Origin of the sequence: Nocardia sp. NPDC004604 (assembly GCF_040609795.1) — a bacterium.
Lineage (GTDB): Bacteria > Actinomycetota > Actinomycetes > Mycobacteriales > Mycobacteriaceae > Nocardia.
Map to the genome: position 1 here is coordinate 1 of NZ_JBEXLC010000007.1, position 112,840 is coordinate 112,840.

Annotated in this window: 96 protein-coding genes and 4 pseudogenes; 47 read left to right on the plus strand and 53 right to left on the minus strand. The window is 65.5% G+C overall.

What is annotated here, in order from left to right:
* The coding region (locus tag ABZW16_RS04935; RefSeq protein WP_354952289.1) for an ATP-binding cassette domain-containing protein at positions 1-734 on the plus strand (734 nt) is incomplete at its 5' end.
* Positions 735-750: 16 nt separating this feature from the next.
* On the opposite strand, the gene iolB is transcribed toward ABZW16_RS04935, so the two are convergent.
* From iolB to iolC, 3 genes are read right to left on the minus strand one after another with little or no spacing between them, the layout of a single operon-like run.
* Positions 751-1,632: a 5-deoxy-glucuronate isomerase gene (gene iolB / locus ABZW16_RS04940; protein WP_354952291.1), complete on the minus strand. Its 882-nt coding sequence runs from the start codon at positions 1,630-1,632 to the stop codon at positions 751-753.
* A 5-nt stretch (positions 1,633-1,637) separates the two neighbouring features.
* Positions 1,638-2,513 carry an aldolase gene (locus ABZW16_RS04945; RefSeq protein ID WP_354952293.1) on the minus strand — a complete coding sequence of 292 codons (876 nt, stop codon included), beginning with the start codon at positions 2,511-2,513 and terminating at the stop codon, positions 1,638-1,640.
* Complete coding sequence (gene iolC, locus ABZW16_RS04950) at positions 2,510-3,475, minus strand: 5-dehydro-2-deoxygluconokinase (protein WP_354952295.1); 966 nt, start codon at positions 3,473-3,475, stop codon at positions 2,510-2,512. Before iolC ends, ABZW16_RS04945 begins: the two co-directional genes overlap by 4 nt.
* 191 nt (positions 3,476-3,666) lie before the next feature.
* Here iolC and ABZW16_RS04955 point away from each other — a divergent pair, with 191 nt between their 5' ends.
* Positions 3,667-4,404 carry a GntR family transcriptional regulator gene (locus ABZW16_RS04955; RefSeq protein ID WP_354952297.1) on the plus strand — a complete coding sequence of 246 codons (738 nt, stop codon included), beginning with the start codon at positions 3,667-3,669 and terminating at the stop codon, positions 4,402-4,404.
* Between the two features lie 247 nt (positions 4,405-4,651).
* On the opposite strand, the gene ABZW16_RS04960 is transcribed toward ABZW16_RS04955, so the two are convergent.
* The 4 genes from ABZW16_RS04960 to ABZW16_RS04975 form a co-directional block, all read right to left on the minus strand.
* The gene (locus ABZW16_RS04960) at positions 4,652-5,371 is read right to left on the minus strand and encodes a cation transporter (protein WP_354952299.1); all 720 of its coding nucleotides are present in this window, start codon (positions 5,369-5,371) and stop codon (positions 4,652-4,654) included.
* Positions 5,371-5,700, minus strand: a complete 330-nt coding sequence (locus ABZW16_RS04965; RefSeq protein WP_354952301.1) for a metalloregulator ArsR/SmtB family transcription factor — start codon at positions 5,698-5,700, stop codon at positions 5,371-5,373. Before ABZW16_RS04965 ends, ABZW16_RS04960 begins: the two co-directional genes overlap by 1 nt.
* A 344-nt stretch (positions 5,701-6,044) precedes the next feature.
* Positions 6,045-7,685, minus strand: a complete 1,641-nt coding sequence (locus tag ABZW16_RS04970) for a GMC oxidoreductase (protein ID WP_354952303.1) — start codon at positions 7,683-7,685, stop codon at positions 6,045-6,047.
* Between the two features lie 274 nt (positions 7,686-7,959).
* Positions 7,960-8,730, minus strand: a complete 771-nt coding sequence (locus tag ABZW16_RS04975; RefSeq protein ID WP_354952305.1) for an AraC family transcriptional regulator — start codon at positions 8,728-8,730, stop codon at positions 7,960-7,962.
* A gap of 75 nt (positions 8,731-8,805) precedes the next feature.
* On the opposite strand from ABZW16_RS04975, the gene ABZW16_RS04980 reads away from it, so the two are divergent.
* The 3 genes from ABZW16_RS04980 to ABZW16_RS04990 all read left to right on the plus strand — a co-directional run bounded on the left by ABZW16_RS04980 (position 8,806) and on the right by ABZW16_RS04990 (position 13,448).
* On the plus strand, positions 8,806-9,786 hold the full coding sequence (locus ABZW16_RS04980) for an alpha/beta hydrolase (RefSeq protein ID WP_354952307.1): 981 nt from the start codon (positions 8,806-8,808) through the stop codon (positions 9,784-9,786).
* A gap of 117 nt (positions 9,787-9,903) precedes the next feature.
* Positions 9,904-11,742 (plus strand): ABC transporter ATP-binding protein, encoded by a 1,839-nt coding sequence (locus tag ABZW16_RS04985; RefSeq protein WP_354952309.1) that lies wholly within the window; start codon positions 9,904-9,906, stop codon positions 11,740-11,742.
* Entirely contained in the window at positions 11,739-13,448 is a 1,710-nt protein-coding gene (locus tag ABZW16_RS04990) for an ABC transporter ATP-binding protein (protein ID WP_354952311.1), read from the plus strand. Before ABZW16_RS04985 ends, ABZW16_RS04990 begins: the two co-directional genes overlap by 4 nt.
* A gap of 34 nt (positions 13,449-13,482) precedes the next feature.
* On the opposite strand, the gene ABZW16_RS04995 is transcribed toward ABZW16_RS04990, so the two are convergent.
* From ABZW16_RS04995 to ABZW16_RS05020, 6 genes and pseudogenes are all read right to left on the minus strand, one after another.
* Positions 13,483-13,845 carry an MmcQ/YjbR family DNA-binding protein gene (locus ABZW16_RS04995; protein WP_354952313.1) on the minus strand — a complete coding sequence of 121 codons (363 nt, stop codon included), beginning with the start codon at positions 13,843-13,845 and terminating at the stop codon, positions 13,483-13,485.
* 256 nt (positions 13,846-14,101) lie between these two features.
* Entirely contained in the window at positions 14,102-15,331 is a 1,230-nt protein-coding gene (locus tag ABZW16_RS05000) for a HEAT repeat domain-containing protein (protein ID WP_354952315.1), read from the minus strand.
* A pseudogene (locus tag ABZW16_RS05005) lies at positions 15,291-15,782 on the minus strand (Tn3 family transposase); the annotation flags it as partial. The gene ABZW16_RS05000 and the pseudogene ABZW16_RS05005, both read right to left, overlap by 41 nt.
* A gap of 48 nt (positions 15,783-15,830) precedes the next feature.
* Positions 15,831-17,189, minus strand: a complete 1,359-nt coding sequence (locus ABZW16_RS05010; protein ID WP_354952317.1) for a serine-threonine protein kinase — start codon at positions 17,187-17,189, stop codon at positions 15,831-15,833.
* A 25-nt stretch (positions 17,190-17,214) separates the two neighbouring features.
* Entirely contained in the window at positions 17,215-19,047 is a 1,833-nt protein-coding gene (locus ABZW16_RS05015; protein ID WP_354952319.1) for a S8 family peptidase, read from the minus strand.
* 158 nt (positions 19,048-19,205) lie between these two features.
* On the minus strand, positions 19,206-20,141 hold the full coding sequence (locus ABZW16_RS05020; RefSeq protein WP_354952321.1) for an RNA polymerase sigma-70 factor: 936 nt from the start codon (positions 20,139-20,141) through the stop codon (positions 19,206-19,208).
* Between the two features lie 171 nt (positions 20,142-20,312).
* Here ABZW16_RS05020 and ABZW16_RS05025 point away from each other — a divergent pair, with 171 nt between their 5' ends.
* Entirely contained in the window at positions 20,313-21,392 is a 1,080-nt protein-coding gene (locus ABZW16_RS05025) for an FAD-dependent oxidoreductase (protein ID WP_354952323.1), read from the plus strand.
* Between the two features lie 183 nt (positions 21,393-21,575).
* Here ABZW16_RS05025 and ABZW16_RS05030 read toward each other — a convergent pair.
* Positions 21,576-22,922 (minus strand): annotated as a pseudogene (locus ABZW16_RS05030) (MFS transporter); the annotation flags it as partial.
* 147 nt (positions 22,923-23,069) lie between these two features.
* Positions 23,070-23,975 (minus strand): hypothetical protein, encoded by a 906-nt coding sequence (locus ABZW16_RS05035; RefSeq protein WP_354952325.1) that lies wholly within the window; start codon positions 23,973-23,975, stop codon positions 23,070-23,072.
* Between the two features lie 406 nt (positions 23,976-24,381).
* Here ABZW16_RS05035 and ABZW16_RS05040 point away from each other — a divergent pair, with 406 nt between their 5' ends.
* From ABZW16_RS05040 to ABZW16_RS05065, 6 genes are all read left to right on the plus strand, one after another.
* Positions 24,382-24,804 carry a hypothetical protein gene (locus ABZW16_RS05040; RefSeq protein WP_354952327.1) on the plus strand — a complete coding sequence of 141 codons (423 nt, stop codon included), beginning with the start codon at positions 24,382-24,384 and terminating at the stop codon, positions 24,802-24,804.
* A 101-nt stretch (positions 24,805-24,905) separates the two neighbouring features.
* Positions 24,906-26,030, plus strand: a complete 1,125-nt coding sequence (locus ABZW16_RS05045; RefSeq protein ID WP_354952329.1) for a PLP-dependent cysteine synthase family protein — start codon at positions 24,906-24,908, stop codon at positions 26,028-26,030.
* Positions 26,027-27,403: an MFS transporter gene (locus tag ABZW16_RS05050; RefSeq protein ID WP_354952331.1), complete on the plus strand. Its 1,377-nt coding sequence runs from the start codon at positions 26,027-26,029 to the stop codon at positions 27,401-27,403. Before ABZW16_RS05045 ends, ABZW16_RS05050 begins: the two co-directional genes overlap by 4 nt.
* Positions 27,404-28,002: 599 nt before the next feature.
* The gene (locus ABZW16_RS05055; RefSeq protein ID WP_354952333.1) at positions 28,003-28,884 is read left to right on the plus strand and encodes an MHYT domain-containing protein; all 882 of its coding nucleotides are present in this window, start codon (positions 28,003-28,005) and stop codon (positions 28,882-28,884) included.
* A gap of 244 nt (positions 28,885-29,128) precedes the next feature.
* Positions 29,129-29,440 carry a hypothetical protein gene (locus ABZW16_RS05060; RefSeq protein WP_354952335.1) on the plus strand — a complete coding sequence of 104 codons (312 nt, stop codon included), beginning with the start codon at positions 29,129-29,131 and terminating at the stop codon, positions 29,438-29,440.
* 311 nt (positions 29,441-29,751) lie between these two features.
* The gene (locus ABZW16_RS05065; protein WP_354952336.1) at positions 29,752-30,405 is read left to right on the plus strand and encodes a cyclase family protein; all 654 of its coding nucleotides are present in this window, start codon (positions 29,752-29,754) and stop codon (positions 30,403-30,405) included.
* Here the strand turns inward: ABZW16_RS05065 and frdD are convergent.
* From frdD to ABZW16_RS05090, 5 genes are read right to left on the minus strand one after another with little or no spacing between them, the layout of a single operon-like run.
* Complete coding sequence (gene frdD / locus ABZW16_RS05070; protein ID WP_354952338.1) at positions 30,402-30,764, minus strand: fumarate reductase subunit FrdD; 363 nt, start codon at positions 30,762-30,764, stop codon at positions 30,402-30,404. The genes ABZW16_RS05065 and frdD overlap by 4 nt on opposite strands.
* On the minus strand, positions 30,761-31,153 hold the full coding sequence (locus ABZW16_RS05075; protein WP_354952340.1) for a fumarate reductase subunit C: 393 nt from the start codon (positions 31,151-31,153) through the stop codon (positions 30,761-30,763). Before ABZW16_RS05075 ends, frdD begins: the two co-directional genes overlap by 4 nt.
* Positions 31,150-31,893: a succinate dehydrogenase/fumarate reductase iron-sulfur subunit gene (locus tag ABZW16_RS05080; RefSeq protein WP_354952342.1), complete on the minus strand. Its 744-nt coding sequence runs from the start codon at positions 31,891-31,893 to the stop codon at positions 31,150-31,152. Before ABZW16_RS05080 ends, ABZW16_RS05075 begins: the two co-directional genes overlap by 4 nt.
* 5 nt (positions 31,894-31,898) lie before the next feature.
* Complete coding sequence (gene frdA / locus ABZW16_RS05085) at positions 31,899-33,641, minus strand: fumarate reductase (quinol) flavoprotein subunit (protein WP_354952344.1); 1,743 nt, start codon at positions 33,639-33,641, stop codon at positions 31,899-31,901.
* 19 nt (positions 33,642-33,660) lie between these two features.
* Positions 33,661-33,894, minus strand: coding sequence for a hypothetical protein (locus ABZW16_RS05090; RefSeq protein WP_354952346.1), 234 nt, complete (start codon positions 33,892-33,894; stop codon positions 33,661-33,663).
* Positions 33,895-34,230: 336 nt separating this feature from the next.
* On the opposite strand from ABZW16_RS05090, the gene ABZW16_RS05095 reads away from it, so the two are divergent.
* Positions 34,231-35,556 (plus strand): hypothetical protein, encoded by a 1,326-nt coding sequence (locus ABZW16_RS05095; protein WP_354952348.1) that lies wholly within the window; start codon positions 34,231-34,233, stop codon positions 35,554-35,556.
* A 12-nt stretch (positions 35,557-35,568) separates the two neighbouring features.
* On the opposite strand, the gene ABZW16_RS05100 is transcribed toward ABZW16_RS05095, so the two are convergent.
* The 4 genes and pseudogenes from ABZW16_RS05100 to ABZW16_RS05115 form a co-directional block, all read right to left on the minus strand.
* Positions 35,569-35,973 carry a DUF302 domain-containing protein gene (locus tag ABZW16_RS05100; RefSeq protein ID WP_354952471.1) on the minus strand — a complete coding sequence of 135 codons (405 nt, stop codon included), beginning with the start codon at positions 35,971-35,973 and terminating at the stop codon, positions 35,569-35,571.
* Positions 35,974-36,000: 27 nt separating this feature from the next.
* Positions 36,001-36,456 (minus strand): annotated as a pseudogene (locus ABZW16_RS05105) (GyrI-like domain-containing protein); the annotation flags it as partial.
* Positions 36,457-36,472: 16 nt separating this feature from the next.
* Positions 36,473-37,000, minus strand: a complete 528-nt coding sequence (locus ABZW16_RS05110; protein ID WP_354952350.1) for a flavodoxin domain-containing protein — start codon at positions 36,998-37,000, stop codon at positions 36,473-36,475.
* A 246-nt stretch (positions 37,001-37,246) separates the two neighbouring features.
* Complete coding sequence (locus tag ABZW16_RS05115) at positions 37,247-38,239, minus strand: hypothetical protein (protein WP_354952352.1); 993 nt, start codon at positions 38,237-38,239, stop codon at positions 37,247-37,249.
* Positions 38,240-38,487: 248 nt separating this feature from the next.
* Between ABZW16_RS05115 and ABZW16_RS05120 the strand changes: the two genes are divergently transcribed.
* Complete coding sequence (locus ABZW16_RS05120; protein WP_354952354.1) at positions 38,488-39,447, plus strand: acyl-ACP desaturase; 960 nt, start codon at positions 38,488-38,490, stop codon at positions 39,445-39,447.
* A gap of 137 nt (positions 39,448-39,584) precedes the next feature.
* Here ABZW16_RS05120 and ABZW16_RS05125 read toward each other — a convergent pair whose 3' ends face one another.
* A complete protein-coding gene (locus ABZW16_RS05125) occupies positions 39,585-40,079 on the minus strand; it encodes a hypothetical protein (protein ID WP_354952356.1) in 495 nt (164 codons plus the stop codon).
* Positions 40,080-40,261: 182 nt separating this feature from the next.
* Between ABZW16_RS05125 and sulP the strand changes: the two genes are divergently transcribed.
* The 3 genes from sulP (at position 40,262) to ABZW16_RS05140 (ending at position 43,546) form a co-directional block, all read left to right on the plus strand.
* The gene (gene sulP, locus ABZW16_RS05130; protein ID WP_354952358.1) at positions 40,262-41,974 is read left to right on the plus strand and encodes a sulfate permease; all 1,713 of its coding nucleotides are present in this window, start codon (positions 40,262-40,264) and stop codon (positions 41,972-41,974) included.
* Between the two features lie 76 nt (positions 41,975-42,050).
* Entirely contained in the window at positions 42,051-42,647 is a 597-nt protein-coding gene (locus tag ABZW16_RS05135; RefSeq protein ID WP_354952360.1) for a hypothetical protein, read from the plus strand.
* Positions 42,638-43,546 (plus strand): universal stress protein, encoded by a 909-nt coding sequence (locus tag ABZW16_RS05140; RefSeq protein WP_354952362.1) that lies wholly within the window; start codon positions 42,638-42,640, stop codon positions 43,544-43,546. Before ABZW16_RS05135 ends, ABZW16_RS05140 begins: the two co-directional genes overlap by 10 nt.
* 107 nt (positions 43,547-43,653) lie before the next feature.
* On the opposite strand, the gene ABZW16_RS05145 is transcribed toward ABZW16_RS05140, so the two are convergent.
* Positions 43,654-44,100 carry a CBS domain-containing protein gene (locus ABZW16_RS05145; protein WP_354952364.1) on the minus strand — a complete coding sequence of 149 codons (447 nt, stop codon included), beginning with the start codon at positions 44,098-44,100 and terminating at the stop codon, positions 43,654-43,656.
* A gap of 184 nt (positions 44,101-44,284) precedes the next feature.
* On the opposite strand from ABZW16_RS05145, the gene ABZW16_RS05150 reads away from it, so the two are divergent.
* Together ABZW16_RS05150 and otsB are read left to right on the plus strand one after the other, a co-directional pair.
* Positions 44,285-44,680, plus strand: a complete 396-nt coding sequence (locus tag ABZW16_RS05150; protein ID WP_354952366.1) for a hypothetical protein — start codon at positions 44,285-44,287, stop codon at positions 44,678-44,680.
* Positions 44,681-44,683: 3 nt separating this feature from the next.
* Positions 44,684-48,649, plus strand: coding sequence for a trehalose-phosphatase (otsB, locus tag ABZW16_RS05155; RefSeq protein WP_354952368.1), 3,966 nt, complete (start codon positions 44,684-44,686; stop codon positions 48,647-48,649).
* A 43-nt stretch (positions 48,650-48,692) separates the two neighbouring features.
* Here otsB and ABZW16_RS05160 read toward each other — a convergent pair whose 3' ends face one another.
* From ABZW16_RS05160 to ABZW16_RS05175, 4 genes are all read right to left on the minus strand, one after another.
* The gene (locus ABZW16_RS05160) at positions 48,693-49,598 is read right to left on the minus strand and encodes an IS5 family transposase (protein ID WP_354952370.1); all 906 of its coding nucleotides are present in this window, start codon (positions 49,596-49,598) and stop codon (positions 48,693-48,695) included.
* 134 nt (positions 49,599-49,732) lie between these two features.
* On the minus strand, positions 49,733-50,023 hold the full coding sequence (locus tag ABZW16_RS05165) for a hypothetical protein (protein ID WP_354952372.1): 291 nt from the start codon (positions 50,021-50,023) through the stop codon (positions 49,733-49,735).
* Between the two features lie 306 nt (positions 50,024-50,329).
* Positions 50,330-50,539: a DUF397 domain-containing protein gene (locus ABZW16_RS05170; RefSeq protein WP_354952374.1), complete on the minus strand. Its 210-nt coding sequence runs from the start codon at positions 50,537-50,539 to the stop codon at positions 50,330-50,332.
* Entirely contained in the window at positions 50,536-51,429 is an 894-nt protein-coding gene (locus ABZW16_RS05175; protein ID WP_354952376.1) for a helix-turn-helix transcriptional regulator, read from the minus strand. The genes ABZW16_RS05170 and ABZW16_RS05175 overlap by 4 nt, the downstream gene beginning before the upstream one ends.
* Before the next feature lie 349 nt (positions 51,430-51,778).
* Here ABZW16_RS05175 and ABZW16_RS05180 point away from each other — a divergent pair, with 349 nt between their 5' ends.
* The 6 genes from ABZW16_RS05180 to ABZW16_RS05205 all read left to right on the plus strand — a co-directional run bounded on the left by ABZW16_RS05180 (position 51,779) and on the right by ABZW16_RS05205 (position 58,524).
* Positions 51,779-52,156 carry a hypothetical protein gene (locus ABZW16_RS05180; protein ID WP_354952378.1) on the plus strand — a complete coding sequence of 126 codons (378 nt, stop codon included), beginning with the start codon at positions 51,779-51,781 and terminating at the stop codon, positions 52,154-52,156.
* 98 nt (positions 52,157-52,254) lie between these two features.
* Entirely contained in the window at positions 52,255-52,614 is a 360-nt protein-coding gene (locus ABZW16_RS05185) for a hypothetical protein (RefSeq protein WP_354952380.1), read from the plus strand.
* Between the two features lie 189 nt (positions 52,615-52,803).
* Complete coding sequence (locus tag ABZW16_RS05190) at positions 52,804-52,968, plus strand: hypothetical protein (RefSeq protein ID WP_354952382.1); 165 nt, start codon at positions 52,804-52,806, stop codon at positions 52,966-52,968.
* Positions 52,965-53,996 carry an NAD-dependent epimerase/dehydratase family protein gene (locus ABZW16_RS05195; RefSeq protein ID WP_354952384.1) on the plus strand — a complete coding sequence of 344 codons (1,032 nt, stop codon included), beginning with the start codon at positions 52,965-52,967 and terminating at the stop codon, positions 53,994-53,996. The genes ABZW16_RS05190 and ABZW16_RS05195 overlap by 4 nt, the downstream gene beginning before the upstream one ends.
* 251 nt (positions 53,997-54,247) lie before the next feature.
* On the plus strand, positions 54,248-55,945 hold the full coding sequence (locus ABZW16_RS05200; protein ID WP_354952386.1) for an IS1182 family transposase: 1,698 nt from the start codon (positions 54,248-54,250) through the stop codon (positions 55,943-55,945).
* A gap of 419 nt (positions 55,946-56,364) precedes the next feature.
* Positions 56,365-58,524: an AIPR family protein gene (locus tag ABZW16_RS05205; protein ID WP_354952388.1), complete on the plus strand. Its 2,160-nt coding sequence runs from the start codon at positions 56,365-56,367 to the stop codon at positions 58,522-58,524.
* 495 nt (positions 58,525-59,019) lie between these two features.
* On the opposite strand, the gene ABZW16_RS05210 is transcribed toward ABZW16_RS05205, so the two are convergent.
* From ABZW16_RS05210 to ABZW16_RS05220, 3 genes are read right to left on the minus strand one after another with little or no spacing between them, the layout of a single operon-like run.
* Entirely contained in the window at positions 59,020-59,508 is a 489-nt protein-coding gene (locus tag ABZW16_RS05210) for a hypothetical protein (protein ID WP_354952390.1), read from the minus strand.
* A complete protein-coding gene (locus ABZW16_RS05215) occupies positions 59,501-59,920 on the minus strand; it encodes a helix-turn-helix transcriptional regulator (protein ID WP_354952392.1) in 420 nt (139 codons plus the stop codon). Before ABZW16_RS05215 ends, ABZW16_RS05210 begins: the two co-directional genes overlap by 8 nt.
* 42 nt (positions 59,921-59,962) lie before the next feature.
* A complete protein-coding gene (locus ABZW16_RS05220) occupies positions 59,963-60,421 on the minus strand; it encodes a hypothetical protein (RefSeq protein WP_354952394.1) in 459 nt (152 codons plus the stop codon).
* A gap of 206 nt (positions 60,422-60,627) precedes the next feature.
* Here ABZW16_RS05220 and ABZW16_RS05225 point away from each other — a divergent pair, with 206 nt between their 5' ends.
* From ABZW16_RS05225 to ABZW16_RS05255, 7 genes and pseudogenes are all read left to right on the plus strand, one after another.
* Positions 60,628-62,499, plus strand: coding sequence for an N-6 DNA methylase (locus ABZW16_RS05225; protein ID WP_354952396.1), 1,872 nt, complete (start codon positions 60,628-60,630; stop codon positions 62,497-62,499).
* Positions 62,496-64,484 carry a class I SAM-dependent DNA methyltransferase gene (locus ABZW16_RS05230; protein WP_354952398.1) on the plus strand — a complete coding sequence of 663 codons (1,989 nt, stop codon included), beginning with the start codon at positions 62,496-62,498 and terminating at the stop codon, positions 64,482-64,484. Before ABZW16_RS05225 ends, ABZW16_RS05230 begins: the two co-directional genes overlap by 4 nt.
* A 2-nt stretch (positions 64,485-64,486) precedes the next feature.
* Positions 64,487-65,821 carry a restriction endonuclease subunit S gene (locus ABZW16_RS05235; protein WP_354952400.1) on the plus strand — a complete coding sequence of 445 codons (1,335 nt, stop codon included), beginning with the start codon at positions 64,487-64,489 and terminating at the stop codon, positions 65,819-65,821.
* Positions 65,818-68,955, plus strand: a complete 3,138-nt coding sequence (locus tag ABZW16_RS05240; protein ID WP_354952401.1) for a DEAD/DEAH box helicase family protein — start codon at positions 65,818-65,820, stop codon at positions 68,953-68,955. The genes ABZW16_RS05235 and ABZW16_RS05240 overlap by 4 nt, the downstream gene beginning before the upstream one ends.
* A gap of 68 nt (positions 68,956-69,023) precedes the next feature.
* The gene (locus ABZW16_RS05245) at positions 69,024-70,610 is read left to right on the plus strand and encodes a serine/threonine-protein kinase (protein ID WP_354952403.1); all 1,587 of its coding nucleotides are present in this window, start codon (positions 69,024-69,026) and stop codon (positions 70,608-70,610) included.
* A gap of 527 nt (positions 70,611-71,137) precedes the next feature.
* Positions 71,138-71,336, plus strand: a pseudogene (locus ABZW16_RS05250) (IS110 family transposase); the annotation flags it as partial.
* A gap of 93 nt (positions 71,337-71,429) precedes the next feature.
* Positions 71,430-71,654, plus strand: a complete 225-nt coding sequence (locus ABZW16_RS05255) for a hypothetical protein (protein ID WP_354952473.1) — start codon at positions 71,430-71,432, stop codon at positions 71,652-71,654.
* A gap of 86 nt (positions 71,655-71,740) precedes the next feature.
* Here the strand turns inward: ABZW16_RS05255 and ABZW16_RS05260 are convergent, their stop codons facing one another.
* From ABZW16_RS05260 to ABZW16_RS05275, 4 genes are all read right to left on the minus strand, one after another.
* Entirely contained in the window at positions 71,741-75,772 is a 4,032-nt protein-coding gene (locus tag ABZW16_RS05260) for a TIGR02680 family protein (protein ID WP_354952405.1), read from the minus strand.
* Positions 75,769-77,025 (minus strand): TIGR02678 family protein, encoded by a 1,257-nt coding sequence (locus tag ABZW16_RS05265; RefSeq protein ID WP_354952407.1) that lies wholly within the window; start codon positions 77,023-77,025, stop codon positions 75,769-75,771. Before ABZW16_RS05265 ends, ABZW16_RS05260 begins: the two co-directional genes overlap by 4 nt.
* 76 nt (positions 77,026-77,101) lie before the next feature.
* Positions 77,102-78,634, minus strand: a complete 1,533-nt coding sequence (locus ABZW16_RS05270) for a TIGR02677 family protein (RefSeq protein ID WP_354952409.1) — start codon at positions 78,632-78,634, stop codon at positions 77,102-77,104.
* An 86-nt stretch (positions 78,635-78,720) separates the two neighbouring features.
* Positions 78,721-79,923, minus strand: coding sequence for a TIGR02679 family protein (locus tag ABZW16_RS05275; protein WP_354952411.1), 1,203 nt, complete (start codon positions 79,921-79,923; stop codon positions 78,721-78,723).
* Positions 79,924-80,530: 607 nt separating this feature from the next.
* Here ABZW16_RS05275 and ABZW16_RS05280 point away from each other — a divergent pair.
* A complete protein-coding gene (locus tag ABZW16_RS05280; RefSeq protein WP_354952413.1) occupies positions 80,531-82,738 on the plus strand; it encodes an elongation factor G-like protein EF-G2 in 2,208 nt (735 codons plus the stop codon).
* Between the two features lie 43 nt (positions 82,739-82,781).
* Positions 82,782-83,324, plus strand: coding sequence for a hypothetical protein (locus ABZW16_RS05285; RefSeq protein ID WP_354952415.1), 543 nt, complete (start codon positions 82,782-82,784; stop codon positions 83,322-83,324).
* A gap of 217 nt (positions 83,325-83,541) precedes the next feature.
* Here ABZW16_RS05285 and ABZW16_RS05290 read toward each other — a convergent pair whose 3' ends face one another.
* The 4 genes from ABZW16_RS05290 to ABZW16_RS05305 all read right to left on the minus strand — a co-directional run bounded on the left by ABZW16_RS05290 (position 83,542) and on the right by ABZW16_RS05305 (position 86,268).
* A complete protein-coding gene (locus tag ABZW16_RS05290; protein ID WP_354952417.1) occupies positions 83,542-84,381 on the minus strand; it encodes a tyrosine-protein phosphatase in 840 nt (279 codons plus the stop codon).
* 158 nt (positions 84,382-84,539) lie between these two features.
* Positions 84,540-84,821: a hypothetical protein gene (locus ABZW16_RS05295; RefSeq protein WP_354952419.1), complete on the minus strand. Its 282-nt coding sequence runs from the start codon at positions 84,819-84,821 to the stop codon at positions 84,540-84,542.
* 569 nt (positions 84,822-85,390) lie between these two features.
* A complete protein-coding gene (locus ABZW16_RS05300; protein WP_354952421.1) occupies positions 85,391-85,849 on the minus strand; it encodes a DUF1801 domain-containing protein in 459 nt (152 codons plus the stop codon).
* A 62-nt stretch (positions 85,850-85,911) separates the two neighbouring features.
* Positions 85,912-86,268 carry a VOC family protein gene (locus ABZW16_RS05305; protein WP_354952423.1) on the minus strand — a complete coding sequence of 119 codons (357 nt, stop codon included), beginning with the start codon at positions 86,266-86,268 and terminating at the stop codon, positions 85,912-85,914.
* Between the two features lie 163 nt (positions 86,269-86,431).
* On the opposite strand from ABZW16_RS05305, the gene ABZW16_RS05310 reads away from it, so the two are divergent.
* Entirely contained in the window at positions 86,432-89,236 is a 2,805-nt protein-coding gene (locus ABZW16_RS05310; RefSeq protein WP_354952425.1) for a LuxR C-terminal-related transcriptional regulator, read from the plus strand.
* 436 nt (positions 89,237-89,672) lie between these two features.
* On the opposite strand, the gene glnA is transcribed toward ABZW16_RS05310, so the two are convergent.
* On the minus strand, positions 89,673-91,109 hold the full coding sequence (gene glnA / locus ABZW16_RS05315) for a type I glutamate--ammonia ligase (RefSeq protein WP_354952427.1): 1,437 nt from the start codon (positions 91,107-91,109) through the stop codon (positions 89,673-89,675).
* Positions 91,110-91,363: 254 nt separating this feature from the next.
* Between glnA and ABZW16_RS05320 the strand changes: the two genes are divergently transcribed.
* Positions 91,364-91,894, plus strand: a complete 531-nt coding sequence (locus ABZW16_RS05320) for an RDD family protein (RefSeq protein WP_354952429.1) — start codon at positions 91,364-91,366, stop codon at positions 91,892-91,894.
* Between the two features lie 84 nt (positions 91,895-91,978).
* Complete coding sequence (locus ABZW16_RS05325) at positions 91,979-92,359, plus strand: YrdB family protein (protein ID WP_354952431.1); 381 nt, start codon at positions 91,979-91,981, stop codon at positions 92,357-92,359.
* Between the two features lie 50 nt (positions 92,360-92,409).
* Here the strand turns inward: ABZW16_RS05325 and ABZW16_RS05330 are convergent, their stop codons facing one another.
* The 4 genes from ABZW16_RS05330 to ABZW16_RS05345 form a co-directional block, all read right to left on the minus strand.
* Positions 92,410-93,153, minus strand: a complete 744-nt coding sequence (locus ABZW16_RS05330; protein ID WP_354952433.1) for a DUF4191 domain-containing protein — start codon at positions 93,151-93,153, stop codon at positions 92,410-92,412.
* A 43-nt stretch (positions 93,154-93,196) separates the two neighbouring features.
* Positions 93,197-93,646: a hypothetical protein gene (locus ABZW16_RS05335; RefSeq protein ID WP_354952435.1), complete on the minus strand. Its 450-nt coding sequence runs from the start codon at positions 93,644-93,646 to the stop codon at positions 93,197-93,199.
* Between the two features lie 153 nt (positions 93,647-93,799).
* Positions 93,800-94,261 (minus strand): DoxX family protein, encoded by a 462-nt coding sequence (locus ABZW16_RS05340; protein WP_354952436.1) that lies wholly within the window; start codon positions 94,259-94,261, stop codon positions 93,800-93,802.
* 90 nt (positions 94,262-94,351) lie between these two features.
* A complete protein-coding gene (locus tag ABZW16_RS05345) occupies positions 94,352-95,200 on the minus strand; it encodes a sigma-70 family RNA polymerase sigma factor (RefSeq protein ID WP_354952438.1) in 849 nt (282 codons plus the stop codon).
* An 87-nt stretch (positions 95,201-95,287) separates the two neighbouring features.
* Here ABZW16_RS05345 and ABZW16_RS05350 point away from each other — a divergent pair, with 87 nt between their 5' ends.
* The 6 genes from ABZW16_RS05350 to ABZW16_RS05375 all read left to right on the plus strand — a co-directional run bounded on the left by ABZW16_RS05350 (position 95,288) and on the right by ABZW16_RS05375 (position 100,853).
* Positions 95,288-95,629 (plus strand): VOC family protein, encoded by a 342-nt coding sequence (locus ABZW16_RS05350; RefSeq protein WP_354952440.1) that lies wholly within the window; start codon positions 95,288-95,290, stop codon positions 95,627-95,629.
* A gap of 203 nt (positions 95,630-95,832) precedes the next feature.
* Positions 95,833-96,243: a tRNA (N6-threonylcarbamoyladenosine(37)-N6)-methyltransferase TrmO gene (gene tsaA, locus ABZW16_RS05355; RefSeq protein WP_354952442.1), complete on the plus strand. Its 411-nt coding sequence runs from the start codon at positions 95,833-95,835 to the stop codon at positions 96,241-96,243.
* Positions 96,244-96,301: 58 nt separating this feature from the next.
* Positions 96,302-97,963, plus strand: a complete 1,662-nt coding sequence (locus ABZW16_RS05360; protein ID WP_354952444.1) for a CocE/NonD family hydrolase — start codon at positions 96,302-96,304, stop codon at positions 97,961-97,963.
* Positions 97,960-99,510, plus strand: a complete 1,551-nt coding sequence (locus tag ABZW16_RS05365) for a M20/M25/M40 family metallo-hydrolase (RefSeq protein WP_354952446.1) — start codon at positions 97,960-97,962, stop codon at positions 99,508-99,510. Before ABZW16_RS05360 ends, ABZW16_RS05365 begins: the two co-directional genes overlap by 4 nt.
* Positions 99,507-100,394 (plus strand): lysophospholipase, encoded by an 888-nt coding sequence (locus ABZW16_RS05370; protein ID WP_354952447.1) that lies wholly within the window; start codon positions 99,507-99,509, stop codon positions 100,392-100,394. Before ABZW16_RS05365 ends, ABZW16_RS05370 begins: the two co-directional genes overlap by 4 nt.
* Before the next feature lie 9 nt (positions 100,395-100,403).
* Positions 100,404-100,853 (plus strand): 6,7-dimethyl-8-ribityllumazine synthase, encoded by a 450-nt coding sequence (locus ABZW16_RS05375; RefSeq protein WP_354952449.1) that lies wholly within the window; start codon positions 100,404-100,406, stop codon positions 100,851-100,853.
* Here ABZW16_RS05375 and ABZW16_RS05380 read toward each other — a convergent pair.
* Positions 100,850-102,292 carry a metallopeptidase gene (locus ABZW16_RS05380; RefSeq protein ID WP_354952451.1) on the minus strand — a complete coding sequence of 481 codons (1,443 nt, stop codon included), beginning with the start codon at positions 102,290-102,292 and terminating at the stop codon, positions 100,850-100,852. The two genes, ABZW16_RS05375 and ABZW16_RS05380, sit on opposite strands and share 4 nt — an antisense overlap.
* Positions 102,293-102,441: 149 nt before the next feature.
* Entirely contained in the window at positions 102,442-103,386 is a 945-nt protein-coding gene (locus tag ABZW16_RS05385; protein ID WP_354952453.1) for an endonuclease/exonuclease/phosphatase family protein, read from the minus strand.
* A gap of 55 nt (positions 103,387-103,441) precedes the next feature.
* On the opposite strand from ABZW16_RS05385, the gene ABZW16_RS05390 reads away from it, so the two are divergent.
* A complete protein-coding gene (locus ABZW16_RS05390; protein WP_354952455.1) occupies positions 103,442-103,834 on the plus strand; it encodes a hypothetical protein in 393 nt (130 codons plus the stop codon).
* On the opposite strand, the gene ABZW16_RS05395 is transcribed toward ABZW16_RS05390, so the two are convergent.
* The gene (locus ABZW16_RS05395; protein WP_354952457.1) at positions 103,788-104,429 is read right to left on the minus strand and encodes a cysteine hydrolase; all 642 of its coding nucleotides are present in this window, start codon (positions 104,427-104,429) and stop codon (positions 103,788-103,790) included. The genes ABZW16_RS05390 and ABZW16_RS05395 overlap by 47 nt on opposite strands.
* Positions 104,429-104,767, minus strand: a complete 339-nt coding sequence (locus tag ABZW16_RS05400) for a hypothetical protein (RefSeq protein WP_327096773.1) — start codon at positions 104,765-104,767, stop codon at positions 104,429-104,431. Before ABZW16_RS05400 ends, ABZW16_RS05395 begins: the two co-directional genes overlap by 1 nt.
* Positions 104,768-104,888: 121 nt before the next feature.
* Here ABZW16_RS05400 and ABZW16_RS05405 point away from each other — a divergent pair, with 121 nt between their 5' ends.
* Positions 104,889-105,221 carry a helix-turn-helix domain-containing protein gene (locus ABZW16_RS05405; RefSeq protein ID WP_354952459.1) on the plus strand — a complete coding sequence of 111 codons (333 nt, stop codon included), beginning with the start codon at positions 104,889-104,891 and terminating at the stop codon, positions 105,219-105,221.
* A 31-nt stretch (positions 105,222-105,252) separates the two neighbouring features.
* Here ABZW16_RS05405 and ABZW16_RS05410 read toward each other — a convergent pair whose 3' ends face one another.
* The 3 genes from ABZW16_RS05410 to ABZW16_RS05420 form a co-directional block, all read right to left on the minus strand.
* Positions 105,253-108,264 carry a bifunctional [glutamine synthetase] adenylyltransferase/[glutamine synthetase]-adenylyl-L-tyrosine phosphorylase gene (locus tag ABZW16_RS05410; RefSeq protein ID WP_354952461.1) on the minus strand — a complete coding sequence of 1,004 codons (3,012 nt, stop codon included), beginning with the start codon at positions 108,262-108,264 and terminating at the stop codon, positions 105,253-105,255.
* Between the two features lie 105 nt (positions 108,265-108,369).
* Positions 108,370-109,710 (minus strand): glutamine synthetase family protein, encoded by a 1,341-nt coding sequence (locus tag ABZW16_RS05415; protein ID WP_354952463.1) that lies wholly within the window; start codon positions 109,708-109,710, stop codon positions 108,370-108,372.
* A gap of 137 nt (positions 109,711-109,847) precedes the next feature.
* A complete protein-coding gene (locus tag ABZW16_RS05420) occupies positions 109,848-111,383 on the minus strand; it encodes an alpha/beta hydrolase (RefSeq protein ID WP_354952465.1) in 1,536 nt (511 codons plus the stop codon).
* A 184-nt stretch (positions 111,384-111,567) separates the two neighbouring features.
* Between ABZW16_RS05420 and panB the strand changes: the two genes are divergently transcribed.
* Positions 111,568-112,425, plus strand: a complete 858-nt coding sequence (panB, locus tag ABZW16_RS05425) for a 3-methyl-2-oxobutanoate hydroxymethyltransferase (protein ID WP_354952467.1) — start codon at positions 111,568-111,570, stop codon at positions 112,423-112,425.
* A gap of 7 nt (positions 112,426-112,432) precedes the next feature.
* Positions 112,433-112,840 (plus strand): hypothetical protein (locus ABZW16_RS05430; RefSeq protein WP_354952469.1); only part of this gene is annotated, 408 nt, incomplete at its 3' end.

Consider the following 112,840-nt stretch of genomic DNA (forward strand, 5'->3'; position numbering starts at 1 on the left):
TCGAGCGGGACTACGGCGCGACGGCGACCTACACCGGACTGCTCGAACCGATCCGCAAGGCGTTCGCGAAGGCCAATGGCGTGAAGCCAGCGCTGTTCAGCGCAAACTCCGAGGGCGCGTGTCCCAATTGCAATGGCGCCGGTGTCATCTACACCGACCTGGCGATGATGGCTGGCGTCGCCACCACCTGCGAGGAGTGCGAGGGGAAGCGGTATCAGGCAGCGGTGCTGGACTACCACCTCGGCGGCCGCGATATCAGCGAGGTGCTGGCCATGCCGGTGACCGAGGCCGAGGAGTTCTTCGGTACCGGCGAGGCGCGGATTCCGGCGGCGCACAAGATCATTCAGGCACTCGCCGATGTCGGGCTCGGCTATCTCAGCCTCGGCCAGCCGCTCACCACACTGTCCGGCGGCGAGCGGCAGCGGCTCAAGCTGGCCACCCATATGACCGAGAAGGGCGGCGTCTACGTCCTCGACGAGCCGACAACCGGCCTGCACCTTGCCGACGTCGAACACCTGCTGGCCCTGCTCGACCGGCTCGTCGACTCCGGCAAGTCGGTCATCGTCATCGAACATCACCAGGCAGTCATGGCGCATGCCGACTGGATCATCGATCTCGGCCCCGGCCCGGGCCATGACGGCGGCAAGATCGTCTTCGAGGGCACACCCGCGGACCTCGTCACCGAACGCTCCACCCTCACCGGCGAACACCTCGCGGCTTACGTCGGCGCGTAGCCGTCCGAAATCGGCCTCACTGTCGATTCCGCTTCGCGCCCATGGGAAGCCGCGGATCGATCGCCATATCCGTCCAGGTGCCGCGCAACCACGCCTGTGCCGGATCGTCACTGATCCGCCAGGCCCGTTCCGGTCCGGGACCGGCCATGATGTTCAGGTAGTACATGTGGTAGCCGGGCGCGGCGATGGACGGGCCATGGTAACCGTGCGGAACCAGTACCACATCGCCGTCGCGGACCTCCTCGAGCACATCGATCGGCCGCTCCGGCGTTCCGTACACGCGGTGGTAGCCGAAGCCCGGCGACTCATCGGCGCCGCGGGCGAATTCGAAGTAGTAGATCTCCTCGAGCGGGGTCTCGGTATCGGTGAGCTCATCGTGTTTGTGCGCCGGATACGACGACCAGTTGCCGCCCGGGGTGATCACCTCGCAGGCGATGATCGAGTCGGCTTCGAAGGTGTCCGCGGTCGCGAAGTTGTGCACCTGACGGCTGCAGTTGCCCGTACCGCGCAACTCCACCGGCACATCGACGGCGGGGACATATCGGAACGGGAGCTGCCGTTGCGCGTGAGCGCCGCCGAGCGCGAACCGCCCGCCGTTGGCAGTGGTCACGGTGTAGGAGTTGTCCCGGCCGATGTAGGCGAAGTCGGTCGGGCCGTCGAAAACACTGTCGCGCCCGGCCAATTCGCACGACTGACCAGCACTGACCACGGTGCACGAACCGGACAGCGGCACAATGACGATCTCATCGGTGCGGCTGTGCGTGCGATGGGACTGCCCCGGCTCGAGTTCGATGACATGCAGGCTGCAGTGCTCCCAGCCCGCCGACTCCTGGGTGAGCTCCACCGTGTACGGCGCACGGCAGCTGCGGGCGGCGGGTATGTAGTGCTTGCTGTGCATGCCGATCACCGCACCAGCGATACGGCCGTATCGACGGCGCCCGCGACATCGCCGTCCCGTGGATACAACAGGGCGCGGCCCACGATCAGGCCCCGAACCCCCGGCAGCGCAAGGGCTTTCGCCCAATGGGCGTAGGTGTCGTCCGGATCTGTCTGCGGGTCGCCGCCGAGCAGCAGGGTGGGCAGGGTGGTGGCCTCCATGACCCGCTCCATCTCCGCGACGACGGGCAGCTTCAGCCAGGTGTATGCCGATGTGGAGCCCAGTCCCTGAGCCAGGTGAACGCTTTTGATGACCGCATCCGGCGACAGGTCGTTGACCACCTTTGTCCCCGGCCCATCGGGCCGGTGCGATATGAACGGCTCGAGCAGCGCGGCCAGGCCGAGCGCGGCGAGCTCATCGATGGCGGCGGCGCTCGCGGTCATCATGGACAGGGTGCCCGGATCGGTGAGATCGAACCGATTGAGCATCTTGGCGCCATTGAGCCCGGCCGCGGCGGTCGCCCGCGCGGTATACCCGGTCATCCGGTCGTCGAGCTCGAAATCCGCGCCCGCGATACCACCTCGGTTCATCGAGCTGAATACGACCTTGTCTTCGAGCGCACCGAGCAGCAGCAGGTCCTCGATGATGTCCGCGGTGCCGAGTACACCGTCGACACCCGGCCGGGCCAATGCCGTCACCAACCGGTCCAGCAGCTCCATGCGGCTGTTCATGGCATAGGGGTTGCCCGCGGCCGCCAGTGCGCCGCGGGCGGGATGATCGGCGGCGATGATCATCAACCGGCCGTCGTCGCGCACCAGACCGCGGCGGGTCCTGGCATCGAATGCCCTGGCGACGGCGCCGGGATCGGCCGCACGCACCTCGGTCAGCTCGGCTACCTTCATGGCTTGGCCCTTCCGGTCGGTGACAGCTCGACAAGTGCGTCGATTTCCGCGCTGGTCGGCATGGCAGTGGAACATTCGAGCCGGGCGGCGACAATGGCCCCCGCGGCATTGGCGCGACGCAGGATGGTCTCCAGATCCCACCCGGCGAGCAGGCCATGACACAGACTGCCGCCGAAGGCATCTCCGGCACCGAGGCCATTGACGACCTCGACGGTTGCGGGCGGCACCACCACCGATTCATGGCGGGTCTTGCCGAGCACACCATCCGGGCCCTGTTTGACGATGGCCAGTTCGACCCCCAGATCCAACAGTGCGTCGGCGGCTCGCTGCGGGTCGGTCTCGTCGACGGCGATGCGGCACTCCTCACGGTTGCCGACCGCCACCGTGACCTGTGTCAGGGCTCGGCGCACCTGTTCGCGGGCCTGGCTCTCCGCGGCCCAGAACATCGGCCGGTAGTCCAGGTCCAGTACGGTCAGCGGTCGGCGCTCCCGGATCGACCAGGCCTCGAAATGTGCTGCGCGAGAGGGCTCTTGGCACAGTCCAGTGACGGTGGACCAGTACACACCGGCACCGCGGATGAGTTCGGGATCCACCTGTCCAGCGGTGATCTGCAGGTCCGGCGCGCTGGGCTCGCGGTAGAAGTACAGCGGGAAATCGTCGGGCGGGAAGATCTCGCAGAAGGTCACCGGCGTCGCGAAGCGGTCGGTGGTCTGCACGAGTGCATCCGAGACGCCGAGGCGGACCAGCTCGCGCCGCACGTACCGGCCGAAGGGGTCGGCGCCGACACCGGACCACAGCGCGGTGCGCCGCCCCAGCCGCGCCGCCGCCACCGCGACATTGGCGGCACTGCCACCGAGGAACTTGCCGAAGGTGTCGACATCTTCCAGACCGACTCCGGACTGGAGCGGATAGATATCGACGCCGACCCGACCGGTCGACACGACCTCGAATTGAGCGTTCACAGGCTGACTCCAGGGTTGGTCCAACTCGACGAGCATTGCCGCCTGTCCAGACTGTGCGCCACGCCGTACCGCCTTGTCAAGACTTTGTCAGGACATACTGACTTACGGACATATTGAACCGGTAAGGCTCGAAGTGCCTTACAGTGGATGAAACGGCGGTCACCAGCACCCGCCCGCCCCGAGGAGTCACGATGCCAGCGCCACTGGATGTCGCGATCGACCGCACGAGCCCGGTCCCGCTGTATTTCCAACTGGCACAAGGCATCGAGAACGCGATACTCAGCGGTCGACTCACACCCGGTGACCGCATCGAGAACGAACTGGACCTGGCCAAACGGCTCAACCTGTCGCGGCCGACCACCCGACAAGCGATCCAGGCGCTGGTTGATAAAGGGCTGTTGATGCGCAGGCGCGGGGTGGGAACCCAGGTGGTGCAGAATCAGGTGCATCGCCCGGTCGAATTGACCAGCCTCTACGACGACCTGCTCACCGCGGGGCAGGAGCCGACCACCGAATTGCTCGACTACCAACTCGGCGCTCCCGATATCGATATCGCCAAGGAACTGGGCGTGCCCGAGGATGCCCGCTTCGTGACCTTCCGCAGGCTGCGCCGGGCCGGAAGTGAACCGCTGGCCGTCATGACCAATTATGTACCTGCCGAATTCGCGCCCGCGCCCGACCAGCTCGAGCTGCACGGATTCTATGAATGCCTGCGGGCCAAGGGGATTCACATCGCACTCGCGCGTCAGCGAATCGGTGCGCGCAGCGCCACCCGGGCCGAGGCCCAGCTACTGGAGGAGCGGACGAACGCGCCGGTGTTGACCATGCAGCGCGTCGCCTTCGACAGTTCCGGACGCCCGGTCGAAATGGGCCGGCACGTATACCGGGCCTCGCGGCACTTCTTCGATACGACCGTACTGAGCCGCTGAAACGGTGCGAGTCAAAATCTCGTCAACCGGACAATTTGTCCGAACATATTGATATATATTGTCAGCCCTACGATCGAATCGGCTGCAGCGTAAACGAGTACCGATCATCGATCCCGGGCCGCCGCGATCATGTACGCAGCCTCACCGACACCCCGGATCAGGTGCACCGCGGGTCGTGGACATTCTCGCAGCGTACTGACGATCAAATGCGGCCCTGACCCGATGGGCTCAGGCCACCCTCGATGATTCAGGCGCAGCACTCGCATTCGTGCCCAGCAGCCAGGTCGTCCACCCCCAGGGCCATGGGGGATGGGCAGCAGGTATCGCCGCGCCAGGCATTGATACCTTCCTTGCCCGCGATAGCGGCGATCATCAGTGCCGCGATCGCATCGGCCCACGACCAGCCGAGCAGGCTGTTGATCACCAATCCGATCAGCAGCACCGCCGACAGGTAGGTGCAGAGCAGAGTCTGCTTGGAGTCCGCAACCGCTGAGGCGGAACCGAGTTCGCGCCCGGCACGCCGCTGCGCCCACGACAGCACCGGCATGATCGCCAGGCTCACCGCCGCCAGCCCGATGCCGACCGGCGAATGCCGAGCCTCGCCACCGACCCGCAGCAGAGACAGGATCGAATCGACGCTCACGTAGGCGGCCAGCGCGAAGAATGAGAACGCGATGACCCGCAGCGCGACCTTCTCCCGCTCCGCTGGGTCACGCCCCGCGAACTGCCACGCCACGGCAACCGCCGATGAAACCTCGATCACCGAGTCCAGACCGAACCCGAGTAATGCCGCCGACGACACCCGGGCGCCCTCGGTCAGCGCGATGATCGCCTCGATCACGTTGTAGGAGATGGTCGCAGCGACGAACCATCGGATGCGCCGAGCCAGTGCCGCCCGTCGTTCCCGAAACGGACCCGAGACGGTCACCGCCGAGGGCGGCGACGGAATTCCCAGCGACTGCGACATCAGCAGCACCCCTGCGCATCGGAGTCCGGGCAGCACGCCGGATCCACCGCCAGCACCAATCCGGTGAGGTCGTCGAGCGCGCGCGCAATGCGGGGATCGGCGAGCTCATAGCGCGACCGGCGACCCTCCGGAATCGCCACCACCAACCCGCAACCTCGCAGGCACGCAAGGTGATTCGACAGAATCTGGCGCGAGACCCCGATCCGGTCGGCCAGATCCGAGGGGTAGCTCGGGCCAGTCCGCAGGCTCAGCAAGATCTCGGTGCGCGTCGGGTCCGACAGCGCATGCCCGAAACGGGCCAACGCATCACGGTGCAGCACGGCTTCCACACCAAGACAGTACATCGGATTCTGTATCCAGAAAATAGTGAACCATTGCAGCTGAACCCCGGCCGTCCACCGGGGCGTCAGTCTTTTACGGCGATCGACAGACGAGGCCTGTCGGTATCGCGCGGCTCGGCCACCCGCTCCCAGGCGGCATCGGTCATGGGAGCGAGCAGGAGTTCGCCGAACTGCCGGACCAGTACCTCGACAAGCTGGGTGGACTCGCGACGTGCGGTGGATGCCAGTCCCGCCCCGCGCAGGTCACACCGGCTCCCGCGTGAACCGCACTTATGGCGGCACCAGCGAGATCATGAAGGAAATCATCTCCCGCTCGCTTTGAGACGACAGGGTCATGCCAGGTCGGAGGCGATGATCTTTTCGATATTCCGTTCCGCGAGACCGGTAATGGTCAGGAAGGGGTTGACGCCGGTGCTGCCGGGAATCAGCGAACCGTCGATGACGTACAGGCCGGAGTATCCGTTGAGTCTGCCGTAGTTATCGGTGGCCTGACCGAGCAGGCAGCCGCCGAGGGGGTGGTACACGAAGTCGTCGCCCCAGATCTTGTAGAGGCCGAACAGATCGGTCCGATAGATCGTGCCCGCCTTGGAATTGATGGCATCGAATACTCGTTTGGCCGCATCGATCGAGGGCTGGGTGTGGGACGCCTGCCAGGATAGGTCCACCCCGCCACTGGACGAATTGTAGGTGAACCGAGCGCGGTTGGGGTTCTTGGTGATCGCCAGATAGAGATTGACGCCGTTCTCGGTATTCGTTGGGAATGGGGCGATTTCGGCGAACACCGGACCGTTGGCATCGGCCCAGTTGTCGACGCCCATACACGGAATCGCGGATTGCAGCGCCCCGGTCAAATCCAGCCCGGCCCGGCCCACCATCACATTGCCATTGTTGCCCCAGCCCGCGCCGACCGAATCGGCCAGATTCGGCAGCTTGCCCAGTGCTTTCATGGTCACCAGCAGCTTGCTGGTACCGACGCTGCCCGCCGCGAAGAAGACCTTATCCGCAGTGACGGTCTTGGTCGCCACCGTATTGCCGAGCACATCCATCTCCGTGATGACCACCGTGTAGCCGCTCGCGGCCGGTGCCACACTGGTGACCTTATGCAGTGGAGAGATGCTCAGTTTGCCGGTTGCGGCGGCCACCGCCAGATAGGTCTTGTCCAGTGAGCGCTTTCCGAAGTTGTTGCCATAGATCACCTCACCGCCCAGCGCCGAGCGCGTGACGGTATTCGCCTGCTCCTTCTGCATATAACTGAAGTCGTAGACGTTCGGCACGAAGGTCGTTGCGTAGCCTGCGTTGTTGGCGGTCTTTCGACTGACCCTCGCGTATTTGTAGCATTCGGCGGACTCGAACCACGCCGGGTCGACATTGTTGACCCCGAGTGCGGCCTGAGCCCGGGGAAAATAGGTGGAGTACATCGCCGACGCGTCGACCGATGGCAGAATCTGTTGGAAGTAATCCTGTTTCGGCAGCGGAGCCATACCGCCGTTGACCAGCGAGCCACCGCCTACACCGCGGCCCTGATACACCCGCGTCGCCGCGAACTGCTCCGAGTCGAGTACACCGGCGTCGCTCGGGCTGATGTCTCGGTTGATATCCGCCCCGACGAAATGGTTGATCGGCTGATCGGTCCTGGTCCGGAACCAATACGACCGCTCGTCCGGATCGATCATGGTGCAGAAGACTTTTCCGTCGGATCCGGGCGTGGTCCAGTTCTGCCCCATCTCGATCATCGCGACCTGTTTGCCCGCCTGGCACAAGCGCAGTGCGGCGACCGCTCCGCCATAGCCGCTTCCGATAATCAGATTCGGCACATGATCCCCGTTGCCGATGGGTGCCGCCGACGCCTTCGCGATCCACGCGGCCGGACCGAGTGCCATTGCTCCGGCCGCAATTGCAGTGCCCGCCAAGAATTTCCGGCGGGTAATCCCTTGGCGAACGCCGGTGTTGGCCGAGGGGCGTCGGTCGTACATGAGCGAAACCTTCCGATATGAGGCGCAGGAGAGCACCTCGAGTCGGCAGAATGTAACAGGTTCTAGTTGAGCCTCGCGGCGAATCGCATCGTTGATGTGTCACGATGCCGAGCGAGTAGTCACGACCCGCGCCGAACGGCGCAATAGCACTGGCCCACAATCCATTTCGCAGAGAACGCCGGCCGTGCAGAGGTGTGTGCTGCGAGAACAACAGCTACCGCGCTGAGATTGCCACCCCGAACAGTCCCCAATTATCGAAACAACAAGGCGCAGATCAGGTTCCGAGATCGAAGCGGATACCGGAGCGCAGCGCCGCGGTGGCGGACAGTCCGAACATGTGGTGGAAGGTTTCACTGAAGTGGGACGGGGTGGCGAAACCGGCGTCGGTGGCGCAACGAGTGAGATCGCGGCCGGTCGCGGCGTCCCGGATCGCGTGCATGACGCGGGTCCACCGCTGATAACCACGGAACGTGGTGCCGGACTGCTGGGTGAACAAGCGGAGGAAATGGGTCGTGGACAGGCCCAGATTTGCGGCGATGGTTTCGGCCCGGAATGTGCGATTCGGGTCCCGGCGGATCGCGGCGGCGACCGACTCGATCCGCTGATCGGCGGCCGGTGCCCGGCCGGAGACGGCCCGAGCGAAGATTCGGTCCGGATCCACATCCTCGCCACGGCACCGCTCGATGAGCTCCTGCTCCCGTCGGTGGCCCAGACCGTAGGGCCCGGCGGTCGCCGTCATCTCCTCCGCGATGCCGGTGGCGGGCGCACCCGCGGGGTCGACGAACAGCAGCAGGATCCACTTCTCGGGGGCGACGACGCGGTGCACCGCGCGGGCAGGAGCGAACGAGCTGCTGGTGCGAATATCCCCGTGCGCGGCGGTCTCCAGGACGAACGGCTCGTCCAAGCCGACGCTGAGCACAGCGACCGATGGCGAATGCAGGTCCACGCCGAGTTCCGGCCCGATATAGCCCACATGACCCGGCCGCACCCACACCAGCGGCGACTTTGCCGTACCGCATATTTCCGAAAGCGCACCCACGGTCACAACTGCCAGGGTATCGCCATGCCGCCCGCAAGACGGCGGTCGACCAGAGCAACACCACCAGCCGGAGGGCACATCATGCGAGGCAAAGTTCCACTGCGAGTTCGAATTCTGACCGCGCTATCGACCGAACCGGACTGGGATTCGATCACTCCGGATGAGGTCATCGAATTGCGCGAAGCGCAGTTCCGCAAGCGCCGCTCCGCGATCGGCAGGCTCGCCACCGGCAGGCCCGATCGGGGCGCGACCATCACCACACCCGTCCTCGATCTGCCGGGGCGGCGGCTGGGCATTCGCGTGTACCGGCCCGGGCGTGCGGGCACAGACCTGCCGCTGATCGTCGCGTTCCACGGCGGCGGATTCATCGGTGGCGCACCGGATCAGGACGATTGGTTGCTCGGTCACCTGGCGGTCAACTGCCCGGCCGTGGTTATCTCGGTCGACTACCGGTTGGCGCCCGAGCATCCGGTGCCCGCACCCATCGATGACGCCTACGAGTCCGTGTCCCACCTGCTCGAGCTCGCTCCCGTGTGGGGAGCCGATCCCACCCGGCTCGCCCTGTTGGGTGCCAGTGCGGGCGCCACGCTCGCGGCGCTCACCGCGATCAGGGCGAAGGAAATCGGGCTGCCGGTGCGCGCCCAGGTGCTGATCAACCCGCAGCTCGACTGGACCGGCCGTGTCTTCGAGTACCCCTCGTTCACCGAGAACGCGGACAGCCCGACCGCCACCCCGGCCAATTGCCGTGCCGTGCAACGCATTGCGCTGCCCGCATTATTCGACGCCCGCGCGATTTCACCGATCGAGAGCGACGACCTCGCGGGACTGGCTCCGGCCCTCATCCAGTCCGCGGGTCTGGACACGCTGGAAGATCAGGCTCCGGCGTATGCCGAACGCCTGCGACAGGCGGGCGTCGACGTGACGCTGACCCGTTACCCGGAAGCGGTGCACGCCTTCCTGAGCATGCCCGGCCTTGTCCCCGCGGCCCGTCCCGCACGTGCCGAGATCCTCGCCCACCTACGCAGCCACCTGCTGGAGCGCTCGGGCGCAGCGGCGCGATAAGGCTCGGCTGTACGCGGAGCAGAGTGTTGCGGGCCGATTGCCCGCGCCCGACGACAACCCCATCCGGATCGGTGACCGTTCCGGTTCGCGACGAGACTTCTGAAGACGGGAATAGCGATGACCACCACCGACCTTGCCGAGGCGAGGGGCCATTCCACATCACCACCGGGTGCCGATTCCGCAGCGGCACAAAGCCTGGCGGGGCAACTGCGGCCCTACGTATGGAGTTTCGCCGCAGTTGTGATTCTGCAGGTCATCGGCGCCATCGCGGGTCTGGCGCCGTTGCTTGCGGTTGTTGAATTGGGTCGAACCCTGTTGTCGCCCAATCCGATCGATCACGGTCATGTCCGAGTCGTCGTGATCGCGGGTGCACTCGGCTTGTTCGTCCGACTGATCTGCACGGCCGCGTCATCGGGAATCGGGCACATTCTCGACGGCCGAGTACAACTCTCGTTTCGCCGAAAACTGGCCGAGCGGCTGGGGCAGGTACCGATCGGGTGGTTCTCCCAGCGCCGGACCGGCGAGCTGGCAAAGGTGGTGGGGGAGGACGTAGGTGCCATGCACCCCTTCATCGCCCACACCCCCGGCGAACTCGTCTCCGCATTCGTGGTGCCAGTGGTATCGCTGATCTACTTGTTCACCGTCGATTGGCGACTCACGCTGATCACGCTGATACCGGTGGTGCTGGCGGTAGCGCTGGTCCCCCTGATGATGACCCCGCTCCGGCAGCGCGAGCAGACGGAATTCGATGCGGCCATGGGGCGGATTTCAGATTCGGCCATCGAGTTCGTGCAGGGTATCTCGGTGGTCAAGGCGTTCGGCGGATCCGGACGCGCCCATCGTAAATTCCGCACGGCCGCAGATGATTTCGTCCATAGCTTTTATCAGTGGGTGCATGGTATCTCCGGGATCGCCGCGGGGATGCAGCTGGCGCTCTCGCCGCCGTTCGTGCTGCTGCTCGTGCTGATCGGCGGTGCGGGGCTGATCACGTCGGGCGGCATGGCGCCCGCCGACCTGCTGCCCTTCCTGCTGCTCGGACTCGGCCTGACCGCTCCGATCGCGGCTCTGGGCCATGGCTTCGACGATATGCAGGCCGCCGGGCGCGCGGTCGGCCGGATCCGGGACGTACTCGCGGTGCCTTCGCTCCCCGAACCTGCGAAACCAGTTGCGCCACAAGGTCACCGGGTGGAACTGCATGACGTTCGATTCGGCTACGACGCCGATCACGAGGTGCTGTGCGGGATCGACCTGGTGCTCGAACCGGGGACGGTCACCGCGATCGTCGGGCCGTCGGGCAGCGGAAAATCCACGCTGGTTCAGCTGTTGCCGCGGTTCTTCGACCCGACCCACGGTTCGGTCGCCCTCGGCGGCGTCGATCTGCGTGAGCTCGGCAGCCGCGAGCTGTACCGGATGGTCTCCTTCGTCTTCCAGGACGTTCGCCTACTGCGCGCGTCGGTGGCGGACAATATCGCGCTGGCAGTACCGCATGCCGACCTCGACGACGTGGTTCGCGCCGCCCGGCTGGCCAATATCCATGACCGAATTCTCGAGCTGCCGCGCGGGTACGAAACAGTGATCAATGCGGAGGCCGGCCTCTCGGGTGGCGAGGCACAGCGGCTCTCGATCGCACGCGCACTGCTTGCCGACGCGCCCGTTCTGGTGCTCGACGAGGCGACCGCCTTCGCCGATCCGCAGACCGAACTGGCTGTGCGCCAGGCCCTTTCGATGCTGGCGGGCGATCGAACAATCCTGGTCATCGCCCATCGCTTGGCGACGGTCGCCGACGCCGACACCGTCGTGATGCTGGAGCACGGATCGATCGTCGAACGCGGCAGACCCGCCGAATTGCTCGCACAGAACGGAAAATTCGCCGCGTTCTGGCAATCCCATCGATCGGCTATCGCAGACGAGATCGAAACCCACGCCGACATAGCGCAAGGAGACGAGCCCCGATGATTCGAATGCTGCTGCGCGTGCTCGGACACGAATACGCCCAGCCGGTGCGTCGCACTGTAGCCCTGATGACCACGACGGCGATAGTCGAAGGCTTGTCCTACGCACTGTTGGTTCCAGTGCTGCGGGCACTGTTCGGGAAAGACCCCGGAGCTGCCCGGCCCTGGCTGATCGCGTTCGGTATCGCGGTCGCGGTATACGCGGGTCTGCGCTATCGCAGCGATCTGTCCGGTTTCCGTGTCGGGACAACACTATTGCGCGGTATGTACCACCGTCTCGGCGATCATCTGGCCCGATTGCCCATCGGCTGGTACAGCGCGGGCCGGGTAGGGGAGGTGTCGGTCTTGGCCAGCCGCGGCGTCCTGCAGGCGATGAGCGTCATCGCGCATCTGCTCACACCGTTCATCTCCGCCTGTGTCACCCCCTTGACGATCGTGGTCGTGATGCTCGCCTACAACTGGCAGATGGGGGTGGCCGCGTTGGTCGCCGCACCGATCGTGGTGGCGATCGAGATCTGGACGGGACGCTCGACAGCGGCCATCGATGTGGAGCGCGCCGAACGCGACCACGAGGCCACCGGGCGAGTCATCGAATATCTCCAGGCCCAGCCGGTGCTGCGCGCGGGCGGCCGGACCGTGGAGCGCTACCGGCTGCTCGATGACTCGCTGCGGGACCTGCAGCGCGCGTCCCGTCGTTCCACGCTGTCGGCACTGCCCGGCGTATTGGGTCTGACTCTCACGGTGCAGACGATATTCACCGTATTGCTGGTCCTGGGCGCCTACCTTGCGCTCAGCGGAAGTATCGGCGCGGCAGAGATTTTGACGATCCTGGTGCTGGCCGCCCGCTGCGCGGATCCGCTACTGTCACTGTCGGATATCGGCGGCAAGCTGCGCAGCGCACGTTCCGTGCTCGCCGCACTCGATACTGTCTTGCGCACCGATCCGCTGCCGGAGGCTCCCGATCCGATCCAGCCGGTCGGCCATGACCTGGAGTTCGAGTCCGTCGCATTCGAGCATGGCGGCCGCACGGTGATCGATGACCTCTCAATGTCCGTGCCAGCGGGACAGCGGCTCGCGATTGTCGGACCCTCAGGTGCGGGTAAGAGCACATTGCTGCAGTTGCTCGCGCGGTTCTACGACGTGAACGCGGGCGCGGTGCGCGTTGGCGGTGTCGACGTCCGCGCGATCGACACGAAGGTATTGATGGCGCAGATCGCCATTGTCTTCCAGGATGTCTATCTCTTCGACGGCACAATCGAGGAGAACGTACGTCTCGGCCGACCCGACGCAAGTGTTGCCGAGGTGCGGGCGGCGGCGACCGCGGCGCGGTTGGACGAGGTGATCGAGCGACTGCCCGGCGGCTGGGCGAGCAATGTCGGTGAGGGCGGCGCACTGCTGTCCGGTGGCGAGCGCCAACGCATTTCGATCGCGCGAGCACTGCTGAAGAACGCACCCATCGTACTGCTGGACGAGGTGACCTCAGCACTGGACCCGGTGAGCGAAGCGGCCGTCCACGAGGGCATCGAACGCCTGATGGCGGGCCGAACGGTGGTGCTGGTCGCGCATCGGCTGCGGACCATCCAACGCGCCGATCGCATCGTCTTTCTGGACAACGGCCGAATCGTGGAGCAGGGCAGCCACGACGAACTGTTGCGCCGCAATGGCCGCTATGCCGCTTTCTGGAATATTTCCCTGGCACCGGCAGTGTGAATGCGTGCGCCCGGAATTCGCGGGCAGCGCTCTGTCAGCCGTGGCGATGTAGAGCGATGGATGTGCTGGGATGGTCGTGCAGGAATTTTGGTACGACCATTCGCCAGGCGTCGACGATCAACTCGCGCATCTCGTATTCATCGATCGCGGCCATCCAGCAGTCGACCCAGTTATAGCGCTGATCCGACAGCCGCGGCAGCCGGAACTTCTCCGGTTCGGCGGCGATGAGCGCCGCCCGCTCGGCCTTGGGAAAGGCGAAGCCCATGACGGATTCGTCTCGGGAGAAGGCGATGTAGACGATCCGCCCGACGCGAAACTTGATGCGGTCCGCGACAACCGCCTCGTAGGAGCGCGGCAAGGTGAGCGCCAGTTCTCGCACATCCGCGACGGTGACCATATGCCGATGATGCCACCTGACTCCGACACCGATGCCCGCAGCGCGGCTGACCGCAATATCGCCTGGTACTGACCTCGATCTGGGCCACGGTATCCAACGGTCGGTGCAGTACAGCGTCGGCCGCTCCACCATCCACCGCATCGTCAGCAGCACCACGCCAAGGGCGTAACGCCCGCGGCGCTCATATACCCAGTGACACGTCCCTGTTGATTACCCGCCTGGGCTGGGTCCCGGCCTTCACCCGGCTGTTCATGTGTCAGATGGGCAGCGCGCCCGGCGTGACACCGTCGCGTCGCCCGTCTGCGGTCACGGCCAGCACCGGGTGACCTTCGACCCGGGTGTGCGGCCCAATCGTTGTCGGACCGACCGAGATACGTGCTGCAATGTCGGTGGCATAGCACCAGTGGACGTCGTTCGACCCGTCGGGGTCGTCCTCATGGGGAAGGAGATAGCCGTGCTCGGCCGGGATCGGGGGACCGGTCTCGTAGGCGTCATCCTGATGGATGTAGGAACGGATGATCGTGCCGTGCTCGGCGATGCACCATCCGGTGGCGAACCCGCATCCGTGATAGTCGTCCCAATTGATATAGCCGTGGGCGGTGCCGAATCGGCGGCTGAGGGCGGCTGTGGTGTCCTCGAGATCGAGAGACCACACGAACGCGAGCGTCCATCCGTCCAGGACGGGGGTAACGTAGCCAACCCTCCCGGCCAAGAGAAACCCATTCGAGGCCGCCGCCTGGCCGAGCCGCATCGTGACCGGCATCGGGTCTGACAGGTCGAGCGCGTCGAGCACGGCCGCCTGGTCGTGGGTGGGAATGGCGTACCACTGGCCTTCCGGGTCGAACGGCTCCGGTACTTCGTGGGGAATCCTGATCCTGATCAGGCGTCGAACCAGTGCCTGATCGGAAGGGTCGAGCCTGTCCCAGCCAACGATCTCCGCAAGCCCGTTGAGTGCGTGCCAGCGGTACGGGCTCGGTGAACGCCGCATCTCACGCAGCACGGGCACCACGCGCGGGCCGATCCAGCTGATCACATGGCTGGCCTCGCGACGCACGAAGTCGACGGGATCGGCGAGCAGTAGAAGCAGCGCGGGCAGGTGCGACAGTGACTCGTCGGGCAGTCGCCCAAACACCCGGCAGGACGAGTAGCGCACATCTGGGTCCTCGTCGGCCAGCAATGGAAGCACCACGGGAACGTAGGGCGCGGCCCCGGTGCCCATGGCCGCGAACGCCGAACACGCCCATGACCGCACATTGTGACTTTCGTGGTGTAGCAACGGAACGAACATGTTCCGGTCCGATACCCGAAGCCCCTCGAGCGCATTGCCGATGGGGTTCCTCCGTGATGGTGCCCTGTTGTGGGCCCGAGGCGATGTGCCGTTCGCGAGCGCGTCCACCAGTGGCTGCAATGCCGGGTCGCCGATCTGTTGCAGCACCTCGACGTAATTATGGGCATACCAGCCATTGGAGTCGCGCAACGCCGCCACCAGCGGTCCTACCGCCAGCGCACTCGCCGCCACCAGCGCATTGGCGGCGGCCTGCCGATGGCCCGGGTCGTGCGCCCTGAGTTGCTCGACCAGCGAAGAAATGCGCATGGGCCACACCATAGGTAGAAAAACAATCGGTCGTCGAATGTCTGCCGCCAGCCCTGGAGGTTCTCAGCCTGCGACCCGGTCGCGGGTGAGGTCCAGGCTGGTGTTCATGTCGAGTCGGACCGTAGGGGTTGACATTGGACCAGAACAGCGGCGACATCGCGCGGCGCTCGTTCTCGCCGATCAGGTCGTGGAATTGTGGATCCTCCAAAACGGCTTGTAGCAGAAGGGTATTGATGTGTACCAACGCCGATTGCAACAGGTGCAGCACCAGCATCGACACCTCGGCGTGCTCGCGGTCGGCGCCGGTGAGCTGAGAGTCCTTGCCGTAGAAGACAACTGTGTTGGCGGAGTTCCAGACGCTCGCCCCTCAATCGCTGGAGTCGAAGTGGAATTACGGTGTGTCGAGCTCGGCCGCCTTCACGGCAACCCAGGCGAGGCTTTCGTGCACGATGTCACTGTGCGCGCCGAACGGCGGTTTGCCGTTCACTACGGTGTCGGACGCATCGATATTGATCAGCTCGCCTGCGGCGAACGGATAGTCGTCACCTACGCCGCGTAGCTCGACCTGGGCCACGTCGAACGCTCCGACTGCTCCCATCGCTGTCCACGGATTGTCACCGTGCGCGCCCGCGGCGTTGTCTCCCGCGACCTTCGACGCAAGTGGGTAGAAATTGCCCAATGCTCCGTCGTGGCTGGAGAAGCAGACGGAAACGGGCCCGTCCACCCGGCTGGATCGTCCGGCCAGACCGCCACGGCGGTTCCGATCGAATGGCAGCGGGTCGGCGAACGCAAAGCTCGAGAACGCACCCTGCAGCAGGGTGACAGATTTCACCGGGGACGGGACCAGGCCGTCGGGCAGTCCGGTCAGGGCATACGACACGACCCGTGCGCCGAAGCTGTGGCCGATGAGATTCATGCGCAGACTCGGGAATTCCCGATTCAACTGTCCCAGAAGCGGTCCCAGGCCCTTCTCGCCGACGACACCGGCACGGTTCTTCATCTGCCAGTACGTCAGCGCCCGTAGCGCCTCCTTGGCTCCGTGTAGCACCTTCCCGAGCACGTCACCGATTCCGGCAGCGCCGCCCTCCGCCGAATCGAGGTCGACGCCCGATCTCATCAGCTCCATTGCGAAGTCCCGGAACACCTTCGACGCATCGTTCTCCGCGCTGAGCATCGGAGGAAACCCGGCGTCCGCGTTGCCGTCCGGGCCTTCGCTGTCGGCATTTCCCGGGAACGTGGCGATGCTGAACTCGCGCATCTGTCCGAACAGCTCATCGATGGTGCCGCGGTCCGGCTCTTCGGATTCCAGCAGTTCCGCCATCCGATCGAGCTGTTGCGCACCGTCCGGAAAGGTCGCCTTCAACATCTGCAAGGTGTCGGCGTCGAGCGCAGGTGATCCTGCGGGAACGGCTTCTCTGCGGTCCGCCGCCGCGGCTCCGGTGGGTGCCGCGGCGGGCGCGAAATCCCCGATCGGTTCGTCGCTCCAGCGCTCCGACGGCCACACCACGCCCACGTATCCGATCCGCCGCGTCGCGACGGTCGGCAACGTGTCCAGCTTTCCGAACCACCGCTGGTACAGATCGACCGCCTTACTCCGGTCGTTGTTCCAGCCGTGCGAGAACACCATCAGGTCGGTGACCTCCCGCTGGCGCACGCCCGCGACGAGTTCGTTCGCGCCGACCTGATCGATATCGCCGTCCTTATCGAACGAAACGATCCAAAGTGGCTTATCGCCAACAAATTCCGGCATCTTTATCACTCCTTCGTCGCCGGGTTCAGACGGATTGCAGGGCCCGCATCAGGTCGACGAGTCCGCCGCCTTCGAGATAGCGATCGCGACCCAGCGGCGTCGCCGACTCGACGAAGATCCGCGTGACCGATTCGGGATCGCCGATGAATTCCCGCCGGACCGACAGGAACGCCGCGATGGCACCCGACACGTGTGGGGCGGCCATGCTGGTGCCGCTCTGCTCGATATACACGGCCGCGCCTTCCTCGCGTCGGCCCAATGATCGAAAGGCGTCCGCGCCGAGCTTGCCCGCGGCGGCGGAGGTGATGCGTTCGCCCGGAGCCACCAGATCCGGCTTCATCCGCCCGTCGCCGGTCGGCCCTCGTGACGAGAAGTAGGAGATGCCATAGGTATGTGGCGCGTCGCGGTGCGTCGAACCGACGGTGACCGCACGCTTGGCATTTCCCGGATCGTTGATCGTCATACCGGTGCTGAACCGGTTGGGTGCGTTCTGGTCTTCGACGAAAAGGCTGACGTACGCCGAGTTACCGGCCGCGACGACGACGATGACGCCACTGCGGACGAGGTTGTCGACCGCGATGCACAGCGGGCTGCTCCCACACGCGTACCACGCCGGATCGAATCCGTAACCGAGACTGAGGTTTACGCCGTGGATACGAGGGGCGCTATCGCTGGCCGCGTTGACCTTGCGCACATAGGACAGAGCTTGGATCACCCGCCCGACCCGTGCCGTTTCGTTGCCCTTCGCGCCGAGTACCTTGAGACTCACCAGCCTTGCCCGCGGCGCGATCCCGGAAAGGCGCGCAGGCTCGACGACCGTGCGCCTGCGCAGCTCGGCGCCGTCGGCGGTGTTGTACCGATTCTCGGTGACGACAACCTGCTTCGCCCATCCACCGAGTCCGCCCGCGATGATTCCGGCGACATGGGTACCGTGCCCCTCCTCGTCGACGAGAGCACCATCGCGAACAGGAGGCCCGTCTCCCGGGCATGTGCGATGTAGATCGCGCACGGATCGATCGGTGAGGGTTGCATTGGCGAGGAAATGCGGATGGCTCTGGTCTATGCCCGAATCCACGACGGCCCAGACGATTCCCTCGCCGTAGGCATTGAAGGATCGTTGGGCGGCTTCGGCTTTGATCGTCACGAAGGACTGGTCGATCTGACCGTGGATCTCGAAGTCCGGCCAGATGCGTTGCATTGCCCGGGCCAGCATGTCCGACACCACGGCATCCGCGGATACCAGCCCCTCGATCTGGTCCGGGGTCAACCGTCCGGTTGCGTACTCGTCGGTGAGGCGATATGGCGCACCGGCAGCCGCGACAAGCTTCCAGAGCTCCTTGAGCCGGTTGAACGCGGCATTGAGGCCGCGGCCGTAGCACGAGTTGAGCTCGATCATGACGGATATCGGATCGTCCGCCCCGGCTGGCATCGCGATACCCATCGCGGCCGATCGGGCGTGCTCGGATCGGCGTGTCTCGAGATGGGCGCGCAACGGTGGAGCGATCACGCCAGCGACCGGCAGCCTGCCCGGCCTGCCGGTTGCTGGCGTCTGTGCCTGCGCCGCAACATAGGCCGCTGCGCGGACGGCCGCATCGGGCGCCTCGCTCCGGCCGAGCGCAGTGAGTTCGATCGCCCCCTGCACGACGAGCTCGTCGTCACCGAGCTTCCGCACAGCATCGGAAACCGCCACCCACCACATCGGCTCGCCTGCCATCGAATCGCGCTCGCCCGCCTCGAACTTGGCGGCGAACCGCGCGGCAACCATCGTCAGCAATCTCTTCTGGTTCACCGTCTTGCCCGGGGGCACGGTGGCGAGGACCGACAGCACCCTGTCTTTCCAGACGTCGATATCACCCATGGCTCCGGCTCCCGCACATCATGCTCGGATTGCGATCCGCACCATCAGTTTCCAGCCGCTATCGCTGCTGGTCACGGGTAGTTCACTACTCGATTTCACGATGCGGCCCGCGCTGTGGATGTGTGTTCATCGCGCGAAGGCGGGTCAGCGTTTCGGGCTCAACGGTGCAGTGAGGTTTCGCGTTCCATATGCGACAGCTTCTCCGGGTTGCGCACAGCGTAGATGCCGCTGATGAGTCCATCGTCGATGCGCACCGCCATCACGCTGTCCAGTTCCCCGTTCAGCCGGACGATGAGTGCCGGGTAGCCATTGACCTGGGTCGGTTGCAGCGTCGCGGTGGCGCCGATCGTGTTCCAGTAGATGGCGAACAGTCGAGCCACCTGGTCGGCCCCGACGATGGGGCGTGGGAGGGCCTGTTTGATGCCGCCACCATCGTTGAGCGCGACCACGTCGGGCGCGAGGATCGCCAGCAGGCTCTGGATATCGCCGGTTTCGACCGCTCGCTGGAATGCCGCGAGTGCGTCTCGGGTCTCGGCCGAGGAAACGACTCCGCGCGGTCGGCGAGCGGCGACATGTGCCCGTGCGCGGTGGGCGATCTGGCGGACCGTGACCGGGGACTTGTCGATGGCTTCGGCGATCTCGTCGTAGGCCAGGTCGAATACTTCACGCAGCACGAACACCGCGCGCTCGGTCGGGGTGAGTGTCTCGAGTACGAGCAGCATCGCCATCGAAACGCTGTCGGCCAGCTCGATGTCCTCGGCTACGTCGGGGGCGGTGAGCAGCGGCTCGGGCAGCCAGGGGCCGACGTAGGACTCCTTGCGCCGGTCGAGGGTGCGCAGTCGGCTCAGGGCCGGGCGGGTGGTGATGCGGACCAGGTAGGCGCGCTGATCCTGCACGGTGGTGAGGTCGACTCCGGCCCACCGGAGCCAGGTTTCCTGCAGCACGTCTTCGGCGTCGGTGGCCGAGCCGAGCATCTCGTAGGCGACGGTGAACAGCAGTCTGCGGTGCGCGAGGAACGCATCGGTGGCGGGGTCCGGTCGACCGCGCGGCAACGGCTCGGCCGGCTCAACCGTTCGCTCGCCGCCGTCGCTCATTGCCGACTCCCGCCTGTTGTCCGCTCTCGACTGTGCCACACACACCAGACGCCGGTTCCGACCGCTTTGTGACACCTCTGATCGGTGACAGATGTCACGGTGCTGCGACGTCACATAGGCGCGGTCGTCGGCATCTTTATGTTCGTCCAGTTACGCAGACAGGAGGCCGACATGCAGGTGTTGATAGTGGGCAGCGGCTACTCGGGCACGCTCGTGGCGAACCGGGTCGCCAAGAAGGTGAAGGACGCCGAGATCACGGTGATCAACCCGCGCCCGGACTTCGTGGAGCGGGTACGGCTGCACCAGCAGATCGCGGGAACATACTCGGCGGCCACGCCCCTGGCAGAGGTGCTGCGGGAAGGCATCAAGGCACGGGTCGGCGCGGTCGACAAGATCGGCGACGGCGCCGTCGTCCTCACCAACTGTGAGCGAATCGACTTCGACTACGCCTTCCTGGCCGTGGGCAGCACCGTTGTGCCGATGCCGGGAACGGTCCCGGTGGGCACATGGGAAGGCGCGCAACAAGCTCGCGCGGCGCTGGCCGCCCTGCCCGCGGGCGGCCAGGTCACCGTTATCGGGGGTGGTCCGACGGGCATCGAGACGGCGGCCGAAATCGCCGAGGCCAGACCGGATGTGCGGGTGCGGCTCGTCGGTTCCTCAGTGGGCGGCGGCCTTTCCGACGGTGCGTATCGGCGGGTACGTTCCGGCTTGGAACGGCTCACGGTCGAGATCGTCGACGATGAGGTGGCCGAAATCGGTTCGGGTGCAGGGCAGTTCGACGGTGTTGTGCGGCTGCGGTCGGGTTCGGATCTGGCCTCCGATCTGACCCTGTGGGCGATCGTGTCAGGCGTCCCCGACCTCGCGGCGCGCAGTGGTCTCGCGGTCGATGCGCGCGGTCGTGCCGTTGTCGATGAGTTCCTGCGCAGCACCAGCGATGAGCGGATATTCGCCGTCGGCGACTGCGCAGCGGTGCCCGGAGCGCGTTTCGCCTGTTATACCGCGCTGCCACAGGCCATTCACGCGGCCGACAATTTCGCTCGCCTGCGCAAAGGCCGCAAGCCCAAGCCGCACTCCCTACCGTATTTCAGCCGCGGCCTCTCGCTGGGCAGGAAGGACGCGGTAGCCCAGTTCACCCACGCCGACGACACGGTCCGGCGCATCTACGTCGCCGGACGGACCGCGGTCGCACTCAAGAAAATGGTCACCCACAGCGCGTTTTCCACCGCCCGCACGGGCGTTTCCAGCTTCTGATGAACAGCACCAAAGGAGGATCGGGCCGCAGGTTGCGCTGATGCTGCGCAAGGAATTCGTGAATTTCACCGCAGGTACACGGGTTGGTCGACGAGTTGCTGGTGTGGGCGCGGGCGTTCGGCGCGCTGCGTGTGGCTTCCCTGGCCGTGTCCCAGCAGCGGCGGTTTCCAGCGCCCATTCCGCCCGTGTCGGCCAGCGGCGGTGTTCGGCGTCGATGACGAACACGTGGGTGTGCCGGTAGTGGCGGTCGTCGACGCGGTCGGCATCGGCCAGCCGGGCCGGGTCGATGGTGCCGACTTCATGTAGATGAGTCAGCTCCTGTGGGTCGTGGCGTGGCCACATCCGCAGCGCCACAGTGATTCCCGCGGCGGCGAATACCGCCAGCGTTGTCCAGGTAGTAGTGAAACCGGCGGCGGCGGTCAACCATCCCGCAATCGGATAGGTGATCAACCAGGCCAGATGCGACAGCGAGAACTGTGCCGCGAAGAGCGCTGGGCGATCGCCGGGTTGCGAGGAGCGCCGCAGGACCTGCCCGGTCGGCGTCAGCACCGCCGCGGTGCCCGCACCGATGAGCGCCCACACTCCGATCGCGGCGCCCCATCGCCAGTCGCCGCCGTCGGCGGTCGACAGTACGATGGCCGAGCCGAGTCCGGTGATCAGTGTGGCCGCACCCGCCAGCATCACCGGCCGGGCGCCGATCCGATCGAGGACCCGGGGCAGCGAGAGCGCGACGATCATGGTGCCGAACCCATTGGCGGCCAATAGCATCGCTACTCCGGACTGGGTGCCGCCGAGGGTGTCGCGTACGTAGTTGACCGTATTGACCATGATCACCGATCCGGCGGCGGCGACAACGAGGTTCAATCCGAGCAGGCCGCGCAGCCGTGGCGTCGCGGCGAAGATGCGCATGCCCACCGTGATCCGTTCCCGGAATGAGCCCTGCGCGGCGGCGGTCGCGTCCGGAATGCGGGTGGTGATCACCAGGGCAGCCGAGATGACGAATCCGATTGCGGTGCCGACGAACAACCAGTGGAAGCTGATCACGGCCAGTGCGGCCGCGGCCAGCATCGGGCTCAGCAGGGTTTCCATGGTGGCGGCCAGTTGCGCCGCCGACAGCGCCCTGGTGTATTCGCGTTCGTCGGGCAGGATATCCGGGATGACCGCCTGGTATGTGGGGGTGAATGCGGCCGAGGCGGTTTGCAGCACCGCGATCAGCACGTAGATCTGCCATACCTGGTCGATGAACGGTAAAGCCAGCACAACGGCGGCTCGGATGACGTTGAGCGCCACCAGGAAAATCCTGCGCGGGAATCGGTCCGCGTAGGCGGCCACGATCGGCGCGACTGTCACATAGACGAGCATCTTGATGGTCAGCGCGGTGCCGAGGACAGCCGCCGCGTCCGCCCCGGCGAGTTCGTAGGCGAGCAGCCCGAGTGCGACCGTGGTCAGCCCGGTGCCGAACAGGGCCGACACCTGAGCGGTGAACAGTTTCAGATAGTCACGGTGGCCGAACAGTGTGGTGGTGGGCATGGGCATGGAACGCATCGGAAACCCTTCCTGGCAAATGAGTTGGGTGGATCGCGGATATTGCGACAGCAGCACTCGCACACGTTGGACTCCTCTTCGGAATAGGCGGCGATCAGATGGAAGATCCACCCGCGCAACAGACTTCGGCGATCAGGCAGTGGTGGGCAGCGTGAAGGCGGCGGTCCGGACCACATCACCGTGCTTGAAATCCAGGAAAAGCCGGTAGGTTCCGGGGCCGGGCACGGCGGTATGGAACGTGATGTCCGGACCGGGCGCGGTCACCCCGTCACCGGGTTCACCATTCGGATGCACGTGGACGTAGGCCAGATCGCCCGCGCGCAGGATCACCAAGTGACCGAAGGCGGCCAGGTAGGGCTGCAGGTCGGTGACCGGTTCGCCATCCTTGCGGACGGTGAGGGTGAGCAGTCGGCCCGCACCCGGGACCAGTTCGCCGTCGAGGGTCACCTCGTATCCGTCCACGAGCGCGGTGCGCGTTGCCTCGGGGGTGGGGCGCGGTTCGTATGCGCCCGCAACGGCGAGGTCCGCGCCAAGAGTGATGGTCTTGCCGAGGGCCCGCGGAGCGATATCGGTGAAGACGCGGTAGGCGCCCGCCTCCGGGAGATTCAAGCGCACGGCCCAGGTCCCGTCTGCGGTGAGCTGGGGATGCACGTGCCAGAACCCGGTCAGCTCGCGCCGAGCCACGATCAGATGGAGGTCACGGTCGTGGATAGCGGTGTAGTCGGTGACCGGCTTGCCATCCGGTCCGAGGATCCGGAACCGGAAGTCGATTTCACCCGTCCCGATGATCGGGTCCGCGAGTTGCAACTGGTAGCCGTCCTGGGTGATCTGGAGTCCGCCCGGGAGTCCGCCGCCATGTCCGGCATGGTCGTGCTGCCCGGCGTGGGCGGCATGCTCGGCGTGGGCGGCATGCTCGGCGTGCCCGGTGTGGGCGGCATGCTCGGCGTGCCCGGTGTGGGCGATGTGGTTGTGGTGCCCGGCATGAGCGGTGTGATCGCCGTGCGCGCCAGAGTGGTCCGCGTGAGTCTGGGTGGTCATTGCTTCGGCCTCTCGATCTTGTTCATTCGACACCGAGAAAGTTATACCCCCCAGGGGTATGCCGCAAGGCCGGTAGATGTGATGCGCCGCACTGCGACTAAGTACGTACAGAGGTAGTAGGTTATTTCCAGTGGATGTCAAAGGATTGTCTTCGCCGAACGCGTGAGCCGAAAGTTTTTCGCGGCCAAGAGGATTGGAAGTTGGAAGAGGTTGTCGACGAGTCGCGCCGGGGAGTACCGCGGTACGCGGACTCGCGCGCCATCGGACGAATCTCGATGGCGGGCACCCGGGTGTCGATGACTCGCGGCATCGGGTGCCCGCTATCGGGTCGCCGATCTCACACACCCGCCGCCGCGACCCGCGCTGCCGCCGTTTGCTACCCGACCGGCGCTATAGTCGGCTCACTGTGAACCTCATCGGGCGGTTGCGGCACGGTGGCACCGTAACGGCGGTGCTCATCGCAGTGCTGCTCGTGGCGCCGATGGTCCACTGTGCCCAGACGGACGATCATGAGCACTCCGGCGCGCATAGCCAGATGGCGCCTGCGAACTTTCACACCGCCGCCCTCGACGATTCCGCTCACGTGGTCATCGATGCCGCGCACGAATCCTGCGGCCTGCATCTCGCCCACTGCATTGTGAAATCGGCGCGGACGGGTGCGGCCGAGAACTTCGGGGCGCTGCGCCTGCTCGCCTTGATCGGGGTCGTCGCCATCGTTGCCGCAGCCAGTTACTCGACGCTCGCTGGAGGCGTGCGCGGTCCGCCGGTATCCCCGCCCTCCGCTGCTGGTCGGGACATTCTCGAACGGTTCTGTATCGCCCGACGCTGATCGGTCAGCGCCAGGCCGACGCTGTGTGCCGTCGGCCGGTGTTCGCTGCCGTTCAACGTCCGCACCGCCGCGTGGCGGTCTCGATACAGGAAGCGACAGTCATGAACAAGATCGTGCTCGACCGGCCCGAGGTGCCCCCGGCGCTGATCCCGGCGCCGGGCGCCGCCCGACAGGCCCCCGCGCTGGTCGGCAACACTCCGGTGCTGTGGGTCGGCGCCCCGCTCGCACCCGCCGGTCGGGGGTTCTGGGCCAAACTCGAAGGATTCAATCCCGGCGGCATGAAGGACCGCCCTGCGCTGCACATGGTGCGCCGGGCCGAAGCGCGCGGTGCGCTGGCAGCTGGCGCTCGAATCATTGAATCATCTAGCGGCACATTGGGTTTGGGTTTGGCGCTGGCCGGCATGGTGTACCGCCATCCGGTCACGGTGGTGACCGATCCGGGCTTGGAGCCCATCGTCGCCCAGATGCTGGCCGCCTATGGTGCGCGCGTAGATCTCGTCGCGCAGCCGCACCCGAACGGCGGTTGGCAACAGGCACGTCGGGATCGGGTCGCCGAGTTGCTTGCCGAGGAATCCGGAGCATGGTGCCCGGACCAGTACAACAACCCCGACAACGTCGACGGCTACGAATCATTGGCGCTCGAACTGGTGGAACAGCTCGGGACAGTGGATGTTCTGGTGTGCGCGGTGGGCACCGGCGGACATTCGGCCGGGGTCGCGCGGGTGCTGCGGCGGTTCAACCCCGACCTGAAGCTCATCGGCGTGGATACCGTGGCTTCCACAATCTTCGGCCAACCGGCGGGACCACGGCTGATGCGAGGTCTCGGGTCGAGCATCTACCCGACCAACGTCGACTACCGCGCATTCGACGAAATCCATTGGGTCGCACCGTCGGAGGCGGTGTGGGCATGCCGCACGCTGGCCGTGACACACTATGCCACCGGCGGCTGGAGTGTCGGCGCGGTGGCGCTGGTAGCGGGCTGGGCGGCGCGCACCCACGACGCCGATGCCCGGATCGCGGCCGTATTTCCCGATGGCCCGCAACGCTATTTCGACACCGTCTACAGCGACACCTACTGCGCCGAGCACGGACTTCTCGATACCGAGCCGCCGACCTACCCCGACACCATCACGCATCCGGCCGACCGAGTCGTGACCGCCTGGACCCGTTGCAGCACAGTTGTCGACCCGCGCGAACGGGCTTCGGATCAAGGGGCAACCCGGTGACGGTATTCGGAAACTTTCGCAGCTTCGACCTCCCGGCACGTTTGTTGATGGTCAACCAGTTCGGTATCAACCTCGGCTTCTACATGTTGATGCCCTACTTGGCCGGATATCTGGCGGGTCCGCTCGGCTTGGCGGCATGGGCCGTCGGCCTGGTGCTGGGTGTGCGCAACTTCTCGCAGCAGGGCATGTTCCTGATCGGTGGCACGCTGGCCGACCGGCTCGGCTACAAACCGCTGATCGTGGCCGGATGTCTGCTGCGCACCGGCGGTTTCGCGCTGTTGGTCTTCGCGACATCCCTGCCGGGTCTGCTGATCGCTTCGGCGGCAACAGGTTTCGCGGGCGCCCTGTTCAACCCGGCGGTGCGCGCCTACCTCGCGGCCGATACCGCGGAGCGGCGGGTGGAGGCGTTCGCCGTGTTCAACATCTTCTATCAGGCGGGTATCCTGGCCGGGCCACTGGTCGGGCTCGCACTGATGGCGGTCGATTTCCGGGTCACCGCGAGTACCGCCGCGCTCGTATTCGCGGCGCTGACGGTGGCGCAGTTGTGCACGCTGCCGACCCGACGGGCGGAACTCGCCGACGAGAAGTCATCGGTTCTCGACGACTGGCGGACCGTGGTCGCGAACCGTCGGTTCCTCGCCTTCGCGGTCGCGATGATCGGCTCGTATGTGCTGTCGTTCCAGGTCTATCTGGCGCTGCCGCTACAGGCGGAGTTCATCGCGGGCACGCGAGCACAGATTCTGGTATCGGCACTGTTCGTGGTGTCCGGGGTGGTAGCGGTCGCCGGTCAGCTGCGCGTCACCGCCTGGTTCCGCGAAAGATGGGGGACAGGACGCAGCCTGGTCGTCGGGATGGGCATACTCGCCGTGTCATTCCTACCCCTGGTGATCATCCCGGGGCCCTGGCGCTTCGGCGTCGGTGCGGCCGTGGCGGCATTGCTCGTGTCGGCGGCATTGCTGGCGGTCGGCACCGCCGCGGTATTCCCATTCGAGATGGACACCGTCGTATCCCTGGCCAACGGGAAACTCGTGGCAACCCACTACGGGTTCTACAACACGGTGGTCGGCGTCGGCATTCTGGCGGGCAATTTGGCAACCGGCGCCGTAGTCGGCGCCGCCCGCGCCGCCGGCGTCGACTGGGCAGTGTGGTTGGGGCTCATCATGATCGGCCTGATCGCCGCATTCGCATTGCACCGGCTCGACCGAGCCCAGCCCGCACACCCAGTTGCGCTGAGCGCCGCGTACTCGCGGCAATCCGGCGGGCGTTATCTGCTCGAGCAGCCGGAGCATGCGGGCCGAGCGCCGATCGGCCGAGCATCGAAAGACACCGGACGCCAAGCATCACCCGGACCGACACCAACGGGCCGTCGCTGATCGACTCCGACTATGGCCGGAGGATGCTGTCGGCCAAGTCATGACACCGAGCGTGCCCCGAGCCGGGGCCGCGGCTGCCCAGCAGTGCAATCTCGGCTCGGGCCACCGGAATCACTGCCACACCGCGGCGGCGAAGATCCTGCACCCGGCTCTGGATTCTGCTGCGTGAACTTCTGATCGCGCTGCCCACCGGCGGTCCGACATGCAGACCGAACGCAGCGACATCACCGCATCGCTCGACGCGGAGCAACTCTTCGCCGCATCGGCGGTCATGGTTCTTGCGACGAACCTCAGCCAGGAGAGGAGACTCACCCGATTCGGTGGGATGTATCGCACGGGCTGCTGTTGTGCTGCTTGCAGGTTTCTCGCAGATTGCTGCTTCAACCTAAGGGACTGTAAGGGTTGGCGAGGCATCGTGGACCCGAGCCTGGTCCAGGCGCACCGTTGTGACCACTGCGAGCTCGAAGTTGTCGGTATTGCAGGTATACGCCCACGCAACACCCGATCTGAAATATCAGCTTTGCAACACACGCTCCGTGCATTACGTTTGCGTTACGGTTTGCCGGTAAGAAGCCAGTTGATAGCTACGGAGCGTGTGCGTGCTGGAACTCGACCACTTCACCTACGGATGGGTGACCCCTGTCCTGGCCTATGTCATGTCTGTCATCGGATCGCTGCTCGGCCTGCGATGTGCGGTGCATGCCCGAACGGCGCGCTGGCCAGGAGGCTGGCTCCTCGCCGCGGCCGTATCCCTTGGGGGTGCGGGCATCTGGGTTATGCATTTCACCGCGATGCTCGGTTTCTCCATCGATGGGGGAACCATTCGGTTCGATGTGCCGATGACGCTGCTGAGCGCCGTCGTGGCCATCGTGGTGGTGTGGATCGGACTGTCGGTCGCCGTGCGCTGGCGGCGGGAAGTGCTGGCTTTGCCGGTCGGCGGCACCATCACCGGACTCGGTGTAGCCGCCATGCACTACCTGGGCATGTATGCGATGCACACCAACGTGACCATCGGGTACCGCCCCGCGCTCGTCGCGCTGTCGCTGGCGATCGCGGTGGTCGCGGCAACCGCCGCGCTGTGGTTCATGCTGCACGTGCACGGATTTAGTGCGACCGCGGGCGCGGCGTTGATCATGGGTGTCGCGGTATGCGGCATGCATTACACCGGAATGGCGGCAATGCATGCCGAGCATGCTGGCGACCATGCGATGCCGGACGGTGCCGAGCCGCCGCAACTGCTGACCCCACTGATCATGACCGTCGTCGCGGTCGTCATGGTGCTGATCATCGTGGTCGGGCTGGCCGAACTCGACGAACGCAACTTGTCCGACGCGCAGCCCGCGGCCGAGCAGCCCGCATCCGCTCGACCCGAAGCCGCTCGGCTCAGGTCCGCGCGCTTCAAGTCCGGCACCCTGGCTACCAGCCCCGCCGACCTACCCAAGAGCGGCCGCGAGTGGCCGCGCCGAGAAATACTCGACTAGCACCGAGTCCCGCCTCGCATGTTGTCGATGGTGTTGCACCATCGCCTGATCGGCGAGCAGTGGCCGCGTAGTCACGACGGTTCGTAAACCTGAGCCGCCCCCAGTAGCGCAGGTCATCAGGCCTATTCAGAGGCGCCGACGCGATCTGGCGTGCCCGAATCCACGAAAACACCTTCCCCTAACGACGTCCCATCGATTAACGTATCGCTATATAGCGGCACATTAATTGACGGGATGATAACTGATGGAGATCGCAACAAAGTTCTGGACAGTCCGTCGAGTGGTGATCGTGACGCTGATCAGCATCGCGCTGGTGACCCTGACGATCGCCTCACCTCACCTTTTCGCGGCCTCGGCCGGACCTCGGGATTCGCACGCCCCCGGGAACAGCCATGGCTATGGATCCGGAACGCGCCCGAATAGCACCGACCACAGTCAGAACAACAGCGGCTACGGATATGGAGTGCGCACCAATAGCGACAACCACGATCAGTACCGAGGCCGCAACGAAAACCCCTGCCAGTACACCCCCACGGGGACCTGCGGAGCGCGCTGACAACGAAAGCGGTAGATGCCGAGGCAGGGCTGTCGGAGTGCTATTCGGTTGCCGGTCGACACCGGAGGCGACCAGTGTCCGGATGTGTTCGAGCAGCCGCGTGCGTAGGGCTTTGACCGATTCTCGCCGCCGGACATCACAGAGATGGATCGGGATGTGGTGCGGCAGATCGAGGGCGAGTCGGATTTCGTGCTCGTCGTAGCTGTCCGCGCCGTCGAAACAGTTTCGGCGCCGCACTCGGTCTCGCCGACGATCATGCTGTCTGCGACTGCTGCCCGCGAACCGCGGTATCGACCGGTACCGTCCCTGGTATGAGCAGAGCGATTGTGGAGCTCTCCCATCGGATCGCGGACGGCATGCTCACCTACCCTGGCTTGCCCGAACCGCGAGTCACTACCGATATTTCGCGTGGGCAGTCACCACTGATCGACATGACCTACGACATTGCGCGCGTGGATATGGTCGGCAATACCGGGACCCATATCGATGCGCCCTTCCAATTCCACGCCGATGGCGCCGATATCGCTGAGCTGCCGCTGGAACGGCTGTTCAACGTGCCGATCGTGATGATCCGCGCGGCGAAAATCCGTGCGGTTGGACCGGATATGCTCGGCGACCCGGCGCGGCTCTGGGGCAAGGCGGTGCTCGTGCACACCGGATGGTCGGCCCGGTGGGGTTCGTCCGCATACTGGGAGCCCGGCCATCCATTCCTGGTCGGCGAGGTCGCGGATGCGCTGGTCGCCGCCAATGTGGCGCTGGTGGGAATCGACTCGCTCGACATCGACGATATGTCCCTGCCGACGCGTCCGTGCCACCATGCACTGCTCGGTGCGGGAATCCCGATCATCGAACATATGACGAACCTGGACGCGGTTCCCGATATCGGTGCCAGGCTCGTCGCGCTACCAGCGCCCGTACGCGGGATGGGCTCGTTTCCGCTGCGCGCTGTCGCCTGGACCGATTAAGACGGCACGCGCAGCAGGAGGTAAGCGGCAATTCCCGAGCCGATGACGGCTCCGCCGTAGCAGACCAGGATGATCAACGCACTGAACTGCTCGAGCCGCAAACCGTGCTCCACCGTGTACCGGAAGCGGTGGGCCCAATGGAACAGCGCCAGCACACAGAGTCCGAAAAGTACCAGCCGGGTGACAGGATGACGCAACACCGCGAGCAGGTGTGCGTGGTCCGGCGCGGGAAGCCAGTCCAACGGGAAGGCGAGGCCGAACAGGAACAGCAGCACCGGTATGAGCAGCGCGGCGGCCATTCCGCCGATGCCGAACAGCAGCCACGCCAACGGTTCCAGGGACCTCTTTTTCGTCGTCATCGCAGGACCACCAACAACACGATCGCCGTCAGCAGGCCCCACAGCAGGTAGTTCAGCCCAACGATCACCCCCGGTGCAACGCGCCGGTTCCGTACCCGCAGCACTATCGCCTTGGGCGCGAGGCTGAACCAGGTGACCGTGTGCAGCAGCACGAACAGCAGAGCGATCGTGTTCAGTGCAACCACCCACCCAGTTGCGCTCCAACTGAGAAACCGCTGGTACTCCTCGTTTTCGGAACTGACCGCATGGACCAGAAGCAGGAGAAATACCACGAACCAGGCGACGAACACGCTGCTGAGTTCGCGCAGGGCGAAGATCAGGTACGAGCGACGTCGCGCCCACCAGAACGTGGAGACCGGCTTTCGGTACAACCGAGGTGTCGTGGTCATCGTGCGCGCCAAGGCATGAGGAAATCCCGCAGCGATTGGGTGGCCGCGGTTAGCTTGTAGCGTTGGATCGCACCTGCCGGGTCGACCCCTTTGGGGCAGGCGGTGGTGCACTCGCCGACGAAGGTGCACGACCATACGCCCTCGGCGGAGGCCAGCACGTCGCGCCGATCTGCGGCGCCTTCATCGCGCGAGTCGAGGTTGTAGCGTTGGCCCAGCGCGATTGCCGCGGGACCGATGAACTCGGGCTCGAGCGCGAAGACCGGACAGGCCGAGTAGCAGAGCATGCAGTTGATGCACATACTGTATTTCTTGTATTCGTCCATTTCGGACGGTGTTTGCAGGTACTCGCCGTCATCGAGCGGCCGATCTTCCTTCCTGATCAGCCATGGCTTGACCGCGGTCAGCTTGTGCATGAAGTCGCTGATCTCTATGACGAGATCCCGGATCACCGGGAAGTTGCGCAATGGCTCGACCCGCACCGGCCCCGGCGCGTAGTCGGTCAGGAATGTGGCGCAGCTCAGTTGTGGCTCGCCGTTGACGGTCATGCCGCAGCTACCGCAGATACCCATCCGGCACGACCACCGGTACGACACCGTGCCGTCGAGGTAATCCTTGATGTAGTTGAGGCCGTCGAGCACCGTCCATTCTTTGCGCAGCGGAACCTCGTACAACTGCATTACCGGTTCGTCATCTCGATCCGGTCGATAGCGCGCGACCTGCAGGGTTATCCGGTCCGCCATCGCCATCACCTCCCATATACGCGTTCGCCCGGAGGCCAGCGAGTAATCGTTACCGGGAGGTACGAGACGCGACCCGAACCGTCCGGCTGTCGATGGACCAGCGAATGGGCCAGGAATCGCTGGTCGTTCCTGGCGGGGAAATCGGTCCGTTGGTGCGCACCCCGGGATTCCTCCCGTGCCAGCGCGCAGGCGACGATGCATTCGGCCACATCGAGCATGCAGGACAGTTCCAGCATCGCCACCAGCTCGGTGTTGAACGCCCGGCTGTGATCATCGAGGCGAGCGCGGCCGAATCGATCGCGAAGCTCGCGCACCTTGTCGGCAGCCTCGGCGAGGGAGTCGCCGTCCCGGTAGATCCCGGCACTGGTCTCCAGCGTCTCCTGCATCTCGGTGCGGATGTGGGCGATGCGTTCGGAGCCCTCGGCATGTCGGGCGAGGCCTCGTTCCAGCCGGTCCTGTTCGGCGTGGCCGCGTGCCAGGACCGCCGATGTCCGGCGGGCGGTGGCCGAGCTCGCGTAGTCGGCAGCGGCACGACCGGCTCGCGCACCGAAGACCAGCAACTCGGGCAGGGAATTCGAACCGAGCCGGTTGGCGCCATTGATACTGACGCAGGCGACCTCTCCGACGGCGTACAGGCCCTCCAGGGGTGTGGCGCCGTGGATGTCGGTATGGATGCCGCCCATCATGTAGTGCACGACCGGGCGCACCGGGATCAGTTCCCGCACCGGGTCGATGTTCTGGTACTTCGAGCAGAGCTCGCGCACGAACGGCAGTTTCGTGTCGATGAGATCGGCACCGAGGTGGCGCAGGTCGAGGTGGACGACGTGTCCGTACGGTGTGCCGATGGTCCGGCCCTTGTCGAGTTCGTGCACGAAAGCCTGTGACAGCCGGTCGCGTGGCCCGAGTTCCATGCTGCGCATCACCGGCACCGGTGATGGCGTCCCGAGGTCGTAATCCTGCAGGTAGCGGTAACCGTCCTTGTTGAGCAGCCAGCCGCCCTCCGCGCGCGCCGCCTCGGTGATCAAGATGCCCGTGAACGGAAGGCCGGTCGGGTGATACTGGACGAACTCCATATCTTTGAGCGGCGCGCCTGCCCGGTAGGCCAACGCCATACCATCACCGGTGTTGATATTGGCGTTGGTGGTGAACGGATATACCCGGCCACAGCCACCGGTGCACACGATGACAGCGCTGGCGAGAATGGTTTCGACGCGTCCGGTGGCCAGTTCGATGGCTACGATGCCGCACACCTTGCCGTCGTCGATGAGCAATGTCGTGGCGAACCATTCGTCGTATCTGACGATGTCTCGATACGACAGTGCGGTCTGGAACAGGGTGTGCAACAAGTGGAAACCGGTCTTATCGGCTGCGAACCAGGTGCGGTTGTTCGTCATGCCGCCGAACGCCCGTACCGCGATGTGCCCGTCCGATCGGCGGCTCCATGGACAGCCCCAATGCTCCAGCTGCAGCAGCTCCCGCGGTGCTTCCTCGACGAAGGCCTCGACAGCGTCCTGGTCACAGAGCCAATCGCTGCCGGAGACCGTGTCATATGCGTGTTCTTCCAAGCTGTCGCCGGGACCGGCGACAGCGGCGGCGCCACCCTCGGCGGAGACGGTGTGGCTGCGCATCGGATAGACCTTGGAAACGATCGCGATACTCAACCGCGGGTTGTGTTCGGCGATGGCGATGGCCGCACGCAGGCCCGCGCCGCCCCCGCCGACGATCACGACATCGTGAGAAGCGGTCATGGTGCACCACCATCGTGGGTCAGGCCTCGAAGTCGGCGCTGCGCTCGTCCATCAGGACCTTGCCGTCATGGCGGACCGTTTCGATCCGAACGCAGCCGTCGTGGTATTCGTGCCGAATCTTGCGGCAGCCACAGTCGTAATGCAGATCGTCGATAACCAGGCCCGCTTCGTCGTCTTCGCGGTGGCGAGCCCCGCCCCTCAGTTTCCCGCATGGGGCGCGTTCGATGCTGAACTGCTCGGTGATGCTGAGCATCTCCCACCTCCCGGCGAACCGGTGGCACACCTTACTGACCGGTGTAAATACCTAAGCGTACGCGCATTGCATCGAGGTCGCAGGCGGCGTTCCGGCTCTGGCGGACATCGCCCACCTGCACCGACGCGTCGTAAACGAACCGATCCGGTGACGAGCCCGGACGGGCTCCGCAACTCGAGTAGTCGCGTACTCGATACGCCGCGGCCGAATCGAGCAACGATGACTGCACGTTCTATTGGCGCCCCGGGCCGGGTTCCTCTCGATCGAACGGGACCCGGCATCAACGCAGCGCCATCGGGTTCTTTTCCGAGGTAGATCGAGTTGAAAGGAAATGACATGACTTCCCCTTGGGCAGTGGTGCTGTGCCGATTCAGCGATACGACAACGCCGCCGCCGTTTTCCCGTCAGCGGTTCGAAGAGCTGTTCACCAATTCAGGTGCGGGCAAGTTCAATATGGTGGACTTCTTCCGCGACATGTCGCATGGCTCGCTCGATCTGACGGCAACAAGACTCTTGGGCTGGTACAGCCTGAAGCAGAAGTTCTCCGACTTTCCCCCAGCACACCGTGATGACGTCATCGCATGGGGCCGCCAGGCCGCCTTGGACGCACACGAGGATCTGGCACCGTATGGGAACCGGATCCTTGTGATCACGCACCCGGCAACTGACCTCTTCGGTGGTGTGAGTGGCGCTATCTCCGGTGACGGCAGAGACTCGGCCGGGATGTCCTCACTGTCGCCGAGTCTCCTCGGGCAGGAGATGGGCCATGTTTACGGGCTCGACCACTCCTGGTTCGGCAGTACAGAATACGGGGATCGGTGGGACATCATGAGCACCCGCAATTCCTCCATGGCGGCGCATCCATTCTTCACCGACCTGGATGTCAGAGGTCAGCCGATCTTCCGCATCGGGCCCGGGCTGAACGCCGCCAACATGTACGGCAGAGGCTGGCTCGATACATTGCGAGTGTGGCAGGCGGCGCGTGCGGAATACGCCACGGTTGTCGAGCTGCGACCGCTGCACCGGCGTGACCTACCGGGTTATCTCTGCGCCCGCGTCGGCCCATACTTCTTCGAATTCCGTGTCGATGAGGGCTGGGACGCTGGCATTCAGGCTCCTGCCGTGCTGGTGCACGAGTTCGACTTCAATCGGTCGAATCTCCTCACCGCCACGAACGGTAACGACAATCTCCAGAAAGGTGACCAGTTCGTGCGTGGCGACCCGCACGAGCCAACCAGGCAGACGGCGCTGGTGCAGGTCAAAGTTGTCGACATCGACAGGGCGTCTCGGGTGGCAACACTGGAAGTTACCCAGCGGCCGGACAGCCGGCCGGTTGCCGGGCCGGGCCGGGTCATCGTCGGCGTGGAAGATGACGGCGGCGGAGTGATCGTGATCGGCGGAAAGGTCGTGAAGATCCCACCCCGATCGCCGGTGTACGCAGTCGTCGAAGAGCTGGCTCAGCTGCAGCAGGCCGGCTCGCTCGCCGATGCAGCCGCGCGTGACGTCGTGCATCGCAACTCGATTCGTGCCGTCGCGTCGCTTATGAACGACGAACTGTCGAGGATGGAATCGCCGAGTGTTCCGTTCAGCACGCGAGAGGTGCTGACCGAAGCGCAGATCTCAACATCCTTGGCCCGCTCAGTGGAGTCGGTGGACAGCTGATCACAACGAGGGCTATTTCGTTTCCGGCAAACGCTTTTCGACGGTTTCGAGGGCAGCTGATAGGCGTTCGCGCGCCTCTCGGGCGACCGCGTGCAGTTCGGGCTGGTCGGTGCGGTGCAGCAGCTCGCCGCACAGCAGCAATACCGGGTCGGCCGCCTCGACGAGTGTGGTGTCGTCGTCCGTGCGCACCACGACATTGCAGGGCAACAACAGACCGACTCGGGGATCGGCGGCCAGCGCCCGTTGCGCGAGGACCGGGTTGCAGGCGCCGAGAATCAGATACTCGTCCATCCGGATGTCGAGCTTCGCCCGCAGCGTGGCGCGCATGTCTATCTCGGTCATGATGCCGAATCCCTGCTCGGCCAATGCCTTTCGAAGCTCCGAGACGGTAGCGGCGAACAGTGCGGGCACCCGGATGGCGAGGGCGGCTGCGACCGGCCTGCGGATCTCGGTCACGAGATCACCGGGTCGTACCGCCGCCTCCGGTGCGATCAGATACACCTCGGTCGGCGGTCCGACCGGCTGATAGTTCGAGGCGCGGATCCATTCGTCGAGCGCACGGTAGGCGTCGCCGATGCGTTGATAGTCGCCGCGGTGTCTGGTGCTGGCGAATAATCTCGGCTCGAGACGGCGCAGGCTGACTTGTTCAGCAATGTCATCGAGTGCGCCGTCGGCCACCGGTAGGCCGAAGTCCACATCCGTGGTCATACCTGGTCCGAGCATGCCCAGATACGTCGTCGAGGGGGCTCCGGCCGGGGCCAGGCCGGTGCGCTCGGCCAACTCATAGAGGGCCCGCATGCCCGCGCGGACATCGTCGCCAGCATGGTCGGCGCGCACGGTACGGCGCAGTTCGAGCATGGCAGTGGTATTCGATTCGACGACCGTGACCCGGTACGACATTGCGCCTCCGCCGATCTCAGGACCGGTGCGCGGAACGGTCGAGTTCAGTGTGGGCCAAGCGATCGGCCCAGGCCCGCGCGCGTTCCAACTCGCCTGCGGTGAGCGGGCCGAGGGTACCGTCGACGAAGAAGTCCTGTGGCGCGTCGGCCAACTCATATCCCAAGCGCCGCAACCGTTTTCCGGCACCTCGCGCGGCCGATCCCGGCAGCCAGGACGGTTTCGCCGCCTTGGTTCCGAAGGCCGCGGCCCGCGAGCCCGGTGGCACCGGCAGCGCCGCGTCCAGCCATTCCCGCATACCGATGTCGACTGCGACCGGCGCCTCGGTCCGTGTCGCCGCGTCACGCCGTGTTCGGGCCCGGCTCATCCCGAAGGCATGTGTGGGACCGCCGACCACCAGCAGATCCACCATCGGCTCCGGGCGCTGGGCGGCGGCCACCACATCAAGCACCTCGACCTCACCGTATTCGCTCAATCCCGTTGCGATTGCCTTGGCAATGGCTGCGGTGTTGCCGAACATCGATTCGTAGACGACCCGGGCCCGCATTTCGCTCTCCTCTGCCTTCTACCTGCGGAAATTCCTTCGCCCCCGACGCTACGTCCGCGCAGGGCACGCGCATAGTGCCCAACTGACGCACGCCGAGGGACTTTCGGCCATCCCGCACGGACCGCGCCATGCTGGCCCGTGTTCGCTGGTGCGACTGCGGGCGGCCCGGCCGCAAACCCGGCGTCCGGCAGTTGATTCCGACCTCCGCGCATTCCTCGTGGCGACGAGCCGGATGAGAATTGGCGCTCAGGCCGCGCGGATCTCCAGTACCTCGTCGAGCGGGCGCCGTGGCGTCGGACTGGGGTCGGTATCTTCTGGTGCGGTGCCGATGCGGACCACGACCTGTGGTAGATCCGGTTGGGGGATCAGATCGGTGATCACTGATCGGCTGGTGGCGAGTTCGGTGATGTGCGTCAGTGCACAGGTGGCCAGGCCGCGTGCGGTGCATTCGAGGAGCAACTCCGACAGCGCCTCGCCGGTATGCAGCCACTGCGCGGGTGTCTCACCGAGGGTGCTCAGCACCACCAGCCGGGCCTTGTCCTCGAGATCGCTGCGGCGCACCGAATACGGCGCGGATGGGAAGGGGCGCCCGACATCGACCCTGGCCGCCTCGGCATCCGATACCAGCGCAGCCACCGGGACACCTTCCCGAGTGTCCGAATGCCCTGTCCACCAATGTAATTCGGTTTGATACGGCATGTCATAGCGACGCAGCGCGGCGGCGTGCTCGGCGGCCGCGGCCAGCCGCGGCCGGTTGCTCTCGGCAATCTCGTCGACCGACACATGGTGTGGCCGCGCCAGTTCGCGCACCGTGGCGAGCACATCGAGCCAGCCGGGCGGCGCCAGCATCGGCAACCGGTCGGTGCGGCGCCGGCGGATGGCGCGGATCCTGGCGGCGGTCGTATTCAGCGCGCCGGGCCACGGCCGAAACTCGAGGGTGGCCAAGTGCCCGGGCACATTCGGATCCGGGAATCGGGTGGCCTCGGCGAACCAGCCCATCGACATGAAGGCCAGGCGCGCGTGGTCGAGCACGGCACCGCAGCTGATCACCAGTTGTCTGCCGAGCGGGTCGGCCGAGCGCAACAGCCTGTCGGTATCGCTGTGCAACTGCAGTCGCGCACCGTCGAACACCCAGCGCCATGGCTGAGTGTTGTGCACCGATGGGGCCCGACACGCGAGCATCAGCGCCAATCGCACGTCCCCCGGATCGGGTGTGCTCGCACGGTCGCTTGCGTTCATGCTTCGAGTGTCGACGCCGACAACAGCGACCGCGACAGGCATTGCGCACCGGATCCAGGGTCCATGGTCACAATCGGCGCGAGTCGGCTCGCGCCGCGGCGTCGAATGTGATTCTCGCGGCTCCGAAGTTGGGGCATTCGGTCCTGGGTTGCCGGGGACCTTCGCCCCTGGGCGGCACCGGGCCGCGGTGGTGGCATGGGGAGCCGACGCCGGCGGACTCATCGAGAAGGAAAGGTAGGCAACACCAATTGACGCGTGAGCTGACCCAACGCGAGATACTGGCCGAACTGGAGCCGATGGCCGAGGAGTGCGTGCACCGGCACCTGTCGATGTCCAAGGATTGGCATCCGCACGACTACGTGCCATGGGATGAAGGCCGAAACTTCGCCGCCCTCGGCGGAATCGATTGGGAGGCCGATCAATCCTCGCTCAGCGAGGTCGCCAAGGCCGCGATGATCACGAATCTGCTCACCGAGGACAATCTGCCCTCCTATCACCGCGAAATATCCGAGAACTTCTCCCGCGACGGTGCGTGGGGCACCTGGGTCGGCCGGTGGACCGCCGAAGAAATGCGCCACAGCACCGTGATTCGCGACTATCTGGTGGTGACCCGAGGCGTCGATCCGGTCGCGCTGGAAGAAGCCAGAATGGTGCATATGACCAACGGCTTCTCGTCCGGAGTCAGCGACGCCGACGTGGACAGCGGTGCCGGATTCTTGCATTCGGTTGCCTACGTGAGCTTTCAGGAGTTGGCCACCCGGGTCACCCATCGCAATACCGCCCGAGTCTGTGCGGACGCGGTCGCCGACAAGATGTTGCAGCGCATCGCCGCCGACGAGAACCTGCACATGATCTTCTATCGCACCATGTGCGGCGCGGCACTGGATCTGGTGCCGGATCAGGCGATCGAGGCGATCGCCAATATTGTGCAGAACTTCCGGATGCCCGGCGCCGGAATGCCGAACTTCCGCCGCAACGGCGTACTCATGGCCAAGCACGGTGTCTACGACCTGCGCCAGCACCTCGAAGAGGTACTGCAGCCGGTGCTACGGCAGTGGAATCTGTTCGGCCGAACCGATTTCAGTGCGCGCGGTGAACAGGTTCGGGAACGGCTCGCCACGTTTCTCGAAGACCTGGCACAGGTGCAGATCCCGCGTTTCGAGGAACAGCGCGACCGCGCTCTGGCTCGCGAACGTGCCCGTGTCTGATCGACCGGCCACCGCCGTGGATCCGCCGACCTCACGGCGTGGCTGCTCGAGGTCGGTTATCGATCATCGTCGCGACATGGACGCAACCGGACACCGTCGAAGGCCCGGCGCCGGGCAACCCGCCGAGGGGACTCGCGTCACGAGTCCTGTCCGGCCGGGCGGCTCATTCCGCGCCGTTCCCGGTCCAGGGCCGCGTAGCGGCGGGCGCACCGTACCCGGCCGACACCGTAGCTCAAAAGCGTTGCGCCACTCCAGATTGCGACGAGCACCGGCATGCCGATAACGATTCCGTTGTCAGCGGCGTCAGTCGGACGCACCGGTGGGGTGGTCGCTTTGCGATCGCCGTTGAGCCACACCTGCACCTCATCACCCGGCGCGGACTTGTCGGGCACCTCGGTGGTCGTCGTCCCGGACCGTCGATGCTGGTCCCACCGCACTGTCGCCTCGAATCGTGCGGCGGCCGCCCCATATGCGTCGACGGTCACGACTCTTTCCGGAGACATCGCGGGCACAGCGACTTTTGTCGCGTTCTCGGCCCGGATCCGGCTTGCCACGGCGGTGTAGCCCGCGGTGCCCGCCACACCCGCGGCGGGCACCGCGATGAGCCTGACAATGATCGCGAACAGCCACACCTCGCCTCGATCCGATCCGACCTATGCATCAGCGCAGCGCAGCGCCACGGTCGTCGCCGCCACCAACGGATCGGCAATGACGGGTATTCCGACATATTGATACCTCGGCCGTGGTACCCACATCGCCCGGTTGAGTACTTTCGGCTGTCGCGTCGGGTTCCGCGGCGCACAATGCTGGAACGGTGCTGGCACGTTTCCTTCCGGGGCTGCGGCAATTCGATGGCTACCAGCGGGCGTGGCTCCGGTCCGACGTGGTCGCCGGTATCACCGTGGCCGCATATCTCGTGCCACAGGTGATGGCTTATGCGACGGTGGCGGGTCTGCCGCCGGTGGTCGGGCTGTGGGCGGCGATCGGGCCACTGGCGGTCTACATCCTGTTCGCTACCTCGCGGCAGCTATCGGTGGGGCCCGAGTCGACAACCGCTCTGCTCACCGCGGTCGCACTGGCCCCGCTCGCGCTCGGCAATCCGGGCCGCTACGCGTCCCTCGCGGCGGTGCTCGCCCTGCTGGTCGGCGGGCTGTGCCTGATCGGTGCGGTGGCCCGGCTCGGCGTGCTGGCCGACCTGCTGTCCAAACCGGTTCTGGTGGGATATCTGGCCGGTACCGCGGGGATGATGATCGTCGGCCAGCTCGGGCGGGTGACCGGTGTGCCGGTCGAGGGGGAGTCGTTTCTCACCCAATTGCGTTCGTTCGCGACACAGCTGGATCACTGGCATTGGCAGACCAGTGTGCTCGCCGCGGCAGTGCTCGTTGGACTGCTATTGCTGTCCTGGCGGGCGCCGCGAGTGCCAGGACCGCTGTTGGCGGTGCTACTGGCCGCCGCGGTGGTGGCGATGTTCTCGTTACAGCGGTACGGCATCGAGGTGATCGGGTCCATCCCAGCCGGGATTCCGGTGCCCGGTCTGTCCGATGTGGCGGCCGGAGATATCGCGCAACTGATTCTGCCCGCGGTCGGCATCGCCGTGGTCGGCTTCTCCGACAATGCGCTCACCGCGCGGGCGTTCGCGGCCCGGCACGGCGATCATGTCGAGGCGAATACCGAACTCGCCGCGCTGGGGGCGACCAATGTGGCGGCCGGGCTGCTGCACGGTTTCCCGGTGAGCTGCAGCAGCAGCCGGACCACGATCGCGGATGCCATGGGCGCCCGCACGCAGCTGTATTCCATTGTGGCACTGGGAGGTTTGTTCGCCGTGCTGCTCGGCGCGCGGGGTATCCTGGCTTCCTTTCCCAAGGCGGCGCTCGGTGCGCTCGTCATCTACGCGGCGTTGCGCTTGATCGATCTGGTCGAGTTCCGGCGGATCGCCCGGTTCCGACGCAGTGAGCTGGTGCTGGCGCTCGGCACGGTCGTCGCGGTGCTGGCGCTCGGCGTTCTCTACGGCGTGCTGGTGGCGATCGCGTTGTCGATCTTCGATCTGCTGCGCCGGATCGCGCGGGCCCACGACGCCATTCTCGGGTTCGTTCCCGGGCTTGCCGGCATGCACGACGTGGATGACTATCCGGAGGCAGAACTGGTTCCCGGAGTCGTGATCTACCGCTACGACGCACCCCTGTGCTTCGCCAATGCCGAAGACTTCCGGCGGCGCGCTCTCGCGGCGGTCGACTCGTGCGCCGAGCACGGCGGGCGGCCGGTGCGCTGGTTCGTGCTCAATGCCGAGGCCAATGTGGAAGTGGACCTCACCGCGCTCGACGCGGTCGAACAGCTTCGATCGGAGCTGGCGGCGCGCGGCATCGTCTTCGCCATGGCGCGGGTCAAAAAGGACCTGCGCGACGACCTCGACGCCGCAGGATTAACCGCCAAAATCGGCGACCAGCACCTCTATCCCACCCTGCCGACAGCGATCGAAGCGTTCCGCGCCGACCGTGATGGGGGGTCCGAGGACCCTAATGGTCTATGACTTTCGTCTCTGCCTACAGATCCGACCGCGCGGGATGCTCGAAGGTGTGTTAACGCCGTCGATAGAGGTGCCACAGATGTCTGCCGCCATCCCGCTCCATGACTCGTGGACCCGCCTCGTCCGGCTGTGGTTGCTGCTGCTGCGGAGCCCGCGTAGGCCGATGCGCCTATTGGGTCGATACGAAACACTGCTGCGAATCGTCGTATCGCTCGCTGTGGTTCTCGCCGTGCCGGTGGCGGCGGCGATCGGCACCGCCGCCTACACCTCGCAGGCCGCCCGTATTCAGACCGAACAGGCGACGAAATTCGTGGTCGATGCGACGGTCACGACCCCGCCGGTATGGACTCCGGCACGTCGTTTCGAGGCGACGGTGCAATGGAACGACAACGGCCGAGAAGGTATCGGGATCTTGCCGGTGCCCCGCAGTGCGGCCCTCGGCAAGGACGTGCCGGTGTGGGTCGGACCCGACGGCGCTCCGACGTCCGCCCCACCGCGCCTGGCCGCGGCAGCCTTGGCCGGTCTCGGCGCGAGCTTGGTGGTACTGGCCGGTATCTGGTTGAGCGCATGGCTGCTGCTGCGCGGCGGGGGCTGGCTGCTGTCTCGGCATCGGAGCACCGGATGGGCCCAGCAGTGGCGCAATCTCGGTCGCCCGGTCGCCGAGGAATGCCCGTGACAGGCGGATCCGTTTCGCATACCACAGCACTGGATAAGCCGATCCTCGCGGCAGTCGACGGGTCGGCGAACTCATATCAGGCCGCGGCCTGGGCAGCCGTCGAAGCCGCGCTGCACCACAGGCGCCTGCATATCCTCACCTCGGTAGCGATTCCCACCGGCTTCGGGCCGGGTGCGCTGCTCACCGACGACGATACGGAGTGGCTGCGTCGCGACGGCGAGCGCATCGTCACCGAGGCCACTCGTGTGGCGCGAACCGCCGCGCCGGGGGAAGACCTCGCGATCACCACCGAGGTGACGTTCGAACTGGTCCCGATGACGCTGATCGATCGCTCCACCCATGCCGGAATGCTGGTGGTCGGCAGCCGAGGCCTCGGTGCCTTCCAGCGTGGGCTGCTCGGCTCGGTCAGTACCGCCGTCACCCATCACGCGCACTGCCCGGTCGCGGTGATCCACGGAATATCGGCGATCGACGCGGTGTCGGCGACCCAGCCGGTGCTGGTCGGCGTCGACGGGAGCGCCAACAGTGTGCCAGCGGTCGAAATCGCCTTCGAGGAGGCCTCCCGCCGCAAGGTCGACCTCATCGCCCTGCACGCCTGGAGCGACACCAGCGGATCGGACCTGCCCGCCGCTGGGTGGGATGCCGCCCACGATGTCGCCGAGGCACTGCTCTCGGAGAGCCTCGCCGGCTTCGGCGAACGCTATCCGGACGTAGCGGTGCACCGGATCACCGTGGCCGACAGGCCCGCCCGTGCACTGCTCGACCGATCGGGGAACGCCCAACTGGTTGTCGTCGGTAGTCACGGCCGCGGCGGCTTCTCGAGCATGCTGCTCGGCTCGACCAGCAACGCCCTTCTGCATGCGGTCGAGGTCCCGGTGATAGTCATTCGCTCACGCTGATCGGGCCCGGTAGCAGGTCCCGCGCAGGATCGTTGTGTGGCATCGCGGCCCTCCCGGGCACTCCGAATTTCGTAGCGCCCAGCCTGCGATTCTGGGATCCGGGCGGATCAAGCGTCGGCGACGCTCGGGAGGTTCGGGGCGCAAACCGCCTCGACGAACTCGCCGACTGTCGCCTCCGACAGGTGTCGTGCCAGGTCGGCCTCGGTGATGATGCCGGCAAGCAGGCCGTGTTCGGTCACCGGGAGCCGCCGGATCCGAAATCGTTCCATGAGTGCCACCACATCGTCGATATCGGTATCGATTTCGACCGTGTGCAACTCGTCGGCACCCTGTGCCATTTCACCTGCGGTGGTCGTCTTCGGATTCGCGCCGACCCCGACGACCTTGACGATGATGTCGCGGTCGGTCACGATGCCGACGGGACACCCCTCACCGTCGCAGATCGGCAGCGCTCCGACGTCGTACCGGAGCATGCGCTGCGCGGCGGTGTCCATGGTGTCGCGCACGCCGATGCGTTCCACGTCGGACCGCATGATGTCTTGGGCTGTAGTCACGATGGGCCTCCTTGTGGCTGGTTTCGGCATCTCCGCTCATCGTTCGATGGTGGCGTTGTGGGCGAGCAGGGCCGAAGAACATGGCCAGGCTTCTGCGGCTCGGCGATGACGTACGGGTCAGGCCCGCCGCATCCTGTACCGGATCTCCGGTCCTCATAGAATTGTCGCCGAAAAGGCAGGTCGCATGTTCGATAACGGCAACTGGCTCGCCCGAATCACCGCTACCACCGCGCCCGGCTCGGTGGTGCTGATCCTGTTGTCGGCGCGGTCTCTCTTCGAGGGCATCCTGAAGTTTCTGCGGCCGGATGCGCTCGGCACCGGCCGGTTCGACAAGATCGATATCCCGGCGACGACGTTCATTGCCCCACTCGACGGGTATTCGAAATCGCCGGGGCCATTGGTCACCCGCTGGACAGGGCGATCGGCCCTGCCGACGCCGCGCGAGTGGGCGCACAGTGGTGCTACCTACCGGACCGGTCCGCAGTATGCGCCGGTTCGCGATGTCGAGGAGATACCCGAGATGATGTATCGGTACGACCACGATCTCGATGGGTGGAGCTACGCCTGGACCCAGGCTTGAGCCGTGGACGCAGGCGAGCAGACCGCGCAATTGATCGACGCGCGCCGATATGACGCGGTGATCTTCGATATGGACGGTGTGGTCACCGACAGCGCCTCGATGCACGCCGCGGCGTGGACCGAACTGTTCGATGACTTCCTGGCCGCTCGCCCCGCCGGGCCCGGGCAGGATCACTCGCCGTTCACCGCAGCGGACTACCAGCGCTTCGTCGACGGCAAGCCGAGATACAGCGGTGTCGCGGATTTCCTCGCCGCACGCGGTATTTCGCTGCCCTGGGGCGATCCGTCCGATCCGGAGAATGCCGACACCATCTGCGGCCTCGGCAACCGGAAGGATCATCTGTTCCGGGATCGGTTGGCCCACAGCGGCGTTCCGGTCTTCGAGTCCACCGTCACATTGGTGCGTGAACTGCACGACGCGGGGATCGGTACCGCAGTCTTCTCGGCCAGCCGCAACTGTGCCCAGGTGCTCGCGGCGGCCGGGATCGGGGACCTGTTCGCGGTGCGCGTCGACGGCATGGCCGCCGAAAGCCTGGGGCTGCCGGGAAAACCCGATCCGGCCATGTTGGTCGAGGCGGCTCGGCGGCTCGGCGCCGAGCCGGGCCGGACGGTCGTCGTCGAAGACGCCGAAGCGGGGGTCACGGCCGGTCGGCGGGGCGGTTTCGCCCTGGTGATCGGTATCGACCGAACCGGGCATGCCGATCAACTGCGTTCGCACGGCGCCGATGTCGTGGTTGCCGATCTGGCCGAGGTACGGGTGCGCGCCGGGTTCCGGCGCATGTCGGAGATTCCCGATGCGCTGGAATCCTGGCCCCGGATATCAGCCCTGCTCGATACCGCGAATGTGGCCGTGCTGATGGACTTCGACGGAACGCTCGCCGATATCGTGCCCGATCCGGACACCGCCGCCCTCGTCGAAGGCGCAGCGGCCGCGATCACCGAACTCGCCGGTGTTTGCCCGGTTGCGATCATCAGCGGTCGCGATCTCACGGATCTGCGGAAACGGGTAGGGCTGGACGGGATTTGGTATGCGGGCAGCCACGGCTTCGAATTGCTCGATCCCGACGGCGGCCACCATGTACACGACGCGGCACCGGCCACCGAGCACGCCATCGCGGCTGCCGCAGACGAGCTCACCCGTCGAATGGCCGATACTCCCGGAATTCTGGTGGAGCACAAGCGATTCGCCGTCGCCGTGCACTATCGCAATGCCGCGCCGGAGGTTGCGGCCCGCGTGATCGGAGCCGTCCACGCGGTCGCGCAACAGTCCGGACTTCGCATCGCCAACGGTCGCAAGGTGACCGAGCTGCGCCCCGATACCGACTGGGACAAGGGTCGGGCGCTGGATTGGATCCTGGATCAGTTGCCCCGCCCGGAGCTGCCGATCTACCTCGGCGACGATCTCACCGATGAGGACGCCTTCGACGCCGTCGCGGCACACGGCATCGGAATCGTGGTGCGCCACAGCGAGGATGGCGATCGGCGCACAGCAGCACGGTTCGCAGTGGACGGTCCGGGCCGAGTCAGGAAACTCCTCGACCGGCTGGCCGGGACCATGCACCGCGAATCCGATGCGGATGCGGTCGATGCCTGGACACTGGCCTTCGACGGCTATGACCCCCACACGGAGAAACTCCGCGAAGCACTCTGCACGGTCGGCAACGGCTACTTCGCCACGCGAGGTGCCGCACCGGAAGCACGGGCCGGGGAGCACCACTATCCCGGGACTTACGCAGCCGGTATCTACAACCGGCTCACCGACGAGATCTCCGGGCGCACAGTCGCCAACGAGAGTCTGGTCAACCTGCCGAACTGGCTGCCGGTGTCGTTCCGGATCGAGGACGGCGACTGGTTCGATGTCGATACTGCCGAATTGCTGTCCTATCGGCAGGAACTGGACCTGCGTCGGGCGGTGCTCACCCGCCGCTTTCGGTTCCGCGATGCCACGGGCCGGATCACTGCGGTCGAGCAGCGACGGCTGGTCGCCATGCACCGGCCGCATGTCTGTGCGCTGCAGTCGACGGTCGTCGCCGAAAATTGGTCGGGACGCCTGGTGATCCGCTCGGCGCTCGACGGGGCCGTGCGCAATTCTTTGGTGGAGCGTTATCGGGGGCTGTCCAGCGATCATCTCACCGTGGTCCAGGCGAGGAAACTGTCCACGGATTCGGTATTGCTGGCGGTGCAGACCAGCAAATCCGGAATTCCGGTGGCGCTCGCTGGGCGCAGCAGGATCCTGCGGAACGGGGAAATCATCGACCGGGCGGGGGAATTCGTCGAACCAGATGGAGCGATCGGACATGATTTCACCATCGAAGTGACCGCCGGGGCGGGCGTCACCCTGGAGAAGATGGTCACCATCTGCACCGGACATGATCACGCGGCTTCGACGCCGGAGGAGGAGGTCGTGCGCTGGCTGAGTGTCGAGGGCGGGTTCGAGCAACTGCTCGGCGGCCATATCGCAGCCTGGGAACGCCTGTGGGACCGGCTGTCCATCGAACTCGAAGACCGCAAGAACGCGGTACGTGTCCTGCGCCTGCACCTGCTGCACCTGCTGCAGACGCTCTCGCCCAATACCGCCGACCTCGACGTCGGTGTCCCAGCGCGCGGATTGCACGGTGAGGCGTATCGCGGACACGTGTTCTGGGATGAACTGTTCGTCTTCCCGGTGCTGAACCTGCGGTTTCCTGCCCTGACCCGCGCATTGCTCCGGTATCGCCACCGGCGGCTGCCCGAGGCTCGACGCGCGGCACACGAGAACGGTTACGTCGGAGCGATGTTCCCATGGCAGTCCGGCAGCGACGGGCGCGAGGAAAGCCAGCAGTTGCATCTGAATCCACGATCCGGGCGGTGGAATCCCGACCCGAGCCAGCGGGCGAATCACATCGGTATCGCGGTTGCCTACAACGTGTGGCAGTACTACCAAGTCACCGGCGACCGCGAGTTTCTACGCGAATGCGGTACCGAGATGTTGGTGGAGATCGCCCGGTTCTGGGCCAGCATCGCCACCTATGACACAACCCGGGACCGCTACCGAATCCGGGGTGTGATCGGTCCGGACGAGTTCCATTCCGGCTATCCGGCAAGGCCTTTCGACGGCATAGACGACAATGCCTACACCAACATCATGGCGGTCTGGGCGATCCGGCGCGCGCTCGACGCCCTGGACCTGCTCGCGCCCCGGGAACGCGCCGAATTGCTGGAAACCCTCGGTGTGGCGCCATCGGAGCCGCAGCACTGGGCAGACGTCGGCCGCCGCATGTACGTGCCGTTCCACGACGGCATCATCAGCCAGTTCGAGGGCTACGACCAACTGGCCGAACTCGATTGGGCGCACTACCGGCAACGGTACGGCGACATACAGCGACTGGACCGAATACTCGAGGCGGAGGGCGATGACATCAATCGCTACCGGGCCGCTAAACAGGCCGACGTGCTGATGCTGTTCTACCTGCTGTCCTCCGACGAATTACGGGAACTCCTTGCAGAACTCGGCTACGACCTGCCCGCTCCGATGATCCCGCGCACCATCGACTACTACCTTGCCCGTACCTCACACGGTTCGACCCTGAGCAGCGTCGTCCATTCTTGGGTGCTGGCCCGCGCCAACCGGGACCGCGCCATGGAGTTCTTCGATAGCGTCCTCGAGTCCGATATCGGTGACATCCAGGGCGGCACCACCGCCGAGGGCATCCACCTCGCTGCAATGGCGGGCAGCATCGATCTGTTGCAACGCTGCTTCACCGGACTCGAAACCCGTAGCGATCGTTTGATATTCGCACCACACTGGCCGCCCTCCCTCGGCGCGCTGACATTCCCGATCACCTACCGCGGCCACCGACTCAGAATCCGGATCAGCGGTGCAGGCATAGAGGTCCGATCGCAACCGGGAGATCTGCCCCCCATCCAGATCGAATGCCGAGGCCAGCTCGAACACCTACCCCCCGGCTGGACCTTCCGAGTCCGCCCCTAGGGTCTGTGTCGAAGTGAGTGAGGGCGGGTCTGGTGGTCCGCCCTCACTCGTTTCTGAGCCATTGGTTGATCGCGGCGATGTGGACGGTGGCCAGGTAACGGACGGCGAGCTTGTCGTACCTGGTTGCCACTGCCCGATGCTGTTTGAGCTGGTTGATGCCCCGTTCGACCGCATTTCGGTTGCGGTAGGCGATCGGGTCGAACGCCGGTGGTCGGCCGCCGGTCGCACCGCGGTTGCGGCGATGGGTGGCTTGGTCGGTCGGGACCGGGATGGTTGCTTTGATTCCGTGCCGGCGCAGCCAGTCCCGGTTACCGCGGCTGGAATAGGCCTTGTCGGCCAGCACCCGATCCGGCCGCACCCGCGCGCGCCCACCAGCAGGCTTAGCGACCTCGATTGCGTCGAGCACGGTAGTGAACTGCGGGCTGTCACCGGCCTGACCAGCGGTGACCAGCATTGCCAGCACCCGGCAGCCCTGCTCACACGCCAGATGCAACTTCGTCGTCCAGCCACCGCGCGAGCGGCCCAAACCATGATCGGCAGGCTCGGGCCCACTGCCATCGCCCGGCGGTTCGGCCCGACCGCCGCCACCGCGGCGGGCACCGGCGGCGTGCTGATGGGCTCGCACGATCGTCGAGTCCACACTTACCTGCCACCCGATCGCACCCGCCGCATCGGCGAAGACCTGCAACAACTTCCAGATCACAAGCCACACCCCACCGCGCTGCCAGCGCCGGAACAACCCGTAGATCGCCGACCATGACCCGTACTGCGGTGGCACATCGCGCCACGGGCAACCGACCCGGGTCCGCCACCGGATCCCATCGATGAGCTGTCGTTTCGTCCATTGCGGCGGGCGGCCCGCCTTCTTGTTCCGGGGCAGCAACGGCTCCAACCGCGCCCACTGGGCATCGGTCAGATCCGCTCGCCCCGCCACCGCTACGCTGTTCACGAGGTCTCCGGTCAGGTCTCCGGTTTTTCTTGGTCGTTAAACCACCTACCGGAGACCTCACCCATATACCAACGCAGACAACAGCTTTCACAAACCAGCTGAGGGTGGCACCGCACAGCGATGCCACCCTCAGCTCACTTCGACACACAACCTAGCCGCTTCGCGGCATCGAGGTCAGTGTCGTGAAAGGTTTCCGCCGACAGCGCCAACAGACTGGAGAACTGGTTGAACCGAGCCTTCAGCACATCCTTGGCCCGCCTACTCGACGGGTCCGACTTACCCAGCGCTGTCCCGACCGCGGACCCTTTCAACTTGTCCGCGTTCGGACCCGCGCCCAAGTGCGGAGCCTGATCGATCGCAGTGGGAAGCGCAGCCATCACACCCGCCGCTCCTCGCAGGCCATCCGGATTGACCTCGAACGACATACCGCTCCCTCCGCGCTCCCCACTGACACCGGGAGCCTCATTCCAGTTCGCCTGTGTATTGATACTGACGCACGGAGTCGATGATCGGTTCCACCGGCCGCACCTCGATCACCCTGGCGTCCCACCACTGCTCCCGTCCGGCCGCCAAATAGTCTGTACGTCGTGTAGGACGCACCGGAAACCCATTTGGTTCCACCGATGTTCGCCCGATATGACGGTGCGCACGGTGGTGAACCGTGCGCACCGTCGAGCTATGTGGCGGCAGTCGAGTACTCGGCCGCTGCTGTGATCAAGTAGGAGTGATAGTCAGGCTGGTCGGTCGAATTGGCCCTCTTGCACGCCCTCCGCGAAGGCATCCCACTCGCTGGGAGTGAAGACCAATGCTGGGCCGGTCGGGTTCTTCGAATCACGTACGCCGACAACGCCGCCCGCCAGCCACGCCACCTCAACACAGTCGGTCTGGCTGCCGCTGTAGCTGCTTTTGAACCACGTCGCGCCGGATAGGTCAGTCGTCACGCTGCATACTCCCTTGCCACCCGCCTGAGCAGGTCTCGCGATTTCACTTCATCAAGCGAAGTACTCCGTACGGCCGAAGCAAGCCCATCGTAGCGCCGCACATCATCGACGTCCTCCAGGTACAGATCTGGCTTCCCGTGCCCCTCGAAGTAGACCAAAGGTGGCTCGACCGGCTTGCCCTTGGTATCGAGACCGAACTTCAGGATCACGAACGGGCCGTGTTGCAACCCCCAGGTGCAGCCAGCGCTGAATGGCAAAATACGAAGGCTCACGTTCGGCAACGTGCTGATCTCCGCCAGGTGCCGTAACTGAGCGGCCATCACACGTGGACCACCGATGACGCGGTGCAGTGCCGACTCATGTAGCAGCAGTTCGAGTTTCACCGGATCGGTCTTGCGGGTGATGATCGTCTGGCGCTTCATGCGCAGTTCTACTCGTCGGTCGATATCCTCCTGGCCGGGCAGGGCGCTGATAATCGCCCGTGCATAGTCGGGGGTCTGCACCAGACCCAGAGCGATCTCTTGGTATGCGATCAGCTGACGCGCGGAAGCTGTCAGTCCAACGATCATTTGGAAGGTTTCATCGCTGTAGAGACCCGCGAACGCGGTGTACCACGACGTGACCTGCGCTTGCTTGGCGAGTTCGGCCGCGCGGGTGGTGTCCGCGCGGGACACCTCATACACCTCGCATAACGCCTTCACGTCCACCACGCGGATTTTCTTGGTCTTGGCTGTCTCGATGCGCTGTAGCGCAGGCTGGCTCAGCTCCACGAGTGATGCGGCTTTGGCGATGCTGAAGCCCGCTTCCTCGCGACGCTCGCGAAGGAATCGGGCCAGCTGTCGCCGGGCCAGGGTCGAGGGTTCGGTTTCGTCGTCGTCGGTTGGGGACATCGGGCCTCCTACGCAAGAGCGAATGGAATCACCTGAGAAATCGAATCGACGCCGATGGTGAATCGAACCTATTCCGGATCGCACGTACATCGCATGCTGGGGCTTCAAGCAACTTGGGTCCGACTAACCCGATTCGGCTTGGTTCAGCATATCGCTGGTGGTGTGCTGAGTCAGGCGTTCGGGGACATCGAAGCTCTCGAATCTATCGGCACCGCAACAACATCGGCGGCATGCGTCTCCGCTCGGCACCACCCTCGCGAGCCGACGCGGCGACCCGTGCTGATCCGTTGTTGCCCGTTCCCCGAACGCCCCAGCAGATCTCGCACATCGATATGTTCCGGGGAGTCTCATGCCACACACGCAAGCCATCGAACCGCCACCAACTACCGGCAGGCCGAAAGCCATCGGGTTCATCCGCGCGGATGTCTCCGGACTGCACGCGCCTCGCCATGCGAACGAAATACACCGGCATGCTTGCGCATTGGGCTACTGGTGCGTGTACACGGTCCGCCCACCGGCCGACGAACCGGATCCAATCGGGTATGCCCTCGGCATCGCCGCCGGGCTCGGCGTCGAGGTCATCGTGGTCTTCGATCTGGCGCAGGTGAACGACCAGCCCGCCCTGGTCTGCGATGCGGGGTGCGACCTGGAAACGGTTTCCCCGCCGAGCACGTGGGCACGCAGTGCGCAGCCCGCGCCGGGCGTCGAGGCGGGGGCCGCGCGATGAATTCCCCGAGTCAACCCCAGCATTGGTCGACCGAAGGTGGCCTTCGGCCCGTCCAAGGCGATGACGGTCACCTCGAGCCGAAAAGGCTTGGCACCCTGATGAGCGACGAGTCGATCCGCACCCCGCCGAGCATCTGCGGCAGTGCCGAAATCGACTTGGCGCATCGGCTGATGCGGCGGCACCGGGAGTGCCGGATCCACCGGTGCGCGTGGAAATGGGTCGCCTACCGCACACTCGTGCAGTACGGCCGGATCGCGCCGCAGACATTGAGTCCACGCGAACGCGCACATCGGCGTGACATCGAATTTCCCACCGCCCCACCGTCATCTCGGCGAACGCCGGGACCCGATTCGGTATTTCCCTGCGGCGCACCGGAACCCGTGACCTTGCACCAGGTTCTCGATGGACTACGCGAACTGGCGCACGATATGCGCTCGGGCGACAGCCGGGAGGGGTGAGCAGCCATGGCCCCGTGGCATGTGGTGTCGAGTGTGGCGGCGGTACTCGCCGGATGCGTTATCGCGGTGACCACCCTCGGATGCGTATGGCCGACCGACCGATCGCACCGATCCGCCCCCACCCATCGCCCTACCCGAGCGCACTGCGCACTACGTCCGGTCCAGTGGCCGACAGCGTGGACATGCGACTTGCCCACTCCGCCATTGACTCTCGACGAGGCGCACCGCGCGATGCAGCTACACCGCGAACACAACTGCGCCCGCCGCCGCGCCGCCCTGGCCACCCTCGTCGCGGCCGGGCACGTCACCCTCGACTCCACCCGCCGACACCGCCCCTGGGAGCTGCCGTCATGAACCACACCGTAAGCACCGATGACCCGCCACCCGCGAGCGTCCACCCGCATCACATGCACACCTCGGCCACCGGCCGCCACGGAACCGCCACCATGAATCACACCGTCGTCACCGGAGGCGCGGGCTTGCTCGGTTCACATCTGTGCCGAGCACTGCTCGAGCGCGGGGACCGGGTCACCGCGATCGATAACATGAGCACCGGCCGCCGGGCCGCTATCGAAAACCTCACGGCACACCCACGATTCACCCTCCGCACCGCCGATGTGACCGCACCCGGCGCGCTCGCCGACCTCGCCACCGTCACCCACATCGCGCATCTCGCGCGCCCGGGCAGCCCAACAGCCAGCGCCCGGCGCCCGGTCGACACCCTCCGGGCGGCCTCGACCGGCACCCTCGCGGCTCTCGACCTGGCCGCGCGTCGCGGCGCTCGCATCGTCGTGGCGTCGGGCTCCGAGATTTCCGGCGAATCGCACCACGCGCCACCAAGCCGAGGCCACCTCGGAAACATCGGCCCGGCAAGCACTTTCAGCGCGAACACCGCGGGTAGCCACGTCACCGAGGCCCTCGCCCGCCACTATCGAGGCGCGAACGTGGGCATCGTCCGCCCCTTCGAGGTGTACGGTCCGCACCTGTGGCCGGGCGACGGCCGCGTCACTGCCTCCTGCTGTGCTGCCGCACTGCGCGATCAGACACTGCAGGTCATCGATGGTGACACGCGATCTTTCGTCTACGTGGCCGATACGGTCGAGGCTATGGTCGCGATGCTCGACAGCGAAGCGTTCGGGCCGGTCGATATCGGCGGCCCGAACGCGGTCACGCTCGCCGAGTTCGCGCGTACAGTCATCGATCTCGCGGGCAGCGGCTGGCTAGAGGTCGCCCCCGCCAGCACCACCGATGTCACCGCACGGAGCCCGGATCTCACTCACGCGCGAGCCCTCCTGGGCTGGCAACCCACCACCCTCCTGCCCGACGGCCTGCACCACACCCTCGACTGGATGCGCACCATCCTGCGCCCGCACCCACAGTGACCCGTCGACGCTCGGCTACACCACGCCGGACCGTACATCATTCACCCACAACCACATTCGCCGATCCGGCACGACCGAACCCGACACCACCGACTCACCGACAAACTCACCACCCGCCACGTCTGACGAGAGTTCCCGGACGCTCACTGAGCTTGACTCTGTCGGTGATCTTGGAATTCGGTGTGTCGTGGCTGATGGGCTGTCACACTGCGGGGCGCGAATACTGTTGCGTCCCTTGAAGGAACAGGTGAATGTCACTCGGACCCGGACCGGCCAAGACGGTCCCGCCGCTGACGGTGCGGGTGGCCCGCGCCAGTAATCCTCGTGGAACCACGGCGATGTGGATACGTGATCGGCTCGAAAGCCTTTGGGACAATGAGGATTTCGCCGACTGGTATCCGCGTGACGGGCGGCCGGGTCTGTCTCCGGCCCAGCTGGCCACCGTGTGCGTGCTGCAGTATGTGCTGGACCTGTCCGACCGGCAGGTGGCCGAGGCCGTGCGCTGCCGTATCGACTTCAAGTACGCGCTGGCCCTGGAGTTGGACGACCCCGGCTTCCATCACAGTGTGCTGAGCGATTTCCGGGACCGGCTCGCCGAAGGAGACCGCGCCGACCGGCTGCTCGATCTTGCCCTGGCCCGGCTCACCGACGCCGGACTGGTACGCGAACGCACCACCCAGCGCACCGACTCCACCCACGTGTTGGCCGCGGTACGCGACCTGACCCGGCTCGAGCTGATCACCGAGGCCGTCCGCGCCGCACTCGAAGAACTCGCCCGCGCTGCTCCGCACCTGCTGACCGGCCTGGTCGACGAGGAATGGGGACGTCGCTACGGCCGCCAGATGCGCCTGGGCCGCAACCCCACCCGACCCAAGACCAGGATCCTCACCACCGGCGAGGACGCCTGCCAACTACTGGAGCATCTACGAGAGCACGGACCGGACCACCTGTCCGGCCCTCAGGCCCAGGCTCTGCGACAGATCGTCCTGCAGAACTACTACCGCGATGACAAGGGCCGCCTGCGTTGGCGCACCGACACCGACGGCGGCCTGCCACCGGCGGCGGTGGCGATCGTTTCTCCCTACGACATCCAGGCCCGCTACGCGCGCCGGGGACAAGTCACCAGGTGGAAGGGGTTCTTGGTCCATCTGACCGAAACCTGCGCACCCGAGGGCACCAACGTGATCACCGACGTCGTCACCACCCCGGCCACCACACACGATGCCCAGGTGCTTCCCGGAATCCATACCCGCTTGCAGCGTCGCGGGCTGCTTCCTGCCGAGCATCTGGTCGACGGCGGCTACACCTCCCTGGTCCACGTCGTGCAGGCGGCCCGCGAACATCAGGTCATCCTCACCGGGCCGCTGCCGGGTAATCCCACCCGCCAGCACCGCGAGAACGAGGGCTTCGGCCGCGACGACTTCCGCATCGACTTCGACCGCCGACAGGTGACCTGCCCGCAGGGCCAGGTCAGCAAGGGATGGCACGGCCCCTACCCGACGTCGTCTCCGACCGCGGCTCCGCTGATCGTGGCTCGGTTCACCAAAGCCCAGTGCCAGCCATGCCCGGTCCGCAGTCAGTGCACCACCTCCCGCGAAAGCGCCCGCAACGTGGGCTTTCCACCGCGAGAACTCCTCGACCTGCAGGTGCGGGCCCGCAGCGAGCAACAGACCCCGGCCTGGCGCACACGGTATGCGGTCCGTTCCGGCATCGAGGGCACGATCTGCGAATTCGCGCACGGGCACGGCATGAGACGATGCCGCTACCGCGGCCAGACCAAAATCCACCTGCAGCACGTGTTCACCGCCATCGCCGTGAACATCGAACGCCTAAGCGCTGGACCGCTACCAGACGAACCATCCCCGCCGCGCCCGCCAACAGCCTTCCAAAACTATCTGGACCACAAGGGAATTCCCCGACTACGGTCCTGGCGGGCGGTCAGCGGCTGATCTCGCAACTCACAAGATCACCGACAGAGTCAAGCTAAGGCCATCGCAATCGTGGGTAACGGGGACGGCTAAGCCCCAGAGCGGATGCTGTCAGCGCAGGAGGTATCTGCACGAGCGGTGACATTGACCGGCGATACACTCTCGGCATCGGCGCCGCTGGTGGCTTCCATGACTCGAAATTCGCTGCCGCACTTGGCTCGATCCGACGACAGGCATCCACACGATCGCTCCCTTAACTGTGGACCCCGTCAATAGGATGGCTAGGCAAGGATCGACGAGTCCGCACCGCCAACGGGCCGGCCATCGTTGAGCACCGGACGAATGGCTGACCAATGCTGGCAAGGGGATTCGACGGCGATTCGACCGTTCGTAACCGCGACAATAAATCGGCCGGTTAGGTCGACAGGAAGGACAAGAGGTTGAGCAACAGCGCACGCGGCAGTCATGACGAAGTGCCCCGGCAAGTCCGTCAGGTCGAAAAGGCCCTCCGCACTGTCTATGTGGAGTCGGGCCTGCTGGACATCAGCGACCTCGAGGGAAAACCGGCCGAAGAACTGACGCCACGAGTCTTGTCTCGGGCGCTGACTGCTCAAGCAGTCCGTATCGTCACCGGCTACAGCCCAGCCGAGGCTGCACTAACAGTCATCGACGGCATGGCGGACCAAGGGATTGACGCTATTGCGGTCGTGGAGGGCTCGGATCCACACGTCTATCTCGTACAGGCGAAATGGAGCAAAAACGGCAACGCCAACAGCGATCGGTCGGCAGTCATGGAGCTGCTCGCCGGTTTGCGGCTCATCGATGACGAGGATTTCACTCCGTTCAATCCACGCGGTCGGCAGCTCGCCGAACTGGCCAAGAGTGTCATGGCCACAGGCCCAGTGCCGGTGACTCAGGTAGTCGTGTTGATGCGAGCCGATGACGTGACCGCGGGGTTTCGTGAAGCGCTCGTAAACGGGGAGAAGGAGTTCAACCAGCACGGAGAGATTCTTCGTCACCGAATCGTCCTCGCCGCCGAGGTGTGGGAGTCGGTCCGGAAGGATCTTGCGCCCCAACCGGTCGAGCTGTCAGCCGAGCTGTTCCCGTGGTTCGCGATAAGTGCGCCATACGAGTCGTACCAAGGTGTGGTGGAAGCTGAGCAGGTCGCTGAATGGGTCGAGCGCGGCTCAAATTTGTTCAACCTCCGCAATCCGCTTGGTAGGACAGCGATCAACAACGAACTGATCGACACTCTGACCGCAGAACCGGCTCACTTCTGGTACTTCAACAACGGCATCACCATTCTGTGTGAGTCGGTTGAGAAGACCCAACAATCGATGCGGATGCCACATACACGTCCACTCGGCCTCACCTTGCGTGATGCCAGCGTGGTCAATGGCGCTCAGACCGTTCGGTCGGTCGCCGAAGCAGTCGCCAAGGATGATGCCGCTGCGACAGCGCAGGTCGGCGTACGCATCATCGTGACAGGCAAGGCAAAGCAATTTGCCAAGCAGACGACCCAGGCGACCAATCGGCAGAACCGCGTCGAGGCGCGCGACTTCATCGCCTTGGACTCAGTCCAGGCCGCCATCATGGAAGAAATGCGAGCCGAGCTCGGTTTGGAGTACAGCGTCCGCCGCAGCGAGCTAGAGCCGCATCCAGATACGGGTTGCTCAGTCGTCGAGGCTGCCTGTGCGCTGGCTTGTGCTCATCCGGACAGTCAATATGCAGCGAGGATCGCCACCACACTTGACGTGCTGTGGGAGCGTGGATCGCAAGGTATATACGATGTACTGTTTCGGCCCCAGCCCAGTGCTTACCTCTTGTGGAATGCCGTCAAGGTTCTCCGGGAAGTACGGCGCAGCCTCCATGACCTGCGCCCGCGCTACGAAGGAAGAGGTGTAGCCCTCACGGAACATGGCGTTTATCTGCTCGCATATCTCGTGTTCCGAAGTCTTGACACCGAAGCGCTCGATGAACCGGATCCAAACTTGGAATGGATGACGCGTGCTGTCGAACAGACACCGGAGTTAATCGAGACGCTTTTGCCAGCTGTGGCGGCTGCAATCGACGAGCTCTACGGCGAACGTTCCCAAGTCCGAGCTGTATGCTCAGATGTCTCACGTTGTCGCGAGATTGCCGATCGTGTTCTCGGTGAGGACAGCGCAAAAGATGCAGTTGCGTCGCCGGACAAGTACCGCCGGATCCCCGCAAAGCGAAAGCGGCGGCGTCCTAACGCGGTCTCGGTCCTGATCGACAAAGGTGTTCTTGCCGAGGGCGATGTGCTCACGCTCGCCACAGGTTATCCGGTTGAGATCGAGGCTATCAAGGATTGGCTCGCCGAAAACCCCAAGCGATCGCGTGCGACGTGGGTTCCGCATCGCCTCAAGCCGATCCTTTGGGCTGCTGACGGCAAGCAGTACTCGCCTTCCGGGCTAATCTCCCATATGTGGGAGCTGGCGCAGTGGGAAAAGCGGCCAGTGGCGGTCCAGGGGACCTTGAGGTGGGTGACCAGTTCTGGCATAACGCTGGCCGACCTGGCGTGGCGAGTTCTCGGCGAACTCGAAGGTTCGGAGGAAAGCGTCCTTGATCTCGCTTGATGAAACTGCGGCTGCCAGCCGATCGCTGGTGGATCCGATCCCATTCGCCGATGCCCGCCCCGGACTGGGCGACAATATCCCCGAGTCGCGCGCTGCCGTGTGCATCCTGCACCCGATCGAATGCCGCTGCCAGAGCTGGGTTTTCGTCCGCCACGGTGACCTTGTCCCCGACAAACGGCAATTCGCTGCACCCGGCCGGAAACCCCGACGAGAGCGGCCGAACCGAGCGTGCCCAGCGCTCGGCGACCGAGCGAGCTATCGAAGGTCAGCATCGCTCCGTGTCTTTACAGAGGCGAATCAGCGCGCCACTTGGGTGATGGCCGGTTGTTCGGTGCCGGTATGCCTGGGCGGAAGCCAGGGTCCTGGGCTGCTGTCAACCAGCGGGTACGAGTTCGCCGTGTTCGTCCACAATCAGGGTTCCCAGGCGGTCCATGACGAGCCCACGATGGACGGCGGCATCGAGAGATATCGTCGACCACCATTGGCAGACCGGTGTCAGTCGCCGGTGGCCGTGGGCCTGTCGCCGATATTCGCGGTGAGGATTTCTTCGATGCGGGGGTCAGGCGTCAGTATGATGCCCGGGTACCCGACCTGTCGGCCGCTCAGCATCTGGAGTTCGGCGCGCAGGTACGGGAAGAGGTCGTGGACCGCCCGCTCTGTGAATCGGTGCCGCTCCGCAGGTGACGAATCCAGAATCGTTGGGCCGTCACTGATTTCGTCAGCCGGTCCGTCGGCGTCGGCGTCGGCCGGTTGGTAGCAACCGGTGATGGCTACGGCGACCGCCGCGCCGGCGTGCAGGAACCGTGCTGTCACGGTGGCATGGACGTAGCCGCCCGCGAATCCGGCGAGCGTGACACCGTTGGGGCTTTCCTCGAACCAGGCGGGTCGCCGGGTGTCGTCTTCGGAGTCGAACTGTTCGAAGAGCAGTTTGTGGGGGCGGACGTCGCGGAGTGCATAGTCCGCCGAGGTCGGGGCGTCACTCACGCTTATCCACCGTCCATGTCGTGTGCGCGGTCGGGGCGGGTGATGTCGTACGGTCGCATTTGCCGGCGGCCGGCCACTCGTGGAACTCGATGAATTCGGCGCGTTTGGCCGGATCGTGGTCGATGGAGGTCGCGGCGGCGCGAATCCGCTGGCTTTCGTGGACGGCCACCGCGGCGGCTCCGAGTTGCAGCATCGCGCCGACCGAGATGGCGTAGCGCCGGATGGTGGCGATTGTCGGGTTGGTGCCGCCCTTTTCGAAGCGGTACACGACGGCTTCGTCGACACCCATGGCGTCGGCGACGTCGGCGACACTGAACCCATTGGCCATGCGAACGGCCTTCAGTTCACGGATCAGCTTGGTCTGCTGGCGTGCAAGGTCGAGCCCCAGCCGCTCGTACTTACGTGGATCCATGACCCACCTGCCTCCCCCTGGACAATCCTTCTGACATATATGTCAGTATCCACTGTCCCACATCGAAGGCCGCCATGTATAGCGATTCTGCCTGCACCAACGCTTGCCAGCCTCGATCGCGCCACGCATGTGGCGTGTCTGATCGGCCGCGTTGTACGCGCTCGCGATGCCCTTGTGCCGCACTGAGCAGCCGAGCAGTCGGTCGTCCTCGATATCGGTGTGCACGCGGGGTTCGATGAAGTAGTACCGCCAGTGCACCTCATGCCCGTCGACGGGCACGGTGCCTTCGACTTCGAGCTCGCCCAGCCAGGGCAGCGCCCCCGGCGGGGCGGTGACTCCCTGGTAGATGTCCCGTCCCACCGGGCAGCGATAGGACCCCTGTCGGTTTCCGTTCGGCGCTTCGCGGTTCTCGCGGGGATCGAGGCCGAATTCCTCGGCATCTGACTTGAGTATCTTCAGCAGGAACCAGGCGTCCTCGTCGAGGGTTCTGAGGCTCGCCATCTCCTGTTCGCATCGAGACGTTTCCCGCCACTGCGCGCCGGGTCTGTTCAAGCGGGACCGCAACTCATGCTCTGGTGCGGGTCCTTGAATCACGCTGTCCCCCTGGAGAACTCGGTGTCATCGACGTGGAGCCGTGCAATGCTGGACGGTTAGTCTTTCGCGCTCACGGCACCGGCGGGATTGCGTGGCCGCGCTTCGAAGGTAGCGTGTTCACGATCGTGTATGCAAGAAGTTGTGAATGCAAATCTTACTGTTCACAGATTTACTCGAAGGCTTGTGAACGGCGGGGGTTTCGTTGTAGCGTCACAGCCATGGACGACGAGATGACGGCGGCGGCGATAGCCCGGTTGGCAGGCGTCGGCCGAGCGGCCGTGTCGAACTGGCGTCGTCGCTATCCCGAATTCCCGAAACCCGTGGGCGGCACCTCCGCCAGCCCTACCTTTTCGCGCGCCGAGGTGCTGGAGTGGCTCACCGCGACCGGCAAGGCGGATCAACTCGCGACCGCCGGGACCACCTCGACCAGCGTGCAGCGAATCGCCGGTGATGCGCCCGCGCAGGGGCGAGCGATCGATGCCGATCGGGCGAATGGTGAGTCCGAGAAGGACAAGCCGGACGATCTCATGGCGCGAGCGATGGTCGCCCTGCTGCCGGATCTGGCCATCGAGGCCCCTGATATCCCGCTGGATCGGGATGTCGTGGACGACGCGGTCACCTCGGATCTCGAGCGGGAGCTGCCGGTGCTGCTCGATCCGGCCTGCGGGGACGGAAGTCGGCTGTGTGCGGCCGCCGAACGCTTCGGCGACGGCGTCATATTGGTGGGTCAGGATCTCGACGAATCCGCCACCGCCGCCACGGGCAATGAACTGCGCCGGTTCGTGCATCTCGAGTACGCGCTGCTGCCCGGAGACGCCCTGCTGAGCAACGCCTTCCGTGGATACCTGCGATACGCGCACGCAGTGGTGTGCGATCCTCCGTTCGATCCGTCCGACTGGCCGTCGTCGGAGATCCCTTCCGATCGATGGGAATTCGGGCAACCCGCCGCCCGGGATGGCGAATTGGCCTGGGTGCAGCACTGTTACGCGCAGTTGCGGCCGCACGGCACGGCCGTCGTCGCGGTGTCGGCGCGCACCTGCACGCAAGCGTCAGGCTGGGAGATTCGACGGGAGCTGGTGCGGTCGGGCGCGTTGCACACCATAGTCGCGCTGCCGAGGGGTGTCGGCATGCCACTGCAGGCGAGCAAACTCCTGTGGATCCTGCGGCGTCCGCATGGCATGCCGAATGCCTCGGGCGTGCGGATGGTGGACTTGTCCGGATTGGCCGACGCGAAGGACCTTCCGCAGGGTGCCACCGCCTGGCGTCGGTTGTTCCGGGATGTCGATCCGAGCATCGGCCAGGTCGTGCCCCGGCTGCGCTTGTTGGATGCGGAGACGAACCTGCTGCCATCCCGGTACCTGGTGCCGCACGCGCCGGGGCGAGCGGTCGACTTCGAGCAGATCGTCGACCGGCTCGAGGCGATGTACGCCCGAATCGGTTCGGGCATGCCGCATTTCGTGACCGTGTCCGCGCCGCCGCGCTATCCCCTGGTCACCCTCGCCGAGCTCGAACGCGCCGGCGCGGTGACGATCCGTTCTCGCGAGGCCACGCCGCGCGCCGGGGATGTGCTGTTGCGCATGATGGGTGAGCCGCCGGTGGTCGCCACCGGCCGGATCGAGGACGAGCGGGCGCTGGCCCAAATCATCGAGGTGGACCCCGCACGCATGGACGCGCATTTCCTGGCGGAGTTCCTTCGCGCCGACACCGAGGCGCAGCCGCGGGCGAATCGGTGGGGAGTGGTGAGCCGGGATGACTTGAAGCGCTGCCGCATCCCGCGACTACCGTTTGCCGAACAGCGTCGCTACGGTGATGTGTTCCGCCACCTGCACCTGCTCCGCGACACCGTGACCTCCCTGGCGCGGGTGAGCGCCAACGTGATCGACCAGGCGGTGCATGGTTTGACCGTTGGCGCGCTAGCGCCCGATCAGATTCCCGATACTCATTCCCATCGCGAACCCCACAGAAGTGAGACGAACGCATCGTGAGTGCACCCTCCCAGGACAAACCGTCCCTTTCCAAGATGGCGGCCGATATTTGGGCCGTCGCCGATCTGCTGCGCGGCGACTACAAGCGCCATGAGTACGGCAAGGTGATCCTGCCGTTCACCGTGCTGCGTCGGCTGGACGCGGTCATGGCTCCCACCCGCGCCGCGGTGTGGGAACGCGACGCGCAGTTGACGATTCAGAACAAGCAGCGCCCGCTGGAACTGGCGGCGAAGCTGTCGTTCTACAACACCTCAAAACAGAATTTCAAGTCGATCGCCAGCGACGCGGATATGGTCGCCAAGAATCTGCGCGACTATGTGAACGGCTTCTCGCCGAATGTGAAGCAGATCCTGAGCCGCTTCGACCTCGACAACGTGATCACCGGATTGGCGAACGCGAAACTGCTCTACAAGGTCGTGGGCCGTTTCGCCGGTATGCAAGAGCTAGACAAGCTCAGCAACCACGACATGGGCTATGTCTTCGAGCATGTCATCCGGTTGTTCGCGGAGGACTCCAATGAGACTGCCGGTGAGCACTTCACGCCGCGTGAGGTCATCGACCTGATGGTCGCCCTATTGATCGCGCCCGATGACCATGTGCTGGCGGGGGCGGGCAAGGTCATCAATGTCCTGGACCCGGCCTGCGGCACCGGCGGCATGCTGACCGCCGCCCAGGATCGCATCACCCGAATGGGCACGAAGACCAACGTCTACCTGTTCGGTCAGGAGGTCAACGGCGAGTCCTGGGCCATCTGCGAGTCGGACATGCTCATGCTCGGGCAGCAGGGCAACATCCACTTCGGCAACTCCTTCAGCGACGATGGCTTCGAGGGCCGCACCTTCGACTATATGCTCGCCAATCCGCCGTTCGGGGTGGAGTGGAAGAAGGTCGCGGATTTCGTCAACGCCGAGGCAGAGCTCGGGTTCGCCGGCCGCTTCGGTGCAGGCACCCCGCGCATCAACGACGGATCGTTCCTGTTCTTACAGCACATGATCGACAAAATGACGCCGGTCGACGAGGGCGGGGCCCGCATCGGCATCGTCTTCAACGGCTCGCCCCTGTTCACCGGGGCCGCGGGGTCAGGTGAATCCGAGATCCGCCGCTGGATTCTGGACGATCTGGATCTGCTGGAAGGCATTGTAGCCCTGCCGGATCAGCTGTTCTACAACACCGGCATCTCCACCTACCTGTGGATTCTCACCAACCGCAAGGACCCCGCGCTCCGTGAACGGGTGATCCTGCTCGATGCCCGCGACCAGTGGGAGAAGATGCGAAAGTCCTTCGGCGACAAGCGTAAGAAGATATCCAAGGACCAAATCGACGTCATCACCAAGATGTACGGCAAGGCCCGCGCCATCGCCGCCGACCCTGACCACCCCGATCACACCAGTGTGAAGATCTTCCGCACCCGCGATTTCGGCTACCGCCGCATCACCGTCGAACGTCCGCTGCGCCAGCGCTTCGAGGTCACCGAGGACACCCTCGCCGCCCTGGACATCGCCAAACCGCTGGCCAAATGGGAAGGCCGCAACACCCTCATCAACGCCCTGCGCGGCCTGCTCGGCTCCGTCTGGTGGACTAAGAAGGAGGCCGTTAACGCCCTGCACAAGGCGGTGGCCGACTTCGGCGCGACCTGGCCCAAGACCGCCAGCCACCTCAAGGCCCTCTGGTCCGCCGTAGCCGTCTCCGACCCCGAAGGCGAACTGCAAACCGCCAAGGACGGTTCCGCCCTCCCGGACCCGGACCTGCGCGACTACGAGAACATCCCCCTCGACGAGGACATCGACGTCTACTTCGCCCGCGAAGTCCTGCCTCACGTCCCCGACGCCTGGATCGACCGCGAGAAGACCAAGGTCGGCTACGAGATCCCGTTCACTCGGCATTTCTACGTGTACACGCCCCCCCGGCCATTGGCAGAGATCGACGCGGAGTTGCGGGAGTTGGAGAAGCAAATTCAGAAGCTGTTGGGGGAGGTGACGGAATAGTCATGGCATTCGATATTGCCCTGCCCCCGTCGTGGAGATGGATTCCCCTGAAGTTCGCGACAACCTTCCTTAATCGCGGAACTGCACCGGATTATGTGGATGATGGCCAGATTCGAGTAGTCAGCCAGGCTGCCAATCAGCCCGAAGGGTTGAACTGGGACCGTACTCGTTACCATGCATATTCGGGTAATCCAAAGCAACTCAAAGGCTACCTGATTCCCGGTGATATACTGGTTAATTCGACCGGGACTGGCACCCTGGGTAGGGTTGGGTACTTCCATGGAGCGATCGACGACCTTCCTTGTATTGCAGACGGACACGTGACTGTGGCGCGGACTGACCGTACAATTGTGAATCCTCGGTTCTTATTCTATTGGCTCGCATCGTCGCCGTTTTACAATTATGTGTATGCGGCCTTGATTGTTGGTGCAACAAATCAAATCGAGCTGAATAGAGAACGACTCGCCGGAGCGGAAGTTCCACTTCCGCCGCTCGATGAGCAGCGTCGTATCGCTGACTTCCTGGATGCTGAGGTTTCTCGAATTGACCGAGTGGTGGAGTGCAGGGCAACACAATTCGATGCGTTGTCGGTCAGATATGCGACCGAAATATCTGAGCTCGTAACACCAGGGATTGCAAACGCTGATCTGCGATCAGAAATATGGCCGTGGTTACCTGCCTCGACGGCAACTGCCCGACTTGGGTATATGGCCCGAGTTCAATCGGGTGTTACCGTCCATGAAGGGAGAAAAGAAACTGGCGATGAAGCGGACTATCCATACTTGAGAGTCGCTAATGTCCAAGGTGAGCGGGTTGATCTCAGTGAGATCAAACAGATTCGGATACCGAGAATAATGGCTCGCGCATCACGACTTCAACCCGGTGATGTTGTCATGACCGAAGCAAATGGCAACCCGGATAACCTGGGACGGGGGGCGGTATGGTCCGGAGAGATTCCGAATATGATCCACCAAAATCACGTCTTCGCGATCCGGGTGAACGACAGATTGATAAGTCCGGAATATCTTGTCGCTCTGCTGGCATCTATTCATGGTCGTCGATACTTCCGATTCACTTCAACTCAAGTTGGAATCGCAACAACAAGTAGTTCCAAGGTGCTGAATTTTCCGGTTCCTATTAAATCTTTGGCAGACCAGCATTCAGTTGTTCATGATTATCTTCGTGCGCGCGAGACATATGAAAGGACGGTCGCAGCTCTTGACGGCCAGCGGTCACTGCTTGCAGAACATCGCCACGCGCTGATCACCGCTGCCGTTACCGGTCGGCTCGATGTCACAACGGCCCGCTCCACCAGCTTCGAAAGTGTACGTCCATGACCCCAAAAGCTCTCAAAGAGAAGGCTTTCGAAAACCGGGTCGAGTTTGAGCTGCTATCCAATGGCTGGGAAAAGGGTCAGGGCACCTTCGATGCCGAGCTCGGGATCGATACCGGGGAGATGTACCGGTTCATCGGGCGGACGCAGCAGGAGGAATGGGATCGTCTGGTCGGGTATTACGGTGACGCGAATGCCGCGCAGCGGCAGTTTGCGCAGCGGGTGGCGGCCGAGGTCGATGCGCGGGGAGTGCTGGATGTGCTCCGGGAGGGAGTGCGGGATCGGGGGGTGCTGATTCAAATGGCGTATTTCCGGCCGGGTCACACCCTGGCGGCGGACGCCTTGCGGGAGTATCACGGCAATGTGCTGACGGTGGCGCGGCAGGTGTTCTACAGCACCCGGCACCGCAAGTCGGTGGATATGGCGTTGTTCGTGAACGGGTTGCCCACCGCCACCGTGGAATTGAAGAACTCCAACACCGGCAAGACCGTGATGGACGCGATCGCGCAATACCGTGACGAGCGTGACGCCAACGATTTGTTCTTTGCGAAACGTACGCTGGTGCATTTCGCCGTGGACCCGGATCGCGCGTTCATCACCACCAGGCTGGCGGGGGCGAGCACGCAGTTTCTGCCGTTCAATCTGGGCACGAAGGGCGCGGGGCGCTCGGGGGACGCGGGGAATCCGCCCGCCGAGCCCGGATCGTACGGGGTGGCCTACCTGTGGGAGCACATCTGGCAGCGGGACAGCTGGCTGGAGCTGTTGCAACGGTTCATGCACGTGCAATTGCCCGAGAAGACCGGAGTGCGGACGAATCCGCATGCCGCGCCGCGCATTTTCCCCCGCTACCACCAGTGGGACGCCGTACAGCGGATGGTGGCCGACGCGCGCGAGCACGGGGCGGGCCACAACTATCTGATTCAACATTCGGCGGGCTCGGGCAAGTCGAACACCATTGCGTGGCTTGCGCATCGGCTGTCGAACCTGTTCGATCGAGAGAATAGGCCGGTTTTCCACAAGACCATTGTCATCACCGATCGCACAGTGCTGGACCGGCAGTTGCAGCGCACCATCTACCAGTTCGATCACACGCCGGGCGTGGTCAAGAAGATCGATGAGAACTCCAAGCAGCTGGCAGCCGCACTGACCGACTCCACCTCGAAGATCATCATCTCGACCTTGCAGATGTACCCGTACGTGCTGGACAAGGTCGCCGGAAAAGGCTTGGCGGACAAGCGTTACGCGGTGATCATCGACGAGGCGCATTCCTCGCAGGGCGGCGAGTCGGCGTCGAAGATCAAGCAGGCGGTGGGCGCCAACGCTGCGCGCGACCCCGATGAGGACGAAGCCGAGTATCAGACCCGGGTGCGCGGCCGGCAGCCGAACCTGTCGTATTTCGCGTTCACCGCCACCCCGAAGTCCTCGACTCTCAAGCTCTTCGGCCGACCCAGCCCCGACCAGTTCGACCGCGAGACCGGCGAGCCGCTGCTAAAGCCGTTCCATGTGTACTCCATGCGTCAGGCCGTGGCCGAGGGTTACATCCTCGATGTGCTCGCCAACTACCTCACCTGGGAGTCCAAGTGGCGGCTGCGCAACGCGGCTGTGGAACTCGCTCAGGCGAATTCGGCGATCTCCAATCCCGACGTGGACAAGGCCAAGGCCGCCCGGGCCTTCATCCGTTTCGCCGAACTGCACCCGAATTCCCTGCCGCAGAAGGCCAAACTGATCGTGGACGATTTCCGCGAGAACATCGGCCCCCGGTTGGGCGGTCGGGCCAAGGCCATGGTGGTGACCAGTGAGCGATGGCACGCGCTGCGCCTGTATCAGGCCATCGTCGAGTACGTCCGCCGCTGCGGATTCACCGATTCTGAACCGCTGGTGGCGTTCTCGGGCGTCCTGAAGGACGAGGACACCGGGCTGGAGTTCACCGAGGCCGGCCTCAACGGCTTCCCGGAGATCGAGTTGCCCAAGCATTTCGACTACACCCGCGCCGACGATCCGGACGGTCGCGGCCGAACCGAGTATCGGCTGCTGGTGGTCGCCGAGAAATACCAGACCGGTTTCGATCAGCCGCTGCTGTGCGGCATGTACGTCGACAAGAAGCTCACCGGTGTCAATGCCGTGCAGACCCTGTCGCGGCTCAACCGCATGCATCCCTTGAAGACCCAGGCCGATGTCCGCATCCTCGACTTCCACAATGAGGCCGCCGCCATCGAGGAGGCGTTCAAGGACTGGTTCGAGGGCACCCTCACCCCGCCGCCCGACCCGAATCTGCTCTATGACAAGGAACGCGAGGTCATGGAGTACGGCCTGCTGTCGGTCCCGGAGATGGAGGCGTTCGTGCGGGTGCTCGGGGCGGCGGACGCCGAGCGCATGACGCCGACCGCCGAACGGAGACTGCACAGCGACGCTCACCGCTACCTGCAACCGGCCCTGGACCGGTTCGGCGCTCTCGACACCGATGAGGAGCGCGAGGGTTTCCGCAAGGCGCTGCGGAACTACGTGCGCGCGTACAGTCTGCTCTCGCAGGTTATCGATTGGGGTGACCCGAGGCTGCAACGGCTCTACCAATACGGTCGCCTCCTGCTCCTCCGGCTGCCCGGGCCGCCGTTGGTCTCGGTGGACATCGGCGACGCCGATCTCACCCACTATCGGCTGGAATTCACCGGGCACCATGATGTTTCGCTGTCCCCGGCCGGTGATCGGACGATCCGCGGCCACGCGGCGGACGGCGGCGGCTATCAGGAGCCGGAGCTGGAACCGCTCTCGGAGATCATCGAACGGCTCAATGAGCGCTTCGGACTGGATCTCGGCACCTCCGATGAGATCCTCGCCTATCAGCAGGTGGCCAGCATCGTGGAGGACACGGGCCTGCAACAGGTGGCGTTGATGAACGACGAAGCCCGTTTCGGGCAGGTGGTCGACGATCGGCTCGACGACATCGTCGCCGAGAACGCCGCCAGCAATACCGCTTTCATGGGCCTGTACTTCGACAATGCCGAGTTCCAGAAGGCGTTCAAGGAGGAGGCCATCAAGCGGTCGTATCGGATCATCACCGATCCGGCCCGCGACGCGGCGCTCAAACGCCTGCGGGCGGAGATGCGCCGCGCGACCGAGAACCGTGGCTCGGTCGAATAGTGTTCGGGTTCAAGAGATTACGGCAACAGAGCTAGACAGTCCGCACACGCGAGACATAGGGAGCGGCCTTGGAAGACACCACCGGGCTATCGGAGGACAAGCAGCTGCTCGACGGCCGCTACCGCATCGACGGGAAACTCGGCAGCGGTGGAATGAGCGTCGTGTACCACGGCCACGACGAGCGCTTCGACCGGCCGGTGGCGATCAAAATGCTGAAGCCGCAGTCTCCGCCCGCGACCGCCGACAGCTTCGAGGCCGCCGAAATCCTCGAGGACGAGGAACGGAGCCGACGGCGGTTCCTGCGGGAGATCCGCACTACGGCCCGGCTTGAGCATCCGGGCATCCCGGCGGTCTACGACACCGGGGTGCTGATCAATCCCGATGGCAGTCGGCAACTGTGGGTGGTCATGCAGCTGTTGCGCGGGGTGACCGTGCGCCGCTGGGTCGACGACGCCGACTATGTGGACGCGCCACCGACCGTGGCGTGGGCGGCGGCGGTCGCCGCTCAGCTGGCGGCGGTGCTAGCCGACGTGCATCGCGTGGACATCGTGCACCGTGACGTCAAACCGGAGAACGTGGTCATCGCCGATGACGGGCTGGTCAAACTGCTCGATTTCGGCATCGCCATCCTGCGCGGCGCGGGGGCGCTGCCGCGGCTCACGCAGATCGACCACACCGTCGGCACGCCGCCCTACATGTCGCCGGAACAGTCACTGGGACAGGTGGTCACCGCTGCATCCGACGTCTACTCGCTGGGCTGCCTGTTGTACGAGTTGCTCACCGGCGACCCGCCGTTTCTGGCGACCCGCGCTACGTCGCTGCGTACGCACCACCTGAGCACGCCGCCACCGTCGGTGCGCGCCGCCCGTCCGGGCGTGCCCGTGGACATCGACCGGCTGGTGGTATCGATGATGGCCAAGCCGCCGGGCGACCGTCCCACCGCCGAGACCGTCTACACGGTACTGGCTCCGCTGGCCGCCACGCCGGATCCCACTGCTGCCGAGGACGAGTCACGTGATCCCACCCGCCCGTTCCGCCGTCCGCTGCTGGCCCCGGCCGCCCGGCGCGCCGCCGACCCGCGGACCGGACCCGAACTTACCGAGGGCGAGGTCATTCGGATCGAGGGCGAGGTCGCTGTGCTGCTGCGCGACCAATTGCCCACCGACGCGATCCGGATCATCGAGGACAATCTGCCGCGCGCCCACAGCGAATACCTACAGGTGCGGATGCGGGAGCTACTGGCACACGCGCTGTTCGACGCGGGCGTGTTCACCCGCGCCGCCCCGCTCCTGGAGAATCTTGTCCGTACCTATCTCGCCTATCTGCAACCGCATGAATCGATCGTCATCGACAGCGCCTACCGCGCGGGAGTCGCCTACGCGGAACTCGGCAAGCCGGACAGGGCGCTGCGTGCCCTGAGCTTCTACGTTCGCAACGCGGACCCGGCCGCCAACCGGGATCAGCTAATCAGCGCCCGCTTCCTCATCGCCCACATGAAGGCGGTCGCAGGCGACTTCGAGGATGCAAGAGACGACCTGCGCGCTCTGCGCCCCGTCCTGTGCGAGGTTTTCGGCCCCGATTCGGCAGCGGTCCGCAACCTCGATCGTCAGCTCGGAAAGCTGAATTCAACGGTGGAGGACGGGAATTCCCGCTAGCCGTGTCGGGCGAGGCGCGTGCGCGACTGGCTTTCGCCCTTCCCGATGGTGATGACCAGCGGCCGTCCAGATCCAGCATCGCGACCGGGATTCCGAAGTCGTCGCGGGTGTGACAGGTCAAGCTGCACAATGGATTTTGGTTTTTCGGGGGCGGTCTTCTGAGCGCGAGTGGGGGTCAAGCCCCGTCGCGGCCGCCACTCGCGCGCCACCGCCCCAGAAACGAATCCACACCCGCACCCTCCCCGCGACGACTATCGGCAATAGCCTAATGGGAGGTGATCAGCGAGCCTAAGCCTGGGTGGCGACCGGGAGCGGGCAAGCTGATTGACCGAGCCGCCGGTCGGTGAGTACTTCCACCGCCAGGAATGACGTTCAATTCCTAGGGTTAGATCGTGCCCCGGCCGGTCGGTGAGACCACCTGTAGCGCTGATGGGGTGTCGTACCTGTTCGAGTACTGATCCATCAGGTCGCCGCCGGGTTACCTTGAGCTCGAACAGGATTCGAACCGATGAGCCTGGAGGTGATAGATGGTCTATGTCGGCGACGATTGGGTCGAGGAGCATCGCGATGTTCATGTGATGGACGAGCACGGTACGAGACTGGCCGCACGGCGGCTACCGGAAGGATTGACCGGTATCGGCGGGTTCCACGACCTGCTCGCCACCCCACGCCGAAGAACCCGCCCAGGTCCTGATCGGCATCGAAACCGATCGTGGCTTGTGGGTCGCGACAGCGACGGCTGGTGCCGCCAGCCCGACGGCACCGAAGCTCCGGACTACCTACAGTGCGGAATCCTCTGTGGCGAGCCGCCTACCAGCGGTGACGTTCCAAGCGGCTTGGACGACTGCTTCAATTCCGGCGCGACGTTCGAATAGTACGAACGAAGTTGCCGACATTGTGCTGCTGACCTACGGTGTCGCATCTTCGGCGGAAGTGATCGAACGGTGCTTGAACGTGATCGACTGCCTCATCGAGAACGGCGCCGGCGGAGCCAATCTCAAAGCAGACGAAGCAACCTTCGACCCGAACCAGACCAGGGGTTGACCGATGGGTCCACTGAATTGCCGACCGACGCCCCTTGGCTGCCCACCATCGGCAGCATTCCGCTCGGCGCTGTTGTCTTCCATCCATCACGCGGGCAACAACTCTCGGCCGTCCCAGGTGAATCGTGCTGTGGTCACCGCATCATCGCCATCTCCACCCACGATCTGATGGATCGCGATCCCGCTCAACTCCGCATACGTGCACCACTCGTGATCCGAGGTCAGCATCAGGTCCAGGTCCAACGCCGACAGCAGCGCGAAGATCTGGCCGCGGTTGGCGGTGTCGACGCCGACGAACACCTCGTCCAGGAGGATGGCTCGGGGTGCTTGTGGCGCAGCCTGATAGTGCGCGGCGACGGCGGCGAACAATGGCAGGTGCAGTGCGATGGCCTTCTCGCCGCCGGACAGCGCACCGTGCAGCTTCTTGGTCAGCTCCTTGTAGCCCTCGCCGTTCCCCCGATCGATCTTGACTACGAACCGATGCCACGCCGTGTAATCGAAGACCTGGGCGAGTTGCTGCTCCCAGCTGGTGGCGGTGTCATCTGCTTTGGCTTCTTCGATGCGGTCGCGAAGGAAGGTGTGCAGGGATTCTCGGTCGGCGTCGCTCAGCCGGACCGGGTCCTTGAGCAGCAGATCGCGGGCCGCCTTCGTGCCCGGTGGAAGGTCTTGCCCCACTTGCCAAACCAACTGCACGGCAACGTTCGACGCGGTGCGCACCCGCTCGAGACGTGCATTCATCCCGTCGACGAGTTCGTTTGCCTGCCGGATGCGGGCGGCGAGGTGTCGCCGGGTATCGCCGGTCAGCGTCTGATCGAACAGCTGTCGTTCCTGCTCGGTGATCTCGTTCTTGCTCTGGTCCGCTTCGGCGCTCAAGATACGCAGTAGCTCGGCGCATCCGACGCGAACCCCGTCGACAACAGCGGTGAAAACCTGTACGTCGTCGTCGGTTTCGAGGTCGAGATCGGCGCGGGCGGACAGCGCGGTGCGGCATTCGTGGACGGAGTCTGCTAGGCGACGCAACGCATCACCGAGGTTCGCGGGGGTGTGTGGGATGGTCGGCCAGGCCGCGGCGACCGATCGGGCCGCATCGAGTGCAGCACGGACGCCTTCCGAGCCCGCGAGAGTTTCGCGGAACGTCGGCAGATCCGGGATTTCGCTGTCGGCCGGGAAGATTCCGCCGGACAGGTGCCGGAAACGTAGCGCGAGAGCGTCTCGCTGTGTGGCGGCCGGGTCGCGGGCTTCGGCATCGGTGCGGTGCTGGGCTTCGAGGCTGCCCAGTTTTCCGGCGAGGTCGGTAACCGTTGTCCGGTTGTGCTCCACGCTGTCGGCGAGTTCGTCGATTCGGCTGCGCAGCTGGTCGATTTCGGTCAGCACCGAGCGGTAGTCGCGGCCGACGGATTCCTCGATGGCCGCGAGTTCGGCGGCCAGGCCGCGGTGCTCGTCCTCGGCCGCCGCAGCGGCTTCGGCTCGTGCCACGGCTTCCGCGGCGGAGGATTCGGCGCGATCGGCCCGGTCGGCGGCGGTGGCACGGGCTGCGCGCAGATCGCGGTGGGCGTCGAGCCAGGTCTCGGCTTGGCCGGAGAAGTCTTCGATGGCACTGTCCAGCAAGGAAAGAGCGGCGCGGTCGGTGGGTAGGCCGGTTTCCGCCGCGAGGGCGGACAGCGCGTGCAATGCACGTTTGACCGCGACTTGTTCGGCGGTTACGTTGTCCAGCCGTTCACGGACCAGGTGGTCGGCGGCGGCCAAGTCGGATTCGGTTCGGGTGAGCCGCTTCTCGGCAGCGGTCAGCAGGTCGTGTTTCGGTCGGGAGTCGCGTTCGAATTCGATGAGCTCACGCACGGTCGCCAACTGTTGGCGTTCGGTGCGCAGCCGTTCCAATGTCCGGTCGTAGTCGGCGATCTCGTCTTCGAGCTGCTGAATGCGACGTTGCCTGGTGCGCTCGCGGGTCGCGGCACCGATGTAGGCGGGTTGTTCCTTGGACCAGCTGCCGGTGAGATTGCCAATGCGCCAACCGCTGTCGGCACCGACCGCGACCACCGATCCGGTCGGCAACTGTTCGTCGAATGCGATCGTGGCCAGCAGCCGACGGACGACGACGGCGTCGACCTCAGCATCTGGAACAGCAACAAGCACTTCAGCCAAAGATCGGCCGGTGACTGGTATCAGCGCGTCCGAGTCGGCAAAGACATCGTGTCCTTCGATGTCGCCGCGCGGTCCGATCCACGCATCCAACAGCCCGGCGGATTCGAGCGCGGCTTCGATTCCCGCGGCGCTCGCACCGGGCAGATCCGGCGCGAAGTCGACCAGCCGCCACAGCGGCGCGCCCACCATCCGGCCACGGTCTGCGGTGCGCCAATGTGGCGGTGCGGGCGAAATGTCGTGTTCATCCGCCAGCCGATCCCGATCGGCGATCCGTTGCTCACGCTCGCGCCGGGCGTCGCTGATTTCCTTCTCGCACAAGGTTGTTCGTCCGGCTACGACCTCGAGCGCCGCAGTCGCGACTTTGTTCACCGCTTCGATCACCACCGATTCACGATCCGCGAGGTCGGCCAGCGCAACCGCGTCGGCGAACGAAAGTGCGCGGCAACCACTCGCCCAGTCCTGCAGGCGATTACGCAGTTCTTCGAGTTCCCGCTCTCGTTCCTCGGAGGCCTGGAGGTTGGCTTCCCTGGCGTCCGCGAAAGCTGTGCGCGCCGACTCGAGATCTCTTTCGGCCGCGGTACGCAGTCCTACGGCGCGTTCGTGTTCGTCCAGTGCACCGGCCATGGCACGCATGCGATCTCGCTTGCTGCGCACCGTGCCGCGCAATAGCGCCCGCGCCGCACTCCCGCAGGGGTCGTTCGCGAGTTCGTCGTACACACCGCCGAGCCCGGCGCGATGCCCACTCTGTTGCGCTTCGATACCGCTGTCGGTGGCGATGCGTTCCCGGCCCCGCTCCGCCTCGATCGCCGTCGCATGCTCGGCGGCATCGTTCTCTGCGATCTGACGCAGCCGCTGTTCCTCGGCGCGGGCCTTGATCGCGCGCTGTTGCGCACCGCGCGTCTGTTTGCGGAGCTCGTCGAGTTCCAAACCCTGCTTGTATGCCTCGGATTTCATCAATCCATCTCGTCGCGCCCGCGCACTCGACAGATCCGCATTCTCCGTCCGGATGCGTTCCTGGACATCGTGTTTGTGCTGCGCAACGCGAGCATGTTCTTCGGCCGACTGCTTGGCGACAGCCGAGAGCCGGTCCAATTCCGAAGTCGCGGAAATGAGTCCGGCGGCTCCGGCACGCAGCACCCGCTGGGCATAGGTCCGCTGCTGCCTGGCCAGCGTGCGGGTAGCCGCGACCTCTGCGTCCAAGCGGACGAGCCGCTCCCGCTGTGCGTCGAGTCGTTCGAACCCCTCTGCGAGATCGGCGATTTCGGCCTGGCCCAGCGGCGGTAGGGCCCGGGACAGCAAGGTCGACAACAACGATGGATCGAGCCGTTGCGAGAGTTTGGGAGTCCGCAGCTGCAGCAATGCCGTGATGAGCGCGTCGTAGCGCTGCTCGGTCAGGGTCGGGAACAGCGTCGAACGCACCTCGTCGCGATACTCGGCCGCGTTGTCACACACCTTGCCATCGGCACCGATGCGCTCTGCCAGGGCCGCGCGGGTCAATGGGCGACCGGAGTCGGTCAGTTCGAGACCGCCGAGGGTGCCAGCTCCACTGATCCGCAACGCGGTGATGAAGTAGTCCGCGTGTACCGAAGTGGTTCGGCTGGTGGCCTGCAGCCGGGCTCCACAGGTGAACCATTGATCGGTCGCCCCGGGCAGTCGGAACTCCAACCACACGTAACCGACCCGGGTAGCACCGGATGCGCCCTCCCCCATCATGTTCCAATGCATGGTCCGCTCGCTGGTACCGAATGTCGATAGCCGGTTGGCCCGCAGATTCGCATCGAAGAGGTACGGCAGCAACAACTCCAAAGCCTTCGATTTGCCACTGCCATTCGGCCCGCGCAGTAGCAGGCGGCCCTCATGGAACTCGAAAACCTCGTCGTAGTAGCGCCAAACGTTGAGAATGCCCGCCCGAGTTGGTTTCCATCGAACGGGTTCGGCGATATCCGGAAACGACTGCGGCAGCTCGGTCACGGTCACTGAGATTCCTCTGTCGTATCGGAGGTTCGGATTTCGCTGACGCGGTAGCGCGCCGCTGCGTGTCGCGGCGCCACCAGCCCGGATGCCGTCGTGCGCACCAGCCCGAACGATTTCAGCTCGGATACCGCGTCGGAAACCAGCTCGCGCGCACCATCGTCGCCGCGGTAACTGCGAGCCCAGCGCGGGAACCGTTCCAGCAGTGCGGCGGCGGCGCGCTGCAACTGCTCGACGGTGGTCGGCCCCGGCATGGTATCCAGGAGCAGCAGGGCGGCCACCTTCGCGGTTGCCGCGTCATCGGGAAAACGGCTGTCGGTGGCAATGCCGTCCGGGTCGACCAACAGCACCCCCTCCGCACGTTCCTCGAGCACGAATCCACCTTGTTCGGCAGCGCGGCGCATGAGCTGTCTGCCGGTGGGCGAGGCAATGTAGGCACGCTCGTCCGGGGTGAGCTCGTCGAAGTAGACGACCGGATCGTCGATCAACCGACGAAAGACACTGTGGCGCAACCATAAATTGCGCTGGGTGTCGGACACACCGGCGATATCGGCGTGCCTGCCCGACACCGAACCGGCCAGGCCGTAGCGACCCTCCCGGGTGAGCTCCGCGAGCAGTTCGTCGAACCGCAACGGCACCTCCTCGGCGGGCAGGCCCAGCTGCGAGGGTCCTACCGGGGTCGCCAGCAGCCGTAACAGCAAGGTCGTGTCGACCCGGAAGAGCACCTTGGCCGCGTCCGACTCCACGTACGCGTCGGCGGCACCGTCGAGCGCATCGAGCACGCCGAATGATTCCAGCAGGCGAAGGACATCCACGAACGCCCGCCGCTCCTCGCGGCTGGCGGTATCGAAGTACGCCACTAACGGATCTGCCGCGCTGGCCGCGCGCACCCGTCCGGCCAACAAGCCGATCGTGGTCACTGGTGCGGCGAACAACTCGGCGGCGACCACACACAGCAGGACGTAGCGGCGGCGATCGAACTCCGTTCTGGTCGAACGCAATCGCCGTAACGGTCGAGTCGCGTCGAGGGCGGGACGCACCTTCACCAGGCGGGCGTAACCGAGCCGCGGTTCGACCATCAACGTCCACCCGCAGTAGTAGTCGAACCATTTCGCGATCGGATCGCGCCGTCGTCGAATGACATCGAAGATTTCCGGCGCCGACCGTTCGGTGATCAGCGGGTCGGCGAGCAGATGCCGCACACCGCGCGTTATCTCCTCACGCTCGGCGATCACCAGTTGGTTGGCGAGGTCGCTCATGCCTGCGCCTCGCTGACGCTCGGCTCCGGCACGAGCGACGGCTCGGCTGTGTCTACTGTTCGCTCGCTACGCTCGCTCATGCCGAGGCTCCCCTTCGCCGCGTATCACGTCCTGGCGCGGTTACCTCGACGATGTAGTCGGGTCCGCGAAAAATCCCGCGCGGTGTCTTCAGCTCGGCAATGCCGCCATCAGGCGGTCTTCGCAGCACGATCTCGATCCGACCATCGGTTGTACTGCCGCGCCGAGTTCCCTTCCGGTCCGGCGCGTTGCCCAAGGCTCGCCCCAATAACTCCAGCAAGCGTTCGAAAACTTCGTGATCCAGCTCGCCGAACGCCGAAAGACGCACGGCCCCACCGGTATCCAGCATGTCCCAGGCGGCCTGTAGCTCGGCCCGCTCGACTGCGGCGCGCGCTGCCCGCGCTGCCTTGATCGCCGCGACGTCCGGAATCGCGCCGGTTCGACCGAATCGTTCGGTGCGCCCGGACGAACGCAGCAGCGGCGAAACCTCCACCGCGGGCGCCTCGCCCCAGGGCGCGGTATAGCTCACCAACTCTGGATCAGGGTGGGCCAGGTGCGGATGCCGCGCGGAGCTGAGTCCGAATGCAGTGGACCACAACCGATGCAGATCGTCCTGTTCCGGCAGCACCGTGAACCACCGTGCCAGCTCCCGAAAGTCAGCCACGGCACTGCTGGAACGCCTGCGGGACTCGGTGATCCGGTCGAGAACCTGCAATAGGGTGATGATGGCTTTCCGGCCGACCTGCCGGAGCTGATCGATGCGAGGCGTCGATCCATCGACAGGTAGGAACCAGGCCCGTATTCCATCCCACCTCGCTCGACGATGCTCGAGCCAAGCGACACCGGGATCAGCGCCGGTCAGCTTCGGCAGCTCGGCCCCGAGCAGTGCGCGCTGGTGCATCCGCGCGATGCCGAAATCCTCGACGGCCTGGATTCGCGAAGCGATCGTATGCGTACGGTACTCGATGTTGGTGAGGAACTCTTGGAGATAGGCCACCGTCGCGGCCTTCACCTCGTGGAACACGCCGAGATCCACACCCTCGGCGCGTAGCAGCCGTTGCAGTTCGCCATTGAACTGTTTTGTATTGGCGCGCAACGCCTCCAGGTGGGATTCGAGCTCGCTCAGTACGATGAAGACTCGGCGATCCGCGCCCGACTCCAGTTCGTGCAGCAGGTCGGCCAGTCGATCCGAGATCGCGTCGAGTACTGCGGTCTGCAACGCTCCGCTCGACGCGAGCACCGACATAGCGTGCACGACACCGGCGAACGCTGCCTCGCCCTGCCTGGTGAGTGAGTACTGCAGGTTCCGACGTTCGTATTCGGTTGCGGTGCGGTAATTCTCGGAATGGTTCTGGATGACATCGACAAGGTTCCAGGCCCGCAACTGATCCAGCGCCGAGGTCAGATCCTCGTCGTCAATGGCCTCCAACCAGCCGACTGTGCGCAGCCGAGCCCGGACGTCATCGATACCGAGAGCGGTCTCCAGACGTTCGTTCGCCTCACCGAAGGCATGCAGCACCGATACGTACAACCCGGCCCGATCACCGCTGGTGAAACGGAACATCTCGGGCGGAACACGAATCGGATCCATAGCGGCTCCCCCTAGCTGGCGACTCGGTTGCCCACGATAGACGCCTGGGCCGACATCCCGCGCTCGTCCCCGTACGAGCGACGGACTCAGCCGCCGATATCCGCGAGCAGATCCTCGACCACGCGTTCCTCGGGGACCGCTCGACCGGTACGACGCATGTGCTCGGACAATTCGAGATCCCAGGGCACCGGAGTAACTCGACCGACTTCGGGGCCGTCGGCACCAACAGCCCGCAGATAGTCAGCGCTGGTCATCCGCCACGGCACTACGTCGACCCTGGCCACGAGATTCGCAGCGATACGCAGTCCTTCCCCGTCGAAATCACCGTGGTAGTACAACTCGGTCCCGGCCTGCGCCAACTGCTCGAGCAGCAGCACACCGGCACTGCTCGGCCAACCGGACGTACATACCATCGGCGGGCAACCGGTACCGAAACGCGTCAATGCCATCGCCAGCACGCTGGGGTTTTCGACCACCCATACGCGGTCTGCCACCTTGATCGACTCCGACTGGACCCGCAACTGCTGCAGGGTCAGCACCGAAGCGAGTCCGGCGCTCGCGCAGGAGTGCAGGATATGGCCGATCGGGGTGCCGGTGTCATACATCGGCAGTCCGGCGACCAAGACGGTCGATGACAACTCGTCGTCAGCGATCCCCGCTCGCGCCCACAGTGCGCGCAACCCGACCGCATCCGCTGGAGGTTCGGTGCCGTAGATCGCTGTCAACGCTCGCACGACCATTGCTTGCACCCGGGTGCCTTCGTCGAGTCCATGTGGATCACCCAGCAGTTCGGCGGCGAATACAGGCAATGGCGTTCCGGGGCAGGGCAATTCGTGTAGTACCCGCAGGGTCCGCTCCAGCTCGGACCTCGTGCGCTCGACCGATTTCGCGATCAATCCATTGCGCTGCACTGCCGACACCCAAGTCGCCAAAGCGGGCTGGGCCCGAACGACGTTGTGCTCCGACAACCATCGCCACAGCTCGTGACGCGCAGCGGCATCGGCTGCTCGCTCAGCGGACCTGTTTCCGACGGGGCCAATCAGTTGCTCGACGACGGCGCGGGCATCGCACCCTGTCACCTCGAGCAGGACCGCGTCGATGTCGGCGAGGCTGCCGGTCCAGTACAGCCCGGGCAATCGCGGTGAACCGAACAGATCGGCGATGGCGGCCTGCTGGTTCGGATCGAGTGGGCCGACTTTGATCCGATGCACCGCCTGACCGGTGGACAGGCGGCGATGGAGCACCGCCCACACGGGAGCGAGGTCCGGCGACAGCCGCTCAGCGGTCATTGATCTTCCTGAACCGGCGTCCCATCGGGACATTCTGCACCGAACCGCATCGGATCGCCTGATCCGTGCAGGCGATGCGAATATCTGATTACTGTGAGGGCCCGGGACTGGCCCGCGACCGCAGCGTCTGTTCGAAACTCCCCCTGTCCAACGACGTCGACGCGATTCCCGGCGCACGCCGATAGCGCCCCCGAAATACCACGACTGCACCCTCGGCGGGCGCGATGGTGTCATCGCAGCTGCGGCCGGTGACTTCGACAGCACTCATGTCGTACGCGGAACGTGGGGGTCCACTTACGACAGACCGCGGCGGTCGCCAGCCCGGGTGTCACGTCACCAGTCCGGTGCAGACTGGTCGGTCGACGGGATACGCCCAGGACGACTCGCCCCCCGAGCCGTCATCCTCGATTACGCGTAATGCCGACCGCACACCGTCCTATCACACACTTGCACCGACCATGTGCCTCTGTCCGGCCGGACCCTGAACCGCACATGCACGCCACCCGAAGCGCACCTGAACACACCGGATCGCCCGATCTGTGCACGCGAGGCGACCGCTGGTGGGAAGCTCGAAGGACCGTAGGTGTCGACCGAGAAAGCGAGACACATGGTCGAGAAAGCGAGTGCGTCTGCAGGGACCAACGGTAAGGCTGTGACGGCGCAGCGGCCGGAGGACATCCGGAATGTGGTGCTGGTCGGGCACAGCGGGTCGGGTAAGACCACGTTGGTAGAGGCGTTGGCGCTCACGGCGGGCGCGGTCAATCGCGCGGGCCGGGTGGAGGACGGGACGTCGCTATCGGATTATGACGAGATCGAGCACCGCCAGCACCGATCGGTGCAGCTGTCGGTGGTGCCGATGGCCTGGCGCGGGATCAAGGTCAATCTGCTGGATACTCCCGGATACGCCGATTTCGTCGGTGAGCTGCGGGCAGGTCTGCGGGCGGCGGATGCGGCGCTGTTCGTCATCTCGGCGGCGGAGGGTGCGGAGGGCGTGAGCGGTGCCACGCGCGCGCTGTGGGAGGAGTGCGCGGCGGTCGGGATGCCGCGGGCGATCGTGATCACCCATCTCGATACCGCGCGCGCCGATTTCGAAGAGATGACCGAGACCTGCCGCATCGTGCTCGGCGGCGGCTCCTCGGAAAATATCCTCCCGCTGCACCTTCCGGTGTACGGGCCGAAGGGCCCGGACGGCCACCGCCCCGTCACCGGTCTGGTCGAGCTGCTGCCGCACTGCGTGGCGGACTACTCCTCCGGGGAGGAGGTCGAGTGCGAACCGTCTTCGGATCAGCTGCCGCTGCTCGAAGAGGCGCGCAACCGGCTGATCGAGGGCATTATCGCCGAGAGTGAAGACGAAACCCTGATGGAGCGCTATCTCGGCGGCGAGGAGATCGAGCTGGCCGCGCTGGTGGCGGACCTCGAGCGGGCGGTCGCCCGGGGCAGCTTCCATCCCGTGCTATTCGGCGCGCCCGCCCCCGAGGGCGCCAAGCAGGGCCTCGGCACCGTCGAACTGCTGGAGCTGATCATCGGTGGCTTTCCCACCCCGTCCGAGCACGCGGTTTCGGCCATCACCAGCACCGACGGTTCCGCATCGACCCCCTTGCACTGCGATCCGGACGGCGCGCTGGCGGCCGAGGTGATCCGCACGGCGTCAGATCCGTATGTCGGGCGCGTCTCGCTGGTTCGCGTCTTCTCCGGCACCCTGCACCCCGACGATACGGTGCATGTCTGCGGTCACGGACTCGAGGACCGCGGCCATGAAAGCCATGACGTGGACGAGCGCATCGGCGCCATCACCGCGCCGTTCGGCAAACTGCAGCGCCCGCTCGGCCAGGCCATTGCCGGTGATATCGCCTATGTGACCAAGCTCAGTCGCGCGGAAACCGGCGACACCCTTTCCGGCACTGCCGCGCCGCTGTTGATCGAACCCTGGCGGATGCCGGATCCCCTACTGCCCATTGCCATTCGCGCGCGCAGCAAGGCGGATGAGGACAAACTCTCCACTGGTCTGTCCCGACTGGCGGCCGAGGATCCCGCGGTGCGGCTGGAACAGAATCCGGATACCCATCAGATCGTGCTGTGGTGTCTGGGCGAGGCACACCGCGATGTCGCGCTGGAGCGGTTGCGCACCAGGTTCGGTGTGCAGGTGGATGTGGTCGATCACAAGGTCGCGCTGCGGGAAACGTTCGCGGGCAAGGCAACTGGTAAGGGCAGGCACGTCAAACAGTCCGGCGGGCACGGGCAGTACGCGGTTTGCGAGATCGAGGTGGAGCCGCTGCCGGGCGGGTCGGGCATCGAATTCGTCGACCGCGTGGTGGGTGGAGTCGTTCCGCGGCAATTCATTCCGTCGGTGGAGAAGGGTGTGCGCGCCCAGGCCGCGCGCGGGGTGGCGGCCGGTTATCCGCTGGTCGACATGCGCGTGACGCTCTTCGACGGCAAGGCGCATTCGGTCGACTCTTCCGATGCCGCATTCCAGACCGCTGGCGCACTCGCACTGCGTGAGGCCGCGGCCGCTGCGGGTATCGACCTGCTCGAGCCGATCGCCGAAGTGTGGGTAGTGGTAACCGACGACTATGTCGGTCCGGTGCTCAGCGATCTGTCCGGACGCCGCGGACGGGTACTGGGCACCGAACCGCACGGCACCGGCCGCACGCGCATCCATGCCGAGGTGCCCGAACTCGAACTCACCCGCTACGCCATAGATCTGCGCTCGCTCTCGCACGGCACCGGTGACTTCACCCGCTCGTACGCGCGGCACGAACCGATGCCCAATGCATTGGCGGGTTCGGTCCGCGAGCAGGCCAAAAAGACGGGCTGATCCCCAGCGCCGCAGGATGTTTCGTTACCGTCGAAGGAGCCTGTTGAGCAGTCCAGAGCGTTTCGTAGTCGACACCGAACATTTCGGCAAGATCGTGATCACGCGGACCGACGAAAGAGTGGTCACCACACCAGTATTCGACGATGCCACCATGGTGACCATCGAGCGCATCGGCCCGCGCACTCGCGAGCGCGTCCCCATCGGCACGCGCAACGCCAAACGGCTACGGGCATCGATCAACGATCGCCCCATTAGATTGACCGTCGGCCGCGGACTCTTCTACCGCCGCTGGACCTACCGAGCAGTCGCCGAGATCCCCGGCAGGATTTTCCGCCTGATGCCAACAAACCTGCACTCCAGCACATTGGTTCTCGGCCAAAAGAACCAAGGCGATCATGTCCTCGCTCAATTCACACTAACCGGAACCCACCACATCGACGCAGTATGGGCGCCACCCCCAACCACACCACCCCCCGCTCAACACCCCACCATCGACGACGCACTAATCGCCTACGCCCTAGTAGCAGCCTTCGGCACCGGCGGCGTCTCACTAGGCGAACTCGTCCACATGCTACTCCCGATCTAACCCCCCACCGCCGCACAGAAACCACCGAGTCAACACAAGCCACACATTGTGCGCGCCCACGACTCGATACAACGGCCGAGAATGCGCTGATGCAGGTGTGCTCTCGATGTTTACCTGCATGAGCGCATGGTGACCGCTTGTCCAAGGGGTGCGGCAGGGTGAGATGGGAGGGGTTGGGGCCCACCCCATGGAATGGGGTGGGCCCGAGGTGTTTTCGCTAGGCGACCAGGTTTTTTCTGAGCTGTACGAGGGTGCCGCCATCGAGGCCGAGGCCCTGGGTCAGGAACTTTCCGAAGTCGCCGTAGGCCTGTTCCATTGCATCGATCGCGGTATCCAGGTACTGGTCACGAACCTCTTGCAGGGGGATGAGCAGATCGGGGTTCTGCATCAGTCCGGCCTGCTTCACCTGCTCGCGCAGCTTGGCATCTGCGGCGGCTCGATACTGATTCGACAGCAGATAGTCCTGGCGCGCAGTCGATTCCGGTACTCCGACCGCCCGGAGCACCACATATGTCAGCCAGCCGGTTCGATCCTTACCCGAGGTGCAGTGATACAGCGTCGCGCGGTCGGTGGCCGCCAGATCCCGAATCGTCTGCCCGAACTTTGCGCGCGAATCCGCGCTGAGGAAGCTGGTATAGACACGGCCCATGATCTCCTCGGCCTTCCCGTTCCCCAGCAGTTCCTCCTGCTTCTGTGGGTCTCGCGACTGAATGGCCGCCATCATCTGCTGGAACAACCCGGTGTCATCGATCGGCCGCGCCACCGTCTGCACCCCGGCGGGCACCTTATCGGCGCCCATGAACTGCACCTCCGCGGGCGTCCGCAGATCAACGACCGCCTTCAGATTCGATCCACCTAGCTTCTGCACATCGGAGTCGGTCAATTTCTCCAACGAATCGGACCGAATAGCCTTGCCGGACTTGACCTTCGCACCGTCATACGTCCGATACCCGCCGATATCACGAACATTGACCGCGCCCTGCAATTCGATCCGCGCCGCAACACTGTCCGCCGTCGGCTCGGCCGTCGCCATCGGCGGCGTACCAGTAGCGGTCAACGCGAATGTCGCTAGGACAGAACCAATTAGAGCAACAACTGAATTCTTCATGGCGCGGGACAGTAGAGCCGCTTACCCGCCTCCTGCTGACTTTCCCACCGATCCCGCCGCTACTACCCCACTCACCGAGACCCACATACCGTCCACCGAGACTTCCGCTACTCCCCTCGGCACCTCAGATACTCGACAGACGGCTCCAATAGCTCCGGATGCTCGCGCCAGTACATGGCGCCGTGAATCGCCAACATCGCCCAATGCCAAGCGTCTTCATGGAATTCGATGCCACGAAACGGCCGATCACTCGACTCATACGGATACGCCTCCCGCGCCTCCGCATCAGCCTCCTGCCACGTGCGCCCGCCATACCGCCGCATCAACCAGGCATAGTCGCCCCGCGCTTCCCGCAGGTTTCGCAGGTACTCGTCTTCAGGCCAGGTCATGTGAAATAGACCCGCGCTTCGAACTCCAATCCAGTGCTCCTCAGCGTGCATAGTCGATGTCGACGGATAGGCGCTGCCACGGCGACGTCAACCGCTGCCGCCCCATCCACCGCGGGCAGCTTGCGGTCGGCGTGGATGGTCGTCCCGGTCGTGCCGTTCGATGTGAGGGGAGCAGCTCGGTGACAGGGATTCCGTGCTCGTCGCGCTGAGTCCAGGCTCCGTGCCGACGGCGATTGAGATGAACGACTTCTTGACGTACTGGCCCTGATGGTCGATGCGGGTGTCGGTGCCTCGCCCGTCGTCCCACAGCGATATCGGCGTGCAGGGAGATTACGCATCGCCCTCCGTTGTTGCACTCGGCTTCCTTGGCTGCGTAGGCGACGACTTCGAGGATTAGGTGCCGAACACCGCCGGGGGCATTGTCGACGGATCTCGGCGAGGCGGGCCAAGTCCACCGCGCTCGCCCGGTCGTGCATCGTGTTTCGCCACGTGGCACTGCACCATCCACCGCAGAAGTATCCCAGCCATACATACGGCCTGCCACCAGACGCGGTGGCAGGCCGTAGTTCTCAGCTCGCCGCTTTCTTGACGAGCTCCCCGATCCGCGTCTCATCGGCGGCGGTCAATTCGGTGAGAGCGAAGGCCGTGGGCCACATGGCGCCGTCGTCGAGGCTCGCCGAGTCGTTGAAGCCGAGGGTGGCGTACCGCGCCTTGAACTTCTCCGCCGTCTGGAAGAAGCAGACGACCTTGCCGTCCCTGGCGTAGGAGGGCATGCCGTACCAGAGCTTCGGGCTGAGCTCGGGCGCGTTGGCCTTGACGATGGCGTGGATTCGCTCGGCCATGACGCGATCCGAATCCGCCATTTCGGCGATCTTCGCGAGCACATCGGACTCGCCGTCCGCCTTGGCTGCGCGCGCGCCGCGGCGTGCGGCCGTCTTGAGCTCCTGAGCGTGCTCCTTCATCGCGGCGCGCTCTTCTTCCGAAAATCCCACCGTGGACTTGCGCTTCGTGGTGCGGGTTGTGGTCATTGCGGTTCCTCCGTTGTGGTGTCGATCGTGATGTCGGTTCGGTTGAAAACGTCGGTGGGCGCTCACCGGTCCTGCAGCAGCCCCAGGACATTGCCGTCGGGATCGGTGACGGTGGCGACCAGGCGACCTTCACCGACATCGCGCACGGGCTCGCGCACAGTGGCGCCCGCGGCCGTGACCTCGGCCAGCTTCGCCTCGATATCGGGCACGTGCCAGTACGCCACCGGTGCGGTCATGCGCTGCGGTCCACCGCCCGGTACCAGCCCGATGTGCTGGCCCGCGACGTCGAAACCGACGTAATAGGTTCCGTCGATCTGCGGCGGTGCACCGATCAGGGCGGTGTAGACCTCCTTGGCCGTCGTCAGGTCGGAGACGGGATGCAGGACGGTCTTGATTCCCCCGGCCGAGGCGGCGGTCATGAGTACTCCTTCTGCGATGTGGTCCGGATCGTCTTGCGGCGATGAGAATTACGGTAGGCAGTGCTCGGCGGCGCGACATCCGTGCTGAACACGGAAAGCACCACTGAGTGAGCACGGGTCGACGCCCGCACGAGCTACGGGACCGGTGCGTGAGAATGGAGACGTGTCAACGCAGAAAGTGGCTGCCGGGATCTCCGGCCGCGAGGCCGAAGTCCTGACTCTGATCGGGCAACATCGCAGCAATGCCGAGATTGGCGCGCAGCTGTACATCTCGGTGCGCACCGTGGAGACCCATGTGTCCTCGCTGCTGCGCAAGGTCGGCGTCCCCGACCGGCGGGCGCTCGCCCAGCGCGCGGCCGAGCTCACCCGGGCCGAGCAGAGCGAGGTGGTGGCCGTCCTGCCCGCACCATTGACGTCGTTCGTCGGCCGGGCCCGGGAGCGGGCCGAATTGCGTCAGGCCGTCGCGGTACAGCGCCACGTGACCGCACTCGGCCCCGGCGGTGTCGGCAAAACGCGGCTGGCCTTGGCCGTTGCCGCAGATCTTGCCGGTGAATTCGCCGACGGTGCATGGTTCGTCGACCTCGTACCGGTGACCGATCCGGCGATGACCGGATCCGCGGTGGCCCGTGCGCTCGGCCTCGGCGAACAGCAGGGCCGCAGCCTCGACGATTCGGTGCTGACCGCCCTCGCCGACCGCCACACCCTGCTCGTCCTCGACAACTGCGAGCACCTGCGCGAGGGCGCGGCACCGTTCATCGAGCGCCTTCTCGCGCACTGCCCGCGCGTGACCGTACTGGCCACCAGCCGCGCCCGGCTCATGGTGCCCTTCGAGCAGGTCTACGCGGTACCACCACTATCTCTCGGCGACGATGCAGCCACCGCGGATGCCATTGCGTTGTTCCTGGACCGAGCCGCCGCCCTGGGCTGGCCCGTCGAACCGGAACAATTGGATCAGGTCACCGAGGTCTGCCAGCGGCTCGACGGTCTGGCGCTGCCGATCGAGCTCGCGGCCGCCAGGCTGCCCACCCTCGGTCTCGACGGTCTGACCGCCAGTCTCGCCGATCCGCTGCGCCTCCTGGTCGGTGGACGCCGTGCCGACGACCGACATCGGTCCGTACGGGCCATGCTCGACTGGAGCCAGGCCCTGCTGACCAACTCGGACCGGTGCGTGCTCCGACGTGTCTCGGTCTTCGTCGCACCGTTTACCTTCGCCGACGCCGCCGAGGTGGCCGGATATCCGCCGCTGGAACCGAACTCGGTCGCGGACGGTCTGGCCCGGCTCGCCGAGCAGAGCCTGCTCACCGCCGCGCCGTCCGCGGGCGGCACCCGCTACCGGGCACTGGAGACGATCCGCCAGTATGAGACGGAACAACTCCTCGAGACCGGTGAGCTGCCCGAAGTGCTTGCACGCCATCTGCATTGGTGCTCGAAGACCGCCGCGGCGCTGACCGGGGACCTGCCGCCCGCCACCGACTGGCGCACCCGATTCGACGCGGCCGCCGACGACATCCGGGCAGCCCTGGCCTGGGCGGCCGAACAATCCGAACTTCGTGCCGACGCATACGATCTGGCCTTGTCCCTGGCTCAACTGACCTTTACCCGAAATCTGGTCGGCGAGTCCCAGCAGCGGTACGAGCAGGCGGCAGCGCTCGCCGAGGACCCGATCGACGCGGTATCCGCACTACGGCACGCCGCCGAGGTCGCCGGATGCCGGATGCGCGGTGCAGACATGTACCGCCTCTACCGGGGTGCCGCGGACACCGCACGCAACGCCGGGGACACCGCCGGGGCCGCCCGCGACCTGGCCACGGCCGCGATCACCGTCTATCGGATGTCCGAAACCTTCTCCGAGCCGCCGCCGTCGAATGCGGCCGCGGCACTGCTGTCCGATGCGCGCGAGTTGACCGACGACGACCCGGCCGCCCTGGCCGCAGTCGCCCTGGCCGAGTGCGGAGTACTCCCCCACACTGCCGATTCTGCGCCGAGCGCATCGGAATCGCCTGTACCCGAGCCGATTACGCGCGCCGAGCGGGCGGTAGACCTGGCCTACCGGACCGGCGATCCGCTGGCCGAGAGCGCGGCCCTCGACGCGCTTGCCGCGGCCCAGTGCTGGGCGGGTGATACCTTCGCCACCGCGGCGACGACCCAGCGGCGAGTCGAGCTGCTCGCCGCGGTTCCGGTGACACCGGCCAGCGCGCTCGAACGGGTCAACGCACTCGCGGAGGCGTCCGATACCTGTATCGGCGTGGGTGACCTGGATGGGGCCCACCGTTGGGCCGAGCAGCTCCGCGACCTGCCATTGCTGGCCGAACGGGGTGACTTCGCCACCTCGCGGCGGCTGGTGGCGGACGCGCTCGCGGGCAATGCCGACAACGTGCTCACCGACAGTAGGCGATTCATCGACGCGTGGGAGCTCTCCGGTCGCCTGCACGCACCCAACCTCGCCACGGCGGCGGCCGCGGTGGCTCTGATCCACGGCCTGCGCGGCGACGGCGACGCGAGAGCCGAATGGCTGGCCATCGTCGACAATCTCGGTGTGGCGCCCGACCAGAAGGCCGCATACAGTGCCGTATTCGAAGCCATCGTCCTGCTCCACCACGGACAACCCGACCGTGCCCTGGCAAGCCTGTCAGCCGACCCCGACGAGATGGACGAGCAGATCATCTGGATCTGGCGCCACTGGTACCTCGCACTGCGTGCCGAAGCAGCCGTCCTCGCCGCTCATCCGAACGCCCGCGACTACGTCACAACCGCTCGAACCACAGTGTCCGGCAACCCGATCGCCACCGCCATGGTCGACCGAGCCACGGCTCTGCTCGACCATGCCCCCGAACGCCTACCCGCCATCGCAATTGCCTTCGAGACGGCCCACTGCCCTTACCAGCGAGCCCGAACCCTGAGTCTGATGGGTGACAACTCTGCTCCAGCCGCCCTGACGAGCCTCGGCCTCACCCCGCCGATGCGCTAGCGGTTGCGTGCCCCCGTACACAGCAGACGCTTTGCGCCGCAACAGCTCTCGCTCGCCTTCCGCGCGGTTTGCGGCACTGCTGCGCTTCGATGAGAGGGCTCACCCGGTTGGCCATCGACGTACAGCCCCGGCGATCAGCACTGACGAACACCCGTCGAGACGAGTAAAGATCGAGGCCACCTGGCCGAGCTTCGCCACATTCGTAGCGTGTGTCCGAAGCTTCTCCGGATCTACCGAGACTTCGCTCATCTACCCCCTCGTACATCCCGGTTCCGAATTGCCTTGCGATCGAACCGGTGTGGCGCGCGAATACCCACCACAGCCAGTGCGCGGGTCATGCTGGTGCGCACGAGAAATGACGGAGCCCCACCCGTCGAAACGGATGGGGCTCCTGTCTTACAACGCAGGAGCGAAGCCTGCGCAGCGACCTACCGACTTACACGTCGAAGTACAGCTCGAACTCGTACGGGTGCGGACGCAGGTTCACGGGCGCGATTTCGTTTTCGCGCTTCAGGCTGATCCAGGTCTCGATGAGGTCCGAGGTGAAGACGTTGCCTTCGGTCAGGTAGTCGTGGTCCTGCTCGAGGCGGTCGATGACCGAGGCCAGGCTGGTGGGGGCCTGCGGAATACCCTTGGCCTCCTCCGGCGGGAGCTCGTAGAGGTCCTTGTCGACCGGGGCCTTCGGCTCGATCTTCTTCTTGATGCCGTCCAGACCAGCCATCATCATGGCGGCGAAGGCCAGGTACGGGTTACCCGAGGAGTCGGGCGCGCGGAACTCGATGCGCTTGGCCTTCGGGTTGTTGCCGGTGACCGGGATGCGGACCGCGGCGGAGCGGTTGCGCTGCGAGTACACCAGGTTGATCGGGGCCTCGTAGCCCGGGACCAGGCGGTGGTAGGAGTTCACGGTCGGGTTGGTGAACGCCAGCAGCGACGGCGCGTGGTGCAGGATGCCGCCGATGTAGTGGCGCGCCAGATCCGACAGGCCCGCGTAACCGGCCTCGTCGTGGAACAGCGGCTTGCCGTCCTTCCACAGCGACTGGTGCACGTGCATGCCCGAGCCGTTGTCACCGAAGAGCGGCTTCGGCATGAAGGTGACGGTCTTGCCCTCGGCCCACGCGGTGTTCTTGACGATGTACTTGAACAGCTGCAGGTCGTCGGCGGCGTGCAACAGGGTGTTGAAGCGGTAGTTGATCTCGGCCTGACCGGCGGTGCCGACCTCGTGGTGGCCGCGCTCGAGCTCGAAGCCCGCGTTCTGCAGGTTGGTCGAGATCTTGTCGCGCAGGTCGACGTAGTGGTCGTACGGGGCGACCGGGAAGTAACCGCCCTTGTTGCGGACCTTGTAGCCGCGGTTGCGGGTGCCGTCCGGGTTGAACTCTTTACCGGTGTTCCAGGAGCCGGAGATCGACTCGATCTCGTAGAAGGCGCCGTTCATGCCCGAGTCGTAACGGATGGAGTCGAAGATGTAGAACTCGGCCTCGGCACCGAAGTAGGCGGTGTCGGCGATGCCGGTGCTCTTCAGGTACTCCTCCGCCTTGCGCGCGATGTTACGCGGGTCGCGGCTGTAGGCCTCGCGGGTGAACGGGTCGTGCACGAAGAAGTTGAGGTTCAGCGTCTTGGCAGCGCGGAACGGGTCCAGACGCGCGGTGCTGAAGTCGGGGAGCAGCAGCATGTCCGACTCGTCGATGGACTGGAAGCCACGGACGGAGGAGCCGTCGAACGCTAGCCCTTCCTCAGCGAGGTCAGCGGTGAAGGCCTTCGCGGGGATCGAGAAGTGCTGCTGGACACCCGGAAGATCGCTGAAGCGAATGTCGACGTATTCGACATCCTCTTCTTCGATGTACTTGATGACCTCGTCGGCCGTGCTGAACGTCACTTGTTCTCCTTACGGATCGGTTCCCAGCCAGTGTCGATTGCATGGGTTCGTCGCGTCCCGACGGTATGGACGCGGTGTTTCCCAGTAGTCAAGGCTGTGTTTCGCCAGTGTTACACGTGCGGCTGGACGGGTAGTGAAAGCCAACCGGGCTCGGACAGCATGGTAGCCCGGCCATCATCGGCGCTGCTCACCGAGGTCAGCTCCGATTTAGTGCGGTGTCCTACGACCGGTCGTAGGGGCCTATTCTGGGGTTCATGGCACGCATCAGCGGATCCTGGCTCTCCGGCCCTTCGGCGGACTCTGGCGATCCGGCAACCCCCGAGTTCCCCGGCCAGAACCTCGGCCTGCCGCGCTCGGGCGCGGGTTCGCTCGTAGGTATGTTGCGGCGCATTGCCGCGCTGGTGGTGGACTGGTTCATCGCGCTCGGCATTACCGCGATCATCATCCGGCCGAATCCGGACAAGATCATCGCCGGGATGGATATCCCCGCCGGGAAACCGCGCCCCACCAACTTCGAAGTGATCGTGAGCGCGCTCACCACGCCCAACCTGCTGGTTTGGTTCGTGATCGGTGTCGTCGCGGTGTCGTTGTTCGGCTTCACCCCCGGTCAGTACTTCCTGCGCCTGCGGGTGATCCGCGTCGATGCGCCGGTGGCCGTCGGTTTCGTGCGCGCGCTGGCCCGGCAGGTGCTGCTGGTCTTCGTGGTCCCGGCCTTGTTCACCGACGCCGACGGCCGCGGTATGCACGACCGCGCGACCGGTACCGCCGTCGTCCGCTCGCGATAGCCCACCAGCACGAACCTGCCGACAGTAAAAAGACCCGACTTTCATAGGGACGACGGCTGGGGCACTGCCCGTTAGGCTCCGGCGGTGTCTCTGAATCCGGCCATGCTGGCGCTGCGCCTAGTGCTCGAACTCACCGCCATTTCCTCGTTCGGAGTCTGCGGATGGCGGGCGTTCGACTCACCATGGCGCTTCATCCTGGTCGTGGTGCTGCCGGTCGCCGCCGCCACGCTGTGGGGAACCTTCGCCGTTCCCGGCGATCCGAGCCGCAGCGGTGCGGCGCCGGTTGCGGTGCCGGGGCCGGTGCGGCTGGTGGTCGAACTGATCGTCCTGTTCGGCGGCGCGGCCGCGCTGTGGATCGCCGGATTGCCCCAGTGGGCGCTGATCTGCACCGCGGTGCTGGTGATCTACCACGTACTCGCATACGACAGGATCACCTGGCTGCTCACCACCGCCCCGGCGGCCTGACAGAAAAGGCCCGCATCCCAACTCGGGGGATGCGGGCCTTTCGAATCGAATCAGCGCCGACGGATGCTGCGCTGCACACCGCGCATCTTGGCGCCCGCGGGCATCGGGCCCTTGGGCAGTGCGGGTCCGCTGCGCGAGCTCAGCGCGGTGAGGCGGCCCTCGATGAGGTCAATGCGCTTGGCGTCGATATTGCGGGGCAGCTTGGTGAGGTGCTTCTGCAGCTCCTTGAGCGGGATCTGGCCCTCGTCGTTGCCGATGATGATGTCGTAGATCGGGGTGTCGCCGATGAGCCGGGCGGTGCGCTTCTTCTCCTGGGCCAGTAGCGATTTCAGCCGCTGCGGGGCACCCTCGCCGATCAGGATGACGCCCGGCAGGCCGATCACCCGGTGCACGGCGTCCAGCTGGGTGGTCGCGGCGACGCCATTGCTGACCCGCCACTTGCCCTGCAGATTCTCCAGCACCCACGCCGCCGCGCCCGCCTGGCCCTCGGCCTTCGCGTAGACGTTGCGCTGCACCCGACGCCCGAAGATGATGAACGCGACCAGCACGCCGAGCAGCAGACCGAGCGGCAGCAGGAACCACTGCAGGCCGAAGAACAGGCCGATCACCAGGAAAACGGCCGTGATGCCGACAACGGCGCCGATCATCAAAGGCAGCAGCAGCTTGTCTTCCTTGCGCTGCATCTGGAAGGCCTGCCAGAGCTGCTGGCGGCGTTCTTTCGACTGCTGCTTGCGCGCCGCCTTAGCCGCGGTCTTCGCTTCCTTCGACGGCGTGCCGCCCTTGCCTACTGCCATGCTTCACAGGATAGTGCCACGTCGGGCGGGTCTCCGCACCGCGTCAGTGCACGCCGCGGTGCGCGATCGGCCCCAGTGCGGTGAGATCCAGATCACCCGAGGTCTCGGTCCAGCCCATGGCGCGCAGTTCCACCGGGGTGCCGACACCGAGCGCGTCGCGCAGGCCGATGGCGACCGAGCGGGCGAGTCCGACCAGGGTGTCCATGGAAAGGGGCCACAGCAGGGTGCGGGTCCAATTGTCGATCCCGCGCCGCGTGACCGGTTCGCGCCAGCCGAGATCGCGCAGGGTGTGCTCAGCGGTCGGCGAGATGGGCCGGGTGAGGTAGGAATTGCCCGCCAGTTCGACGGACAGCTTGATGTCGTATTGCACGAATTGGACGTATTTATTGCCGGGCGCGGCGATGATCAACGTTGCCCGAGATGGTAGTTCGGATAGACATTGCGCCAGTGCCCGCACGAATCTGTCCCAATCCGTGGTCACCGGCTCACTCATACTTCCCCCGGGGACGCGCACCGGCCCGATCTTACGCCGCACCACCTGTGACACCAGCCGAATCTTGTTGGCTCAACACAACCTTCGCACCGGTGATAGCAAACGCGAATAGCCCGCCGTTTCCTCGAACGACGGGCCACTCACGGCCGCGGGTCACGCGGCGGCGCCGACCGATCCCGATGGCATCGTCCGGTGCTGGCGCGCTGCCGATTCCGGAGCACGGCCGAGCCCGCGGAAAACCGGAACACCGAGTTTGCGGCTCGCGGGCCGCAAGGCCCACGACGCCACCACGCATATCGCGAAAAAGCCGGTGTAGACCAGATGATTCACGGCTGAATGGTGTCCGATATGCGACGCGAGTCCACCGGTCAGATCGAAAAACGCCCCGGCATAGGCCCATTCCTTCACCAGTGGAAAACGCGGTGCGGCAATGGCCATGGCGCCGAGCACTTTCCAGAATCCGAGGATGGTCATGACATAGGTCGGATAACCCAATTCCGTCATGCCCGCCGCGGTGCCGCCGCGGTGAGTCAGGTCGGCGACGCCGCCCGTGGCCAGTACGGAAATCAATAATCCGGTGCTGACCCAATATGCGATCGATCGGGTGTTGCTCATCGTGGCTCTCCTGCCTCGTGCCCTCGGCGCGCTCGGCGCGCGCCGTCACACCCCTGACCGGCGCGGCGATCGAGATGTGACAGGCGAGGCTCAGCCCGCCTGCAGCTCGAGTTCCATGAGCTCCAAGGTCTCGGGGTCGGCGAGCAGATCGATGGCGACGATGCGGCCCTCGGAGACCGTGAAATCGAAGACCACGCGCGGGGAGCCGCCGACGGCCCAGACCATGCCAGCGCGTCCGTCGATGAGCGCGAGCTGCGCTCCCCTCGCCCGGCCGGAGAACGTCTGCGCGACGGCGTTCGCACCGTGCGCCGCGGCGGCTCCGGTGGCCAACGCCGCGGCATCGACGCGCAGCACCACATCCGGATCGAGCAGGGTCAGCAATGCCTCGAATTCACCACCGCGCGATGCGGCGAGGAATGCGTCGACGACCTCGCGCTGGCGATCGCGGTCGGCGGCGGCCCCGACCCCCTGTACCCGCCGCCGCGCCCGGCTGGCCAATTGCCGTGCGGCTGCCGGGGTTTTGCCGACGATCGGGGCGATTTCATCGAACGGCACGGCGAACATATCGTGCAGTACGAACGACAGCCGCTCCGGCGGTGCGAGGGTATCGAGTACGACGAGCAATGCCAGCCCGATCGAATCGCCCAGTACGGCTTCTTGTTCCGGACCGTCGGCCGTCGGCAGCAGTTCGACATCGTCGAGCGGTTCCTCACGCCGCGTCTTGCGCGACTGCAGCATATTCAGGCAGACCCGCGCGACCACGGTGGTCAGCCAACCACCCAGATTCTCGATCTCGTCACTGTCGGAGCGACTGAGTCGCAGCCAGGCCTCTTGGACGGCGTCATCGGCCTCGCTGCCGGAACCGAGGATGCGATACGCGACCGCGAGCAGATGCGTGCGGTGCTCCTCGAAGCGCCCGGCAAGGAAATTCTCGTCCATTTGTCACATTCTCCCGATGGGGCTGGTCATGTACATGAACCGGAAGCCAGAACCGGAACGACAATCACCGCGAACGAGGAGCGAATCATGACCGCTGGACTGCAGACCATCGTCTACCCCGTGACCGACCTGGTCAAGGCGAAGAGCGTGTACGGAGCTCTGTTCGGCTCGGAGCCGATCGCGGACACCCCGTACTACGTCGGCTACCGCGTGGCGGGTCAGGACATCGGCCTCGACCCGAACGGCGCGAAGAAGGGAATGGCCGGCCCGGTCGGCTACTGGCACGTCGAGGACATCACCAAGCAGATCGCCGCCATGATCGAGGCGGGCGCCACCGTGCAGGACGAGCCCCACGACGTCGGCGGCGGCAAACTGATCGCCACCCTCACCGACGCCGACAACAACGTCATCGGCCTGCTCCAGCCGTAATCCCCGGAGTTGGACCACTGATCACCATGCGCTCAGGACGGCAAACGTCGAGAGCGGACCTACGTGAGCGCATGGTGATCGGCCGTCCAGGACAGTTCGGCTTGGCGGGCGGGGAACTGCTGCCGCCGCAGGGGGTAAGAAGGACAGGGTGGACGCGTAGGCGGAGGAAGTCATGTGTCGACGCGCAGAGCGGAGGGGCAGGTATGAGTTCGTATCAGGTGCGGCCTATTGGGTGGGTGCGCTCGCCGTTGAGTAGTCGGGCGGATGCGCCTCGGCAAGGTGACGAAGGAGCTCCGCCAGCGGATATTGTGTTGGATTCGGAGGTGGCGGCGGCGGCGAAGGACCTGGGTCCCGGCGATGAGGTCATTGTGCTGACCTGGCTGCATCAGGCGGATCGGGCGGTGCTCGCGGTGCATCCGCGCGGGGACCGCGCACGTCCGGAGACCGGAGTTTTCGCGACGCGCTCACCCGATCGGCCGAATCCCATTGGACTGCATCGGGTCACGATCGCCGACAGCAATGGGCACATCCTCACCGTGCACGGTCTGGAAGCGATCGACGGCACCCCGGTACTGGACCTGAAGCCGGTCCTCGGTTCGGTCGAGGAGCGATGAGTGATACCCCCGGTTCCGGGGGCTGGACTATCGACCAGCAGCGGTCGATAGTTCTCGGGTGACTGTGGGTTCGGTGTTGTGGCGTGGGTTGGCCGGGGTTTTGCTGATACTCGGGATATCGGCGCCGGTGACGGCGGCAGAGCCGGTCGGCGTGCCATATCAGTGGTCGCAGAGCTATATCACTGCCGCTGACGGCACCCGGCTGCACGCCGATATCCTGCGGCCGGAGGGCGTGGCCGAGGACACTCGCACGCCGGTGGTGCTCACCGTCAGCCCGTATCGCTCGCATGCCGCCTATCTGAGCATGCCGCGGCTGGAGGGCGGTCCGTCCACCGACGACCTGCATGTGGCGATGTTCCTGAACGCGGGCTATACGTACGTCATTGTCGACCTGCGCGGATACGGCGGCTCCTCCGGCTGCCCGGATTTCGGCGGGCCGGGCGAACGTTCGGATGTGGCCACCGCCGTGACGTGGGCGGCGGAGCAACCATGGTCGACCGGCCGGGTGGGCATGATCGGCACCTCCTATGAGGGCTGGACCGGGATGATGGGCTTGGCAGCCAAACCAGCGGGCCTGGCCGCCGTCGTATCGTTCGGACCGGTTGTCGACCCGTATTCCTATGTGTACATGCAGGGCGTTTCCTGGAAGTTCTCCGGTAAGCCGGTGACCGAGCAGGGCATTCGGCCCTCGGATATGACGGGTATGGAGCATCTGCTCATCGCCTCCACACCGGGCCGCCCCGACGACTCTCCCGAATACCAGTCCAATGCGGTCCAGATATCCCCCGAGTGCTACGCGCAATTCGCGGCGAACACCACGAATCACGATGGTGGCACCGCATTCTGGCGCGCACGCGATCTGGTGGAACAGTTGCGCGGCAATACGATTCCGCTGTTCCTCGGCCAGGGCTTCCTCGACTACAACACCCGCGCCTATCGGGTGTTCGACGTCTGGAACGCGCTCGGCCCGGGCGATCACCGGGCGTTCTTCGGTGAATGGGGCCACAGCGACTGTGAGAGCAAATGCGGCACACCGGATTTCGATACCGAACTACTCGCCTTCTTCGACAAGCACGTCGCCGGTCGCAATGTCGACGTGCCGGGGCCACGCATCACCGTCGGCCAGTTCGACGGTGGCTGGCGCTCCGAGACCGCCTGGCCGCCCGCGGATGCCCGCCGGGTCCCGATCGACCTGCGGACCGGTGTCTACACCGACCGCGGCCTGCTCCCCGGACCCGACCGTGAAATCTGGTCCATCTCCGAACCGCTGACCACCGACCAGCACATCTCCGGCATCCCGACGGCAGCGCTGCGGCTGTCCGGTCCGTCCGCTGCGACGGTCGCGGTCGAACTGTTCGATATCGCGCCCGACGGCCGCGCCACGGTCATCACCCGTGGCATAGCCCCGGTCGCCGACACCGCCGACATCAGACTCCTGGCCCAGGACTGGCCCATGCGCGCCGGAGACCGCCTCGGTGTCCGCATTACCGACGTCATCGACGATGTCTGGTCCCATGCCGCCGCCAATAGCCAGGTCACCGTGCTCGCGGCCCGCTTGGAGCTGCCGCTGCTCACCACCCCGCGCACCCCCGACCTCACCGGCGGTACCAGTGAGGCCTGGGCGAAATGGCGCGACCAGAAGGTTCGCACCCTCGGCGCCGATGTGTTGAAGAATGCAGAGATGCCCATGAATTTGCCGAACGCGTCCGGCCCTCGATGACAGGTAGCGCCGCGCAGACCCGCCCGACCGCCGCGGTGGTCGACGCCCAGATCGCCGAACGCCTCGCCTACGCCCTGCGATGCGCGACGATTTCGCATGAGCCGCCGGATATCGCGTCGATAACGCACCAGGGTGCCGGGTCCGAAGGACAGGCGGGTGCCGCGTCGGGCGAACCGGCCGACACCGCGCGCAACGGCGCCGTGTCCGCCGAATCCGTCGCGCGGCGCGATGCCGAGCCCGAGGCGTCCGCCGAGCGGCGCGACACCCCCGACAGCGACGCCGAATTCATTCGTCTCGCTGCACACCTCGAGCGGTCGTTCCCACTGGTGCACGCCGAACTGGAGCTGCGACGGTTCGGGCACAGCCGGCTGTACCGCTGGCCGGGCGTCGAGCCGGAGCAGGTGTCGGCGATTCTGCTCGCACATCAGGACGTGGTGCCGGTCGATGAGCCACGGCGGTGGACGCACCCGCCGTTCGCGGGCGTGGTGGACGACGAATTCATCTGGGGCCGTGGGGCGATCGATGACAAGAGTCGGCTGATCGCCATTCTGGAGGCGGTCGAATCCGCGCTCGCGGCGGGACTTCGACCGCAGCACACCATCTACCTGGCCTTCGGGCACGACGAAGAGGTGTTCGGGGATGACGGTGCGGTCCGGATGGCGCACTGGCTGCGCGAATCCGGTGTGCGCGCGGATCTGTTGCTCGATGAGGGCGGGGTAATTCTCGACGGCGTCGCCGACGGTGTCGACCGGCTGGTCGCCTCGATCATGATCGGCGAGAAAGGCTATGCGACCGTTCGGCTTTCGGTATCGGCGGTGGGCGGGCATTCGTCCATGCCCGGTGCGCAGACCGCGGTCGGCCGGATCGCGCGCGCGGTCGGCCGGATCCAAGACCACCCGATGCCGTTGCGCATGACGCCGGTGGTGGCGGACATGGTCGCGCGACTGCGCCGGGTCGTGCCGGACTATCGCCGCCACCTGCTCGGCTTCGCCCGGCTGGCCGCCCCCGTGATCACCCGGATGCTCGCGGCCCGTCCCCAGACGGAGGCACTGGTGCGCACGACGACCGCGCCGACGGTCATCCGCGGCGGCGTCAAACCCAATGTGCTGCCGCAGCAGGCCGAGGCCCTGGTGAATTTCCGAATCCTGCCCGGCGATTCGGTTGCGGCGGTGCTCGAACACTGCCGCAAGGTGGTGCGTGACGCGGGCGTGCGGATCGAACTCGTCGGCATGACCTCGGAGCCGTCCGCGGACCGCCCGCCCGGCCCCGCCTTCGGCCTGATCGCCGACCTCGCCCAGGCCGTCGTCCCCGGTATCGCCGTGACCAGCGGAATCGTCCCCGGCGCCACCGATTCGCGACATTACGACGACCTTGCGGCGACTCGGTGCAACTTCGCGCCCATCGTGCTGACCCAGGCCGATGTGGAAACGATCCACGGAACCGACGAGCGCATCTCGCTGGTGAACTACGCTCGGCTCATCGAGTTCAACCGGCGGCTGATCGATCAGCTTGCTGCGCCGCCACCGACCCCAGGAGCCGATGCATGACAACCGATCCGAAGGCCAGCGAGTCCGCCGAGCCGGGACCGGCCACCGCGACCGGCGAATTCGACGGCATCGGCAGCCGGATCGCTTGGCGCGCATGGCTTCCCGAGACCTCGGCGCGCGCGGTGATCGTGCTCGTACACGGCGTCGCCGAGCATTCGGGCCGCTATGCCCATGTCGGAAAGCGCTTGGCGGACAGCGGTTTCGCAGTCTACGCACTCGACCACCTCGGCCACGGCAAGTCCGCGGGCAGCAACGCCAATATCGACTCGATGTCGGGTGCCGCCGACAATGTCGCGGAGATGCTGAAGATCGCCGAGCGCGAACATCCGGATGTGCCGCGGTTCCTGGTCGCGCATTCGATGGGCAGCCTGATCACGCTGTATCTGGCCACCCGCGCACCGATCGATGTCGATGGCATCGTGGTCTCGGCGCCGCCGCTGGATATCGCCGTCGGCAATCCGCTACAGCGCCTGCTCGGTCCGCTGCTGTCCCGGTTCGCCCCGAATTTCGGTGTGCTGAAACTGGATTCGTCGATGATCAGCCGCGATCCCGAGGTGATTCGCGCCTACGACAACGATCCGCTGGTCTTCCGCGGCAAACTCCCGGCCCGCACCGGCATGGAGATGCTGAACGCCACCGAGTTCGTCAAGAACCGCTTGGACAAGCTGACCGTGCCGCTGCTGGTGCTGCACGGCACCGCCGACGCCATCGCGGCACCGTCGAGCACCGACCTGATCGAGCGTTCCGCGGCTGCCAAGGATCTCACGGTGATCCGCTACGAGGGTCTCTACCACGAGGTCTTCAACGAACCCGAACAGGACAAGGTGCTCTCCGACGTGGTGGAGTGGCTGGAGGCACATATCACAGCCGATACGGGCAAGTAGGCTCGGGCGATGGGAAACAGAGTCGCATTCATTCGCGCCACCTGGCACAGCTCCATCGTCGGTAAAGCGTATGAGGGCTTCACCGCCGAATACGCCGGGCTCGGCTTCGACCCGACCACCGTCGACGTCTTCGAGGTGCCCGGCGCATTCGAGATCCCGCTGCACGCCAAGCGATTGGCGAACAGCGGCGAGTACTCGGCGATCGTCGCGGCCGCGCTGGTCGTCGACGGCGGCATCTACCGGCACGATTTCGTCGCGTCCGCGGTGATCGACGGTCTGATGCGGGTGCAGCTCGATACCGATGTGCCGGTGTTCTCGGTGGTGCTCACCCCGCATCACTTCCATGAGCACAGTGAGCACGTCACCTTCTTCACCGAGCACTTCGTGACGAAGGGAGCCGAGACGGCCCGCGCGTTGGCGACCACGCTCAGCTCCCTGCGCTCGCTGCCGGTGAACTAGCGGTAGTTCGTCAGACAGGTCTGCTCGCCGTCGAGGACACCGGTGCGGAACGCCTCCAACCGCTGGAAGCCGCTCGCCACCACCTTGCCGTCCACATCGCTGGCGACCAGACCGTCGGCGAGCAGTCCGGAAACCGCCTCGTCGAGGTCATTGGCCGATAGTCGCGGATCGCTGCCGGGCTCGCTCAACTTGGTCGTCACGACTCCGGTCAGACATGCGGTGCGCAGTCCGGCGGTTTCGGCTCCGGTGATCGAGAGCTTGCGTTCCTGCTGCACCGCGAGCACATAGCGGGAGATGAAGACGGCGAAGGCGTTGTAATCGCCGTCCACCACCGCCGAGAGCGGTCCGTCATCGCCCTTCATCTTCCCGCCGCGTTTGGCGAGTTCCGGCACATCGGTGCCGATCTTGTTCGAACTCGGGCAGTAGGAGACCGGCTCGGTGGCGGTCACCGTGGCGCAGTTCTTGACGATCCCGGTGTAGTCGTACTGCGGCGCCTGGTGCAGCGGGAAGATCTTCGCCAGCGCCTGGCTCAGGCTGGTCAGCGAGGGCACGTCGACCGGAAGCTGGGCATCCTGTTCGCCGTCCTCGTATGTCGTGGGGAGGGTGCCCCTGCGCTGCTCGATCTCCTTTTTGCTGATCTTCTTGCAGCCCTGCGCACCGTCGGTGTAGCCGATCTGCACCGCGGTCGTCCGCTCGAAGGCGGAACCGTGCACATTCTTCGGGTTGTCCGGATCAGTATCGCGCACGGCGATGGTCGCGCCGAGCACCGCGTTGAGCCCGTCGGTCATATTCAGCGTGAAATGCGCCGAATTCCCTTCCGCCACATGCCGAAGGAAGACTCCGGCCAGGCAGTCGGCCTGCTGTTCCTGCACCAGCGCCCCGCTGAAGAATCCGGCGATCTTGGCCTGCCCCTGGATGGAGTGACCGTACTCGTGCGCGAGCACCATCACGACCGCCATATCGCTGTACTTATCCTGCAGCAGCGGCAGCAGCACGCCGCGATCCCAGCCGATGGTGTGGTCCAGACTGCAGTAGGCGGCATTGACCAGGTGATAGGTGCTGGATTTGCAGAACGTGACCGCCTGCTCCCTGGGTGCCTTGGCATTCCAGGAGATATACCGGCTCACCGGCTTGAAGGTGCCGGGAAAGTTCTTGCCGTACTCGGTCTTCCAGAAATCCTCTAGATCGGCGATGGTGTTGAGGGCGAGTTTGTCGACCGCACCACCGTCACCGTTCTCCGCGGTGAGCGCGGCATCCGGCACACCCTTGCGCGGGCCGCTCGGACCGTTGTTGGAGACCGCGCCGGTGACATTCCACGGATTGTCCGCGGTCACCGCGCTCGCCCCCGGCTGGCCCGCCTTGCTGTCGCATCCGGCCAGCGCGGCGCCGACCAGCAGCGCTGCCGCGACCACCCCGAACCGCAGCCGTCTAGTCCTCATCAGGTCTTTCCTCCCCGAACTCACCGCGGGCCCGTCCTCAGCGGCCCCTGACCCGATGGCATCGGCGACGCATCCGCCTGCCCGTCGAGCGATCACATGGTAATCGCAGAAACCGCTGCGTGCGTATACGTCTGGGCGCATTCGCTCCGTCAGGCGTTCAACTGCACCTGGGCCAGTATCGCGCGGTGATCCGATCCGGGAATGGTGAGCGAGCGGACCTGCGCTGCCGTGCCGTCGGCGACCAGGATGTGGTCGATGCCGATCACCGGCCCCCACCGGCGGTCGGCCGGATAGGTGAGCAGCGGCCCGGCCCCCGCCTGATCCGCCGCCGCGACGAATCGTCCGCGCAGCAGATCACGGAATGCCGAATGATCGCGTGTGGCATTGAAATCCGCACCGACGATCGCGGGACCCTGTTGCGCGTCCAATATTTCGCGAATCCGGTCGAGCTCCGAACTCCACACCGCGAAGTCGACCGACGGCGGGACCGGATGGAATGCGAACACCGCGACCGGCCCGCGCTGTGGATGCTCCATGGTGGCGGACAGATTGTTCATCCAGAAGTCGTCGTATTTCTTGGTGTCCCGTAACGGATATCGGCTGTAGATCCCGGTACCGTTGGCGAGGCCACGGGGCTGCAGGAACTGATGTGGCAGCAACTCCTCGATTCCGGCCGCTGCGAGTCGCTGTGCGACCTCCGATGTCAGCTCGTCGACGGTGAGCACCTCGACGCGGTTGTCCCGCACTGCCCGAACCACCGCCGCCGCATCCGCCTCCCCTAACAGCAGATTCGACTGCATGACCGAAACTTCCGGCCCACTGGCCGCCCGCCCCTCCGGCACGAACATCGGGACCTGCGTCCACAACACCGCCGCCACGATCACCCCGGCCGCCGCCGCACTCTTCCACCCCCGCGCGATCAGCAGCAACACCAGCCCCAGCACCGCACCGAGCATCAAATACGACGCCCCCGCCGCCAACAGCACCGAGACCTGCCGTCGCCACGTTCCGAAATGCAATACGATCCCGAGAACTCCCGCCCCGAGGGCGCACCACCCCAGCCCGAGCAGCACCCGGTCCACCCATTTACGCATGCTCCGACCCTAACCGGCGGCTGTGGAGACGAGGTGCGCCGATTGTGGAGATTCCGTGGACGCCGTGCCCCTCGTACACTCGCCAGCAGAGAGTGAGGTGGTCGCGATGTATGTCGAGGAGTTCACGGCGACCGGGGTGCTGACCGCCGACGCCGCTGAGGATCTTGCGCATACCGCGGGCCGGTTCACCTCACGGATCACGGTGACGTGCAATGGGCACAGTGTGCACGCGCCGGTGCTGCCGGTGTGTTGGGACCAGTTGCGGGTGCGCAACGGGAGCACCGTATCCGTCACCGCCGAGCGGGGGTACCGCCCGCCCGACGATGAGGACCGCATGGCACTGCGCGCATTCGTGCGGCGCTTTCAGGTGCTGACCGCGGTCGGTCCGGTGCGGCTCGCGCTCAGTGGCGGTTCATCTGCTCGGCGAGGGCGGCGGCGTCCGTGGTGAGCGAGCCACCCGCGAAAGCCAGTGTGGCCAAGGAGCGTTCGGCCGCGGCGGGGTGCCCCGCGCCGCACGCGTCGGTCACCAGGATGGGCAGGTAGCCGAGGTCCAGGCTGTGCCGGACGGTGGGTTCGATGCCGACCTCCAGGGCAATGCCCGCAATGGCGTAGGTGTCGATACCCAAGTCGCGCAACGCGAAATCCAGCGGGGTGGCCGCGAAGGCCGACATGGTGATCTTGTCGATGACCACCTCGTTCGGCCCCGGCGTCAACTCGGGGACGAGCTCGTACTGGGGCGAGCCTTGCGGAAAGCTGGAGTGCACCTCGTTCGGATTGTCGACCCGCTGCCACTCCATGGCCGTGCGCAGTTGCGAGACACCGGAGGCCGCGGGCGGCAGCGACATGTGCCGGGTGTAGAAGACGCGAAATCCGTTCTCCCGCGCCGCATCCCGCAGTTGCCGGCAGGCTTCGACGATCTTGTCGCCGTCGGGCAACTGCCGCACGATGCCGACCTGCATGTCGTAGATGATCAGCGCCATCATGGTCGGGTCGCAGGCATCCGCGAGGGTCTGCGGAATGCTGAGGCCGTACGCGTATTGCATCAGGCCGACCCCACCTTCGTCCGGTCGTAGGGCTCGGCGACATCGACGGACGGATCCATCAGCGCCTCGAGCGGCAGCGGCGCCTGCACCGGAACATAGGTCCATTCCAGATGCCCGGCCTTGGTCAGCGGGAAATCGGCGACGTAGCGTTTGGCCTCCTCGACGCTGTCGACCTCGAAGACGATCACCACGCCGGGCTCATCGGCGCGCGCGTAGTTCTCGCGGACGATGCCCGCCTTCCACAGCCGCCACACATTGGCGACCTCTTCGGGGAGATACGGGGTGATGGTCTCCATCGTCACGCCGGGCTTGAAGCTGTCGAAAACAATGACTTTCATGGGAATCGCGCTCCATGTCTGCAGAATGTGGTGCGGCCGCGCCGCAGGACGAGTTCCATGAAAGCCCGATGATTACAGTGTTACAAGAACGCACTTTTTGGTGAGTACCGGGAGGCGAGCAATGCCGGACAAACGCTACTACTGCGCGGTGGAGGTGACCGTCGACCTCATCGACGGCAAGTGGAAGCCGGTCATCCTGGCCCATCTCAAGGAGGGTGTGCGCCGCTACGGCGAACTCCGCCGCCTGATGCCGAGCACCAGCGAGAAGATGCTCGTCCAGCAGCTGCGCGATCTGGAGACCGACGGACTGATCCGCCGCACCATCTTCGACACCGTGCCGCCCCAGGTCGAATACGACCTGACCGAGGAGGGCTGGAGTTTGGTCCCGGTCCTCACCGCCCTCTACGAATGGGGGCAGAAGCGCGCCGACCGCGTCGGCATCACCCTGCCCTGAACGCCGGCAGCCGTCGAATTCGGCTGCGGAGTCAGCCGCCGAAGACGCGCTCCACCACCGCTTTTGCACGCCTGGTCACGCGCATGTAGTTGTCGAGGAACTCGCTGCCGTCATCATTGGGCCAGCCCGCCACGCGCGCGACGGCCGATAGTAGACGGCCCGGGCCAGGGAGTTGATCGGCGGGCTTACCGCGCACCAGCACCAGGGCGTTGCGCGCCTTGGTGGCCGTGAGCCAGGCCTCGCGCAGCAACGAAACATCCTCGGCCGCAAGCAATTTGGTTTCCTGAATGACATCCAGCGATTGCAGCGTCGAGGTGTTGTGCAGGCCGAGCACATCGTGGGCGTAGCGCAGCTGCATCAGCTGCACGGTCCATTCGATATCGGCAAGGCCGCCGCGACCGAGTTTGGTGTGGGTCGCCGGGTTCGCACCGCGCGGCAGGCGTTCGGCGTCCACCCGGGCCTTGATCCGGCGGATCTCGCGCACCGCCTCCGCCGACACCCCGCCATCCGGATAACGCACCTTGTCGATGATGTGCAGGAACCGGACACCGAGGTCCTGATCTCCGGCCACCTGATGGGCGCGCAGCAGCGCCTGTACCTCCCACGGCTGGGCCCACTGCTGGTAGTAGGCGGCGTAGGCGGCCAGCGTGCGCACCAGCGCCCCGTTGCGCCCCTCCGGCCGCAATCCGGCATCGACCTGCAGCGGCGGGTCGGTGCTCGGCGCGCCGAGCAACCGCTGCACCTTTTCCGCAATGCCGATCGCCCATTTCACGGCCTTGGTCTCGTCCTGGCCGGGCCGCGGATCACAGACGAACAGCACATCGGCGTCGGAACCGTAGCCCAGTTCCATACCGCCGAGACGGCCCATGCCGATCACCGCGATATCGGCCGGTGCCGGTGCGCCGAGTTCGGCCTCACTGGCCCGAACCACCGCGCGCAGTGCGGCCTCCAGCACCGCGACCCAGACCGCGGACAGCGCCCGGCACACCTGCGGCACGTCCAGCATGCCGAGCAGATCGGCGGAGGCGACCCGCGCCAATTCGTGTCGGCGCAGCGAACGAGCCGCCGCCACTGCACGTTTCGGATCGTCGTAGCGTGCCGACGCGGTCAGGATCCCGCGCGCGACATCTTCCGGTTGCGGGCTGAGCAGCAGCGGCCCGCCGGGGCCGTCGGCGTACATCCGGATCGTGTCCGGCGCATTGATCAGCAGATCCGGCAGATATTCCGAGGAGCCGAGCACGATCATCAACCGCTGCGCGATCGCGCCCTCATCGCGCAATTCGCGCAGGAACCAGATCTGGTCGTCGAGCCCCTCCGACACCCGCCGGTAGGCGAGCAGTCCGGCATCGGGATTCGGGGTGTCCCCGAGCCATTCGAGCAGCGTCGGCAACAGCAGCGCCTGAATCCGGCCCTTGCGTGACACCCCGCCGGTGAGCCCCTTCAGATGTCCCAGTGCGTTTTCCGGGGCCGCATAACCCAGCGCCGCCAGCTGCCGGATCGCCGCGTCCGGGCTCAGCCGCAGCGCGGCGGGCTCCATCTTGACCACCGATTCGAGCAGCGGCCGATAGAAGAGTTTGGCGTGTAATCGCCGCACCCGCACCGCATTACGCCGAATCTCAGTGCCGAGCACACCCACCGCGTCCTGTCGGCCGTCGGGCCGGATATGGGCGGCGCGGGCCAGCCAGCGCATGCCCTCCTCGTCATCGGCGGCGGGCAGGGTGTGGGTGCGCTTGAGCCGCTGCAATTGCAGCCGGTGCTCGAGCAGTCGCAGGAATTCATACGAGGCCGTGAGATTCGCGGCGTCGTCGCGGCCGATGTAACCGCCTGCGGCCAAGGCCGTCAGCGCCTCGACGGTGCCCTGCACGTGCAGGGTCTCATCCACCCGTCCGTGCACCAATTGCAGCAGCTGCACGGCGAATTCGACATCGCGCAGGCTGCCGTGGCCGAGTTTGAGTTCGCGTTCACGCAGATCGGCGGGGACCAGATTCTCCACCCGGCGCCGCATAGCCTGCACATCGGCGACGAAATCGGGGCGTTCGGACGCGGTCCACACCATCGGCATCAGGGCGGCGCGGTACCGCTCGCCCAGCGCCAGATCGCCGGTCATCGGCCGGGCCTTGAGCAGTGCCTGGAACTCCCAGGTCCTGGCCCACCGCTTGTAGTAGGCAATGTGCGAGTCCAGGGTGCGTACCAGCGCGCCCGCCTTACCCTCAGGCCGCAGTGCCGCATCGACCTCGAAGAATGCCGCGCTGCCCACGGTCATCAGCTCGGCGGCCAATCGGGTGGCGGTGGCATCGGCGGGTTCGGCGACGAAGACTACGTCGACATCGCTGACATAGTTGAGTTCGCGCGCACCGCTCTTACCCATGGCGATCACGGCCAGTCGCACCGGAACCGGCGCGTCCTTGCAGACCCGCGCCACCGCCACCGCGAGGGCGGCGGTCAACGCGGCATCGGCGAGATCGGTGAGATGGCGGCCGACCACCTGATACGGCAGCACCGGTTCGTTCTCGACGGTGGCCGCCAGATCCAGTGCGGCCAGCAGCATGAGCTGATCGCGATATCGCTTGCGCAGCAGCGGGATTGCCTCCGGACCGGAGACTTCGGCCGAGTACAGCAGCGCATCCGGATTCGGACTCTGCGCGGGCACGGCCCGCACCGAGGCCAGCAGATCCGCGATCAACTCCTCGCGCGCGGGTAGCTTGTCCCGCCGCAGAATTCGCCATGCGGCGGGATCGGCGACCAGATGATCGGAGAAGGCACTCGACGATCCGATCAGCGCGAAAAGCCGGCCGCGCAACGCATTATCGCTTCGCAGCGCGGCATCCAGCTCGGGCCACCCGTCGCCGAGCGCGGCCCGCAGCCGCGTCAGCGTCAGCAGCGCGAGATCGGCATCCGGCGCACGGGACAGCGCCCACAGCACCGGAATGCTGTCGATATTGTCCCACGCCAACTCTCGTAACGAGGCGGCGGCGGTCGGCTCGAGTAAGCCGAGCCGACCGACACCGGGGACAGCTGAACGAGCAGAGGGCGGCCGGACCATAAGTCCAACTTAGTTGCCCGATCATCCGTTTCCACAAAGGACGGTGGAAAGATTCGTAAACGTAGCCGACGATGCCGGTTTCAGCGCCTACCGGAGGAGGTACTCCTACAGGCCGAGATACTCCTTGAGCTCGTACGGCGTCACCTGGCTGCGGTAGTCCGCCCACTCCCGGCGCTTATTGCGCAGGAAGAAGTCGAACACATGCTCGCCGAGCGTCTCGGCGACCAGCTCCGAACGCTCCATCGCCTGCAGCGCCTCGTCGAGGGTGCCGGGCAGCTCGCGGAAGCCCATGGCGCGCCGTTCGGCGGCGGTCAGCGACCACACATCGTCCTCGGCCTCCGGCGGCAGCGTGTAGCCCTTCTCGATGCCGCGCAGACCGGCGGCGAGCAGCACCGCGAAGGTCAGGTAGGGGTTGCAGGCCGAATCTGGGCTGCGGATCTCGACCCGGCGCGAGGACGCCTTGTTCGGGGTGTACATCGGCACGCGCACCAGCGCGGAGCGGTTGGACCGGCCCCAGGAGGCGGCGGTCGGCGCCTCACCGCCGTGGATGAGCCGCTTGTAGGAGTTCACCCACTGGTTGGTGATCGCGCTGATCTCCGGAGCGTGTTCGAGAATGCCCGCGATGAACGCCCGCGCGGTCTCCGAGAGGTTGATCGGGTCGTCCGGATCGTGGAAGGCGTTGGCCTCACCCTCGAACAGGCTCATATGGGTGTGCATGGCCGAGCCCGGGTACTGGGCGAACGGCTTGGGCATGAAGGTCGCGCGCACGCCCTCGTCGATGGCCACTTCCTTGATCAGGTAGCGGAAGGTCATCACGTTGTCGGCCATGGACAGCGCATCGGCGTAGCGCAGGTCGATCTCCTGCTGACCCGGCGCGCCCTCGTGGTGGCTGAACTCCACCGAGATGCCCATCGACTCCAGCGCGTCGATGGCGTGGCGGCGGAAGTTGGGCGCGGAGTCGTGCACGGCCTGGTCGAAGAACCCGCCGGTATCGGCCGGGGTCGGCATGGAGCCGTCCTGCGGGCCGTTCTCCAGGAGGAAGAACTCGATCTCGGGATGGACGTAGCAGCTGAAGCCGACGTCACCGGCCTTGTTGAGCTGACGCCGCAGCACATGGCGCGGATCGGCCCAGGACGGCGAACCGTCGGGCATGGTGATATCGCAGAACATGCGCGCGGAGTGCTGGTGGCCCTTGCTCGTTGCCCACGGCAGCACCTGGAAGGTGGACGGATCCGGCCGCGCCACCATATCGGCCTCGGATACGCGGGCGAACCCCTCGATGGCCGAGCCGTCGAAGCCGATGCCCTCTTCGAAGGCACCCTCCAGCTCCGCCGGTGCGATGGCAACGGACTTCAGATAACCCAGCACATCGGTGAACCAGAGACGCACGAAGCGGATATCCCGTTCTTCGAGCGTCCGCAGCACGAATTCCTTCTGGCGATCCATGTCGCCGAGCGTAAGCATCTGGCGTTAAATCCGTGTTACATACACGCTTAGGGATTGCAATCCCATCATTCGAAATGAATCGCACCGTGCCCAAGATCGCGTCGTGAGCGCGGCAACAATGGGCACGGTGCGCGAAATCAGCAGGTCAGACCGGCCGTCGGAATCGTCAGATCGGTCAGGTAGGCGATCACCGCGTCGTCCAGACACTGATTGCCCGCGACCAATGCCGCGGTGTGTCTGGTGCCCTGATAGGTGATCAACGCGGCGCCCAGCTGGTTGGCCAGGTCGACACCGGCCTGATACGGCGTCGCCGGATCCTCGGTGGTCGACACCACCACCGTCTTCGGCAGACCGGGTGCCGAGACCTTGTGCGGTGTGCTGGTATTCGGCACCGGCCAGATGGCGCACAGTTCCAGCGGTACCGCACCGGTGCCGCGGCCGTCGTCCAGGAACGGCGCCGCCTTCCGGTATTCGGCGTCCTGACGGCTCGCCACCGCGCGATCGTCGATGCGCGGATCATCGACACAGCGGATCGCGTTGAAGGCCTCCTGCGTGTTGTCGTAGGAGCCGTCCTCGCGGCGGCCGTCGTACAGATCGGCGAGCTTCAACAGCGTGTCGCCGCGCCCGTTGCGCAATTCGGACAGACCGAGGGTGAGCACCCGCCAGTAATCGTCGGAGTAGAGCGCCTGCTGCACCCCGGTGATGGCATCGCTGTAGCTGAGCCCGCGCGGATCGGCGGTCGAGGCGGATTTGGTCTCCAGCGGATTCACCAGCGCGCGGAACTTCGCGACCGCCTGGGCCGGATCGGTGCCGAGCGGGCAGTCCGCCTGCTTGGCGCAGTCGGTGGCATAGGCGTCGAAGGCCTGCTGGAATCCGGCCGCCTGCCGCAGCGATTCCTGCACCGGATCCTGCGAGGAGTCCACCGCGCCGTCGAGGACCAGCGCGCGCACATTGTTCGGGAACTTCTCGGCGTAGGCCGAGCCGAGTTTGGTGCCGTAGGAGTACCCCAGATAGGTGAGTTTCGGATCACCGAGCACCGCCCGGATGACGTCCATATCCTGCACCACCTCGCGGGTGCCGACATGGGACAGAAGCTCCGTGCCGGTGCGCTCCACACAGTGGCCGACGAACTGCCGGTTCTCGTCCTCGGCCTTGGCGATGCCCTCCGGGGTGTTGTCGGTCGGCAGTTCGGCCCGTTCCGCGTCGTTCTGCTGCGGGGTCAGACAGGCGATGCTCGGAGTCGAGGAGCCGACCCCGCGCGGATCGAAGCCGACTCGGTCGAAGCGCTCGGCCAAGGGTGTCTTGCCCGCGATACCCGATATCGAAAGGCCCGATACCCCGGGCCCGCCCGGATTGAGCAGCAGCGAGCCGATTCGCTGGCCGCTGGCCGGGATTCGAGCCAGCGCCAGCGATGCGGTCGCACCGTCGGGCTTGGCGTAATCGACGGGCACATTGATGCGCGCGCACTCGGCCTTCGGCGCGGGGCGGTCGTCCGCGGAGCCGAAGTCGTCGCAGGAACCCCAGTTCACGGTCTGGCTGTAGAACTTTTCCAGGCCTGCGGGCGGTGCGGGCAACGGCTGGCCCGGCTCGTCCTTCGAGGCCGCGCACCCGACCGCCACCACCGTCAACGCCACCGCGATCAGCACACCGCGCCCACTCCGCACCAAAGACATAGCAAAGATCCTGCCACCACCGGGCGCGCTCCGACTCCGGGTCGTCCGACTACACGGGCACAGCTGTGACCAAATGCACCGTTAACGCCCTTAAGCCGCGATCACGCGGGTGGCAGACTGAATTCGTCATACAAACCCGGGGACCCGCACGGGCCTCGAGGCGACAACCACGAAAGGGACGATGATGTCCGTATCCGATTCGGAAACCCCTGCCTACGGCGCTGCCCCGGCCACTGCCAAGGCGGCCAAGCGCAAGACGCGGGTGCATCATCTGCAGCAGATGAAGGCCGAAGGCGAACGCTGGTCGATGCTCACCGCCTACGACTTTTCTTCCGCGCGCATCTTCGAAGAGGCCGGAATTCCGGTACTGCTGGTCGGCGACTCCGCGGCCAATGTCGTCTATGGCTACGACACCACCGTGCCGATCACCGTCGACGAGCTCATTCCGCTGGTCCGCGGTGTGGTCCGCGGCGCACCGCACGCGCTGGTGGTGGCCGATCTGCCGTTCGGCACCTACGAGACCTCGCCGCAGCAGGCCCTGGCCACCGCCACCCGGTTCATGAAGGAGGGCGGTGCGCACGCGGTGAAGTTGGAGGGCGGTGAGCGGGTCGCCGAGCAGATCGCGCTGATCACCTCGGCCGGTATTCCGGTCATGGCGCATATCGGCTTCACCCCGCAGAGCGTCAACACCCTCGGCGGTTTCCGGGTGCAGGGGCGCGGCGACGGTGCCGAGCAGCTCATCGCCGATGCCATCGCGGTGCAGGAGGCCGGCGCGTTCTCCGTGGTGATGGAGATGGTGCCCGCCGAATTGGCCGGACAGGTCACTCGCAAGCTGACCATCCCGACCATCGGCATCGGCGCTGGTGTGGAATGCGATGCGCAGGTGCTGGTCTGGCAGGATATGGCGGGCTACACCTCGGGTAAGACCGCCAAGTTCGTCAAGCGTTTCGGCAATATCGGCGATGAACTGCGTTCCGCCGCGGCCGCTTACGCCGACGAGGTGCGACGCGGGACCTTCCCCGGTCCCGAGCACAGCTTCTGAGTTCACGATGACCGGCCGGGCAGTGCACGCACCCGCGGCCCTGCTCGGCCAGCCCGTGTGGCCGATGCTCGATTGGGCCACCGGGATTCTCACCGCGCGCGGTGTGAAAATCATTGGCGCACCGGAGGAAACGCGACGGCGCGCCTGGTCGCTGATCGTCCGCATTCCGACCGATGCGGGTCCGGTGTGGTTGAAGGCCAACTCGCGCACCTGCGCACACGAAGGTCCGCTGTTGCAGACATTGTCCCGGTTGCTTCCCGGCAGTGTGCTCGAACCCATTGCGGTGCAGCCGGATCACGGCTGGCTGCTCAGCCCGGACGGCGGCACCACCGCGCCGGACTCCGAGGCCGTGTGGACCGAACTGGTCCGCTCCTACGCCGATCTCCAGCTGGCGATGGCCGACCATATCGATGAT

What these genes read in the sequence shown, in the direction of transcription:
- iolB (WP_354952291.1), bottom strand. Translation starts at nt 1,632, where the DNA reads ATGCACAGCAAGCACTACATACCCGCCGCCCGCAGCTGCCGTGCGCCG.
- ABZW16_RS04945 (WP_354952293.1), bottom strand. Translation starts at nt 2,513, where the DNA reads ATGAAGGTAGCCGAGCTGACCGAGGTGCGTGCGGCCGATCCCGGCGCC.
- ABZW16_RS04955 (WP_354952297.1), top strand. Translation starts at nt 3,667, where the DNA reads ATGCCAGCGCCACTGGATGTCGCGATCGACCGCACGAGCCCGGTCCCG.
- ABZW16_RS04960 (WP_354952299.1), bottom strand. Translation starts at nt 5,371, where the DNA reads ATGTCGCAGTCGCTGGGAATTCCGTCGCCGCCCTCGGCGGTGACCGTC.
- ABZW16_RS04970 (WP_354952303.1), bottom strand. Translation starts at nt 7,685, where the DNA reads ATGTACGACCGACGCCCCTCGGCCAACACCGGCGTTCGCCAAGGGATT.
- ABZW16_RS04980 (WP_354952307.1), top strand. Translation starts at nt 8,806, where the DNA reads ATGCGAGGCAAAGTTCCACTGCGAGTTCGAATTCTGACCGCGCTATCG.
- ABZW16_RS04985 (WP_354952309.1), top strand. Translation starts at nt 9,904, where the DNA reads ATGACCACCACCGACCTTGCCGAGGCGAGGGGCCATTCCACATCACCA.
- ABZW16_RS04990 (WP_354952311.1), top strand. Translation starts at nt 11,739, where the DNA reads ATGATTCGAATGCTGCTGCGCGTGCTCGGACACGAATACGCCCAGCCG.
- ABZW16_RS04995 (WP_354952313.1), bottom strand. Translation starts at nt 13,845, where the DNA reads ATGGTCACCGTCGCGGATGTGCGAGAACTGGCGCTCACCTTGCCGCGC.
- ABZW16_RS05010 (WP_354952317.1), bottom strand. Translation starts at nt 17,189, where the DNA reads ATGCCGGAATTTGTTGGCGATAAGCCACTTTGGATCGTTTCGTTCGAT.
- ABZW16_RS05015 (WP_354952319.1), bottom strand. Translation starts at nt 19,047, where the DNA reads ATGGGTGATATCGACGTCTGGAAAGACAGGGTGCTGTCGGTCCTCGCC.
- ABZW16_RS05020 (WP_354952321.1), bottom strand. Translation starts at nt 20,141, where the DNA reads ATGAGCGACGGCGGCGAGCGAACGGTTGAGCCGGCCGAGCCGTTGCCG.
- ABZW16_RS05025 (WP_354952323.1), top strand. Translation starts at nt 20,313, where the DNA reads ATGCAGGTGTTGATAGTGGGCAGCGGCTACTCGGGCACGCTCGTGGCG.
- ABZW16_RS05035 (WP_354952325.1), bottom strand. Translation starts at nt 23,975, where the DNA reads ATGACCACCCAGACTCACGCGGACCACTCTGGCGCGCACGGCGATCAC.
- ABZW16_RS05045 (WP_354952329.1), top strand. Translation starts at nt 24,906, where the DNA reads ATGAACAAGATCGTGCTCGACCGGCCCGAGGTGCCCCCGGCGCTGATC.
- ABZW16_RS05060 (WP_354952335.1), top strand. Translation starts at nt 29,129, where the DNA reads ATGGAGATCGCAACAAAGTTCTGGACAGTCCGTCGAGTGGTGATCGTG.
- ABZW16_RS05065 (WP_354952336.1), top strand. Translation starts at nt 29,752, where the DNA reads ATGAGCAGAGCGATTGTGGAGCTCTCCCATCGGATCGCGGACGGCATG.
- frdD (WP_354952338.1), bottom strand. Translation starts at nt 30,764, where the DNA reads ATGACGACGAAAAAGAGGTCCCTGGAACCGTTGGCGTGGCTGCTGTTC.
- ABZW16_RS05075 (WP_354952340.1), bottom strand. Translation starts at nt 31,153, where the DNA reads ATGACCACGACACCTCGGTTGTACCGAAAGCCGGTCTCCACGTTCTGG.
- ABZW16_RS05080 (WP_354952342.1), bottom strand. Translation starts at nt 31,893, where the DNA reads ATGGCGGACCGGATAACCCTGCAGGTCGCGCGCTATCGACCGGATCGA.
- frdA (WP_354952344.1), bottom strand. Translation starts at nt 33,641, where the DNA reads ATGACCGCTTCTCACGATGTCGTGATCGTCGGCGGGGGCGGCGCGGGC.
- ABZW16_RS05090 (WP_354952346.1), bottom strand. Translation starts at nt 33,894, where the DNA reads ATGCTCAGCATCACCGAGCAGTTCAGCATCGAACGCGCCCCATGCGGG.
- ABZW16_RS05095 (WP_354952348.1), top strand. Translation starts at nt 34,231, where the DNA reads ATGACTTCCCCTTGGGCAGTGGTGCTGTGCCGATTCAGCGATACGACA.
- ABZW16_RS05110 (WP_354952350.1), bottom strand. Translation starts at nt 37,000, where the DNA reads ATGCGGGCCCGGGTCGTCTACGAATCGATGTTCGGCAACACCGCAGCC.
- ABZW16_RS05115 (WP_354952352.1), bottom strand. Translation starts at nt 38,239, where the DNA reads ATGAACGCAAGCGACCGTGCGAGCACACCCGATCCGGGGGACGTGCGA.
- ABZW16_RS05135 (WP_354952360.1), top strand. Translation starts at nt 42,051, where the DNA reads ATGTCTGCCGCCATCCCGCTCCATGACTCGTGGACCCGCCTCGTCCGG.
- ABZW16_RS05140 (WP_354952362.1), top strand. Translation starts at nt 42,638, where the DNA reads ATGCCCGTGACAGGCGGATCCGTTTCGCATACCACAGCACTGGATAAG.
- ABZW16_RS05150 (WP_354952366.1), top strand. Translation starts at nt 44,285, where the DNA reads ATGTTCGATAACGGCAACTGGCTCGCCCGAATCACCGCTACCACCGCG.
- ABZW16_RS05165 (WP_354952372.1), bottom strand. Translation starts at nt 50,023, where the DNA reads ATGTCGTTCGAGGTCAATCCGGATGGCCTGCGAGGAGCGGCGGGTGTG.
- ABZW16_RS05175 (WP_354952376.1), bottom strand. Translation starts at nt 51,429, where the DNA reads ATGTCCCCAACCGACGACGACGAAACCGAACCCTCGACCCTGGCCCGG.
- ABZW16_RS05180 (WP_354952378.1), top strand. Translation starts at nt 51,779, where the DNA reads ATGCCACACACGCAAGCCATCGAACCGCCACCAACTACCGGCAGGCCG.
- ABZW16_RS05185 (WP_354952380.1), top strand. Translation starts at nt 52,255, where the DNA reads ATGAGCGACGAGTCGATCCGCACCCCGCCGAGCATCTGCGGCAGTGCC.
- ABZW16_RS05195 (WP_354952384.1), top strand. Translation starts at nt 52,965, where the DNA reads ATGAACCACACCGTAAGCACCGATGACCCGCCACCCGCGAGCGTCCAC.
- ABZW16_RS05200 (WP_354952386.1), top strand. Translation starts at nt 54,248, where the DNA reads ATGTCACTCGGACCCGGACCGGCCAAGACGGTCCCGCCGCTGACGGTG.
- ABZW16_RS05215 (WP_354952392.1), bottom strand. Translation starts at nt 59,920, where the DNA reads ATGGATCCACGTAAGTACGAGCGGCTGGGGCTCGACCTTGCACGCCAG.
- ABZW16_RS05220 (WP_354952394.1), bottom strand. Translation starts at nt 60,421, where the DNA reads ATGGCGAGCCTCAGAACCCTCGACGAGGACGCCTGGTTCCTGCTGAAG.
- ABZW16_RS05235 (WP_354952400.1), top strand. Translation starts at nt 64,487, where the DNA reads ATGGCATTCGATATTGCCCTGCCCCCGTCGTGGAGATGGATTCCCCTG.
- ABZW16_RS05240 (WP_354952401.1), top strand. Translation starts at nt 65,818, where the DNA reads ATGACCCCAAAAGCTCTCAAAGAGAAGGCTTTCGAAAACCGGGTCGAG.
- ABZW16_RS05265 (WP_354952407.1), bottom strand. Translation starts at nt 77,025, where the DNA reads ATGAGCGACCTCGCCAACCAACTGGTGATCGCCGAGCGTGAGGAGATA.
- ABZW16_RS05270 (WP_354952409.1), bottom strand. Translation starts at nt 78,634, where the DNA reads ATGGATCCGATTCGTGTTCCGCCCGAGATGTTCCGTTTCACCAGCGGT.
- ABZW16_RS05275 (WP_354952411.1), bottom strand. Translation starts at nt 79,923, where the DNA reads ATGACCGCTGAGCGGCTGTCGCCGGACCTCGCTCCCGTGTGGGCGGTG.
- ABZW16_RS05280 (WP_354952413.1), top strand. Translation starts at nt 80,531, where the DNA reads ATGGTCGAGAAAGCGAGTGCGTCTGCAGGGACCAACGGTAAGGCTGTG.
- ABZW16_RS05295 (WP_354952419.1), bottom strand. Translation starts at nt 84,821, where the DNA reads ATGACCTGGCCTGAAGACGAGTACCTGCGAAACCTGCGGGAAGCGCGG.
- ABZW16_RS05300 (WP_354952421.1), bottom strand. Translation starts at nt 85,849, where the DNA reads ATGACCACAACCCGCACCACGAAGCGCAAGTCCACGGTGGGATTTTCG.
- ABZW16_RS05305 (WP_354952423.1), bottom strand. Translation starts at nt 86,268, where the DNA reads ATGACCGCCGCCTCGGCCGGGGGAATCAAGACCGTCCTGCATCCCGTC.
- ABZW16_RS05320 (WP_354952429.1), top strand. Translation starts at nt 91,364, where the DNA reads ATGGCACGCATCAGCGGATCCTGGCTCTCCGGCCCTTCGGCGGACTCT.
- ABZW16_RS05330 (WP_354952433.1), bottom strand. Translation starts at nt 93,153, where the DNA reads ATGGCAGTAGGCAAGGGCGGCACGCCGTCGAAGGAAGCGAAGACCGCG.
- ABZW16_RS05335 (WP_354952435.1), bottom strand. Translation starts at nt 93,646, where the DNA reads ATGAGTGAGCCGGTGACCACGGATTGGGACAGATTCGTGCGGGCACTG.
- ABZW16_RS05340 (WP_354952436.1), bottom strand. Translation starts at nt 94,261, where the DNA reads ATGAGCAACACCCGATCGATCGCATATTGGGTCAGCACCGGATTATTG.
- ABZW16_RS05345 (WP_354952438.1), bottom strand. Translation starts at nt 95,200, where the DNA reads ATGGACGAGAATTTCCTTGCCGGGCGCTTCGAGGAGCACCGCACGCAT.
- ABZW16_RS05350 (WP_354952440.1), top strand. Translation starts at nt 95,288, where the DNA reads ATGACCGCTGGACTGCAGACCATCGTCTACCCCGTGACCGACCTGGTC.
- tsaA (WP_354952442.1), top strand. Translation starts at nt 95,833, where the DNA reads ATGAGTTCGTATCAGGTGCGGCCTATTGGGTGGGTGCGCTCGCCGTTG.
- ABZW16_RS05365 (WP_354952446.1), top strand. Translation starts at nt 97,960, where the DNA reads ATGACAGGTAGCGCCGCGCAGACCCGCCCGACCGCCGCGGTGGTCGAC.
- ABZW16_RS05370 (WP_354952447.1), top strand. Translation starts at nt 99,507, where the DNA reads ATGACAACCGATCCGAAGGCCAGCGAGTCCGCCGAGCCGGGACCGGCC.
- ABZW16_RS05375 (WP_354952449.1), top strand. Translation starts at nt 100,404, where the DNA reads ATGGGAAACAGAGTCGCATTCATTCGCGCCACCTGGCACAGCTCCATC.
- ABZW16_RS05380 (WP_354952451.1), bottom strand. Translation starts at nt 102,292, where the DNA reads ATGAGGACTAGACGGCTGCGGTTCGGGGTGGTCGCGGCAGCGCTGCTG.
- ABZW16_RS05385 (WP_354952453.1), bottom strand. Translation starts at nt 103,386, where the DNA reads ATGCGTAAATGGGTGGACCGGGTGCTGCTCGGGCTGGGGTGGTGCGCC.
- ABZW16_RS05395 (WP_354952457.1), bottom strand. Translation starts at nt 104,429, where the DNA reads ATGCAATACGCGTACGGCCTCAGCATTCCGCAGACCCTCGCGGATGCC.
- ABZW16_RS05400 (WP_327096773.1), bottom strand. Translation starts at nt 104,767, where the DNA reads ATGAAAGTCATTGTTTTCGACAGCTTCAAGCCCGGCGTGACGATGGAG.
- ABZW16_RS05405 (WP_354952459.1), top strand. Translation starts at nt 104,889, where the DNA reads ATGCCGGACAAACGCTACTACTGCGCGGTGGAGGTGACCGTCGACCTC.
- ABZW16_RS05410 (WP_354952461.1), bottom strand. Translation starts at nt 108,264, where the DNA reads ATGGTCCGGCCGCCCTCTGCTCGTTCAGCTGTCCCCGGTGTCGGTCGG.
- ABZW16_RS05415 (WP_354952463.1), bottom strand. Translation starts at nt 109,710, where the DNA reads ATGGATCGCCAGAAGGAATTCGTGCTGCGGACGCTCGAAGAACGGGAT.
- ABZW16_RS05420 (WP_354952465.1), bottom strand. Translation starts at nt 111,383, where the DNA reads ATGTCTTTGGTGCGGAGTGGGCGCGGTGTGCTGATCGCGGTGGCGTTG.
- panB (WP_354952467.1), top strand. Translation starts at nt 111,568, where the DNA reads ATGTCCGTATCCGATTCGGAAACCCCTGCCTACGGCGCTGCCCCGGCC.